This window comes from Xanthobacter luteus (assembly GCF_040049235.1).
Lineage (GTDB): Bacteria > Pseudomonadota > Alphaproteobacteria > Rhizobiales > Xanthobacteraceae > Xanthobacter.
The window spans coordinates 169106-255353 of the sequence record NZ_JBDZDO010000009.1; the positions used below are offsets into that span (position 1 = coordinate 169106).

The window sequence follows — 86248 nt, forward strand, 5'->3', positions numbered from 1 at the left end:
CGCGGCCGAGCCACCGGAGCCGTGCCGTGACCCTTTCCCCCGCCGCCGAAGACGCCCGCGACCGGCAGGCCCGCGCCGCCCAGGCGGAAGCCGAGAAGGCGAAGTCCGCGCAGCAGCAGGCGGACAAAGAGAAGGCCGAAAAGGAAAAGGCCGACGCGGAGCTCGACCGCGCGCTCGAGGAGAGCTTCCCGGCGAGCGATCCCCCCTCCCAGGCGCGCGCCTCGGCCGAGCCCGATCGCGCCCCGGACGCCGCGGCGCGGGCCGAGCACGCGCGCCGCTCCGCGCAGCTCGACGAGGCGCTGGAGGAGACCTTTCCCGCCAGCGATGCCCCGGCGATCACCCAGCCCTCCGGCGGCGAGACGCCCAAGACCTGATCCTGCGCCCGCGCGGTCCGCTCAGGGCCGCGGCGCCTGCGGCCGGGGCCGGCCGGGGCCGTCCTCCGGGGCGGGGATGAATTCCTCGTGGTCCATGGGGATGAGGTCGAACCGGCCGCGCCGCCAGGCGTCCTTCGCCTGGTCGATGCGGTCGAGGTCGGAGGCGACGAAGTTCCACCAGATGTAGCGCGGCCCCTCCAAGGGCTCGCCGCCGAGCACCATCACCCGCGCCGGCTCCAGCGCCGTGATGGCGGTCGCAAGCCCACGCCGGATCACCAGCATCTGGCCCGGCGGGAAGCGCGTGCCGTCGACCTCCACCGCGCCGTCCAGCGTGAACACCGCGCGGTCCTCGTGGGTGGGGTCCACCGGCAGGCGCGCGCCGGCGGCAAGCTGCGCCTCCACATAGAAGGACGGCGAGGAGAGCGGCACCGGCGCGGTGGCGCCGAAGGCCGAGCCCAGCACCACCCGGGCGCGCACGCCGGCATCCTCCACCACCGGCAGCGCGCCGGTGCCGGAATGATGGAACGCCGGGGCGCAATCCTCGCTGGCGCGGGGCAGCGCCACCCAGCTCTGGATGCCGTAGAGCGGCCCGCCCCGCGCCTTGACCGTGGCGTCGTGGCGCTCGGAATGGACGATGCCGCGGCCGGCGGTCATCAGGTTCACCGCGCCCGGCTCGATCACCCGCTCGGTGCCGAGGCTGTCGCGGTGGATCATCGCCCCCTCGAACAGATAGGTCACGGTCGACAGCCCGATATGGGGATGGGGCCGCACGTCCTCGGCCTGCCGCGCGTCGAAGCGCACCGGCCCCATGCGGTCGAAGAAGATGAACGGGCCGATCATCTGCCCCTGCGCCGAGGGCAGCACGCGCGCCACCTCCATGCCGCCGATGTCGCGGGCGCGTGGCACGATCACGGTCTCCACGGCGGCGCAGCTCGCGGCGTCGCCGGGCACGGGATCGGGGCAGGGAACGAAGCTCATGCGGGCCTCCTGGCGGGCGACGGGGCGCGCCAGATTGCCCCGCTCAGGCCTCCTTGGCCATCTCGCGCAGGCGGAACTTCTGGATCTTGCCGGTGGAGGTCTTCGGGATCTCCGCGAACACGATGTGGCGCGGGCACTTGTAGCTTGCGAGGTGCTGGCGGCAGTGGGCGATCAGCTCCTCGGCGGTGGCGCCCATGCCGGCGCGCAGCTCGACGAACGCCACCGGGGTCTCGCCCCACTTCTCGTCGGGCTTGGCCACCACCGCCGCCGCGGCCACCGCCGGGTGCTTGTAGAGCGCGTCCTCCACCTCGATGGAGGAGATGTTCTCGCCGCCGGAGATGATGATGTCCTTGGAGCGGTCCTTGAGCTGGATGTAGCCGTCGGGGTGCTTCACCCCGAGGTCGCCGGAATGGAACCAGCCGCCCTCGAACGCCTTGTCGGTGGCCGAGGGATTCTTGAGGTAGCCCTTCATCACCACGTTGCCGCGGAACATCACCTCGCCCAGGGTCTCCCCGTCCGCCGGCACCGGCACCATGGTCTGCGGGTCCATCACCTCGAGCGCCTCCAGCGCGCCGTAGCGCACGCCCTGGCGCGCCTTCTTCATCGCGCGCTCGGTCGCCGGCAGGTCGTCCCACTCGCTGTGCCAGTCGTTCACCACCGCCGGGCCATAGACCTCGGTGAGCCCGTACACATGGACCACGTTGAAGCCGGCATCCTGCATGGCGGCCAGCACCGCCTCGGGCGGCGGAGCGGCGGCGGTGATGAACTCCACCCGCCCCGGCAGCGTCCGCTTCTCGGCATCGGGCGCGTTGAGCAGGGTCGACATGACGATGGGGGCACCGCACATGTGCGTGACCTTGTGGTCGGCGATGGCGTCGAACATGGCCTTGGCGCGCACCTGCCGCAGGCACACATGGGTGCCGGCCACCAGCGTGATCGACCAGGGGAAGCACCAGCCATTGCAGTGGAACATGGGCAGCGTCCACAGATAGACCGGGTGCCGGCCGAGCGCGCAGGTGACGACGTTGCCCACCGCCAGCAGATGCGCGCCGCGGTGGTGGTAGACCACGCCCTTGGGGTCGCCGGTGGTGCCGGAGGTGTAATTGAGGGCGATGGCGTCCCACTCGTCGGCGGGCATGGCCCAGGCATATTCGGGGTCGCCGGTGGCGAGGAAATCCTCGTACTCCATCTGGCCGATCCGCTCGCCCGCGCCGACAAATTCCGGGTCGTCATAGTCGATGACGATCGGCTTGCGCACCGCCATGGCGAGCGCCGCCTTCATCACGGGCGAAAATTCCCGGTCGGTGATCAGCACCTTGGCTTCGCCGTGATCGATGGTGAAGGCGAGGATGGCGGCGTCGAGCCGGGTGTTGAGCGAGTTCAGGACCGCCCCGGTCATGGGCACGCCGTAGTGCGCCTCCAGCATGGCGGGCACGTTCGGCAGCATCACCGCCACCGTGTCGCCGGTGCCGACGCCGAGCTTTTCGAGCGCCGAGGCGAGGCGCCGGGCGCGGGCGTAGAAGTCGCGGTAAGTCCGCCTCAGCCCGCCGTGGAGGATGGCGGTGTGGTCGGGGAACACGCGCGCCGCGCGCTCCAGGAAGCCGAGCGGGGTCAGAGGCTGGTAGTTGGCCGGGTTACGGCCGAGATGAAGGTCATAGATGCTGCCCGACATGAGGCCCCCCGCCGGATGAGTGGAGCGGTGTCGTCGAAGCCCTGGATCCGACACTGATCCGAAGGCTCCGCGCAAAGCCGTCTCTCTTGAAAATGGGGAGCCCGCCGCGGTCCACCGTGCGCGGTTGTCCTGCCACGCGCGTCGAATGAAGCGGGCTCCGATTGCGCGCGAAATCTAGCCGAGCCAGGATGGAAGAGGCAATCGCCGGGCGTCGATCGAAGGTCTCGCGCATATCCTACGATCGTAGTACGCATTTCTTCGATCTTGCGCTGTGAAAAGACGTTCGGCTCTAAACCGATCAAGAGCAAGCCAACCAGGGGAAGCGCCCATGACACAGATCGGCACCAGCCGCTACGCGGAAACCTATGCCCGCTGGCGGGCCGATCCTGCCGCCTTCTGGGGCGAGGCGGCCGGGGACATCGACTGGATCAAGCCCGCCGACCAGGTGTTCGATCCGGACGCGGGCATCTATGGCCGCTGGTTTTCCGGCGCCACCGCCAACACCTGCCACAATGCGGTGGACCGCCACGTGGCCGCCGGCCGCGGCGGCCAGGCGGCGCTGATCTATGACAGCCCGGTCACCGGCGCCAAGCGCACCATCACCTATGCCGAGCTCAAGCAGGAGACGCGCGTGCTCGGCGCGGTGCTCGCCGACATGGGGGTGAGGAAGGGTGACCGCGTGGTCATCTACATGCCCATGGTGGCCGAGGCGGTGATCGCCATGCTCGCCTGCGCGCGCATCGGCGCCATCCATTCGGTGGTGTTCGGCGGCTTCGCGGCAAAAGAGCTCGCCACCCGCATCGAGGATGCCGAGCCGAGGGTGATCCTCGCCGCCTCCTGCGGCATCGAGCCGACCCGCGTGGTGGCCTACAAGCCGCTGCTCGACCTCGCCATCTCCATGTCCGCGTTCAAGCCGGAGGGCTGCCTGGTGCTCCAGCGCAGCGAGGGTCCGGCCACCCTGGTGCAAGACCGCGACCTCGACTGGGCGCAGGCCTGCGCCGACGCCCGCGCCGCCGGCAAGGGCGCCGATTGCGTGGAAGTGGCCGCCACCGATCCGCTCTATGTGCTCTACACTTCGGGCACCACCGGCAAGCCCAAGGGCGTGGTGCGCGACACCGGCGGCCACATGGTGGCGCTGCGCTGGAGCATGGAAAACCTTTACGGCATCAAGCCGGGCGAGGTGTTCTGGGCGGCCTCCGACATCGGCTGGGTGGTGGGCCACTCCTACATCGTCTACGCGCCGCTGCTGATGGGCTGCACCTCCGTCGTCTATGAGGGCAAGCCGGTGGGCACGCCCGATCCCGGCGCCTTCTGGCGCGTCATCGAGGAGCACAAGGTGGTGGCGCTGTTCACCGCGCCCACCGCGCTGCGCGCCATCAAGAAGGAAGACCCGGACTCCACCTTCATGCGGGGCCGGGACATGAGCCATTTCCGCACCTTGTTCCTCGCCGGCGAGCGCGCCGATCCCGATACCGTCAAGTGGGCGGAGGAGAAGCTCGGCGTGCCGGTGGTGGACCACTGGTGGCAGACCGAGACCGGCTGGGCCATCGCCGGCAATCCGGTGGGCCTCGGCCTGCTGCCGGTCAAGCTCGGCTCCCCCACCGTGCCGATGCCGGGCTACGACCTGCAGATCGTGGACGAGGCGGCCAAGCCCGTGCCGGCCGGCACCATGGGTTCCATCGTCATCAAGCTGCCGTTGCCGCCCGGCTGCCTGCCGACCTTGTGGCAGCAGGACGAGCGATTCACGGAGAGCTACCTCGCCGACTATCCCGGCTACTACAAGACGGCGGATGCCGGCTTCATGGACGACGACGGCTACGTCTTCGTGATGGGCCGGACCGACGACATCATCAACGTCGCCGGCCATCGCCTGTCCACCGGCGGCATGGAGGAGGTCATCGCCTCCCACCCGGATGTGGCCGAATGCGCCGTGATCGGCGTCAAGGACGAGCTGAAGGGCGAGGTGCCCTGCGGCTTCGTGGTGCTCAAGGCGGGCGAGCGCCGGGCGCCGGACGTGATCGAGAAGGAACTGGTCGGCCTGGTGCGCGACCGTATCGGCCCGGTGGCGGCGTTCAAGCTCGCCATTACCGTCAACCGCCTGCCCAAGACGCGCTCGGGCAAGATCTTGCGCGGCACCATGAAGAAGATCGCCGACCACGACGCCTGGTCCATGCCGGCCACCATCGACGATCCGGTGGTGCTGGAGGAGATCGAGGACGTGCTGAAGGCGCGCGGCATCGCCTGAGCGGCGAGGCGGGGCGAAGCGAAAATCCGCGGGTCGTGCAACACTCCGCGGCACGCCCGGGCGGCCCGCGCGCGGGCGCTCCGGCGCGCGCGGCTCAGTTGCTCCTGCCGCCGCCCCGGAAGGGCTCGAAGCAGGTGAAGCCCACATAGCACTGCTTCACGTCCCGGGTCGGGATCCATTCCGGCTTGAGCTGCTGGTCGTAGAGGCAGAAGCTCTGGTCCCGCACGTAGCGGTCATAGAGCGTGGGCGAGGTGGCGAACACCACGGCGCCCTTCTGCTGCACCAATTGGGCCGCCTGGGCGCAGGTGAGGCCGGCGCTCTTGGTCATCGCCTGCGCGGCGCCGCATCCGGCGATCACGAGCGCCGCGGCCAGCACGGAAATCCTGACGGTCATCACTGCCTTCCTCGCGCCTCTTGGGCGCCGACGTCGGCCGCCTCGGCCGACACCGGTTTCGCGGGCCTTGCGGCTCCGATCCCGGCGCGGCGCATCCGGCGGCGTGACACAGATGCGCGCCGCCCGTTCCCCGCGCAAGCCCCCGCCGGCACCGGGCAGCATTTACGTACCGTTGAGCCATTCACGTCTGGATGAAGACTTGCGCGCCCCCCGCACCGGCAAGACATTCCGGGCGGACGGGCGCGACACATCTTCACCAAGACCCATTTCTTCACGCAGACCGCTTGCGTCACCATATCCGTGCCGAAGCGCGGCCCGCGGCGGCGGTCTCAGGGCACCCAATCGTCCCGCGACGGGGTGAAGCAGGTGTAGCCGATGAAGCATTGCGGCGTGTCGCGGGTCGGCACCCAGGCGTTCTTGAGCACCTCGCCGCCGGCGCAGAAATTGGCCGCGCTCACATAGCGGTCATAGGTGGTGGCGCTGGTGGACAGGACGATGCCGCCTTTGGCGCGCACCAGCGCCGCCGCCTCGCTGCAGGTCATGGACATGGTGGACGGGCGCGACTGGGCGACGGCCGGAGCCGGAGCCGACGCATATAGGGCCAGTGCGAGCGCCGCGCACGGCCCCAGGCTTCCCGCCAATCGGAACGACTGCATTGCTGTGTCTCCTGCCGGCTGATCCGGCGTTTGTTTGGTCTGCTTCTAAGCCCATACGCATGAACCGGCGCTGAAGACCGCCGGCCGGCCCGCGCAAATGCGCCCGGGCCGGAGGATCGGGGCTGCGGATCACCCCCGGCCAGCCCATTGCTCCGGCGAGGCGCGCCTATCGGCGCGCGGCGCGCCCCGGCAAACACCCCGCGTCGCCTCGCTTTTGCTAAGTTTCTCTAAACTTCGGAGGTATCGGGGAGCATTCCGGGCAAATTCGCGTCGAAGTGCGGTATTTCGGTGCGATTTCAAGGGCTAGCAAGGCGCGTTTTGGTTGCGAGTGTGGCAGGAAAGATACGGCTTTTTGGACCGACCCCTGCTAGACAGAGGGCACTGGACGAAGCGACTCGTTTGGCGAGTGTTGCCGGCGGGTTCAGCGAAAAAAGCGTTTCCCAAGCTTAAGGGGGTTACACATGAAGCGGTTCCTTCTCGCCACTGTCGCGCTGGCGGCGCTCTCGGCTCCGGCCGCGGCTGCTGACCTGGCGACGAAGTATCCCGTCAAGGCGGTTGCCGTGCCGGTGTTCTCCTGGACCGGTTTCTACATCGGCGCCAACGTCGGCTACGGCGGTGATTCCTTCACCTACGACGTGACCGACAGCCTCGGCTTCATCTCCGGCATCCCCGGCCTCGAGCTGGCCTCCGCGAGCCTGAACTCCTCTGGCTTCTTCGTCGGCGGCCAGATCGGCTACAACTATCAGTTCGCCAACAACGTGGTGCTCGGCATCGAGACCGACCTGCAGTGGTCCGACATCTCCGGCACCGTGTCCGCCTCGGTGGTCGGCCTGCCGGTCGTGAACTTCGGTTCGTCGGTTGACTACTTCGGCACGATCCGCGCCCGCCTCGGCTACGCGATCGACCGGTTCCTGCCCTACATCACCGGTGGTGTGGCCTACGGCAAGACCGGCACCAGCGCCACGCTGCTCGGCGTTCCGGTGTTCTCCGAGAGCTCCACCAGCTGGGGCTGGACCGTGGGTGCCGGCGGCGAGTTCGCCATCACCAACCACTGGACGTTCAAGGCTGAATACCTGTACGTCGACCTCGGCAACAGCGATGTTGACGCGACTGTGGTTGCCCCCGGCGTCGTGGTCGGCAACGACTCCAAGTTCCACACCTTCAAGGCTGGTGTGAACTACAAGTTCTGATCGAAGCGTCGCTTCGTTCGAAACCCGCTGCCGCAAGGCAGCGGGTTTTTTATTGCTGGCCGGCCCCCGAACGGGGCCGATCCTGCGCGGACGCGCCTGATGGGCCCGGCGCCGGTGCCGGAATTCAGCCGGACCGGCTTCCATATCGGCGCCGACGTGGGCTGTGGCGCGGCGCTCCGCCACCCCGGTGGGGCTGGACCGCCGGCGCCGCGCTCGACGTGGCCGACCGAGCATTGGATCGTGCGCGGCGAGTAAGTCCATGTGGACCTCGGCGCGGTCAATCCCATCAATGGCGATGCCGCGAGAGCCTTGGACCTGCCCTTCAGCCTGGTCCGCCTGGCCGCCAGCTCCACGTTCTAGCCTGCCGCCCGCAAATGCGCGCCTGATCGCCGCCACCGGCCGGCGCGCCCTGTCGCCGGACGGCAAGCTGGGCTAGCTTGCGCCCATGAGCGAAGACATCACCTTCGACCGCGCCTTCGACCCGCCCGCCGGCCGGGTGGTCGAGGTCAGCCCCCTGGTCCGTCGCATCGTCGCGCCGAACCCCTCGCCCTTCACCTTCACCGGCACCTGCACCTATATCGTCGGCCGGGGGAAGGTGGCGATCCTCGACCCCGGCCCGGACGACCCCACCCACGTCGCCGCGGTGCTGGACGCGGTGCGCGGCGAGGAGGTCTCCCACATCTTCCTCACCCACACCCACCGCGACCATTCGCCCGCCTGCCCGAAGGTGAAGGCCGCCACCGGCGCCGTCACCCTGGCCGAAGGGCCGCACCGGCCCTCGCGGCCGATCGAGATCGGCGAGGCCGCCCGGCTCGACGCCAGCGGCGACATGGACTTCCGCCCCGACATCGCGCTTGAGGACGGCGCCACCGTCGCCGGCCCCGGCTGGACCCTGACCGCCGTCGCCACCCCCGGCCATACGGCGAACCACCTCGCCTTCGCGCTGAAGGAGGAGGACCTGCTGTTCTCGGGCGACCACGTGATGGCCTGGGCCACCTCCATCGTCGCCCCGCCGGACGGGTCCATGGGCGACTACATCGCCTCGCTGGAACGCCTCGCGGCGCGGCAGGAGAAAGTGTATCTCCCCGGCCATGGCGGCCCGGTGCGCGACGCCCCGGCCCATGTGCGCGACTTCCTCGCGCACCGCCATGCCCGCGAGGCGGCGATCCTGCGTGCGCTCGACCGCGACGCCACCACCATTCCCGAGCTGGTGCGCGGCATCTATATCGGCCTCGATCCGCGGCTCGTGGGCGCCGCCTCCCTCACGGTGCTTGCCCATCTCGAGCATCTGGTGGCGCGCGGGCGGGTCTCGACCGACGGGCCGGCCGCCATCACCGGCCGGTTCCGGCTCGCGGCGTGAGCGCGGCCCGCGCCCCGGTTTGAGCGGAGGCCCGCCATGTGCTCGCGCTTCGTCCAGCACCTGTCGCCGCGCGCTTATGCGGAAATCTACGGCGTCGGCCTCGACGCGCCGCTGCCCAACGCCCCCGCCCGCTGGAACGTGGCGCCCACCGACAGCGCCTTGGTGCTGCGCCGCCATCCGCAGAGCGGCGCGCTCGCTCTGTCGCTGCTGCGCTGGGGCCTGGTGCCGGTCTGGTCCAAGGATGCAAGCGGCGCCGCCAAGCTGATCAACGCCCGCGCCGAGACCGTGACCGAGAAGCCGTCGTTCCGCGACGCCTGGGCCAAGCGCCGGCGCTGCTTGGTGCCGGCGGACGGCTTCTACGAATGGACGCCGGGACCGACCGGCAAGGTGCCCCATTTCATCACCCTGAGCGGCGGCGCCGGCATGGCGCTCGCCGGCCTGTGGGAGGGCTGGAAGGACCCGGCCAGCGGGGAATGGCTGCGCACCTTCACGCTTTTGACCTGCGCGGCCAACGCCGCCATGGCGCCGTTGCACGCGCGCATGCCGGTGATCCTCGCCCAGGCCGACATCGCCCGCTTCCTCGACGATCCGGACCCGCGCGACCTCCTCGCCCCCTCCCCCGTCGCCCTCGATCACCATCCGGTCGACCCGGCGGAGGCCAAGCCCGGCGCCGCGGCGCCCGCCCGCGCCTCGATCTGAAGGCGGAGCGGCCCTGCCCGCGGCGGCGAAGTCGTTTCGAGACCGCCGGCGAACACGTCCATCGCCATTGTTCCGGCATCGCGGCCCGACGCTGGTGCGGCGCGATGGTCAGGGCGGCCATTCCGGCCCGGATCCCAGAAGAAGAAGCCTGCGCCAACCCTGGGGCAGGCTCATCTAACCTTAGGGAAAACCACGCGAAACCTTTCCGCGATTTAATGTGGCAGCCATCGTGCGGACACGCTCATGCCGGCAAAGCTTCAGGCCCACAGCCGAGCAAGACCGAGCGGAGACGCACCGTGCGCAAGTTCCTCCACCTCTTAGGCGACGTGCGCCGCCTCGCGCTGCCTTACTTCCGCAGCGAGGAGCGCCGGGTCGCGCTCGCCCTGCTCGGCGCGGTGGTGGCGCTGGAGCTCGCCTGGGTCTACGCCACCGTGCTCATCAACGAATGGAACGTCGCCTTCTTCAACGCCATCCAGGACAAGGACTTCGCCGGTTTCCGCACGCAGCTGCTGGTGTTCTGCGCCATCGCCGCGTGCGCCATCGTCGTCGCGGTGTACCAGATCTACCTGAAGCAGTGGCTGGAGATCCGCTGGCGGCGCTGGCTCACCACCCGCTATCTCGACGCCTGGCTCACCGACGACGTGCATTACCGCCTGCGGCTCAGGGGGGATCTTGCGGACAATCCCGACCAGCGCATCGCCGAGGACGTGCAATTGTTCGTCAGCCGCACCATCGCCATCGCCATCGGCCTGCTCGGCGCCACCGTCTCCCTGGTCTCCTTCTCCATCATCCTGTGGGGCCTGTCCGGCCCGCTGGCGGTGCGCCTGTTCGGGCACGAGGTGAGCATCCCCGGCTATTTGTTCTTCGCGGCGCTGCTCTATTCGGCGCTCGGCACGTTGATCGCCCATCTCATCGGCCGGCCGCTGGTGCGGCTCAATTTCGAGCAGCAGCGCTTCGAGGCGGACTTCCGCGTGGACCTGGTGCGGGTGCGCGAGCACGGCGAGCAGATCGCCTTGCTCGGCGGCGGCGCGGCGGAGGAGCGGCGCCTGCAGGGTCGCTTCACCAAGGTGTGGGGCAACTTCTTCGACATCATGCGGGCGCAGAAGCGGCTGACCTGGTTCACCGCCGGCTTCAATCAGGTCTCCAACATCTTCCCCTTCGTGGTGGTGGCGCCGCGCTACTTCTCCGGCGCCATCCAGCTCGGCCAGCTGATGCAGACCGGCTCCGCCTTCGGCTCGGTGCAGGGCGCCTTCTCCTTCTTCGTGTCGAGCTATGTGGAGCTCGCCGAATGGGCCTCGGTGGTGCAGCGCCTCACCGGCTTCGAGCGCGCCATGGCTTCGGCGCGTGCCGCCGATCCCGCCTTCGTCACCACGGCGGCTCCCTTCGCAGAAGGCGGCATCCTCGCGCTGTCGCAGCTCGACGTGCGCCTGCCCACCGGCGCGCCGCTGGTGACGGTGGACGGGGTCAGCGTGGCGCCGGGCGAGCGGGTCCTGGTGACGGGGCCGTCCGGCGCCGGCAAGACCACGCTGCTGCGCGCCATCGCCGGCATCTGGCCGCACGGCAGCGGCGCGATCGCGCGCCACCCGGACCACCGGCTGCTGGTGCTGCCGCAGAAGCCCTACGTGCCCGTCGGCCGGCTCGACGCCGCCCTCGCTTATCCCGCGCCCGCGCAGGACATCGCCCGCGCCGACCTCGAGGCGGCGCTGGCGGCGGTGGGGCTGCCGGAGCTCGCCGCCCGGCTCGACGAGGAGGCGCAATGGCCGCACGAGCTCTCGCTCGGCGAGCAGCAGCGCCTCGCCATCGCCCGCGCTTTGATCCAGGCGCCGGAGGTGCTGCTGCTGGACGAGGCCACCTCCGCCCTCGACGAGGACTCCGAGGCGGCGCTCTACGCGGTCCTGCGGGCCCGCCTGCCGCTCGCCACCACGATCTCGATCGGTCACCGCGCCACTTTGGTGCCGCTGCACGACCGGGTGCTCCATCTGCACGGCCCCGAGGCGCCGCGCGTGCTGCGGCCGGCAGGTCCGCCGATGCTACAGTCCGCCTGACGGCGGCGGCACGCTTGCGGGAGCGCGCCGTCCTCCGGTAAGCACGCAGGGGGGCGCCGCGACATCCAAGCGCGGCCCGGAGCCGGACCGCCGGGGGCGAGCGCCCGAAGCGGCGCGCCGGCTCCGCCATGCGAGCGCGGAGCACGGATCATTGGCGGACGAGACGTCGCAAGGGCACCGCGCGCCGCGTGATGCGGTCTATTATCTCCTGGCGGCCCTGGTGGGCGCCATCGCCGGCGCGGCGGGCGCCGGGTTCCATATCGCGGTGGAACAGGCCGCGCGCTGGCCGGTTCTGCTCGGCGGCGTCTTCGAAGGCCCGGCGCTGCTCGCCGCGCTCTCCGCCGTCTCCGCCGCCATGGTGGTCCTGTCGGTGGCGTTGGTGCGCCGGTTCGCGCCCGAGGCCGCCGGCTCCGGCGTGCAGGAGATCGAGGGCGCGCTCGAGGGCCTGCGGCCGGTGCGCTGGCAGCGCATCCTGCCGGTGAAGTTCTTCGGTGGCGTGCTGGCCCTGGGCTCGGGCCTGGTCGCCGGGCGCGAGGGCCCCACCATCCACATGGGCGCCTCGATCGCCAAGGCGGTCTCGGACGCCGTCGGCCTCGGCACCCGCGACATGCGCGGGCTGCTCGCCGCCGGCGGCGCGGCGGGCCTCGCCGCCGCCTTCAACGCCCCGCTCGCCGCGATCCTGTTCGTGATCGAGGAGACGCGCCGGCAATTCCCCTACGGCTTCCGCACCTACAGCGCCGTCATCCTGTGCTCGGCGGCGAGCGCGGTGGTGACCGAGCTGATCGGCGGCACCGCCCCCGACATGCGGCTCGACGCGCCGGAGATGCCGCTCGTGCTCCTGCCCGCCTTCGCCGCGCTCGGCGCGGTGCTGGGGGCGGTGGGCGTCGCCTTCAACCGCGGCCTGATCCTCGCCCTCGACGGCGCCCGGGCGGTCGGCCTCAAGGTCTCGCCCTATCTGGTGCCGCTGGTGGTGGGGGCGGCGATCGGCCCGCTTCTGCTGCTGCGGCCGGAGGCCACCGGCGGCGGCGAGACGCTCGCCGTGGCGCTCGCCGGGCAGAGCCTGCCGGCGCTCACGCTCCTCGGCATCGTCGTGATCCGCTTCGTCATGACCATGGCGAGCTATTCCACCGGCATTCCCGGCGGCATCTTCGCCCCGATTCTGGCGCTCGCCACCGCGGTCGGCGTGCTGTTCGGCACCCTGCTCGGCATGGTGCTGCCGCTGCCGGCGGCGGCGCTCGCCGCGTTCTCGGTCGCCGCCATGGGCGGGCTGTTCTCCGCCACCGTGCGCGCGCCGCTGGTGGGCATGGTGCTGGTGGCCGAGCTTACCGGGGCCTACACCCTGCTCCTGCCGGTGATCTTCACCTGCCTGTTCGCCAACCTGGTCGCCGAGGCGCTCGGCGGCAGGCCGATCTACGAGGTGCTGCTGGAGCGCACGCTGCGGCTTTCCGGCCAGACCCCGCCGCCGCCCGACGCGCCGGAGGACATCGGCGGCTGGGACCAGCGCGCGCGCCGCGAGTAGCCCGTCAGCTCCAGCGCCGGGGCCACGAGCCGCGGTGCCCCAGATTGTGCCAGGCGAAGGCGAACACTGCGAGCAGCGCCGCGCCGAGGCCGACCGGCACCACCAGGAAGCTGGCCGGCAATTGCTCGATGACGATGATGATCGGGTTGATGGCGGCCGGCGGATGCATGGTGCCGGTGACGCGCATGGCCACCATGGCGACGCCCACCGCAGCCGCCGCCGCCAGCTGCGAGGGGCCGAACACCCACAGCATCGCCAGCCCGCAAAAGGCCGAGACCAGATGCCCGCCCACCAGCGCCCGCGGCTGGGCGGGGCTGGCCTCGGGCATGCCCATGACGACGACGATGGAGGTGGCGAAGGGCACCAGCGCGAGCGGCGTCTCGCCGAGGTCGGCGGCGATCTCCATGGCGCCCACGGCCGCGGCCCCGCCGATGCCGCGCCAGATCCAGGTGCCGATCTCCCCCCAGTCGAGCCTCACCGCCGCACCTCCCCTTCATGCGCGCGCGGGCGCGGCAAAACAAGGCGCGGCGGCGCGCGGCGGGCACGGGAAGCGGCGCGGGGCCGGAACGGGCGCATCAGGTCAGGCGGCATTCCCTATTCTGACGCCGGCAAATCCCCGGCCGCAACGGCGAAGTCGCAGCTGCCGCTCGGTCAAGCGGCCGGAAAAGCGGGAAAAAATCAGAACAGGCGCACCCCGGCCGCCGCCAGGAGGTCCGGGAACGCATCCGAGGCGAGCACCGCGAACTCGCGCGCGCGCTGGCCGGTGACCGGATCGCGCGCCTGAAGGAGCGCGTCCACATGGCCGGGATGGACCATGGCGAGCCCGCCTTCCGGCAGGCCACGCAGGAAGCGGGCGAGCAGCGCGGCGAAGTCGGCGCCGGTGGAGAAATCGTAGGCGCCGGCGAAGCGGCCCGAGGTGGCGAGCCCGGCGTGGGCGGCGGCGGCGGGAAAGCCGGCGCCGAACGCGCCGATGAGGCGCGCCTTGAGCCCCGGCCCGCCGCGCCCGGCCCTGGCCGGTCGCACGTCCCGCAGCCAGGCGCCGGGGGCATGGCGGGCGGTGGCGGCGATCACCACGTCGCGCACGCCCGGCAGCACGTGGACGTGCTGGTGCCCGTCCACATGGTCCGGCGGGCGGCCGAAGGCGGCGCGGAAGGCGACGAACTGGGCCTCCACCTCGCTGGCGAGCGCCGCGCGTCCGCCCCGCCCGGCGAGCGCCTCGGCGATGCGTCCGGGGAGGGTGGGAAAGCGCGCGGCGGGGTCCGTCAGCGGCGCGAAGCCGCCGGTGAGCGCGACGTGGAGGCCGACGCTGACCGCGCGGCCGCCGCACGCCGCGTCGAGCGCGCGCGCCGCCTCCGGCAGGCCCTCGAACACGGTCATCACCGAGGTGGCGTTGAGGCGCCCGCGCTCGACCAGTTCGCGGATCGCTTCGCTCACGCCGGGGGCGAGGCCGTAATCGTCCGCGCACAGGATGATCCGCCTCACCGGCGCGCCTCCGCGGCCGGGGATGGCGGCCCGGGTTCGTGGGCGGCGTGTCCGTTCGCGTACTCCGGCCCCGGGCCGGGCTCGGCGTCGTGCGCCGGCGCGCCATGGCTGAGCACGTGGTCGGCGACGAAATAGACCGGGCGGCCTTTGATCTCCGAAAGGATGCGGGCCATGTACTCGCCCATCACCCCCATCACCAGAAGCTGGGTGCCGCCGATCACCATCAGGCCCACCACCACCGAGGGATAGCCCGGCACCGGGATGCCCCAGAGGAATCGCTCGACCACGATCGACAGGCCGAAGATGAGGGCGAGGCCCGCGATCGCCGCGCCGAGCAGGCCGGCAAGCCGCAGCGGCGCCGGCGAGAAGGAGGTGAGCCCCTCCATGGACAGGCCGAGCAGGCGCAGCAGGCTGAAGGAGGTCTTGCCGTGGCTGCGCACGGTCGGCCGGTAGGGCACCGCCACCTGCCGGAAGCCCACCCAGCTCGACAGGCCCTTGAAGAAGCGGTTGCGCTCGGGCATGCGCCGCAGCGCCGCGGTGGCGCGCGGGGAGAGCAGGCGGAAATCGGCGGCATCCTCGGGGATGTCCGTCGCCGCGCCGAAATTCAGGAGCCAGTAGAACGTCTTGACGAACAGGCGCCGGCTCAGGGGCTCGTCGAGCCGGTCCGCCTTCACGGCATAGGGGACGTCGTAACCCTCGTCCTTCCACAGGCGCAGGAAGGTCGAGATCATCTCGGGCGGATGCTGGCCGTCGCCGTCCATGAACATGACCGCGTCGGCGCGGGCATGGTCGAGGCCGGCGGCGAGCGCCGCCTCCTTGCCGAAATTGCGCGAGAGCGCCACCACCTGGACGTCCAGCGCCCCGGCCGGCAGGCCGGCCGCGAGGCGCGCGCTGCCGTCCCGGCTGCCATCGTCCACATAGACGATCTCCACCCTCAGGCCGCGCGCCGCGGCCTCCGCTTCGGCGCAGGCGCGCAGGCGTTCGTGGAAACCGGCAAGGCCGGCGGCCTCGTTGTAGAGCGGCACGACAATGCTGAGATCAGGCGTCATGGCACCCTCACGCCACCGCGCCAAACGGGAGCGGAGCGGTAAGACGGACGAATTGCGGTAGCATGGAACTGGCCTCCCCGGCAGCGAGATTTTTTGTCCAGGCGCGGAACCAGGACGGCGCCCGGCCGTTTAGTGACTGTCGCGGTCAATGCCCCCCAACTGATCGCGCATATGGCGCGGCCGCCTTCCCCCCAAGGCGGCCGCGTCTTCATGTGTGCACCCTGTTGCGCTACATCAAGCGCGCGGATTTCCGGCGCGAATAGGGTATGGTCGCGGCGCCGAAGCGGCGGAGGGGGATGAAATGATCCGGGACATTCTGGTCAACCTGGCTCAGGGCGTGGAGCGCGACGGCGCCTGCGAATATGCGGCGAGCCTCGCCACCTATTTCGGCGCCCACATGACGGGCCTGTCGATCGCTTATGAGATCGACGTGCCGCCGTTCTACATGGGCGCGCTGCCGACCGACTTCATCGATGCGCAGATGACCGAGAATCAGGCGGCGGCCGACCAGGCCACCGCACGCTTCAAGGCCATCGCCGAGGCTGCCGGCGTGTCGTTCGACGCGCGCGCGCTCTCCGCCTCGCTCGGCGTGGCGGCGGGCAGCTTCGCCCACATGGCGCGGCTCTACGACCTCACCGTGGTGGCCCAGCCCAATCCCGATCTGCCGGGGCCGGAGGAAGTGATCGCCGAGACCGTGCTCATGGAGTCCGGCCGGGCGGTGCTGATGGTGCCCTACGTGCAGAAGGCGCCGTTCGCGGTGGAGCGCGTGATGGTGGCGTGGGACGGCGGACGCGCCTGCGCGCGGGCGCTGGCCGAGGCGCTGCCTTTGCTGCACCGGGCGAAAAGCGTCGAGGTGCTGCGCGTCGTCCAGGCCCACGGCGAGGTCACCGACGAGGAAGGCCCGGAGGTGGCGCGCCATCTGGCGCGGCACAGCCTCGAGGCCAAGATCCGCACCTTGCCCGTGGGCGGCGGCGAATCGGTCTCCTCCGCCATTCTCAACGAGGTGGCGGACCGGGGCGCGGACCTGGTGGTGATGGGCGGCTACGGCCATTCGCGCCTGCGCGAGCTGGTGCTTGGCGGCGTGACGCGGGACATCCTCGCCACCATGACCGCGCCGGTGCTGATGGCCCACTGAACGCGATCGCCTGGGACGCGCGCGCCGGCGTCGGCGTCCCGGCGGCGGATCGTCTTCCAGAAATGCGCGCCCGACCGGAGCCTCTCGGCCGGGCCTCCAGGGAGCCGGACAGGTGGAATGCGCCATCCGGAAGCTCCGGCGCGCGCGGAGGACCCCATGGGCGGCCAGCGATCGGCGAACCGGCGAATGGCTAAAGGCGCATGCCCGCACCGGCGACGCGTCCTCGCCGGGCTGGCGATCGCCTTGCCGGGGAGCGTCTTGCCGGGGAGCGTCTTGCCGGGGAGCGTCGTCGTGTCGGGAATCGGCCGGCTCGCGCTCCCTGCGGCTGCGCAGGCCGCCGATGCCACCTTGAGCGGACGCATCTTCTACAAGGAGCCGATCCGGCTCCCCGCCGACGCATCGGTCGAGGTACGGCTGGTGGACGTCGCGCGGGCCGACGCGCCCGCGACGATCATCGCCGAGCGGGTCTTCCCGGCGGAGCGGCGCAATCCCATCCCCTTCGTGATCCCATACGATGCCGCGCGGATCGCCCCCGGCCGGACCTATGCGCTCCAGGCGCGCATCCTCTCGGGCGGACGGCTGCTCTTCACCACCACCCAGCGCCACCTGGTGCTCGGGGCGGGCGCGGGCGGCACGGAGATCCGCGTGGACCGCGTCGCCACCGCTCCGGGCGAGACTGCCGAGCCTCAGCCCGCATCGCCCGCCGGCTTCTGGCGGGCCGAGGACATCAAGGGCGGCGGGGTGCTGGACCGCGTCGAAAGCCGGCTCGACATCTTTCCCGACGGCCGCATCGGCGGCTCGGCGGGGTGCAACCTGATCGCCGGCCGGGCGACCATCTCCGCCGGCCGCATCGCCATCGGCCCGCTGCGGACCACCCGCATGGCCTGCCCGCCGGGCGTGAACGCGCAGGAGCAGCGCTTCCTGGCGGCGCTCGCCGAGGTGCGCGGCTGGCGCGTCGACATCGCGCGGCGCAAGCTCTTCTTGCTCGCCGCGGACGGTGCGCCGGTGTTGCAGTTCTCGGCCCTGTGAGCCGTCCGCCGGCCTGTCCCAGCCGCGTGCTCAACCCTTCAAGGCGGCGCGCTCTTCGGCCTGGCGCTGGCTCTCGGCGCGCTTGGTCATGATCGAGGCGATGATCACCACCACGGTCACGATGGCGATCAGCAGCGTGCAGACCGCGTTGATCTCGGGCGTCACGCCGAGCCGCACCTGCGAATAGATGCGCATGGGCAGGGTGGTGGCGCCCGGGCCGGTGGTGAAGCTCGCGATCACGAGGTCGTCCAGCGACAGCGTGAAGGCCAGCATGAAGCCCGACACCACCGCCGGCAGGATCAACGGCAGCGTGATGGTGAAGAAGGTCTTCATCGGCGGCGAGCCGAGGTCGAGCGCCGCCTCCTCCAGCGTGCGGTCGAAGGTGACGAGGCGCGACTGCACCACCACCGCCACGAAGCACATGGTGAAGGTGATGTGGGCCAGCGTGACGGTCCAGAAGCCGCGGTCGAAGTCCACCGCCACGAACAGCAGCAGCAGCGAGAGGCCGGTGATCACCTCGGGCATGACCAGGGGCGCATAGATCATGCCGGAGAACAGCGTGCGGCCGAAGAATCGTCCGTAGCGGGTGAGCGTCAGCGCCGCCATGGTGCCGAGCACGGTGGCGACCAGCGCCGACAGGAAGGCGACGCGCAGCGTCACCCAGGCGGCGTCGAGCAGCTGCTCGTTCTCCAGGAGTGCCCAGTACCAGCGGGTGGAAAAGCCGCCCCACACCGTGACCAGGCGCGAATCGTTGAAGGAGTAGATCACCAGCAGCAAAATGGGGATGTAGAGGAAGGCGAACCCCAGCGCGATGGCGCTGACGTTGAACCAGGTGAGTCCGCGCCTCATCGCCCCGCCTCCAGTTCGCGCTGCTGGATGTTCTGGTAGATGACGATGGGCACCACCAGGACCAAGAGCAGCAGCACCGCCACCGCCGAGGAGACGGTCCAGGAGCGGTTGACGGTGAACTCGGTCCACAGCGACTTGCCGATCATCAGCGTGTCGGAGCCGCCGAGCAGGTCCGGGATCACGAACTCGCCCACCGCCGGGATGAAGCACAAGAGCGCGCCCGCCGCGACGCCCGGCAAGGAGAGCGGGAAGGTGATGGTCCAGAACGCCTTCCAGGGCGGGCAGCCGAGATCCTCAGCCGCCTCCAGCAGCGTCATGTCCATCTTCTCGAGCGCCGAATAGAGCGGCAGCACCATGAAGGGCAGATAGGAGTAGACGATGCCGATATAGACCGCGAGGTCGGTGTTGAGGATCTCGAGCGGGGTGTCGATGACGCCGAGCCCCATCAGCGCCTGGTTCAGCAGGCCTTCCGGCGAGAGGATGCCGATCCAGGCATAGACGCGGATCAGGAACGAGGTCCAGAACGGCAGGATCACCAGCATCAGCAAAGTCGGCTGCAGGGCGCGCGGCGCCCGCGCCATGCCGTAGGCGATGGGATAGCCCGCCAGCAGCAGCAGCACGGTGGAGATGCCGGCGATGACCAGGCTCGAGCCGTAGGCCTGCACGAACTCGTTCGAGAAATCGAGCACGTAGAGATAATTGGCGAACGACAGCTGGGACAGGAAGGCGGTGAAGCCGGCCCAGCCCGCCGAGACATCGAGCAGCGGGGCGTAGGGCGGCTGCGCCACCACGTCCTGCGACAGCGAGATCTTGAAGACGATGAAGAAGGGCGCCAGGAACAGCGCCAGGAGCCACAGATAGGGGATGGCGATGACGAACCACCGCCCGAGCCCCTTTTCGCCGGCCTGTGCCATCTCGGCCTCCCTCAGCGCGTGAGGACGACGCCGGCGTGGGGCGCGAACGTCACCCACACCTTGTCGTCCCAGGAGATCGGGCGCTGCACCACGCGCGAGAGGTTGGGCTGGGACACCTTGATGCGCGTGCCGCAGGGCAGCTCCACGTGATAGATGGACAGGTCGCCCAGATAGCCGATGTCCCAGATCGTGCCCTCGAAGCAGTTCTCGGTGATGTCGGGCGGCTGGTCGAGGGTGATGCGCAGCTTTTCGGGGCGGATCGCCACCCAGGCCTCGTCGCCGGCGGCCGCCTCCACCTGCTGGGTCACGTGGAGGGGCGAAGAGGTGATGGGCGTGGTGAGCACCGCCTGGTCGCCCTGGCAGGAGCGCACCTTGCATTCGATCAGGTTCACGTCGCCGATGAAATCCGCCACATAGCGCGTGGCCGGCTGCTCATAGATCTCCGCCGGGGTCGCCACCTGCACCAGCACGCCCTGGTTCATGACCGCGATGCGGTCCGCCACCGTCATCGCCTCCTCCTGGTCGTGGGTGACGATCAGGAAGGTCATGCCGAGCTCCATCTGCAGGTCCATGAGCTCGAACTGGGTCTCCTCCCGCAGCTTCTTGTCGAGCGCGCCGAGCGGCTCGTCGAGCAGCAGCACCTTCGGGCGCTTGGCGAGCGAGCGGGCGAGCGCCACGCGCTGGCGCTGGCCGCCGGAGAGCTGGTGCGGCTTGCGCTTGGCGAACGGCGTGAGCTTGACCAGCTTCAGCATCTCCTCGACGCGGGCGTCGATGTCGGCCTTCGGCATCTTGTCCTGCTTGAGGCCGAAGGCGATGTTCTCGGCGACGTTCATGTGCGGGAACAGCGCGTAGGACTGGAACATCATGTTCACCGGCCGCCGGTAGGGCGGCACGCCGGCAAGGTCCTGGCCCGCCAGGGTGACGCGGCCGGTGGTCGGCTCGTCGAAGCCGGCCAGCATGCGCATGAGCGTGGTCTTGCCGCAGCCGGAGGGGCCGAGCAAGGCGAAGAACTCCCGCTCATAGATGTCGAGCGAGACGTTGTCGACCGCGGTGAACTCGCCGAACCGCTTGACCACGTTCTCGAACCGGATCAGCGGGGTCTTGGTGGGGTCGGTCCAGGGGGCGAACGAGCGGCGCACGGCGCCGATGGTTTCCTTGCGGGTCTTCTCCGAAGCCATGCTGCATCCCCGAGCGGCTCGCCCGCCGTTCCGCGAAGGCTACTAAGCCGCGCGCCAACGCTCAAGCGTTGTGCACGCGCAAAATTGAAGCGTGCCCAGCCCATTCGCCGGGCAGGCCCCGGGCGCCCGGCCCGCCGGTGCCCCGCTGCCGCTTGGGTGGTGTCCGTTCCGCTTCCGGTGGACATCGGGCCGGCGCGACCGCCTTCCGGCCGCCTTCCGGCCTCCTCCCGGCCACCTCCCCTTGCGCCCTCCCCGCGCTTGTGGCAGGAGAGGCCGCCTGACGGGACGGCGCGCCGCCCCGCCTTTCGGGCGGGGGTGTTTTTCCCCTGTCGGACCTCCGGCCCGCCGGACGGATCGCTGCGGTAGCTCAGTGGTAGAGCACTCCCTTGGTAAGGGAGAGGTCGAGAGTTCAATCCTCTCTCGCAGCACCAGCCCAACCCATTGAAACGCAAGAATGATGGGTAAGATCAAAGGCTTGAAACGGCATCTGCTACAGTCTCCTGCTACAGTCGGAGACGAGGTGAGCAAGCCCCAAAGGCTGTTTAGCCGTGGTGGTCGGTGGACCTTTCGGGTGTTCGTGCCGGGACGGTACCACTAACGTCATCGATCCAGCCCGGTGAGGATCTCCAGAATTTCCGGCTCGCGTCGGAGACTTGCCGTCAATCGCTTCCGCCAGTTCGGGCCGGCGTCCATGGCTGCGGCGTAGGCGTCCGCAAGATCGTCGGGACGATCCTCGGCAAGGATCCGGACCAGGAAAGCCGCCTGTTGGCGATCCTTCACGGACTTGAGGCTGTCAGGCCCCGTCGGGCGTCGCGGCGTGAGCGACGGTGGAGTGGCGTGAGACGGCCATGTTCAACAACATCCATTTGCGTTGAACATAGCTTGTGCTCAACGACTGGCAAATTTGTTGAACATGCCGGGCTTAAAAAGGCTAAGGCAGAGCTTGGCGGGCCCTGCCCCTCCCCCGCTGTCCACACCCCCCCGCCCCCTTCGCGGCCGCCTTCGCCGATGGCGCTTGGCATTGCCGCGGGGCATGATGCGGGCGGCGGCGGCTGCCGCCCTTTGAGGGATCAGGGGGAAATCATGAAATACGTGTTTGCGCTGGTGCTGCTCGTCGCCGGGATCGCGCCGGCGGCGGCGGAGAAGGTGGACCTGTCCACCATGACCTGCCAGCAGTTCATCTCTTCCGACAAGGAGACGATCTCGCTGATCCTCGCCTGGCTCGACGGCTTCTACAAGGACGACGACTCCCCGGTCATCGACATGGATGCGTTCGTGAAGAATTCCGAGAAGCTCGGCACCTATTGCGCGCGCAACCCGCAGATCGGCCTCATCACGGCGGCGGACAAGGTGTTCGACGACTGAGCCGCCGCACGGCGCACCGGGCGCCCGCCGGCCGGCGGGACGCTCGGACGGCGCGGGCGCGGGCGGCCCTGGATCATCCCGCCGCGCCCCGCTATGAAGACCGATCCGGGACCGATCGCATGAACGCCATCTCTTCGCTCAAGACCTTCTTCATCGACCGCGTGAAGGCCCAGGCCGCCCCGCCTTATGCGGATGCGCACCGGCTCGACGTGCCGGCCGACGATCCCCACGACGAATTGCCCGGCGGCCCGGTGGAGCAGCCGCGCGACCCGGCGGACGGCCAGTCGTTCGCCATCGATTATGTGGACCATGCCGGCAATGCCAGCCACCGGCGCATCTCCGTTTGGGCGGTGGAGCGCAACCCCGAAGGGGTGCCGATCCTGATCGCCAAGTGCCACGAGCGGCAGGCGACGCGCGCCTTCCGGGTGGACCGCATCACCGGCGTCACCGACCTCGACGGGGCGCGGCGCGAGCCGCTCGCCCGCTTCTTCTTCGAAAACTTCGGCTTCGTCTGGCCCAAGGAGGCGATCCACGTCACCCTCGGCGACCCGGAGGAGGCGCGCTTCGAGCGCATCCGCACCGTCGTGCGGCAGGCCGGGCTGCCGCTGCTCGCCGCGCTCGCCCTCGCGGACAAGGAGATGAACGCCGCCGAGGTCGAGGAGATGAGCTATTTCTGCGACCGCGCCTGCGCCGAGAAGGGCATCGACCTCACCGGCGCCGAGCGCGAGCGGCTCGGCGGCTGGATCGCCCGCATGCGGCCGACCGAGGAGACGGTGGACGGCGCCATCGACGCGCTCATGGACGCCGGGCACGACGCCGTCTCCGCCCTGCTGCGGGCCGGCCTCAAGGTGGTGGGCGCCGACGGCACGCTGAACGTCGAGGAGGCGGACATGCTGGACGCCTTCTGCTTCGCCCTCACCGGCCGCCACGTGCGCTGACCGGCGGGCCGGCGTCCGGCGCGCTCAGCGCACGGTCAGATCGGCATAGATCGGCAGGTGATCGGAGCCGAAGGCCGGCGCGAACCTGAGGCCCGCGACGGCGACGCCCCCCTTCACCGCCAGCCGGTCCACCGGCGTGCCGAGCCAGCGGGGCAGCGCGTGCCCGCGCACGGAGAAGATGCGGGTGGCCGCGGGCCAGGGCAGCGCCTCGGTGGCTTGCAGTCCCGCCTCGTCCATGAAGCGGGCGAATTGCGGCGACCAGGGCGGGGTGTTCCAGTCCCCCGCCACCACGATCCGCGTGCCCTCGGGCTCGGCGCGGATGTGCCGGGCGATCTCGGCGAAGCTCGCGGCGCGGCGGCGCCACCACCTTTCGCTGCGCGGCGTCAAGGGGTGGATGGCGTAGACCACCAGCGGCGGGGCGCCCGGCGCCACCTCGATCTCGGCCCGCACCCCCCCTTCCGGCCGCCGGCGGCGCGACTTCACGTTGCCGGGTCCCGCGCCGATGAGCGTCACCTTCATGGGCAGGCGGCTCAGGACGTCGATGGCGCCGAGGCGCCGGTCGAGGTCCGAGGCCCGGTAGGGGAAGCCCGGCAGCCGGCCGAGCGCCATCGGCCAGGCGAACACGTCCTCCTGCACCACCAGAACGTCGGGCGCGACCTGCGCCACGGCGCGCTGGAACAGGTCCTTGCGCGGGTTCCGGTTGAGCAGGTTGGCCGACATGATGCGCACCGTCGGCGCCCCCGCCGCGGCGCGCGGGGCGGACGGCGCCGCGGCGACCGCGAGCGGCCACAGGTTGAACAGCGCGAGCGCCGCCGCCGCCAGGATCGGCCAGCGCCGGCGGGACAGGAGCGCCAGAGCGAGCGCGATCAGGCTCGCGCCGAACAGATGCGGGCGGAAGAAGGTGAGCAGGTCGGCCAGCCAGAACCACGGGGCGAGCAGCGTCGCGGCGGACGCCGCCGCAAGCAGCGCCAGGAGCACGCCGAGCGCGAGGCGGAAGAGGCTGATGCGGCGGCCGAAGGGCATGGACATGCTCACGCTCACGCCGACCATCCTCGCTTCCGACCGCCCGCGCCAGCCGCCCCCGAGCCCATCGCCCCGGCGCGTGTCGCCTGCGCACGAAACGCCGGGGGCCCCGGCGCCGCTGCTGCGATGCAGCATCGGCCGGGACTTTGTCGCTTATGCGTGCGAATGCCAAGCGCCATCGGCGGGGACCGGCGCGTCGGGGCGAGGAAGCCGTCGAGACGCCGGCGCCAAGGCCTCCCAATGCCGGCGCGGGTTGCCCCTGGCGCCGCCAGCGGTGATCGGCGTTGCCCCGGGGTCTGAGGCGCGGCCGTGGCCGCTGTCACAGGGGGCGGGCGGATGCGACCCGAAGCGGCAGGCGGCGGCACGGGGGAAATCGATATGCCCGGTGAATCGCCCTCCGCCCTGATGATAGAACGGTGTCGGATCAGCTTGCGCATAAGCTGATGGGGCGCGCGGCCCGCGCCCGGGATCGGACCACGCCGTTGGACACCCGCGCGGGGGCAAAACAAGCATGAACGCCTGGATTCCGACCCTCGCGGCCTTCGTGATGATGGTCCTGGCCGGGGGTGCCGGCATGCTCCTGGCGCGGCGCTTGCCCGAGTCCTGGCTTTCCGAGGGGTCGATCAAGAGCCTGAAGGCGGGCATGGCCATGGTCGCCACCATGTCCGCGCTGCTCCTCGGCCTGATGGTGAATTCCTCGCGCTACAATTTCAGCGAGGCCTATTCGGACGTGCAGAAATACGCCGCGGCCCTGCAGATGACGGACCTGGAGCTCCTGAACTTCGGCGGCCCGGCCTGCGCTGTGCGTCGCACGTTGCAGGATTACGGCAAGCGGCTCGTGGACGAGACGTGGCAGGGCGATACCGATCTTGCTCCCGTCGGCAGCACCGATCCGGCGCTGAAGGTGCTGCTGCGCTTCGACGGCGAACTGCGCGCCCTCCAGCCCGCCGACGATGGCCAGAAGCAGGGGCGCGGCAATCTCCTCTCTTTGTCCCAGCAACTGGTGGAGTATCGCTGGAAGGTCTCCGGCGTCGCCCGCACCGCCACGCCCACCACCTTCATCGTGGTGGTGATCTGCTGGTTCGCCCTCATCTTCGCCAATGTGGGCGTGTTCGCCCCGCGCAACCCGCTGGTGATGGCGGGACACGTGCTCGCCATGGCCGCCATCTCCGCCGCCATCTTCCTGGTCACCGAGATGGGCGAGCCCTTCGCCGGCCCCATCCAGGTGTCGCCCGCGCCCATGGTCCGGCTGCTCCACCGCATGGAGGCGACGCCCTGCCCGGCCCCGCCCGCCGCCGCCCCCGCCCGCCCCGGCTGACGCCGGCGCGGGCCGGCGCAGGGAGACAGCGGGCCGGAGGAACAGGATGCGCAAGCCGCTCCACAGAGGGCGTTACGTCCAGGTGCTGGTGGCGGTCGCCGCCGCCGGGGGGCGGCCCTTCCCGATCTCGGCGCGGCCATGAAGCCGCTGGGCCAAAAGGTTCGCGTTCGACATCGTCGCGGCGGACGCCGGTGCCGGCGCGGGCGGGCTGATGGCCGGCCGAGGCCCTACCGCGTCGACCTCTCCGCCGGCAAGGCCACCGCCGCGGGCACGGTGAAGGGTGTGGACGGCACCGTGAAGGACATCGCCATCCTGCCGGCGCTGTGACCGCGGCGCCCGGCCGGGATGCGGCGCCCGCACGCCCATCGCGGCCAGGCGCCGCGCGGGGCGCAAGCGATTCGTCCCTCCGGGCCGGCACGGCCTCGATCGCGCCACATCACCGGCCGGCCCGCGCGGCCGTCATGGGCTCGCCCGCGCCGAGACGCGTCCCGGAGGGGTGGAGGGCCGGATATGACAAGGCGGGAAAACGCGAGCCGGAGGCTCTGGGCGCGACGTCAGACCAAGGTCGGGTCGAAATTTGGTGGAGCCAGGCGGAATCGAACCGCCGACCTCTTGAATGCCATTCAAGCGCTCTCCCAACTGAGCTATGGCCCCACCGGGCCTCGGGCTGCGCGCCGGGCCTGCGGGAAACGGGCATTTCCTCCAGGCTCAGGTCGCGCCGGGATGTCCCGAGGCGGGGTTGCCGGGGATGTGCATCCCCGAGCGAGAGCGGCCTTTAAGCACAGGCCGCGTCCGGCATCAAGCCTCTTCGTCGTCCTCGAGGCCCTCGCCGATCAGATCGGAGACGTCGTCCCCATCATCTTCGTCTTCTTCGAGGAAGGTGTCGTCGTCGGCCGCCTCGATGTCGTCGTCCACCTCCTCGCCGGTGGTCGCCACGGTGGGTCCGGCGGCCTCCTCGTCGGCCTCCTCGAGGCTGATCACCTCGGCCTCGGCCTCCTCGGCCTCTGGCTCCTCTGCGACGCTGCGCGGCTCCGCCCGACCGCGGACGGCGGGCTCGAAATAGGACCGCGGATAGGATTCCCCCGTGAACGGCGACACGACGGGATCCTTGTTCAGGTCGTAAAACTTGCGCCCCGTAACAGGACAGATGCGCTTGGTGCCGAGTTCAGGCTTCGCCACGGCAAAGTTCCTCGGTAGGGCTGTAAAAAGGAGGGTGCTCCATTGGCGCCTGCCACAGGGTCTGTCAAGGCCAATCGCAGGGCAAGGCCTCCCCGTGACGGCGCTCGCGCGCCTGTGTTAGACGAGCGGCCGATCCAAGACGACACCAACCGGCCCGCCCGCGCGCCGCGGCGGAGCCCCTGGGAGGCCTCCCATGTCCAGCGCATCGCCCGCCTCCGCCGCCCATGGCGAGGGCGCGCCGGTCCCCGCCACCGCGCTCCCTTGCGGCCCGCTGACCGGGCGGGTGCGGGTGCCCGGCGACAAGTCGGTGTCGCACCGCGCGCTCATCTTCGGCCTGTTCGCGGAGGGGGTGACCGAAATCACCGGCCTGCTCGAGGGCGAGGACGTGCTGAACACCGCCAAGGCCTGCGCCGCCTTGGGCGCCAAGGTGGAGCGGCTCGGCGAGGGCCACTGGCGGGTCACCGGCGTCGGCCGGCACGGCCTGTCCCAGCCGGACGCGACGCTCGACTTCGGCAATTCCGGCACCGGCGTGCGCCTGATGATGGGCGCGGTCGCGGGCCAGCCGGTGACCGCCACCTTCGACGGCGACGCCAGCCTCAGGCGCCGGCCCATGCGGCGCGTGCTCGATCCGCTGCGGCAGATGGGCGTCGAGGTGCTGGCCGAGGCCGAGGGCGGGCGCCTGCCGCTGACCCTCAAGGGCAGCATCGCGCCGTCTCCCCTCACCTACGAAAGCCCGGTGCCCTCGGCCCAGGTGAAATCGGCGGTGCTGCTCGCCGGGATCGGCGCGCCGGGCAGCACGGTGGTGATCGAGCGCGAGGCGACGCGCGACCATACCGAGCGCCTGCTCGCCCATTTCGGCGCCCAGGTGCGCGTCGAGCCGCACGGGCCGCACGGGCGGCGGGTGACGCTTGAGGGCGGGGCGCAGCTGAAGGGGGCGCCGGTGGCGGTGCCGGCGGACCCGTCCTCCGCCGCCTTCCCGCTGGTGGCGGCGCTGATCGTGCCGGGATCGCAGGTGATTCTGGCCGACGTGATGATGAACGACCTGCGCACCGGGCTCATCGCCACGCTCAAGGAGATGGGGGCCGCGATCGAGACCCTGGCGACCCGCACCGAGGGCGGCGAGAGCGTCGCCGACCTCAAGGTAAGCCATTCCAGGCTCAAGGGAATCGAAGTTCCCGCCCACCGCGCGCCGGCGATGATCGACGAATATCCGGTGCTCGCGGTGGCCGCCGCCTTCGCCGAGGGCGAGACCGTCATGCGCGGGCTCTCCGAGCTCCGGGTGAAAGAGAGCGACCGCCTCGCCGCGGTGGCGCAAGGCCTTGAGATGTGCGGCGTTTCCCACGAGGTGAGGGGCGACGACCTGATCGTGCGGGGCGCGGCGGCGGTCCGCGGCGGCGGCCCGGTCGCGACCCACATGGACCACCGCATCGCCATGGCCTTCCTGGTCATGGGCCTCGCCTCGCAGGACGGCGTGAGCGTCGACGATGTGGCGTTCATCGCCACCTCCTTCCCCTCCTTCCTCCCCATGATGCGCGCGCTCGGCGCGGAGATTCGCGCATGATCATCGCCATCGACGGGCCGGCGGCCTCCGGCAAGGGCACGCTCGCCCGGCGCATCGCCGCGCATTACGCTCTCCCACACCTGGATACCGGACTGCTCTACCGGGCGGTGGCGGCCCGCTGCCTCGCCCTCGGCCTGCTCGACGACGTCGCCGCCTCGGAAGCGGCGGCGGCGCGCCTCGACGTGGCGGCGATCGATCCCGAGGCGCTGCGCTCGGCCGCCATGGGCGAGGCCGCTTCGGTGGTGGCGGCGCGGCCGGGAGTGCGCGCGGCGCTGCTCGACCTGCAGCGCCGCTTCGCCGCCCAGGAACGGGGCGCGGTGCTGGACGGGCGCGACATTGGCACCGTCATCTGCCCGGATGCCGACGTGAAGCTGTTCGTCACCGCCGCGCCGCAGGTGCGCGCCGAGCGGCGCTTCAAGGAACTCGCCGGCCGCGGCGCCGCGGTGACGTTCGCCGACGTGCTGGCCGACATCGAGAAGCGCGACGAGCGCGATTCGCTGCGCTCCGCCGCGCCCTTGGTGAAGGCGGACGATGCCGCTCTGCTCGACACCAGCGCCCTCGGCATCGAGGCGGCGTTCGACGCCGCCATGGCGCTCGTGACGCAGCGGCTCGGGCAGAGGGGCTGAGGCGGGGGGTCGCGTCAGTTCTCCGCGCCAGCGCCTCCCCTTTGCGGAACTCTCGCCTTTGAGAACCCCTCCCCCTAAAGGGGAGGAGCAGGGGTGGGGGTGCAGGACCCTCTCGGAAAGTCAGCTGTGCCGTTCCCGTCCGCTCGACGCCCTCCTGATGGCCACCGGCGGCGTCTCTCGCCCCTCTGCCAACATCCAACCCGCCCAATCCCCTCCCCGTCGGGCGACCCCCACCCGCTCACCCCGGCCCTCTCCCCACAAGGGGGGAGGGGTGTGCGCGGCGAGGAAGGGCCTGCGCGATGAGCAGGTAGGAACCGGCAGCGCCCGCGTGCCCCGGCCGACCGGAGCGTCAGCGCCGGGAGCGCCGGGGCCCAGCGCAAGAAATCCGCCGAAGGCGATCATTCCCGCCGAGGGCGACTCGCCTCGGGCCGCGAGCGGCCCACGCCCCGCGCGCCATTTGACAACCCGCCCCGGCCGGCCCTTAAGTGACCCGGTCGATGGTCCCGCGCGCGAGGGTACGCGCCGGGCGCAAAAGGGAATGCGGTGGGGCGCCGTGTCGAAGGACGGGCGCCGAATCCGCGGCTGCCCCCGCAACTGTAAGCGGTGAGCTTCCGTCAAAGGCCACTGGGCGCATGCGCTCCGGGAAGGCGGCGGAGGCGCTGAGATCCGCGAGCCAGGAGACCTGCCCTCGACAAGGTCCGCGCCGGGCGGGGTGCCTCGGTCTTGCGTCCCTCCACGCCCGCAGGCGGGCGGCCCCGCACCCATGGACCGATGCCCGGTGGAGCGCGCCGCACCGTCTTCTCCCCCTGCCGATCCGCCCGCCGCCGATCCGCCCGCCGCCGAGGCGCGCGCGCAGGCGGCCGCGGCGCCGGTGACGCTGTTGGTCTGCGTCACCTGCGGCGCCGGGGCGGACGGCCGGCCGGCCGAAGGCGCCGCCCTGCTCGCGGCGGCGCGCGCCGCCGGCGCCGGCCCCGACGCCCTCGGCATCGAGATTTCCCCCGTGCGTTGCCTCGCCAATTGCAAGCGCGCGCTCTCCGCCGCCATCGCGCGGGCCGACGGCTGGACCTACGTGTTCGGCGACCTCGACGTTCACAGCGCCCCGGACCTGCTCGCCGGCGCGCGCCTGCTCGCCGCCGCCGGCGACGGCCTCATGCCCTGGCGCGGCCGGCCCGAGCGGCTGAAGCGCGGCATGGTCGCGCGCCTGCCCCCATTGTTCCCAGCCAAGGACCCCTCATGACCGCGCCCGCCCCCTCCGCTTCCGCTTCGCTCGCCCGCGTGCCCTGCACCATCGTCACCGGCTTCCTCGGCGCGGGAAAGACCACCCTCATCCGCCATATGCTGGAAAATGCCGGCGGCAAGCGCCTCGCGGTGATCGTCAACGAGTTCGGCGACGTGGGCATCGACGGGGAGATCCTCAGGGGCTGCGGCGTCGCCACCTGCGCCGACGAGGACATCGTCGAGCTCGCCAATGGCTGCCTGTGCTGCACCGTAGCGGACGACTTCGTGCCGGCGCTCGACAAGATCCTCGCCCGCGCGCCCGACCACATCCTGATCGAGACATCGGGCCTCGCGCTGCCCAAGCCGCTGGTGCAGGCGTTCCAGTGGCCGGCGGTGAAAAGCCGGGTGACGGTGGACGGCGTGGTGGCCGTGGTGGACGGCCCGGCGCTCGCGGAAGGCCGCGTCGCCAGCGACCACGACGCGCTCGACGCCCAGCGCGCGGCGGACGCGAGCCTCGACCACGAGGACCCGGTGGAGGAGGTGTTCGAGGACCAGATCGCCTGCGCCGACCTCGTCATCATCACCAAGGGCGATTTGATCGACGCCGCCGCCGCGCAGATCGCCGGCGCCCGCGTCGCCGCCCATTTGCCGCGAGCCGTCAAGGTGCTCACCATCACCAACGGCAAGGTGGATCCGGCGGCCCTGCTCGGCCTCGGCCTCGCGGTGGAGGACCAGATCGACGCCCGCCGCACCCATCACGACGACGAGGAGGGCCACGACCACGACGACTTCGACAGCATGGTCGTGGCCTTGCCCGAGATCGCCGACGCCGCGGCGCTGGCCGACCGGGTGGCGCGCGCCGCCGCGGCCGCCGACGTGCTGCGCGTGAAGGGCTTCGCGGCGGTCGAGAACAAGCCCCTGCGGCTGCTGGTGCAGGGGGTCGGCGAGCGGGTCTCGCACCATTTCGACCGGCCGTGGGGCGCAAGCGAGGCGCGCCGCGGCGCGCTGGTGGTGATCGGCCTCAAGGGCTTCGACCGCGCCGCGGCGCAGCGGACCATCCTCGGCTGAGGCGGGGAACGCGAGAACGCCATGCACCTCCTGTCCACCACGTCCGCGACCCTCGAGGATCTCGCCGAGCCGGTGGACCTCGCCCAGACGCCCGGGGACATGGCGGTGCTCTCCTTCGCCGACAGCGACCTTCTGGCGCTCGCCGCCGCCTGGCGCGCCGGGCGCGCGCGCCTGCCGAGCCTGCGCCTCGCGCGGCTGAAGGACCTCAGGCACCCCCTGTCGGTGGACCTGTGGGTGGACACGGTGGCACGCCACGCCAAGGTGATCGTGGTGCGCCAATTGGGCGGGCTCGACTGGTGGCGTTACGGCGCCGAGCGGCTCGCCGCGCTCGCCCGCGCCAAGAACATCGTGCTGGCGCTGCTGCCCGGCGAGGACCAGGACGACGCGCGCCTCGCCGCGCTCTCGACCCTGCCGCCCTTGGAGCTGGCGCGCTGGCTCGCCTGTTTCCGCGCCGGCGGCCCGGACAACATCGCCGCCGTGCTGGCCCTCATGGCCCGAGCCGCAGGCCATGAGGCGCCGCCGCCGCCCGCCCCGCGCCCGGTGCCCGCCAGCGGCGTTTTGGCGCGCGGACCGGACGGCGGCTTCTCGCTCCCGGCTTTGCCTCTCGCGGTGCCGGACGGGCCGGCGGCGCTGATCGTGCTCTACCGCTCCATGTGGCTCGCCAGGGATGCGGCGCCGCTGGAGCGCCTCGCCGACGCGCTCGCCGCGCGCGGGCTCGCGCCGGTGCCGCTGTTCGTCTCCAGCCTCAAGGCGCCGGACTGCGCCGCCGCCGTGCGCGACGCGCTCGCCCGGTTCGACCCCAAGGTGATCATCGCCGCCACCGCCTTCTCCGCCGGCGAGGCGCAGGCGCTGTTCCTGCCGGGCGGGCCGCCGGTGCTCCAGGCGGTGCCCGCCACCACCGCCCGCGCCGCCTGGGAAGCGAGCCCGCGCGGCCTCTGCGCCGCCGACCTCGCCATGCACGTGGTGCTGCCGGAGCTGGACGGGCGGGTGCTGGCGGGTGCGCTCTCCTTCAAGGACTTGCTTCCCGACGACGCGGACCTCGGCTTCTCGGCGGCGGTGAACCGGCCCGAGCCGGCGCTCATCGCCCATGTGGCGGACCGCGCCGCGGCGCTGGCGCGGCTTGCGGCGACGCCGCGCAGCGAGCGGCGCCTGTGCGTGATCCTGCCCGATTATCCCGGCGCCGCCGGCCGCGCCGGCTATGCGGTGGGGCTCGACGTGCCCGAGAGCGCGCGCCGGCTGCTGCAGACCCTCGATGCCGCCGGCTACCGGGTCGGCGCGGTCCCGGCCGACGCCCGCGCTCTGCTCGATGCGCTGGCGCCGGCGCCGGCGCTGTCTTTGCCCGCTTATGCCGCCGCCCTAGCCGGTCTTCCCGAGCCGGCGCGCGCTGCGCTCGCCGCCGCCTGGGGCGCGCCGGAGACCGACCCCGACCTTGCGGACGGCGCCTTCTGGGTGCGCCACGCCGCATTCGGCAATGTCACGGTGGCGCTCGCCCCCGACCGCGGCGCGCGCCTCGACCGGCGTGCCGACTATCACGACCCGGCGCTGCCGCCGCGCCACGGGCTGGTCGCCTTCGGCCACTGGCTGCGCGCGGGGCGCGACGTCGACGCGGTGGTGCATCTCGGCGCCCACGGCACGCTCGAATGGCTGCCGGGCAAGGCGGCGGCGCTCACCCCGTCCTGCTTCCCGCGGGCGGTGATGGGCGCGCTGCCGGTGGTCTATCCCTTCATCGTCTCCAATCCCGGCGAGGCCGCGCAGGCCAAGCGCCGGCTCGCCGCGCTCACCATCGGCCACCTGCCGCCGCCGCTCGCCGGCGCCGGCCTCACCGAGGCCGAGGCGCGGCTGGAGCGGCTGGTGGACGAATACGCCCAGGCCGAGGGCCTCGACCGGCGCCGGCGCGCGCGGCTCGCCAAGCTGATCGTCGAGACCGCCCGCGAGAGCGGGCTCGCCGCCACCGCCGGCGTCGCCGGCGAGGTCCACGCCGACACGGCGCTGCGCCGCATCGACGCCTGGCTGTGCGACCTCAAGGACCTCGCGGTGAAGGACGGGCTGCACGTGTTCGGCGCCGTCGCCGAGGGCGAGGCCGACCCGCTGCGGGTGGCGAGCGCCGCGGCGGAGAACGCGGCGCTGCTTGCCGCGCTCGACGCCCGCTTCGTCGCCCCGGGCCCCGCCGGCACGCCGGGGCGGGGGCGGGGCGACGTGCTGCCAACGGGGCGCAACCTGTTCACCGCCGACCCGCGCACCCTGCCCACCCAGACCGCCTGCGACCTCGCCCGGCTCCAGGCCGAGGAGATCGTGCGCGCCTTCCTCCAGGAGGAGGGCGACTACCCGCGCGCTCTGGTGCTCGATCTGTGGGGCAGCGCGGCGCTGCGCACCGGCGGCGAGGAGATCGCCCAGGGCCTGTGGCTCATGGGCTGCCGGCCGCTCTGGGACCCGGCGAGCGGCCGCGTCACCGGCATCGAGGTGCTGCCGCCCGCGGTGCTCGGCCGGCCGCGCATCGACGTGACGTTCCGCATCTCCGGTCTGTTCCGCGACGTGTTTCCCGCCCAATTGGCGCTGCTCGACGCGGCGGTGCGGGCGGTGGGCGCGCGCACCGAGGAGGCGGCCTCGCAGAACCCGCTCGCCGCCGCCGTCGCGGCGGGGGAGGAAAGCGGGCGCATCTTCGGCTCGGCGCCCGGCGCCTACGGCGCCGGCATCGAGGACCAGCTCGCGCGCGGCGCGTTCGCGGACCGGGCCGCGCTCGGCCGCGACTATCTTGCCGCCGCCTCCCACGCTTATGGCGGCGCCGAGGGGACGGCGCAGGCCGCGCCCGGCGCCTTCGCCCGGAGGGTGGCGGAAGCCGATGGCCTGGTGCATGGCTGGGACGATGCCGGGCGCGATCTGCTCGACGGCGGCGCCGACGCCGCCTTCGTCGGCGGCTTCGCGGCCGCCGCGCACGCGCTCGGCCGCTCGGCGCATCTGGTGATGCTCGACACCCGCGACCCGGCCCGCCCGCGCGGGCGCACGCTCGTGGAGGCGCTGAGCCTGCTGGTCCACGGCCGGGTCTCGCCGGTGTTCATCCAAGGCCAGATGCGCCACGGCCCGCGCGGCGCCGCCGAACTGCTGGAGACCGTGGACCGGCTCGTCGCCTTCGCCGAGACCACCGGCGCGGTGCCCGCGGACCTGCTCGACCGGCTGCACGGCGCCTATCTCGGCACACCGGCGGTGCGCGCCTTCCTGATCGCGCAGAACCCTGAGGCGGCGCGGGCCATGGCGGCGCGCTTTGCCGATGCGCGCCGGCGCGGCCTGTGGCATCCGCGCCGCAACGACGTCGACGCCGCGCTTTCCGCGCTCGCAGCGCAGGCGGTGCCATGAGGCGCGCGTCCCGCCCCCTCCCGCCCACGCGGCGCGGCGCCTGCCCGGCGCTGTCCGCGCCGATGGCGACCGGCGACGGCCTTCTGGTGCGCCTCGTGCCGGCGGACGGCGCGCTCGCCCCGGCCCAGCTCGCAGGGCTCTGTCAGGCGGCGCGTGGCTTCGGCAACGGCCTGCTGGAGGTGAGCGCGCGCGGCAGCCTGCAAATGCGCGGCCTATCGGAAGAAACCATCGGCGGCCTGCGCGCGGCCGTGACCGCGCTCGCCATCGCCCCGCGCGAGGGGGTGCCGCTGGACCTCTCCCCGCTCGCCGGCCGCGACGTGAGCGAGATCACCGACGCGCGCCCGCTCGCCCGCCGCCTCAAGGACGCCATCGCCGAGGCCGGGCTCGCGGAACGGCTCGGCCCCAAGGTCTCGGTGGTGCTGGACGGCGGCGGCGCGGTGCGCCTCGATGCGCTGAGCGCCGACGTGCGGCTCGTCGCGGTGCCGGGCGCGGACGGCATGATGTGGGCGCTGGCGCTGGCGGGCGACGCCGCCACGGCGCGCCCGGTCGCTTTGCTGCCCGAGGCGGAGGCCGCCGCGGCGGTGCTCGCGCTCCTCTGCCGGCTCGCCGCCCTCGGCCGCGATGCCCGCATGGCCGACCTGCTGCGCGCCGAGGCCGCCACCGTTTCGCCGCCGCCACCCCCTGACGCACCGCTCCCCCTCCCCCCTTGCGGGGGAGGGATGGGGAGGGGGGTCCGCGCCCCCGTCGCGGCATCTGGCGCCGGGGCGCGGGGAAACGGAGCGGCCGCGACACCCCCCACCCTGCCCTCCCCCGGAAGGGGGGAGGGAGGCCCTTCCGGCGCCGCCGGGGCAAGCGAGGAACGGGCGCGAAGCCGCCGCCCCGCGCCGCCCATCGGCCGCTTCCCCCTCGCCGACAGCAGCGTGGCGCAAGGCGTCGGCCTGCCGTTCGGACAGATCGAGGCCGAGACGCTCGCCGCGCTCGCGGACGCCGCCCGCCGCGCCGGCGCGCGCGACCTGCGGCCGGCGCCCGGCCGCGCGCTCATCGCCACCGGGCTCTCTGCCGATGCTGCCGAGGCCTTCGCCGCCGACGCCGCCCGGCGCGGCTTCCTCACCCGCCCCGACGATCCGCGCCTTTCGGTCGCCGCCTGTCCCGGCGCGCCCGCCTGCCGCTCGGCCCACATGCCGGCGCGGGCGCTGGCGGGCGCGGTGGCGGCGGCGCTCGCGCCGATCCTCGACGGCTCGGTCGCGGTGCATCTGTCCGCCTGCACCAAGGGCTGCGCCCATCCCGCGCCGGCGGCCCTCACCTTCGTGGGCATGGACGAAGGCATCGCCCTCGTGCGAGAGGGCAATGCAAGCGCGGCCGCGCGGGCGGACTTCGCCGTCGCGGCGCTGCTGCCCCGGCTCGACGCGCTGGCGCGCGCGGTGGCCGAAGGCCGCCGCGCCGGCGAGGACACGGCCACCGCGCTGGCGCGGCTCGTGGGCGCGCCGACCGCTACGAGAACGACAGACCATGCCGCACACGAGGACGCCGTGACCCCAGCCCCGTTGGCCCATCCATGAACGGCGCGCCGACGCCTTCCCCCGCCGTCCCCGCTTATGAGCGCGACGGCACCGCCATCTATGAGCGCTCGTTCGCCATCATCCGCGCCGAGGCCGACCTGTCCCGCTTCAGCGCCGACGAGGCGGACCTCGCGGTGCGCATGATTCATGCCTGCGGCCTGGTGGAGGCGGCGCGCCACTTCCGCTTCGGCCCCGGCTTCGTTGCCGGAGCGCGCGCGGCGCTGAACGCCGGCGCGCCGATCCTGTGCGACGCGCAGATGGTGGCGCACGGCGTCACGCGCGCCCGGCTGCCGGCCGGCAACGCGGTGATCTGCACTTTGCGCGATGCCGCCGTCCCCGCGCTTGCCGAACGGCTCGGCACCACCCGCTCGGCGGCGGCGCTGGAATTGTGGCGCGACAAGCTCGCGGGCGCCGTGGTGGCGATCGGCAACGCCCCCACCGCGCTGTTCCACCTTTTGGAAATGCTGGACAACGGCGCGCCCAAGCCGGCGGCCATCCTCGGCATGCCGGTGGGCTTCGTGGGCGCAGCCGAATCGAAGGAGGCCCTCGCGCAGAACCCGCGCGGCGTGCCGTTCGCCATCGTCGAAGGCCGGCTCGGCGGCAGCGCCATCACCGCCGCCGCGCTCAACGCGCTCGCGAGGGCCGGCCTATGAGATGCGGGCCTGCGAGGAGCGGCGCATGAGGGGCCATCTTACCGGCGTCGGCGTCGGCCCCGGCGATCCCGAGCTCATCACCCTCAAGGCGGTGCGCGCGCTCGCCGAGGCGGACGTGGTGGCCTATTTCGCCAAGGCGGGAAACGTCAGCCACGCCCGCACCATCGCCGCGGCGCACATTCCGGCGGGGGCGATCGAGCTGCCGCTCCACTATCCCGTCACCACCGAGATCCACCGGCACGATAGCGCCTACCGCGCCGCCATCGGCGCCTTCTACGACGCCAGCGCGTCCGCCGTGGCCGAGCATCTGCTGGCGGGGCGGCGGGTGGCGGTGCTGAGCGAGGGCGACCCGCTGTTCTACGGCTCCTACATGCACCTGCATGTGCGCCTCGCGCCGCGCTTTCCCACCACCGTCGTCGCCGGCGTCACCGGCATGTCGGGCTGCTGGTCGCAGGCCGGCGCGCCGATCGCGCAAGGCGACGACGTCTTGATGGTGGTGCCCGGCACGCTGGACGAAGCGGAACTGACGCGCCGCTTCCGCGAGGCGGATGCCTGCGTGGTCATGAAGGTGGGCCGCAACCTGCCGAAGATCCGCCGCGCGCTCGCCGCCGCCGGCCGGCTGGACAAGGCGCTCTATGTGGAGCGCGGCACCATGTCGGGCTGCGCGCTGGTGCCGCTCGCCGAACGGGGCGAGGCGAGCGCGCCCTATTTCTCCATCGTGCTGGTGCCCGGCTGGGCGCAGGCGGCATGAGCGCCGCCGCGCCGGGCGGGCGCCTCACCGTGGTGGGCCTCGGCCCCGGCTCCGCCGCCCAGGTGACGCCGCAGGCGCTGGAAGCGGTGGCGGCGGCGGACGCGCTCTACGGCTATGCGCCCTATCTCGCCCGGCTGCCGGAGCGCGAAGGCCAGAGCCGCCACGCCTCCGACAACCGCGAGGAGCTGCGGCGCGCGGCGGCGGCGCTGGAGGCGGCGGCGGCGGGGGCGCAGGTGGCCATGGTCTCGGGCGGCGATCCCGGCGTGTTCGCCATGGCGGCGGCGGTGTGCGAGGCCATCGAGGCCGGGCCGCCCGCTTGGCGCGCGCTCGAGGTCCGCGTGGTGCCGGGCGTGACCGCCATGCTGGCGGTGGCGGCGCGGGCCGGGGCGCCGCTCGGCCACGATTTCTGCGCCCTCTCGCTCTCGGACAATCTGAAGCCGTGGGAGCTGGTGGAAACGCGCCTTCGGCTCGCCGCCGAGGCGGGCTTCGTGATCGCGCTCTACAATCCCGTGAGCCGGGCGCGGCCCTGGCAGCTCGGGCGCGCCTTCGACCTCTTGCGGGAGAAGCTGCCCGGCACCGTCCCGGTGGTGTTCGGCCGCGCCGCCGGGCGGGCGGACGAGCGCATCGCCGTGGTGCCGCTCGCCGAAGCCCGCTCGGACGACGCCGACATGGCCACCTGCATCATCATCGGCTCGGCGGACAGCCGGGTGGTGGCGCGCGAGGGGCTGCCGCCTCTGGTCTACGCGCCCCGCGCGGCGGGGGCGGCGCGGTGAGCGAGCCGCGCCATCAGCCACGCCTCGGCGGCGGCCACGTCGTCGACCGCCGGCACGTCCGGCCCCTGTGGGCGGGCGATCAGGAGCACCGCGATGCCGAGCGCGCGGGCCGCCGCGATCTTGCCGTAGGTGGCCGCCCCGCCGCTGTTCTTGGCGACGATGGCATCGATGCGGTGGGCGACCAGAAGCGCACGGTCGCCCTGTTCCGTGAACGGGCCGCGACCGAGCACGTACTGCGCGTCCGGAACCGCCAGCGGCGGGTCGACGGGATCGACGCTGCGCACCAGATAGGCGTGCTGCGGCGCCGCCGCGAAGGCGCGCACCTCGTTGCGCCCGAGCGCCAGGAACACCCGCCGCGGCGCGTCGCCCAAGGCGGTGACCGCCGCCGCCACGTCGGCGACCGCGCGCCAGCGGTCGCCGGGGACCTTCTGCCAGGGCGCGCGCCGCAGCGCCAGCAGCGGCACGCCGGCGCGCGCGCAGGCGATGGCCGCATTGGCGGAGATGCGGGCGGCATAAGGATGGGTGGCGTCGATCACCGCGGCGATGGCCTCGGCCTGCAGATAATCGGCGAGCCCTTCGGCCCCGCCGAAGCCGCCGACGCGCACCGGCACCGGCTGCGGCGCCGGCGCAAGGGTGCGGCCGGCGAGCGAGAGGGTCACGGCAAGGCCCGGCCGGCCCGCGAGCCGTCCGGCGAGCGCGCGCGCCTCGCCGGTGCCGCCCAGAAGGAGCACACGCGCCATGGCTAGGCCGCCCGGTTCGTCCAAATCACCCACCACGTCCACCCCGTCCGGGTCGAAAGGGGCGCGGAAGGCAGCGCCCCAGGCCGCGCAGGGTGCCGCGGACGGGCGCTGGCTGTCCATCGTCGGCATCGGCGAGGACGGGGCGGAGGGCCTCTCCCCCGCCGCCCGCGCGCTCGTCGCGGGCGCGCAGATCGTGTTCGGCGGCGCGCGGCACCTCGCTCTGGCGCAGGGCCTCGTCACCGGCCAGGCGGTGCCATGGCCGAGCCCGTTCACGGTGGAGGGAGTGCTCGCCGCGCGCGGGCGCACGGTGTGCGTGCTCGCCTCGGGCGATCCCATGTTCCACGGCGTCGGCGCGGTGCTGGCGCGCCACGTGCTGGCGGGCGAGATGCGGGTGGTCCCAGGCCCGTCCGCCTTTTCGCTCGCCGCCGCGCGGCTCGGCTGGCCGCTCCAGGAGGCGGCGCAGGTGTCGCTGCACGGGCGCGAGATCGGCCGGCTGCGGCCCCACCTGCAGCCCGGCGCGCGCATCCTCGCCCTCACCTCGGACGAGACCGGCCCCGCCGCGGTCGCAAAGCTGCTGGCCGACTTCGGCTGCGGCGCCTCGCGCGTCACGGTGCTGGAGGCGCTGGGCGGCCCGCGCGAGCGCATCCGCACGGCGCCGGCGGACGGCTTCGCGCTCGACGGCATCCAGCCGCTGAACCTCGTCGCCATCGAGGTGGAGATGGCCGTCGGCGCGCCGCTCCTCACCTTTGCCACCGGGCTCGGCGACGAGCTGTTCGAGCATGACGGGCAGATCACCAAGCGCGAGATCCGCGCGCTGACCCTCTCCGCGCTGGCGCCGCGCCGGGGGGACTTGCTGTGGGACATCGGCGGCGGCTCGGGCTCGGTGTCCATCGAGTGGCTCCTGCGCGACCCCTCGCTCGCGGCCATCGCCATCGAGAAGGACCCGGTCCGCGCCGCCCGCATGGCACGCAACGCGGCGCGGCTCGGCGTGCCGCAGCTCCAGATCGTCGAGGGCGCGGCGCCCAAGGCCCTTGCGGGACTGCCCCTGCCCGATGTCATCTTCGTGGGCGGCGGGGCGAGCCGCGCGCGGCTGCTCGACGTGGCGCTGGAGGCGCTCAGGCCCGGCGGGCGGCTGGTGGCGAACGCGGTGACGCTGCAGACCGAGGCGCTGCTGCTCGCCGCCCATGCGCGGCTCGGCGGCACGCTGGTGCGCATCGCCCTGTCGCGGGCGGCCCCGGTGCAGGGGCTGACCGGCTGGCGCTCGGCCATGCCGGTGACCCAGTGGAGCTATGTCAAGGAGCGCGGATGATCGTCGCCGGCATCGGCTCGAAGCGCGGGGTGTCGCAGGACGAGGTGCTGGCCGCCCTCGACGCGGCGCTGGCGCGCGCCGCCTTGACGCGGGCGGACCTGAGCCTCATCGCCGCCCCTGCCGTCAAGGGCGGGGAGGCCGGCATCAGCGAGGCGGCGGCGCGGCTCGCTCTGCCGCTCGTTCTGGTGCCGCAGACCCAGCTGGAGGCGGTCTCGAACCGCACCAGGACCCGCTCCGAGCGGGTGGTGGCGCTGCTGCGCGTGCCCTCGGCGGCGGAGACCGCCGCGCTGGCGGCGTGCGGCGCCAAGGCCGAGCTGCTCGGCCCGCGCCTCGCGCTCGGCCCGGTGACCTGCGCGCTGGCGCGGCGCGGCGCGCCATGACCGTCCACTTCATCGGCGCCGGCCCCGGCGCGGCGGACCTCATCACCGTGCGCGGGCGCGACCTGATCGCCCGCTGCCCGGTGTGCCTGCATGCCGGCTCGACGGTGGCGCCCGAACTGCTCTCCTGGTGCCCGCCGGGCGCGCGCATCGTCGACACCGCCCCGCTCGACCTCGACCGCATCGAGGCCGAGTTCGTGCGCGCCCATCATGCCGGCGAGGAGGTGGCGCGGCTGCATTCGGGCGACCTCTCGCTCTACAGCGCGGTGGCCGAGCAGATCCGCCGGCTGGAGCGGCGCGCCATCCCCTATACGCTCACGCCCGGCGTGCCGGCGTTCGCGGCGGCGGCGGCGCTGATCGGGCGTGAACTGACCGTGCCGGAGGTGGCGCAGAGCGTGGTGCTCACCCGCGTCTCCGGCCGCGCCTCGGCCATGCCGGCGGGCGAGACGCTCGAAGCCTTCGCCGCCACCGGGGCGACGCTCGCCATCCATCTGGCGGTGCACGCCTTGGCGCAGGTGGTGGCGCGGCTGGCGCCGCATTACGGCGCCGACTGCCCGGTGGCGGTGGTGGAGCGCGCCACCTGGCCGGACGCCCGCGTGGTGGAAGGCACGCTCGCCGACATCGAGGACAAGCTCGCGGCGGCGCCCATGACGCGCACGGCGCTGATCCTGGTGGGCCGGGCGCTGAAGGCCGAGGGCTTCCGCGAGAGCGCGCTCTACGACCGCGACTATGTGCGCCGCTTCCGGGGAGGCGGCGCATGAGCCGGGGCGAACGGCGCGCGCCCGCGCAGGGCGCCGTCGCGGTCGAACACGACGATCTCCAGCTCGATGTCGGCGCGCCGCAGCGCGCCCGCCGCGGTCCGCCACGCGCCGTGCGCCACGCGGTCGCCGAGCGCGATACCCGCCTGCGCGGCGAGGGCGAAGGCGTGCGCCACGGTGTTCGCCTGCGCGATCCGCCCGGCGGTCTCCTGCGCTGCGCCGGCCTCTTCGGCGAGGGCGGCCAGCGCCGAAAGGTCGGCGCTGCCGCGCTTGGAATGGAGGTCGAGCCGGCCCTGGGCGAGCTTCGTCATCTTGGCGACCCCGCCCGCCACCGTGACCTTCCTGACCGGATGGGCGGCGAGATATTTCAGCATCCCGCCGGCGAAATCGCCCATGTCGATCAGCGCCACCTCGGGCAAATCGTGCAGCTTCTGCACCGCCGCCTCGGAGGCCGAGCCGGTCGCCCCCGCCACATGATCGACCCCCATGGCGCGGGCGACGTCGATGCCGCGATGGATGGAGTGGATCCAGGCCGAGCAGGAGAACGGGATCACCACCCCCGTGGTGCCGAGCACCGAGAGCCCGCCGAGGATGCCGAGGCGCGGGTTCAGCGTCTTCAGCGCCAGCGCCGCGCCGTCCGCGATGGCGATCTCCACCGCGGCGTCCGCGGCAACGCCATGCGCCTGCGCCACCTCGGCGATGCCTTGCGCGATCATGCGGCGCGGCACCGGATTGATGGCCGGCTCGCCCGGCGGCAAAGGCAGGCCGGGCCGGGTTATGGTGCCGACCCCCTCCCCCGCCGCGAAGGTGACGCCGGCGCCGGGCGCGCCGCGCCGCACGGTGGCGAGCACCAGGGCGCCGTGGGTCACGTCGGGATCGTCGCCGGCATCCTTGACGATGCCGGCGGTGGCGCGCCCCGCGCCGATCTCCTGCCGCGCGAGGGCGAAGGCGGGGCGCGCCCCGCCGGGCAGCTGAACCTCCACCGGGTCCGGAAAGACGCCCGTCACCAGCGCCGCGAACGCCGCCTTGGCGGCGCCGGCCGCGCAGGTGCCGGTGGTCCAGCCGCGCCGCAGATGCGGGCCGCCGGCCTGGGGCTCGCTCGGGTCGTCGGTCGCGGACGGAACGCTCATGGCCTGAGTGATAAGCCCGAAGGCCCTGCCTTTGAAGGGCCTTCGGGCGGCGGGACCGCAGCATGAGCGCGCGCGGCTTCCTCATCGGCGCGCCGCGCTCGGGCTCGGGCAAGACCACGGTGACGCTGGCGCTGCTCTCGGCTTTCGCCCGGCGCGGGGTGAAGGTGCGGGCGGTGAAGACCGGGCCGGACTATATCGACCCCGCTTTCCACGCCGCCGCCACCGGGCGGCCGGGCCTCAACCTCGACAGCTGGGCCATGCCGCCGGCGCTGCTCGACGCGGTGGCGGCGCAGGCGGCGGAAGGCGCCGAGCTGTTGGTGGCGGAAGGCGCCATGGGCCTGTTCGACGGCGTGCCGGCCGCGCCCGGCCGCACCGGCGCCGGGGCGGACGTGGCGGCGCGGCTCGGCCTGCCGGTGGTGCTGGTGCTCGACGTGTCGGGCCAGTCGCAGACCGCGGCGGCGGTGGCGCGCGGCTTCGCGCTGTTCGATCCCGCCGTGCCGCTCGCCGGCGTGGTGCTGAACAAGCTCGCCAGCGCGCGGCACGAGGCGCTGATCCGCGCCGCCATGGAGGCGGCCGGCATCAAGGTGCTCGGCGCGATCCCGCGCGAGGCGGCGCTGATCCTGCCGGAGCGCCATCTGGGCCTGGTGCAGGCGGAGGAGACCGGCGACCTGCCCGCGCGCCTCGCGGCGCTCGCCGAGCTCGCCGAACGCCACCTCGACCTTGCCGCCATCCTCGCCGCCGCCCGCCCGCTGGCGCCACTGCCGGCATCCGAGGCGCAGGCGCACGCCTGGCCGCCGCCGGGCCGGCGCATCGCGCTGGCGCGAGACGCGGCCTTCTCGTTCGTCTACGGCCATGTGCTGGCGCACTGGGGGCGCCTGGGGGCCGAGATCGTGCCGTTCTCGCCGCTCGCCGATGAAGCGCCGGACGAGACCTGCGACGCGCTGTGGCTGCCCGGCGGCTATCCCGAGCTGCATGCCGGCCGGCTCGTCGCGGCGCGACGCTTCCGCGACGGCGTGCGCCGGTTCGCGCAGACCCGGCCGGTGCATGGGGAGTGCGGCGGCTACATGGCGCTCGGCCGCGCGCTGACCGACGCCGAGGGCGTCGTCCACGAGATGCTCGGCCTCCTCGACCTTGAGACCAGCTTCGCCCAGCGGCGCATGAATCTCGGCTACCGGCAGGCGCATCTGCGCGCGCCCTCGCCCCTCGGCCCGGAGGGGGCCACGGTGCGCGGCCACGAATTCCACTATGCCACCACGCTCACGCGCGGCGCTGACGCGCCGCTGGCGCAGCTTTTCGACGCGCAGGGCCGCGACCTCGGCCCGGCGGGCAGCCGGCGCGGACCCGTGACGGGAAGCTTCTTCCACGCCATCGCCCGCGCCTGAGGCCGCCGGTGGCGGTGTTCGGACCGCGGGCTATCGGGCCGCTGTCATCCCGTAGATCTGCCGCGCCACCAGCCAGGAGCACGGCACGGCCACCAGCGCGCCGATGCCGGCGGCGAGTGGAATGAGATGCATGCCCTGATTGTAGAGTTCCGGCACCGCCACGACCACCATCACGCCGATGCCCGCGAAGGTGATGCCCATCACCAACCAGACGAGAACAGCCAATTTCCACATGACCCGGCCCTCCTTTCGAGAGGTTCCAAACCCTAGCCCCAGTGGCCGCGCACGGGGTTGACCTCGATCAACGCCGGGGCCATGTGGATTGCGGCGCGACGCCGCTGCGGCGATGCGCGCGGAAGGACGGACAAGATGAACAGCTGGGACGAGCGTTTCGCGGGCGAGGACTTCCTGTTCGGCGAGGCGCCCAACGCCTTCCTCGCGCGCCAGGGCCACCTTCTGAAGGCCGGCCAGCGGGCACTGGCGGTGGCGGACGGGGAGGCGCGCAACGGCGTGTGGCTCGCCGAGCAGGGCCTGAGCGTTCATTCCACCGACTTCTCCGCCGTGGCCCAGCAGAAGGCGCGCCGGCTCGCCGCGCGGCGCGGCGTCGAGCTGGAGCTCGAGCTCGCCGATCTGTTCACCTGGCAATTCCCCGAGGCCGCCTACGACGTGGTGGTGGCGATCTTCATCCAGATCCTGCCCCCCGACGCGCGCGAGCGGGTGTTCGCGGCCATGAAGGCGGCGCTGAAGCCCGGCGGGCTGCTGATCCTGGAAGGCTACCGGCCCGAACAGATCGCCTACCGCACCGGCGGGCCGTCCGATCCCGCCTGGCACTACACCGAGGACCTGCTGCGCGGGGCGTTCGGCGACTTCGAGATCATCGAGCTGTCGAGCTACGACGCCGCCCTCGACGAGGGCAAGCGCCACAAGGGCATGTCGGCGCTGATCGACCTGGTCGCCCGCAAGCCCGCCTGAGGACCGGCGCGGCCCGCTTGACCCATGCCCGGCGCCGCGCGTGCGGCCGACCTGGGCGCAGGGCGCGCGGGAGCCATGACGATTGCGCTCGCCAACCCTTGCGTCATCGGCGTTATGATCCCACCGACGGCCGAAGATGCCGCCGCGGGCTTCCCGCCCGCTCTTGCCGGGAGGACGAGACCCATGAGGTGCCAGCTCAAGGACGACGATTTCCGCCAGGCCGTGCTCGACGTGGTCAGCGCCAAGGACGGCCAGGCCATCATCATCCAGGTGGTCGGCGGATCGACCATCACCGGCTTTGCCCCCATGAGCGTGGGCAAGGACTATCTGCGCTGCCAGATCGGCGCCGGCGCCGGGCAGAAGGAGCAGATCGTCCCGTTCCACTCCATCACCTGCGTGCGCTGAGCCGCCGCGCCGGCGTCGCACGCCGCGCTTGAATACGGGGACGCGCGGCGCGCTTTGAAATCCGTGACGCGCTTGGCGCGCATGGCGCCCGGGTGCACGCCTGCGCGCGAGGCTCTCGCGCGGCTCGTCCTTTCGTCCTATATGCGGAAGCCGAACGCCCCCTTGGCTCTCAGCCTTAGGAGAAAGACCATGGCCGCTCCCCAGCCCCTCGCCCGTACCGGCGCTCCGCGCTTCAATCTTCTGCGCGAGCAGATGCTCATCGGCGGCCAGTGGGTGGACGCCGACGGCGGCGCGACCATCACCGTCACCAATCCCGCCACCGGCGAGGTGATCGGCACCGTGCCGAAGGCGGGCGCCGCCGAGACGCGCCGCGCCATCGAGGCCGCGGCCACCGCCTTCACCACCTGGCGCGCCACCACCGCCGCCGAGCGCGCGGCCAAGCTCCACAAGCTCGCCGACCTGATCCTCGCCAATGCCGAGGAACTGGCGGTGATCCTCACCACCGAGCAGGGCAAGCCGCTGCCCGAGGCGCGCGGCGAGGTGGCCGGCTCCGCCGCTTATGTGCGCTGGTTCGCCGAGGAGGCCCGGCGCCTTTATGGCGACGTGATCCCCTCGCCCTGGGCGAACCGGCGCATCCTCGTCACCAAGGAGCCGGTGGGCGTGTGCGCCGCCATCACGCCGTGGAACTTCCCCTCCTCCATGCTCTCGCGCAAGATCGGCGCGGCGCTCGCCGCCGGCTGCACGGTGGTGTGCAAGCCCTCCGAGCTCACCCCGTTCTCGGGCTATGCCTGGGGCGTGCTGGCGGAGATGGCGGGCATCCCGGCGGGCGTGGTCAACATCGTCACCGGCGACGCCCAGGCCATCGGCGGCGAGATGACCTCCAACCCGAGCGTCAAGAAGGTGACCTTCACCGGCTCCACCCCGGTGGGCAAGCTGCTGATGAAGCAGTCGGCCGACACCATGAAGAAGATCTCCATGGAGCTCGGGGGCAACGCGCCCTTCATCGTCTTCGACGACGCCGACCTCGACCTCGCGGTGGAGCAGGCGATCGCCTCGAAGTACCGCAATGTCGGCCAGACCTGCGTGTGCGCCAACCGCTTCTACGTCCAGGCGGGCATCTATGACGCCTTCGCCGCCCGCTTCACCGAGGCCGCCAAGACGCTGAAGGTGGGCAACGGCATGGAGGAGGGCGTCGCGGCCGGCCCCCTGATCGACGATCGCGCGCTCGCCAAGGTGGAGCGCCTGCTGAAGGATGCGCTCGACAAGGGGGCGAAGGTGACGACCGGCGGCCAGCAGCCGCCCCAGGGCGGCACCTTCTTCGAGCCCACCGTGCTCACCGGCGCGACCCAGGACATGGCGTTCGCGCGCGACGAGATCTTCGGCCCCATCGCGCCGCTGTTCAAGTTCGAGACCGAGGCGGAGGCCGTCGGCTACGCCAACGCCACGGAATACGGCCTCGCCTGCTACTTCTTCACCAAGGACCTCGGCCGCGCGTTCCGCGTCTCCGGGGCGCTGCAGTACGGGCAGGTGGGCGTCAATGCCGGCGTCATCACCACCGAGGTAGCCCCGTTCGGCGGCGTGAAGGAGAGCGGTGTCGGCCGCGAGGGCTCCAAATACGGCTGCGACGACTATCTCAACATCAAGTACGTCTGCCTCGGCGGCCTCTGAGGGCGGCGCCGCCTCCGGCGCGCGCCTGACGACGTCGGGCGGGCGCGTCGGGCGCTTCGACACCGGCTTCGCCGCCACACCGGCGTCCCCCGGCGCGTCCGGGGGATCCACGCCTCGACCTGCCGTCGGCTCTGGTGCCGATGCGCCGGCAGGGCGGCCCGCGGTCATGCCCCGGACCAGCCGGGGCATGACCGCGGGAGGGGGCGCCAGATCGGCACGGCGGGCGCCGGCGGCCGGGCGGCAACCTCCCCCGCGCCCGCACGGGCCGAAATGAAAAAGGCCGCCACGCCTTCCGGCGCGGCGGCCTTTTCATTCGTTCCTTAAGCGGGGCGGCGGGGAGCCCGCCGGCCGGGCTCCGGCGTCAGTGGCCGAACGCCTTGACGATTTCCTCGGTCATCTTCTTGGCGTCGCCGAAGAGCATCATCGTATTGTCCTTGAAGAACAATTCGTTTTCCACGCCGGCATAGCCCGAGCCCATGCCGCGCTTGATGAACAGCACGGTCTTGGCCTTCTCCACGTCGAGGATCGGCATGCCGAAGATCGGCGACTGCGGATCGGTCTTCGCCGCCGGATTGGTGACGTCGTTGGCGCCGATGACGAACGCCACGTCCGCCTGGGCGAACTCGGAATTGATGTCCTCGAGCTCGAACACCTCGTCATAGGGCACCTGGGCCTCGGCGAGCAGCACGTTCATGTGGCCCGGCATGCGGCCCGCCACCGGGTGGATGGCGTACTTCACCTCGACGCCCTGCTCCTTCAGGAAGTCGGCCATCTCGCGCAGCGCGTGCTGCGCCTGGGCCACCGCCATGCCGTAGCCCGGCACGATGATCACCTTCTCGGCGTTCTTCATGATGTAGGCCGCGTCGTCCGCCGAGCCCTGCTTCACCGGGCGGGTCTCCACCGCGCCGGCCGGCCCGCCGGAGGTCTCGCCGCCGAAGCCGCCGAGGATCACCGAGATGAAGGAGCGGTTCATCCCCTTGCACATGATGTAGCTGAGGATCGCGCCGGACGAGCCCACCAGGGCGCCGGTGATGATCAGCGCCGTGTTGCCGAGGGTGAAGCCGATGCCGGCCGCCGCCCACCCCGAATAGGAGTTCAGCATCGACACCACCACCGGCATGTCGGCGCCGCCGATGGGGATGATCAGCAGCCCGCCGAGCACCAGCGCCAGCAGCGTGATGATCCAGAACAGCGCGATCGAGCCGGTGAGCACGAAGGCGACGACCAGGATCAGCAGCAGCAGCGCGAGGCCGGCATTGATGAGGTGGCGGCCCGGCAGCATGATCGGCTTGCCGCTCATGTTGCCGTTGAGCTTGGCGAAGGCGATGACCGAGCCGGTGAAGGTCACGGCGCCGATGGCGACGCCGAGCGACATCTCGATCAGGCTCGCCATGTGCAGGTGGCCGGGCGAGCCGATGCCGAACGCCTCCGGCGCGTAGAGCGCGGCGGCCGCCACCAGCACCGCGGCAAGGCCCACCAGCGAGTGGAAGGCGGCGACCAACTGCGGCATGGCGGTCATGGCGATGCGCTTGGCCACCACCGCGCCGATGGCGCCGCCGATGGCGATGCCGGCCACCACCAGCACCCAGCCGAACACGTCGGACGGCGGCTGGAGCGCGAGGGTGGTGAGCACGGCGATGCCCATGCCCACCATGCCGAACAGGTTGCCCTGCCGCGAGGTGGTGGGATGCGACAGGCCGCGCAGCGCCAGGATGAAGAGGATGCCCGCCACGAGGTAGAGGAGGGCGGCGATGTTCGCATTCATGGCGCCGGCCTCACTTCTTCTTCGAATACATGGCGAGCATCCGGCTGGTCACCATGAACCCGCCGAAGATGTTCACCGAGGCGAAAACGAGGGCGATGAAGCCGAAGATGCGCGCCCACCAGGCATGGCCCGGATCGCCCACCGTCGAGACCCCCACCGCCAGCAGCGCGCCCACCACGATCACCGAGGAGATGGCGTTGGTGACGCTCATGAGCGGGGTGTGGAGCGCCGGCGTCACCGACCACACCACGTAATAGCCCACGAACACCGCGAGCACGAAGATGGAGAGGCGGAACACGAACGGGTCGATGGCGCCGCCGGTGGCGGCATGGGCGAGCCCGCCGAGCGCGGCGGCGGCCTGGTCCGCATAGGCCTGGGCGGCGTCCGCCGCCTGGCGCGCCACCTCGGCGGCGATGCGCGCCTGTTCCGCGGCGTCCGCCGCGAGCTGTGGATTGGGGGTCATCAGGCCGCTCCCTCAGGGGCAGGATTTTTGGGGGCGAAATTGGGATGCACGACCGCGCCGTCGCGGGTGAGCAGCGTCGCCTTGACCAGCTCGTCGTCCCATTTGACGGCAAGGGCCTTGGCCTGCTTGTCGATCATGGTCTCGAGGAAGTTGAACAGGTTCTTGGCGTAGAGCGGCGAGGTGGAGGCCGCGGCGCGGCCCGGCACGTTGAGATGGCCGACGATCTTCACGCCGCCCACCACCGCGACCTCGCCGGGGATCGCCCCTTCCACGTTGCCGCCGCGCTCCACCGCGAGGTCGACGATCACCGAGCCCGGCTTCATGGAGGCGACCATGGCCGCGCTCACCAGCTTCGGCGCGGGCCGGCCGGGAATGAGCGCGGTGGTGATGACGATGTCCTGCTTCTTGATGTGCTCGGCGACGAGCGCGGCTTGCTTTGCCTGATACTCCGCCGACATGGGCTTGGCGTAGCCGGCGGCTGTCTCCGCCTGCTTGAACTCTTCGTCCTCCACGGCGACGAACTTGGCGCCGAGCGAGGCCACCTGCTCCTTCGCCGCGGGGCGCACGTCGGTGGCGGTGACGATGGCGCCGAGGCGGCGCGCGGTGGCGATGGCCTGGAGGCCGGCGACGCCGGCGCCCATGACGAAGGCGCGCGCCGCGGGCACGGTGCCGGCGGCGGTCATCATCTGCGGCAGCGCGCGGTTGAACTCGGCGGCCGCGTCGATCACCGCGCGGTAGCCGGCGATGTTGGCCTGGGACGACAAGACGTCCATCACCTGGGCGCGGGTGATGCGGGGCATCAGCTCCATGGCGAAGGCGGCCACCCCGGCGCGGGCCATGGCGGCGAGCGCGGCGTCGTTGCCGTAGGGGTCCATGATGGCGAGCACCAGGGCCCCGGGCTTGTACGACGAAAGCTCGGCTTCCGTGGGGCGCCGCACCTTCAGCACCACGTCGGCGCCGGACAGCGCATCGGCGGCATGGGGCGCGATGGTGGCGCCAGCGGCCTCATAATCGGCATCGAGGATGCCGGACGCGACGCCGGCGCCGGCCTCGACCGCCACCTGGGCGCCGAGCGCGACGAGGCGCTTGACCGTATCCGGGGTCGCAGCAACCCTCGGCTCGCCGGGATCGACCTCGGCGGGGACAGCGATTTTCATCGGAAAGTCTCCGGTGCTCCGGGCTCACAGGCTCAGAGGAGGAAAATCCACATCAGGACGAGAATGACGGCGATCGCGATGGAGGCCCATTTTGTCAGCGACGTGAACATCTCATAGGTGCGTTCGTGCTCGACATAGTCGTTGCCTTCCGCGTGCCCGTACTCGATCGTGCCGTGATCGGCCATCGGTTTCCCCCTAGCTTATCGCTCGCACTGGCGTTTAGCGGAGAAGCGGTTTTCTGGCAACTCTTCTCTGGTGTACAGTATACATAATGTGCACCGCAACAGAAGGATTCCGTCCCGTTTCGGGATCTATGTTCTTGCTTTGTTCCTATCTGCGGGCTATCTTTTATCCATGGATGCCCCGCTCGATTCCCCCATCGTCGATCCGCCGCCCCCGGTTTGCGGGGCCGCGCCCGAAGCCGGTGTGCCGACAGGTCGCAGGGTCAACCGGGCGGCCGCCCCGCGCCGGGCGCAGCCCGATTCGGTGAAGACCGGCGCCGCCAACGCTTCTGCCATCGTCCGCACGGGCCCCGCCCTTCCCCTTGCGCGGCCCAAGAAGAAGGGCGCGCGTCTGCTGGGCCGGCTCGCCGAGGAGCGCGCCGCGCCCGCGCCCGTGCTTCCGCCCGCGCTCGACGGCGAGGCGGGAACCGGGGTGGAGCCGGAGCGGCGCCGCGGGCGCGGCGCCACCTCCAACGCCGCCGGCCGCTTCGAGCCCGCCGCCCGCATCGCGTTCGACGACGGCTGGGAGAGCCTCGACGACCTGCCGCCCTTCCGCACCCAGGTGACCGAGGAGCGCGCGCGCACGGTCATCACCCGCAACCAGTCGCCCGACATCGCCTTCGACCGCTCCATCAACGCCTATCGCGGCTGCGAGCACGGCTGCATCTACTGCTTCGCGCGGCCCACCCATGCCTTCCACGGCCTTTCGGCCGGGATCGACTTCGAGACCCAGCTGTTCGTGAAGCCCGACGCGCCGGAGCTGCTGGCGCGCGAGCTGGCGCATCCCGCCTATCAGCCGCGCGTCATCGCCATGGGGACCAACACCGATCCCTACCAGCCGATCGAGAAACGCTACCAGGTGACCCGCCGCCTGCTGGAAGTCCTGGCCGAGTTCGGTCATCCGGTGGGCATCGTCACCAAGTCGGCGCTGGTGGCGCGCGACATCGACATTCTCGGCCCCATGGCCGCGCGCGGGCTGGCCAAGGTCGCCATCTCCATCACCACCCTCGATCCGCACCTCGCCCGCACCATGGAGCCCCGCGCCGCGAGCCCGCACGTGCGCCTCGCCACCATCCGCCGCCTCGCCGACGCGGGCATTCCCACCGCGGTGCTGACGGCGCCGGTCATCCCGGCGCTCAACGACATGGAGATCGAGCGCATCCTCGACGCCGCCAAGGCGGCGGGCGCGAGCGAGGCGGGCTACGTGACGCTGCGCCTGCCGCTGGAGATCGCCGATCTGTTCCGCGAATGGCTGGTGGCCAACTTCCCGGACAAAGCGCGCCACGTGCTGGCGCTGGTGCGCCAGATGAACGGCGGCAAGGATTACGATTCCACCTTCGGCAAGCGCCAGCGGGGAACCGGGCCCTATGCCTGGACCATCGGCCGCCGCTTCGAGATCGCCACCCGGCGGCTCGGCCTCGAGGGCCGCGGGCTGAAGCTCACCACCGCCCATTTCCGCCGCCCCGCCGCCAAGGGCGAGCAGCTCTCGCTGTTCAATTGAGAAGGCGTGCCTGATGCCCGATCCCCACACCGACGGCAGCGCGGCGCGCGCGGCGCCGGACCTGCGGCTCCATCTCGTCACCCTCGGCGTCGCCGACCTCGCGCGCGCGGCCGCCTTCTATGGCGCGCTCGGGCTCGAGCGGCGCTACCGGGGCGCCGGCGGCGTCGCCTTCCTCCTGGCGGGCCATGTGGTGCTGGGTCTCTATCCCACCGCCGCGCTCGCCGATGATGCCCGCCTCAGGCCGGAGGATGCCGGCGGCGGCTTCGGTGGTGTCACCCTCGCCTTCAACGTCGCACACGCGGACGCGCCCGCCCAGGTCATCGCCCGCGCGGTGGCCGCGGGCGGGCGCTGCCTGAAGCCGGCGCAGCCCGTGTTCTGGGGCGGGGTCAGCGGCTATTTCGCGGACCTCGACGGCCATGTGTGGGAGGTCGCCTTCAATCCCGGCTTTCCGTTCGACGCCGAGGGCCGGCTGGTGGTGCCGGAAGAGGCGCCCGCGCCGTGACGGCGCGCCAGCGGTGGGGAGGGGCCGGCATCGCCTCCGCCGGAAGGCCGTCGCCGCAGCGGCCGCCCCTCCCTTCCTTTGGCGCGAACCGGGGCCGGCAGGCGGAGGACCAAAGCGAGGAGCCGCCGACACCTATCGGGAAGACGCGTGGGCGCGGGGCGCAAACGTCGGACGCCGTGCGGCGCGGATGCTCCCGCGGCGCCCGTTCAGGCTTCCCGCGGTCCCGCCTGGCGCGCCGCGCCCTCCGCCGCAGGCCGGCAGCCGGCGGGCGCCTTGGCGCCATAGGCGGCCATGAACACGCGCACCGCCCCGTTCACCACCTTGGCGGCATGGGCGGGGTCGGGCGGCTCGTTGGAGCCGATGAGGATGGGTGCCGTCACGCCGTCCTTGCACAATCCGAGGAACTGGCTCGCCGCCTGCTCCACGTCCTCGATCTCGAGCGCCCCCTGCTCCACCTTCGCGGCCAGGAACTTGGACAGGCGCTGGATGCCCGCGCACGGTCCGGCCTCGAAGAAGCGCCGGCCGATCTCGGGGAATTTTCCGGCGATGGCGATCACGGTGCGCAGCGTGGCGATATGCCCGGGCCGCACCATGGCGGCGATGAAGGAATGCCCGAGCTCGGTCAGCGCGGTCTGGACATCCGCTGCCTCGGCATCCAGCACGAACAGGCGCTCGGCGGTCTCGCTGCACTCGCTGCTGACCAAGGCGGCGAACAGGTCCTCCTTGTTCTGGAAATAGACGTAGAGCGTGCCCTTGGAGACCCCCGCGGCGCGGGCGATGTCGCCCATGCTGGCGGCGTCGAAGCCGTGCTCGAGGAACACCTGGCGTGCTCCGGCAATGATCTGGTTGCGCTTTTCCGGGTCCTGCCCGGCGCCGTGGGCGCCATCGCGCGCCTCCAGATGCCGCTCCGCTGCTACGTCGCTCGCGATCCTCATCGCCGTCCCATGTCCTCGCCCGTGTCCTTGCCCATGCGCCCGTCCTCGCTTTCGCCCCCGCCGCGCCCCCGGATCCGCCGCATTTCTGCGGGTATCGCAGGCTCCGGCGCAAGCGCCGCGCACCGCCATCCCCCTGCCGGAGCGCCAAGACCGTAGCGGGGTGGCGCCCGGGCCACAGGCGCGAAAGAGGCATCGAACCGAACCGTACGGTTCCCTCTTGATATGGCAGGAGCAATGCGCTAGATCAATCCCACCGACCGAACCGTTCGGTCAACGAGCGGAACCGCAACCCGCTCGCTGGTCGGGCCCGAGGGAGGAGAGCACCGCCCCCGCTCTCCTCCCTCTCTTCTTTCCCCCTTGTCCGCTGCCCGTCAGCCTTGCGACCCGCCGCGCCGGGCGCGGGCTGACATGGGCCTGCGCCGGCCTTCCGGCGCAGCGGACGAGGGCCCTGCCCCAAGGGCATGCAAACGCCGCAGTCCGGACCGCGCGCCGCTCCAGGATCGCGCCTCTGCCGACCCCGGCGCCGATCCCTCCGCCCCGGAACATCTCCAACACGCTGACCGACAATGGGATTCCACGGCCGCGCCGCGGCATGCGAATGCCGTCGCCGAGCCCGCGCCCCATGGCGGGGACGCCGCCATTGCCGCGGTTTCGCCGAAACGCGGGCCGCCATCGGGGCCGCGAGAACCGGTCCGCTGCGGCGTCCGCGGGAGCCCCAAGCCAGCCCCCCACCCCCGCCCGCCGCGCGCTCCGGCGCGGCGGCGGTCGCCGCCGCGCGGCCCCGCCACCCGCACGCGATGGCCGGCTCCGGCAGCACCTGCGGCATTCCGCCACAGTCCAGTCGCGCTTGTCCCCCCTGCGGGCGTTCCTAACTGAACGGCAGGAGATCCGGGCCCCTCTGGCGCCGGCCGATTGGCCGGGCGATGTCGGATCACGTCGTGTTTTCGATCGACAGCGAGGCCCTTTGATCCCGTCCTCCAGCCATTCCGCGGCGACCGTGGTGCGTCGGCGCCCATGAGCCCGTCCGCGCCGCCATCCGCCGCTTTGCGCCCGCTTGCTGCCGGTGCGCCCCGGCGCGCCCTCTTCCTGGTCAATCCCGGCGCCCGCCTGGGAACGTCGCCGCTGGCGCGCGAGCGCGCGGCGCTGGAGGCCGGCGGCATCGCCCTGGCCGCCCTGCCCTGGCCGCAGGGCGCCGCGCTGTCCGATCTGATCCGCCGCGAGGCCGCGGGCCACGACCTCGTGGTCATCGGCGGCGGCGACGGCACGCTCAACGCCGCCGCCGCGGGCCTCGCCGCGCTCGGCCTGCCGCTCGGCGTGCTGCCGCTCGGCACCGCCAACGATTTCGCCCGTACCCTCGGCATTCCCCTCGACACCCTCGCCGCCGCGCACCTCATCGCCACCGGCACGCCCCGGCGCGTGGACCTCGGCGACGTCAACGGCCATCCGTTCCTGAACGTGGCCAGCATCGGCTTCAGCGCCGATCTGGCGCGCGCCCTCACCCAGGAGGCGAAGCGGCGCTTCGGCGTGTTCGGCTACGCGGTGGTCGCGGCCCGGCTCGTCGCCCAGTCGCGGCTGTTCACCGCCCGCGTCATCCATGACGGCACCAGCGAAAAGGTGCGCACGCTGCAGATCGCGGTGGGCAACGGCCGCTACTATGGCGGCGGCATGGCGGTGGCGTCCGATGCCACGGCCGAGGACGGCCGGCTCGATTTCTACAGCCTGGAGGTGGACCATTGGTGGCGCCTGCTGGGCCTGCTGCCGGCGCTGCGCCGCGGCACCCAGGGCCAGTGGCGCGACGTGCGCGCCTTCCGCACCACCTCCGTCACCGTCGAGACGCGCCGGCCGCGGCCGGTGAACACCGACGGCGAGCTGGTGACGCGGACACCCGCGCGCTTCTCGATCCGCCCCGGCGCGCTCCGCGTCTATGCCCCCGAGCGGCCGGCGGCGTGCGCCGCTCCACGCCTCGAAGCCCTCTCCTCCAGCTCCTGAAGGACCTGCCATGGACTACCTGCTCGCACTTGCCCAGGACCCGGCCGCGTGGGTGGCGCTCGTCACCCTCGTCGCCATGGAGGTGATCCTCGGCATCGACAACCTGATCTTCATCTCCATCCTCACCAACAAGCTGCCGGCCGAGCATCGCACCATGGCGCGCCGCATCGGCATCGGCCTGGCGCTGATCATGCGCCTCGCGCTGCTCGGCACCATCGCCATCATCGTGCGGCTCACCGCGCCGGTCTTCACCGTGTTCGACCACCCCTTCTCCTGGCGCGACATGATCCTCATCGCCGGCGGCCTGTTCCTGGTGTGGAAGGCGACCAAGGAAATCCACCACAGCGTCGACCCGAACCCCGGCGACGACCTGTTCGAGACCCGCGCCACCATCGGCTTCACCGCCGCCATCGTGCAGATCCTGCTGCTGGACCTGGTGTTCTCCATCGACAGCATCATCACCGCCGTGGGCATGACCGAGCACATCCCGATCATGATCATTGCCGTGATCGCCGCGGTCACGGCGATGCTGCTCGCCGCCGATCCGCTGGCGCATTTCATCGAGCAGAACCCGACCGTGGTGATGCTGGCGCTGGGCTTCCTCATCATGATCGGCATGACGCTGATCGCCGAGGGTTTCGGCGCCCACGTGCCCAAGGGCTACGTCTACGCCGCCATGGCCTTCTCCGCCTTCGTGGAGGGCCTCAACATGATGGCGCGCCGGCGCGGCCGGCGCGCCCCCCACGGCTGAGCCTGGCGCCGGCGGGCGCGGCACCGGGCCGGGCCCGCCTCCCCCCTTGCGCACGGGCGGGGTGGCGCGATTTATAGGCGTGACCGCTCCGCCCCGGACAGGCGGGCGCCTTGCCCACCAGGAGGGATCATGCCCCGTTTCTCCGCCCTTTGCGCCGTCCGGCCCGGCCCCGGCGCAGCTCTGGCCGTGGCCCTCGGCGCGCTCGCCGGGCTCGGGCCGGCGGCGCCCGCCGCGGCGAGCTGCCTTGAGCAGATCGTCGTCGTGCAGCAGCAGCTCAAAGCCAAGGAGCCGCGCCCCAAGGCGCCGCCCAGCCAGGGCCAGTCGGTCGACGCCCAGCTCGACCGCCAGCCGACGCCCGGTTCGCTGGCCCAGGCGGGCGTGTCGCAGCCCGATTCGGGCGCGCTCGGCGCGCTCAATGCGGCCATGAACCTGCAGGCGGCGGGGGACGAGGCGGGCTGCCTCAAGGCGCTGGCCGAAGCGCGCAAGCTCGGCGGGCTCGACTGAGCCGGCGGCCGCCGGCCTCGCCGGCGGAGCGGACGGGACGCGCCGGGCGCGCGCTCAGAGCCGGTCGCGCAGCGCGAAATAGGTGAGGCCGGCCACCAGCAGCGGATAGCGCAGCATCACCCCGCCCGGGAAGGGCGGCACCGGCAGGCGCGAGAGCACGTCGAGCCGCTCCGCCTGCCCGCGCACGGCCTCGGCCAGGATCTTGCCGAACAGCGGCGCCAGCATCACCCCCTGGCCGCTATAGCCCGAGGCTACCAGCACCTTGTCCGAGAGGCGCCGCACGAACGGCAGGCGCGTCATGGTGATGCCCAGCACCCCGCCCCAGCCATAGTCGATGCCGACCTGCGCCAGCTGGGGGAACACCTTGAGCATGTAGGGCCGCACGAAGGCGGCGATGTCGGTCCGCAGGGAACGCCGGTAGCTCTCGCCGCCGCCGAACAGCAGCCGCCCGTCGCGGCTCAGGCGGAAATAGTTGACCACGAACCGGCTGTCGGCCACCGCCGCGTCGTTGGCGATCAGCTCGCGGCCCATCTCGTCGAGCGGTTCGGTGGCGACGATGTAGTTGCAGATCGGCATGACGTGCCCGTCCACCCGCCGGTCGAGCCCGTCCTGCAGGCCGTCGCCGCATTCCAGCAGAAAGTCCGCCTCCACCACCCCGCTTTGGTCGGTCGTCACCTTCACCCGCGGCCCGTCCTCGAAGCCGGTGACCCGGGTGCATTCGTGGATGCGGGCGCCGGCCGCGGCCGCCGCATGGGCAAGGCCCAGGGCGAAGTTCAGCGGGTGCAGGTGGCCGCCTTTCTTGTCCAGGATGCCGCCGTGATAGAGCGGCGAGCGCACCAGATAGTTCATCTCGTCGCGGTCGAGCTCGCGCACCGCGTCGTAGCCGTAGGCGTCCCTGAGGTGGCGCGCATAAGCGTGGCTCTGCGCCACGTAGTGAGGCTTGTGGTCGGCGAGGATGAGGCCGTCCTTGAGGTCGCAATTGATGGCGTGGCGCGCGACCAGCACCTTGAGCAGGCTTTTCGCCTCCTCGGCGAGGTCCCAGAGCTTTCGGGCGTCGGCCTGGCCCATCTGCGCCTCGAGGAACAGCTGGTCGCGCCGCTGGCCGGAATGGAGCTGGCCGCCATTGCGCCCCGAGGCGCCGGAGCCGACCCGCGCCGCCTCCAGCAGCACCACGTCGAAGCCCGCCTCCGCCAGATGCAGCGCCGCCGACAGTCCGGTATAGCCGCCGCCGACCACGCACACGTCGGCGCGCGCCGCGCCCTTCAGCGGCGGATGGGCGGGATGGGGAATCGCGGTCGCGGCATACCAGGACTTGGCATGGCCCGACGGGCTCAGGGGGGCGGCGGTGCGGTGCATGGCGCTCCTGTTTTGTGGTGCGGCCGGCGGCCCGTGGCCGGGCGGAGCCTTCAGCCGGCGCGCGCGCCGGCCGCCGGGCCCCGCTCGGCCCCTGCATTGGCTCTTCGGGAGCCTGCCTTGGGGCCTGCGCCCGCCGACGGCACGCTATTCACACGTTAAGCAACAGATACTCGCGCTCCCACGGCGAGATCACCCGCATGAAGGTCTCGAACTCGGCCTGCTTGACCGCGGCATAGGCGGTGACGAATCGGCGGCCGAGCACGTCGGCCATCTCCTCGCACTCCTGGAACGCCGCCACCGCCTCCAGGAGGCCGCGCGGCAGCTCGAAATCGAGGTCCTTGGCGTCGCGCTCCAGCGGATCGGTGGCGCGCAGGCCCTCCACCATGCCGAGATAGCCGCAGGCGAGCGAGGCGGCGATCACCAGATAGGGGTTGGCGTCCGAGGACGGCACGCGGTTCTCGACCCGCCGCGCCTCGGGCTCGGCGGGCGGCACGCGCAGGCCCGCGGTGCGGTTGTCATAGCCCCACTGCACGTTGATGGGGGCCATGGAATCGCGGGTCAGGCGCCGGTAGGAATTCACGTAAGGCGCGAGGATGCACATTACCGACGGCAGGTATTTCTGGTGGCCGGCGATGAAGGAGAAGAATTCCGGCGTCGGGTCGCCGTCCTTGTCGGAGAAGATGTTCTCGCCCGTCGCCATCGACACCACGGACTGGTGGATGTGCATGGCGCTGCCCGGCTCGTTGGCGATCGGCTTGGCCATGAAGGTGGCGTAGATCTTGTGCAGCAGCGCCGCCTCGCGGATCGTGCGCTTGAACAGGAACACCTGGTCGGCGAGCGCGAGCGGCTCGCCGTGGCGCAGGTTGATCTCCATCTGCGCCGCGCCGTCCTCGTGGATCAGCGTGTCGATCTCGAGCCCCTGGGTCTCCGAATAGGCGTAGATGTCCTCGAACAGGGCGTCGAACTCGTTCACCGCCTGGATGGAATAGGACTGGCGGCCGATCTCCGGCCGGCCCGAGCGCCCGACCGGCGGCTTCAGCGGATAATCGGGGTCGGTGTTGGGCTCCACCAGATAGAACTCGATCTCGGGGGCCACCACCGGCTTCCAGCCGCGGTTGGCATAGAGCGAGAGCACGTGCTTGAGCACCTGGCGGGGCGCAACCTCCACCGGCCGTCCGTCGCGGTGGAAGGCGTCGTGGATCACCTGGGCGGTGGGATCCTGCGCCCACGGCACAGCCGAGAGGGTGCCGAAGTCCGGCTCCAGCACCAGGTCGCTGTCGGCGACCACCGAATCGACGAGGCCCTCATAGTCGGGATATTCGCCGGAGATGGTCTGGAAGAACACCGACAGCGGCAAGTTCATCACCGGCGAGGAGAGGAACTTGGAGGCCGGCATGATCTTGCCGCGGGCGACGCCCGCAAGGTCCGGTACCTGGCACTCGATCTCGGTGATCCCCCGCGCGGCCATCCAGGCCTTGGCCTCGCTCAGCGACTTGACGCCCCGGTGCGACGCGACCGCGTCCTTCTCCGCAACCTTGGTCCTTTTGGCCATGATGTCCTCTGGCGTGAACCCTCACGCGAGCTTCAGGGAACACCTCGGCCCCCACGGGTGTCAACGCAGGGCCTCAGATTCGCGCGGGGCGGACTTCGGGGTGGCGGCGGCAGGCGCCGTCCCGCCGGGGGACGCCGGCCCCGCGCCAGGCGAACAGGCCCGGAACGAACCGGGGGCGAATCGCACGCGGCGAATGTTCCGCCTTCACCCCCTACTACAGCTTGTAGGCGAACTGCTCGCGAGCCACAGGCGCGCCCGGAAGCGCGCCCCGTCTCCCCGGCGGGGGGCGTCGCTCAGGGTTTGGGCGCGCTCACGGACAAGGTGCCGTCCGCCGGCAGCATCTCCATGGCCTCGGCCTCCAGCACCGCGGTGCCGATCATGGTGGCCACCGAGACGCGGAACGGCGCCATCAGGCGGGTGCCCGCGATCGGCACCAGCCAGGCAAAGACGTCCTTGTTGTCCACCATGTATTTGACGGTGTAGCGCGTGGGCCGGTGCCCGGCCACGGGACGGTAGCGCGCGGCGCACACCACGGCGGGCCCGTCATAGCCCTCCGCCTTCACCTGCTCGACGCGCTGGAAGCTGAGCGCGATGTCGTAGCGCTGGCGGCCGTCGAACACGGGGATGACCCGCTGGCACGCCGCGGCCGAGAGCATGTCGCCGGTTCCGGGCATGTAGACGAAGGCGCCGCTCACGGGATCGAGCACGCTTTTCAGCACCGCATCGGTGACCGGGACGCGGTCGGGCAGGAATTTCAGCTCCGGCTCGACGTCCATCTCCTTCACCGCGCCGGCGAGCATGACGATGCGCGCGCTCTCCGCCTTGCCGTCGGCGTCCGCGTCCATGGCATAGACCCGTGGCAGCATGCGTCCGTTCTGCAGCGTGCCGCGCGCGGCTGCCCGGCCCTTGCCGTTGGCGACCGCCCGCATCAGGCCGGTGATGCGCGCGGTGCCGGAAATCTCGTAGGCCGAATCGCTCGCCTGCACCACGAAGGTGCCGCGGCCGAACTCCACCCCGGCGACGCTGAGCGAATATTTGGCCACCATGCGCCCGTCCGCCCGCGCGGCGTCGATCCCGCAGGCGAGCGCGAGCGGCGCCAGCGCGAGGGCCGTGGCCAGAAGGCGCGCATGACTGAGAACCGAGGCTGCGTCGATCATTGGCGTTCCCGTGGACCCTGGCGCGCGGGCCGCCCGCACCCGTCGCGCCACGTTCGCTCCGCGCGTCCCGAATTGCGCGGCGAAGGCGGCTGAACTGTGGCTTGCACGACTATGCCGCGCGCGCGGGGGAAGCGTCCAGGGGCGCGGCGGGCGGCTTCCCCAGCCGCGCACGCCGGGCGGCTGGGGAAGCCGCCCGCGATCTGCGCGCGATCCTTGGGGGTCATTGACTTTGGCGCGGTTTGTCCCGATCTTGGGAGCCTGCCCAAAGCTCGGGTCCAAGACCCCACGGCCTTCGCCGTGCATCCTGGCCCAGTGCTCGGGGCGGAGTTCAATTGCTCGAGGAGACACAAGCCATTCGCCGCCCCATGAGACCCGTCGCGCCGGAGAAGGATGGACCGCGCGTCAACGAAGAAATCCGCATCCGCGAAGTCCAGCTGATCGACCAGGACGGGCAGAACCGCGGTGTGTTGGCCATTCGCGATGCTCTCACGCTCGCGCAGGAGGCCGGTCTCGACCTCGTGGAGATCTCGCCCAATTCCACCCCGCCGGTTTGCAAGATCCTCGATTTCGGCCGCTTCAAATACCAGAACCAGAAGAAGGCCAGCGAGGCGCGCAAGAAGCAGAAGGTGGTCGAGGTCAAGGAGATCAAGCTGAGGCCGGGCATCGACACCCATGATTACGAGGTGAAGATGCGCTCCATGCAGCGGTTCTTCGAGGAGGGCGACAAGGTCAAGGTGACCCTGCGCTTCCGCGGCCGCGAGATGGCGCACCAGGACATCGGCTTCAAGCTGCTCCAGAAGCTGAAGGAAGACGTGGCCACCATCGCCAAGGTGGAAGCCGAGCCCATGCTCGAAGGCCGCCAGATGATCATGATCCTGGCGCCGCGCTGAGCGGCCCGATCGCCCCCCGCGAACCGGCTGGCGCAGATGCGCCGGACTGGACCCGTCGGCCGCCCCCCGCGGGCCAGGACCCGGCTGCGCCCCTTTTGGGACGCGGCCTAGCGTCCCGCCCTGCGGTGCCGGCCCGCCGCTTCTTTCCGCGCTGCTTCTTGCCCCGCGGCTCGCCCGCACGGCGATTGCCCGGCTGACCGGGCAAAGAGAAACGCCCCGCCCCGCGGATGCAGGACGGGGCGCTTCAGATCACGCCGCCAGCGGCGCATGCGCGGGACGGGCCTCGTGCGAGGATGCCCCGGCCCGCGGCATCAGCCGTCACGGGCAGGGATGCTGCAGCCCGTCATAGCCGGTATAGGTGCCGGTGTTCGGGTTGTAGGAGCGGAACCGCTGCATGCAATAGGCCACCGCATCGTCGGTGACGGTGCTGTTGGCGGCCGCTGCAGCGGCGCCGATGGCGACGGCGCTGGCGACGCCCAGCGCCACCCAGGCGCCCGTATTGTTGTAATAGCCCCAGCCCCAGCCCGGACGATACCAGCCCCAGCCGGGACGCCACGGCCCCGGACCCCAGGCGCCCGGAGGCGGACGCCAGCCGGGCCGACCCCAGCCCACCGGGACGCCGGGACGGAAGCCCGGACGGTAGCCCGGACGGTAGCCCGGACGATAGCCGGGGCGGAAGCCGGCGGCCCGATAGGCGCCGCCGCGATAGCCCGGGCGCACGCCCACGGCCCGCATGCCGCCCACGCGGGCGCCCCGGAAACCGCCAGCGCGCACGCCGCCACGATAGGCCACCTCAGCCATCGGAGCGGCATGCGCCGTTCCGAGTTCTCCGACGCCGGCGCGAAGCGCCTGCGCGCCGGCGGGGACCGGACCCAATCCGCCGATGGCGATGCTCACCGCCACGGCGACGACTTTTGCTCTGCGAAACATCTAGGCGTCTCCTGACCTTGAAGACCAAGTCTGACAGGGGTTTGTGTCAAATTCCCCGCAGCCTTGTCGCCGATCCATGTCAAAGGCGCGGCAACTTCTCTGCATTTCCAGTCCGATACTTGCGCGTCCCCGCAACGCAGCATCGAGATCTGACCGCACGCTTTAAACATGGCGCTGCGCCTGCCCCGTGCAAAGGGGTAGGCCGGCAGCGTTCACGGTGACGTGAGGTCAACGCAACCGATCGCGCCGGCGGTAGTTACCACAGGAGACGGTTGCACGGGGATGCCGCCGGAACAGGAGAAAACAAAATGATCAGAAACAAAACGCTGGCGATCGCCTTGAGTGCCGCGATGGCGGCCACGTTCGCCGCGCCCGTTGCTGCCCAGCCCTTGCGCGCCGCCCCGGGCGCGCTGGCCGCGGCCGCGGTTGCCCCCGACGCCGTGCAGTATCACCCGCGGCCGGGCGTGCGCCCGGGGGTGCGGCCGGGGCCGCGACCCGGCATGCGTCCGGGCCGCCCCGGCTATCACGCCCGCTGGGGCCGTCCCTATTGGCGCAACAACGGCTGGTACTACCGCAACAATAACGGGGCGTGGGTGGCGGCCGGCGTCGCCGGCCTCGCCATCGGCGCCGCCGCGGCGGCGGCGGCCAACAATGCGGGCAATGACGCCGTCGCCTACTGCTCGCAGCGCTTCCGGTCCTATAATCCGCGGACCGGCACCTATACCGGCTATGACGGGCTGCAGCACCCCTGCCCGTGAGGCCGGCGCCGCCGCCGCGCCACCCGGCCGGCGGAGGCGATCAAGGAGGCGGGAGCCGCGCGGCTCCCGCCTTTTTCTTGGTTCCGGCTCAGTCGGGGAAGTGGTGCCGATACAGCAGGCCGGCGAGGAACGCGCCGACCAGCGGCACGACGATGAACAGCCACAGCTGCGCCAGCGCCTGGCCGCCCACGAACAGCGCCGGGCCGATGGAGCGCGCCGGGTTCACCGACACGCCGGTCACCGGGATGAAGACGATGTGGATCATCACCAGCGACAGGCCGATGGCGAGGCCCGCCGCCTGGGTGATGCCCGCCTTCGAGGTCGAGCCAAGGATCACCACCAGGAACACGAAGGTGCCGACCAGCTCGGCGACGATCGCCGCGGTGAGCCCGTAGCCGCCGAGATAGTTCGGGCCCCAGCCGTTCTGACCGAGGCCGGCGGTGGCGACGTCGAAGCCGGCGAGCTTGCCGGAGGCGATCACGTAGAGGATCCCGGCGCCGGCGATGCCGCCGAGCACCTGGGCGATCCAGTAGAGCGGCACTTCCGCGGTCGGCAGGCGGCCCGCCGCCCACACGCCGAGGGTGACCGCCGGGTTGATGTGACAGCCGGACACATGGCCGATGCCGTAGGCCATGGAGGTGACGGCGAGACCGAAGGCGAAGGCGATGGCGAGCATGCCGATGGGCGCGCTGCCATAGCCGGTGAGCACGGCCGAACCGCATCCGAACAGGACGAGGACGGCGGTTCCGATGAACTCAGCGACGTACTTCTTCATGGTGACGTCCCCCTTGCTACCCACCGCCGCGCTTAAACTTGGTCCGGGCCAAGATCAAGCGGGAACAGGAGCGGCCGCACAACTTCGGTCGCGCAGGCATGGCAAATCCGCCCGCAACGCGCCAGCGCCCGGCCAGAAGGAAGGGGTACGGATGAACCGCCGATGAACGCGGCCCCTCAGCGGCGTTCATGAAGGTGAAGGGCAGCTAAAGGCTCGGTTCAGGTTGGGTTCCGCAACCTTCCTCTAGAACGCGCTCATCCCGGCCGCTTTGATCGGCCGCAAACCGCCAGGTGTTGCATGTCGAAATCGCTCGTCATCGGTCTGTCCACCGTCGTGGTGCTCGCGGCGGCCCTGGGCGGCGGCGGCGACGACGCCCGCGCCCTGCAGTTCGGCGCCGCGCCCGCAAGCCAGCGCCAGATCATTCCGGCCGAGAGCCCTGCGGCGCCTGGCAGCCCCGGCACGGGGGCCGCGGTGGAGAAGGTCGGCGCCGCCGGCCCTGAGGCCGAGCGCGACCTGCCGGCCTGCGGCCTGCGCAAGATATGGGTCGCGACGGATTTCGGCCCGCGCCTGAAATGGCGCCGCCCCTGCGAGGCCGACTGATCCCTTTCCAATGGCGCCAGACGCAGCGGGTGCATTTCCCCCCGCAACTTGCTCTCCTGCGTCCAGCACCATGGCCCGGCCCCGCAAGGGGCCGGGCTTTTCTTTGGCATCGCCGCCGGCCGAAGCCCGCCGGTCCCGGGCGCCTGGTGGCGGACGGTCGCGCCCTGCTGACGCTCAAGGTCGAACATGGTAGGTCTCCGCCGCTCCGCCCGGTGCGGATTCGGAGGACACCATGGTTCGGCTCACGGCTTTGAGCTCGGCAGCGGTGGTCGCCCTGGCGATGGCGCTCACGGCGCCCGCGGCGATGGCCCAGCAGACGCAGGCACAAACGCAGGCCCAAGCGGGCCAGACCGACATCTTCGCGGGTCCGCCGACCTGGCCGCGCGCGTTCGATCTTTCCGGCGACACCGTGCTGCAGCTCTACCAGCCGCAGGTGGACGACTGGCAGGGCGACGTGATGAGCGGCCGCGCCGCCGTCGCCATCGGTCCGAAGAACGGCGCCCCGACCTACGGCATGGCGCGCTTCACCAGCCGCGTGGCGGTGGACAAGCCGGCCGGCGTGGTGCACGTGGCCTCGTTCACCATCACCGGCGTCGAGGTGCCCACCGCGCCCGACAAGGCGGCGACGATCCGCGCCGCGCTCCAGTCGCACCTGCCGGAGAACGGCATCGCCGTTCCGCTCGACCAGCTCCAGGCCAGCTACGCGGTCAACAAGGAGCTGGCGGCGATGAAGAGCCAGCCAGTGGACAACACGCCGCCGAAGATCGTCTTCGCCACCAGCCCCACCGTGCTGGTGCCGGTGGCCGGCGATCCGGCGCTGAAGCCGATCCAAGGGGTGGTGGGCTTCCAGCGGGTGGTGAACACCCGTCCGCTCGTGCTGCTCGACGAGGCCGGCACCTACCACCTCCAGGCCGCCGGCACCTGGTACGAGGCGACCAGCCTCACCGGGTCCTGGATCGTCACGGCGAAGGTCACCGACGCGCTGACCGCCGCCGGCGCGCTCGCCAACAAGCAGCTCGCGGCCGACCCGCTGCTCTCGCAGGAGGGCAAGCCGATCACGCCGCCGCCGGCGGTGATGGTCGCCACCGTCCCCACCGAGCTGATCCAGTCGGACGGCCCGCAGCAGATGCTGCCGGTGACCGGCACGCCGAACCTGCTCGCCATGAACAATGCCGACCATGCGGTGTTCATGGAGATCAGCACCAACACCTATTACGTCCTCATCTCCGGGCGCTGGTTCAAGGCGGTGAGCCTCAACGGTCCGTGGGCCTACGTCGCCGCCAACGCGCTGCCGGCGGACTTCGCCAAGATCAATCCCAACGATCCCAAGGCGAACGTGCTGGTCTCGGTGGCCGGCACCCCGCAGGCCAAGGAGGCGGTGATCGCCGCCGCCATCCCGCAGACCGCGACGGTGAAGCGCAACGTCACCATCACCGTGAGCTATGACGGCGGCCCGCCGGTGTTCGAGGCGATCCCCGGCACCGCGCTGAGCTATGCCAAGAACTCGCCCACCCCGGTGATCCAGCTGGACGCGCAGCGCTTCTACGCGGTGCACGACGGCACCTGGTTCGTCTCCGCCTCGGCCATCGGCCCCTGGGCGGTCGCGACCGTGGTGCCGGACGTGATCTACACCATCCCGGTCGCCTCGCCGGTGCATTACGTGACCTATGTGCGGGTGTACGCGGTCACGCCGGACGCCGTGGTGGTGGGCTACACCCCCGGCTACATGGGCGTGGTGATCGCCCCCGGCGGCACGGTGGTCTACGGCACCGGCTACAATTGCACCGGCTATGTGGGCACCTATTGGATCGCCTGCCCGGTCACCTACGGCCTCGGCGCCGGCTTCGCCCTCGGCGCGGCGGACGGCTTCGCCTTCGGCTTCGCCGCCGCCTGGACCTGGGGCGCGGCGGTCGGCCCCTATTGGGGCCCCTACTGGCATTACGGCCCCTATGGACCCTATGGACCCTACGGCCCGTGGGGCGGCCACTGGGGCTACATGAACGTCAACCAGGCCAATCTCTACGGCCGCTGGGGCGGCGCCGCCACGGTGAACCACGCCTGGGGCACCACCTGGAACGGCACCGAATGGTCGGGCCGCGACTGGGCCGGCCACAGCGCCAACGGCACCGCCTTTACCGGCCGCTCGGCCGCGGCGTTCAACCCCTATTCGGGCAATTGGGCGGCCAACCGCGAGAACCAGCGCTACAACGCCGCCACCGGCGCGCGCGGCGCCTCGGCGGCGGCGGCCGACGGCAACGTCTATCGCGGCACCGCGGCGGCGGGGCGCGAATCGGCCGGCGCCAACCCCACCAGCGGCACGTTCCACGCCTCGCAGACCGGCGTCACCGACAATCGCGGCAACGTCAACGTCGACAGCCGCGGCGTCGCCGGCAACGCGAAGACCGGCAACGCGGTCGCCTGGGACAACGGCAAGGTGGTCGCCGACCACGACGGCAACGTCTACCAGCACAATGGCAGCGGCTGGAGCAAGGCCACCTCCTCCGGCTGGCAGAGCATGGGCCGCGACTTCGACAGCTCGGGCCTCGACAACGAGGCGCGCGCCCAATCCTGGGGCCAGCAGCGCACCGACAGCTATGGCGGCGACCATTGGGGCGGCGACGCCGGCTGGGGCGGCGGCGACCGCTACGGCTCCGGCGGCTTCGACCGCGGCTATGGCGGCTGGGGCGGTGGCGGCGGCTGGGGCGGCCGCGGCGGTTTCGGCGGCGGCTTCGGCGGCGGCGGCCGGCGCTGAGCCCGGCCCGAACGACCAGGGGGGCACGCCGCACGTCCGGCGTGCCCCTTTTTCTTGGCCGATCTCAGGGCCGATGCGCGTCCGCGCGTCGCGCCGGCAGGTTCCGTCATGCCAATGGCAGCGCGGCGGCGCCGCCGCCGGGCCTCCTAGCGTTCCAGCGCGCGGCCCGCGCGCGTCAGGCCGCCGCTTCGAGGGCGCAGGGCATCTCGCCGCGCAGCCGGCGCAGCACCGGCGGCGGGTCGAACTCCTCGGGCGTTGCCGCAAGGCCGCGCGCCGCGAGCCAGGCGCCGAAGCGCGGGTCCGCCGTCGCCACCGCGAAGGGGATGGCGAGCACGTAGCCGGCCAGCAGCGGCACCAGCCAGACCAGCAGCCCCGGCGCCAACGCCCAGGCCGCCCCGGCCACCAGCAACCCGAACAGCGTCGGCATCCAGAAGCGGCGCACGGCGAGAGCGAGCGGCACGGCGTGGCCGTCGCGCGCCTGGGCGCTCCAGCGCGCCGCCACGCGACCGAACGCAAGCCGCGCCAGCAGTCCCGTCACCGCGAACGCGGTGAGCGCGACCAGCATGAAGGAGAACACCAGCTCCAGGACCGCGGAGGCAGCGAAGCGCCCCGCCCCGCCATAGCGGGCGGCGCCGCCCGGGGTGAGCGCCACGTCGATCCAGCCGGCGAGCTTGGGGGCGATCGACATCAGGAGCAGCGCGCCATAGATCGCGGCGGCGATTCCGGCCGGGAAGTCCTCCCCCGCGCGCGCCTCGGCCGCCGCGAACGGCGCCAGCACCAGCGCCAAAGGCAGCGCCGGCACGGTGGCGAACATCAAGATCGCCCACAGGAGCTGGAACCGGCTCATGGGCGCGAGGCCGGGCAGCGCCAGGAGCTTCACATATTGGAGGTTGCCGAGGCACCAGCGCAGGTCGCGGGTGATGAAGTCGGTCGCCGCCGGCGGGTTTTCCTCGAAGCTCTCGCACTCCACCGGCAGCACCCGCACCTCGAAGCCGGCGCGCCGCATGAGCACCGCCTCCACCTGGTCGTGCGACAGGATCGGCCCGCCGAAGGGCGGCGCGCCGGGCAGGTCCGGCAGGTGGCAGAAGGCGCGGAACGGGGCGACGCGGATCAGCGCGTTGTGCCCCCAATAGGGCCCGCAATCGCCCGCCCACCAGGTGGCGCCCAGCGTGTAGCAGCGCATGCCGGCGCGCATGCCGAACTGGAACAGGCGGGCGAAGCCGCTCTGCGCCGGCAGGCCCACCGCCAGGCTCTGCAGGATGCCCATGCGCGGGTGCGCCTGCATGATGCCGACCATGGCGAGGATGGTGCCAGCGCCCATCAGGCTGTCGGCGTCGAGCGGCAGCATGAAGTCGTAGCGGGCGCCGTCGGCGTCGAGAAAGTCGCGGATGTTGCCGGCCTTGAAGCCGACATTCTCCGCCCGGCGCCGGTAGAACACCCGGGCGCCGCCCGCCTGCGCGCGCCAGGCGGCGACCAGCGCCTCCTCCGCCGCCGCCACCTCGGGCCGCGACGTGTCGCTGAGGAGGTGGTAGTCGAAGATCGCGGCGAGCGGGCCGGCGTCGAGCTCCGCCTTCACCGCGGCGAGCCGGGCCACGGCGCGGGCCGGGTCCTCGTTGCGCAGGGTCATGAGGATGGCGACGCGGGAGCCGGCATGGGCCGGCGCCGGCGCGGCCAGGAAGGGCGCCGCCGCAAGGGTCCCGTCGCCCCCGCCGTGCCGGAGCGCGAGGCCCACAGCGGAATTCCAGAACCCCAGCGCATGCCAGGGCGTTATGGCGAGGGCGCACAAGAGGACGAGGGCGTCGATGACAGTGAAGCCGTCCTGCGCCAGCACGAAGAAGGTCGCCGCCACCACCACGGCCAGCGTTGCGCCGTTGGCGGCGAGCATGAAGCGGCGGCGCCAGGAGAGGTCCGCCGCGCCGGCCGACGGCGCGGGCGGCGCCTGGGGAAACGAGGTGGGCGATTGCAGATCCGGACGAAACGACATGGGGTACTCCCGTGCGCCCGGGATCCGAACCGCCCGTGGCAACGTTGCAGCGCACACCAGCAGTACGGGGACGGCGGCATGACGGCGAGGGATGCGGCAGAATGCCGCAGCAAGGATCAGGCCCGCGCCTTGTGGTACGTGGCGCCGGGCCTGGCCGAGATCCGCGCCGCCCCGCTGCCCGCGCGCGGGCCGGACGACCTCCTGGTGGCGACGTGCTGGAGCGCGCTCAGCCGCGGCACCGAGCGCCTGGTGTTCGCCGGTCTGAACGATCCGGAGCACCGCGCCACCATGCGCGCGCCGCTCCAGGAGGGCGATTTCCCGTTTCCGGTGAAATACGGCTATTGCGCCGTCGGCCAGGTGGAGGACGGGCCCGCCGACCTCCTCGGCCGCCACGTGTTCGTGCTCCATCCGCACCAGGACCGCTTCCTCGTGCCGGCGGCGCAGGCGAGCCTGGTGCCGGACGGCGTACCGGCGCGCCGCGCCACCCTCGCCGCCAACATGGAGACCGCGCTCAACGGGCTCTGGGACAGCGGCGCCGGCGCCGGCGACCGCATCGTGGTCGTCGGCGCGGGCCTGGTGGGGCTGCTGGTGGCCGCCCTCGCCGCGCGCCTGCCGGGGGCGCAGGTGACCGCGATCGACCCCGACCCCTCCCGCGCCGCGATCCTCGCCGCGCTCGGCGCGCGCTGGGCTTCGGACGGCGCGGGGATCGCCGACGCAGACGTGGTGTTCCACGCCAGCGCCAGCGGCGCCGGGCTGCGCGCCGCGCTCGCCTGCTGCGGGCCGGAGGCACGGCTCGTCGAGATGAGCTGGTACGGCGACCGGCCGGTGACGCTGGGGCTGGGCGGCGCCTTCCATTCCCGGCGCATCGCGCTGGTCTCCTCCCAGGTGGGATCGCTGCCGCCGGCGCGCCGCCCGCGCTGGGATTTCGCCCGCCGCCGCGCCACCGCGCTGGCCTTGCTGGCCGACGATCGGCTCGACGCGCTCGTCACCGAGGAGCTGGCATTCGATGATCTTCCCGCCGCGCTCGGGCGTATCCTCGCAGAGGGCGCGCCGGGCATCGCCACCGTGATCCGCTACTGATCCAGACGAGAGGAGCGCTTATGTATTCGGTCGAGGTGCGGGACCACATCATGATCGCCCACAGCTTCAAGGGCGACCTGTTCGGCCCCGCCCAGGCGCTGCACGGGGCGACCTTCGTGGTGGACGTCGCCTTCTTCCGCCCCGACCTAACCCCGGAGGGCGTGGTGGTGGACATCGGCCGCGCCCACGATGCGCTCAAGGCGATCCTCGGCCCGCTCAATTACCGCAACCTCGACGACGTGCCCGACTTCGCCGGCCGCAACACCACCACCGAGGTGCTCTGCCGCCACGTCTTCGACCGCATGGCGCAGGCGGCGCGCGCGGGCGCGCTCGGCGCCGGCGGCGAGGGCATCGCCCGCCTCAGGGTGACGCTGCACGAATCCCACGTGGCGCGCGCCGCCTTCGAGGCCGACCTGTCGTGACGCTGCGCGCCGTGCTCGCCTTTCCCGGCGATCTCGACACCCCCACCGGCGGCTATGCCTACGACCGGCGCATGCTGGCGGAGCTGAAGGCGCTCGGCCTCGACATCGCGCCGCTGCCGCTGGGCGCGGGCTTCCCGCTCACCTCCCCCGAGGCGGTGGGCCGCGCGCTCGACCGCCTCGCCGCGACCGCGGCGGGCACCGTGCTGCTGGTGGACGGCCTCGCGCTCGGCGCGCTGCCGGCGCACCGGCTCGCGGCGCTCGGGCGCCCCCTCGTCGGCCTGGTGCACCACCCGCTGGCGCTGGAGACCGGGCTCGACCTTGAGACCCGCGCCCTTCTTGAGGCGAGCGAGCGGGCCGCGCTCGCCTGCTGCCAAGCGGTGGTGGTCACCGCGCCGTCGACCGCGCGGCTGCTCGCGGCGGACTATGGCGTCGCGCCGGCTGCCGTCACCCTCGCTCTGCCGGGCACCGCCGCGGCGCCGCGCGCACCGGGCGATGGCGATCCGGTGCGCCTGCTCGCCATCGGCTCGGTGATCCCGCGCAAAGGCTACGACGTGCTTCTGGACGCGCTGGCGCGGCTCGGCGATCTCCCCTTCTCGCTCACCGTCGTCGGCGCGCTCGACCTCGACCCCGCCACCGCCGCCGCCGTCGGCGCGCAGGCGGCGCGCCTGCCCGAAGGCCGCGTGCGGTTCGTCGGCGCGCTGGCGCCCGCCCAGGTGGAGGCGGCCTACCAGGCGGCGGACGTGTTCGTGCACCCCTCCTTCTACGAGGGCTACGGCATGGTGCTGGCCGAGGCGCTCAAGCGCGGCCTGCCGGTGATCTGCACCACCGGCGGCGCGGCGGGCGAGACGGTGCCGGACGGCGCCGGCCTCAAGGTGCCGCCGGGCGAGGCGCCCGCGCTCGCCGCGGCGCTGCGGCAGGTGATCGCGGACCGGGCCTTGCGGCGGCGCCTTTCGGATGTCGCCTTCGCCGCCGGGGCGGCTCTGCCCGGCTGGGCGGACGGCGCCCGCGCCATCGCCGCGACGCTCGCGCGGGTCGGCGGACGCGCATCGTGAGCGGCTTCTCGCCCGATTGGCTCGCGCTGCGGGAGGACGCCGACCGGCGCGCCCGCAGCGCCGCCATCGACGCCGCCGTGGCGGCGGCCCTGGCGGCCTTTCCCGAGCCGCGCATCTGCGACCTCGGCGCCGGCACCGGGGCGAGCCTGCGCGCGCTCGCGCCGCTCTTGGGGCCGCGCCAGCACTGGGTGCTGGTCGACCACGACCCGGCGCTCGCCGCCGCCGCCCGCCGGGTCCTGGCGGCGCAGGCGGACGCGGCGCGGCCGGACGGGGCGGACCTCGTGCTCGACTGGGGCGGGCGGGAATTGCGGGTCTCGTTCGCCGCCGCCGACCTCGCGGCGGACCCGGCGGCGCCGCTCGCCTTTGCGCCGCATCTCGTCACCGCCTCGGCGTTCTTCGACCTCGCCTCGGCGCGATGGTGCCGCGCCTTCGCCGGCGCCATGGCGGGCGCAAGCGTGATGGTGCATGCCGCGCTGACCTGCGACGGCTGCGACGCGTGGTCGCCGCCCCATCCCGCCGACGCAGCCGTGCATGGCGCCTTCCGGGCCCATCAGGCGCGCGACAAGGGCTTCGGTCCCGCCGCCGGGCCGGCGGCGGCCACGATCCTGGCCGAGGCGCTGACCGCGGCCGGCCATGCGGTGATGATCGACGAGAGCCCCTGGCGCCTCGACGCCGGCGACCGCGCGCTCATCGCGGCGCTCGCCGAAGGCACGGCGAACGCGGCGCGCGAGCATGGCGGCGTGCCGCCGGATGACCTTGCTTCGTGGGAAGCGGCGCGCCGGCAGGCCGCCTCGTGCCGCATCGGCCACGTGGACCTGTTCGCCCGGCCGGGGCGCTGACGTTTATTCCAGCCCGGCGATGGCGCGGGCGAAGTCGCGCGCCGCGAAGGGCTGGAGGTCCTCCGCCGCCTCGCCCACGCCGATCAGGTGGATCGGCAAACCGTGCTTGGCGGCGATCGCCACCAGGATGCCGCCGCGCGCCGTGCCGTCGAGCTTGGTCATGACGAGGCCGGTGACGCCCGCCACCCGCGCGAACGCCTCGACCTGGGAGAGCGCGTTCTGCCCCACCGTGGCGTCGAGCACCAGCAGCACCGCATGGGGCGCGGAGGGCTCCAGCTTCTTGATGACGCGCACCACCTTCTCGAGCTCGGCCATCAGCTCGGCGCGGTTCTGGAGCCGGCCGGCGGTGTCGATCAGCAGCACGTCGGCGCCGCTCTCGCGGGCGGCGGTGATGGCGTCGTGGGCGACGCCGGCGGCGTCCGCGCCGGGCTCGCGGGCGATCACCTGCGCGCCGGTGCGCGCGCCCCAGACCTTGAGCTGCTCGATGGCGGCGGCGCGGAAGGTGTCGCCCGCCGCCAGCAGCACCTTCTTGCCCTCCGCGCGCCACTGGGCGGCGAGCTTGCCGATGGTGGTGGTCTTGCCCGAGCCGTTCACCCCCACCATGAGCACGATGAAGGGCTTCCTCGCCCCGTCCAGCACCAGCGGCTGCGCCACCGGCGCAAGGATCTGCTCCACCTCGCGGGCGATCAGGCTCTTCACCTCCTCGGCGGAGATCTGCTTGTCGTGGCGCCCCGCCCCCACGCTCTCGACGATGCGCGCCGCGGTCGTCGTGCCGAGGTCGGCGCGGATCAGGATGTCCTCCAGGTCCTCCAGCGTCTGCGCGTCCAGCTTGCGCTTGGTGACGAGGTCGCCGATGCCCTGGCTCAAGGACGAGGCGGTGCGCGTGAGCCCCTTGGCGAGGCGGCTCCAGAAGCCGCCGGTCTTATCCTGTTCGCTCATGGGATCTCTCTCAACGGATCAGGCGGCGATCAGGCGCGCGCCGTCATGGCCGGCGACGCGCAAAGCCTGCACGCTGCCGCGCGGCAGCGCGCGGGCGATGCGCACCGGGGTGAAATGCTCGGTGTGGCCGCGCCCGCCCGCCTCCACCAGCACCAGGCGGCGCGCGCCCACCTGGGCGCTGAGATGCCGGCGCAGCAGCTCCTCGCCCTTGGCCCTGAGGCGGCGCGCGCGCTCCGCCACGATCGCGGGCGGCACCTGCGGCATGCGCGCCGCCGGCGTGCCGGGACGGGGCGAGAACGGGAAAGCGTGGAGGAAGGACAGCCCCGCCGCCTCGGCCAGCGACAGCGTGGCGCGGAACTGCGCCTCGGTCTCGGTGGGAAAGCCGGCGATCAGATCGGCGCCCAGCACCAGGTCCGGCCGCAGGCGCCGCAGCTCGTCCACGAAGGCCAGCGCGTCGGCGCGCGAATGGCGGCGCTTCATGCGCTTCAGGATCATGTCGTCGCCCGCCTGGAGCGAGAGGTGGAGGTGCGGCATGAGGCGCGGCTCCTCGGCGAGCGCGGCCTTGAGCGCGCCGTCCGCCTCGGCGGCGTCGATGGAGGAGAGCCGCAGCCGGGCGAGCTCGGGCACCTGGCGCAGGATCGCCTGCACCAGCCTGCCGAGGGTGGGCGCGCCCGGCAGATCGGCGCCGTAGGAGGTGAGATCCACGCCCGTGAGCACCACCTCGCGATGGCCGGCTTCGACGAGGCGGCGCACCTGCCCCACCACCGCGCCCATGGCGACGCTGCGCGAGGGGCCGCGCCCGTAAGGGATGATGCAGAAGGTGCAGCGATGGTTACAGCCGTTCTGCACCTCGACGAAGGCGCGGGTGTGGGCGTCGAAGCGGTCGGACAGATGCGGCGCGCTCTCGCGCACCGCCATGATGTCGCCGACGGCGACCTTCGCCGCGCCGGAAAGGCCGAAATCGGGCGCGCCGGCGAGCGCGTCCCAGGCCGCGCGGCGCACCTTCTCGCCATTGCCGAGCACGGCGGCGACCTCCGGCATGCGGGCGAACGCCCCGGGATCGATCTGCGCCGCGCAGCCGGTGACCACCACCCACAGGTCCGGGTCGGCGCGCTTGGCGCGGCGGATCGCCTGGCGCGCCTGGCGCACCGCCTCCTGGGTCACGGCGCAGGTGTTGACGACCAGGGTGCGCGAGAGCCCGGCCGCGTCCGCCGTGGCGCGCAGGGCCTCGCCTTCCAGCGCATTGAGGCGGCAGCCGAAGCTCAGGACCTCGGGCGCGGGGCCGTGCGCCATGTCAGGCCGCCTCGCCCAGCATCGCGGCGGTGATGCGGCCGGAAAATTCGTGCTCCACCGGGCCGGTCATCACCACATGGCCGTTGTCGTGCCCTTGGCCCTCGCCTTGCCCCTGGCCTGCCGGCCGCCAGTCGATGCCCAGGAGCCCGCCGGGCAGACGCACCCGCACCGTGCGCCCGGTGCGGCCGGTGCGGGCGCCCGCCACCGCCGCGGCGCAGCCGGCGGTGCCGCAGGCGCGGGTGCGCCCGGCGCCGCGCTCCCACACGTGGAGCAGGATCTCGTCCGGCCCGGCGAGGCTGGCAAAGGAGATGTTGGCGCGCTCGGGAAACAAGGGATGGCGCTCCAGCGCCGCGCCGAGGCCCGCGACGTCCACCGCGCCGGCGTCCGGCACGAAGAAGACCGCGTGGGGATTGCCCATGCTGACGAAGCTCGCCGGGCCGAGCGGCTCGAAGCCCTCGATCATCACGGCTGTGGTGTCGCCCACGTCGTGCGCCAAAGGAATGTCGCGCCAGGAAAAGCGCGGCGCGCCCATGTCCACGCTCACCGTGCCGTCCGCATGGACGCGGCAGTCGAGCAGGCCGGCCTCGCTCTCGAACACCACATGGTCGGCGCCGGTCACCTGCGCCTCCAAGGCGGCGATGCAGCGCGTGCCGTTGCCGCAGGCGGCGGAAGCCGAGCCGTCGGAATTGAGGATCCGCACGAAGGCGGCGGTGCCGGCCCGGCGCGGCGGATAGAGCACCATCGCCTGGTCGAACGGCAGCACGCCGGGCCGCGCCAGCGCCCGCGCCGCCTGCGGCGAGACCTCGACCGGGTCGGCGCGCAGGTCGATGACCAGGATCTCGTTGCCGAGGCCGTTCATCTTCACGAAGGGGCGGGAAGCAAGGTCCATGGTCCGGCCGGAACGTCGATTGTCGGGAAGCGGCGCGCGGGCGCCCTGCCCCCTTATATGGCGCGCGGGCGCACCGGCGCCACCCCCGCCCGCCGCCCCGGCGGGCGCGGACCGCGGCGCCGGGACTACCGCACGGCAGCGTGCGCTTCGCCTTGGCCTGGGATAGCTTAGCCGCCAAAATCTGGAGGAAGCCCATGGCCGAATGGATGGACGCGAGCACCCGGGCCCTGTTGCGGCGCTACGGCGCCTTCCTGTTCGTGCTCGTCGGCGCGCTGGTCAGCCTGGTCCTGTCGTTCAGCGCGCACCACGCCTGGATCTTCGTGTTCTGCGGCTTCTTCACCCTCGCCATGGTGGGGGTGTTCGACATCACCCAGCCCAACCACACCTTGCTGCGCAACTATCCCCTCATCGGCTCGGTGCGCTGGATGTTCGAGGCGGTGCGGCCCTATCTGCGCCAGTACCTCATGGAGGACGACCTCTCCGAGAAGCCCTACAACCGTGACGACCGCTCCTTGGTCTATGCCCGCGCCAAGAACCAGGAGGACCGCCAGCCGTTCGGCACCGAGCTCGACACCTACGCCGCCGAATACGAGTGGATGACCCATTCGCTGGCGCCGACGCCGATGGCCACGGAGTCGTTCCGGGTCAACGTGGGCGGTCCCGCCTGCGCCAAGCCCTATTCGGCCTCGGTGCTCAACATTTCCGCCATGAGCTTCGGCTCGCTCGGCAGCCGCGCCATCGAGGCGCTGAACCTCGGCGCGAAGACCGGCGGCTTCTACCACGACACCGGCGAGGGCGGCCTCTCGCCCTACCACCGCACCCATGGCGGCGACATCGTGTGGGAGCTGGGCTCGGGCTATTTCGGCTGCCGCAACCGCGACGGCTCGTTCTCGCCCGAGCGGTTCCAGGAGCGCGCCTTGCTCGACCAGGTGAAGATGGTGGAGATCAAGCTCTCGCAGGGCGCCAAGCCCGGCCATGGCGGGGTGCTGCCGGCGGCCAAGGTGACGCCGGAAATCGCCGAGACGCGCGGCGTGCCCATGGGCGAGGACTGCATCTCGCCGGCGCGCCACCCGGCCTTCTCGACGCCGGTTCAGATGATGGAATTCGTGGCGCAACTGCGCGAGCTGTCGGGCGGCAAGCCGGTGGGGCTGAAATTGTGCGTCGGCCATCCGAGCGAGGTGTTCGCGCTCGCGAAAGCCATGCTGAAGACCGGCATCCGGCCCGATTTCATCGTCGTCGACGGGGCGGAGGGCGGCACCGGCGCTGCCCCCCATGAGCTGGCCGACCATGTGGGCATGCCGCTGCGCGAGGGCCTGATCCTGGTGCGCAACGCGCTGGTGGGCACCGGGCTCAGGTCCGAGGTGCGCCTTGCCGCCTCGGGCAAGGTGATCTCCGGCTTCTCCATGGCCGCCAACATGGCGATCGGCGCCGACTGGTGCAACGCCGCGCGCGCCTTCATGTTCTCGCTCGGCTGCGTGATGTCCATGCGCTGCCACACCGGCGCCTGCCCCACCGGGGTCACCACCAACGATCCGCACCTCCAGCGCGGCCTCGTGGTGGAGGACAAGGCGGAGCGGGTGGAGAGCTTCCATCGCCACACGCTCGAGGCGCTGGCCGGGCTGATCTCGGCGGCCGGCCTCGAGCATCCGCGCGAGCTGCTGCCGCACCATGTCTGGCACCGGGTCAGCCCGATCGAGGTGAAGCCGCTCGACCGGCTCTACACCTTCGTTCCCTCCGGCGCGCTCGTCGATGCGCCCGACGATACCCCCTACGCCGCCGACTGGGCGGCCGCCGACGCCGACAGCTTCGCCCCGCGCCGCGCCGTGGGTCCGCGCCGCGCCGCCTGAACCGCCGGCCGGCGCCTTAGCGCTGGCAGGCGGCGCAGAAAAAGGTGGAGCGGGCGCCCTGCACCAGGCGCTGGACGGTGCCCTTGCAGTGCAAGGTCGGGCATGGCGCGCCCTCCCGGTCATAGACGCGGAAGGCGTGCTGGAAATAGCCCAGCGCCCCATCCACCCGCCGGTGATCGCGCAACGAGGAGCCGCCCGCCTGGATCGCCTCGCGCAGCACCTCGCGGATGGCGACGACGAGGCGCTCGGCGCGCAGCGTCGGCCGGCCGTCCTTGGTGGCGAGGGTGTGGGCGGAGCGGCGCGGCGAGAGGTGGGCGCGGTGCAGGGCCTCGCTCACATAGATGTTGCCGAGCCCGGCCACCACCTTCTGGTCCAGCAGCGCCGCCTTGAGCGGCGATCGCTTCCTGGCGCACGCCCGCGCCAGATGCTCGGCATTGAAGCCGTTGCCCAGCGGCTCGGGCCCGAGGCCGCGCAGCAGCGGATGGGAATCGAGCCGGTCGTAGGGCACCATCAGGATGGCGCCGAAGCGGCGCGGATCATTGAAGGTCACCGTGACGCCGCCCGCGAGGTGCAGCACCACGTGGTCGTGGGGTCCCGCGGGGGCGCGGGGATAATGGAAGTCCGGCATGCGCCCGCGCGCAGGGGCGCCCTCGACGCGGATCGAGCCGGACATGCCGAGGTGCAGGATCAGCACCTCGCCGCCGCACAGGTCCGCCAGCAGGTATTTGGCGCGCCGCCCCACCGCCTCGATGCGGCGGCCGGCGAGGCGCTCGGTGAAATGGTCCGGCAGCGGCCAGCGCAAATCGGCACGGCGCGCCTCGACGCTTTCCACGACGGCACCTTGCAGAACGGGCAACAAACCGCGGCGGACGGTCTCCACCTCGGGCAGTTCGGGCATCGCAACCTTCGGCCTGCGGGCGCCACCGCCCGCGATTCGTCATTGGTGCGGAAAGCGTATGCCCCGCCAGCGGCCACGCAAGTCAAGATTGCGCAAGCGGCGAGGATGTCCCGCGACGATCTTGGGCGGGTCGGCCGGCGCCCCCGCATTGGCGCCCGGAGGCGATGGTGCACTGCACCATCGCCGTTAGCCGGGTAGGGTGTCAGGATGTCGCACCACGGCGTGGCGCGGCCCATATCTAGCGCACCTGACTTTGACTAGAATCCAGTCGCTGCAAGATTCGGGATCGGAACCGCCCCATGAAGAGCCTGACGATTTCCCTTCCCGACGAGGCGTTTGCGCGGGCGCGCATTGCCGCAGCGCAAGAAGGCAAGAGCCTGACGCGCTTCATAACCGATCTGCTCGAACACCGTCTGGGACGCCGGCTCACCCAGCGCGAGGCGCTTGAGCGCTTCCTCTCGGGTCCGCCCATGCCCGGAGCCGGGACGGGCTTCAACCGGGACGACCTCCATGCCGAGCGCGCGCTTGAACGGGACCTGCTTCGTCGATACCAGCATCCTGCTCTATCTGAGGGATCCCTTGGTCCCGGCGAAGCAGGAGGCGGCGCGGCGCTGGGTGTTGGCGCTGGCGGCGCGTGACCTGCTGGTGATCAGCCCGCAGGTGCTCAGCGAGTATGCCGCGAGCATCCTGAAGCGGTTCAAGCACGTCCCCTTCGACGTCTTGATGGCCGATCTCGCCTCCATGCAGGTGTGGTGCCGCGCCCTCCCCGGGCCCACGATCGCCGCCGAGGCGGCGCTGGTCCATCGCGAATGGGGCTTTGCTTTCTCGAATTCCGCGTTAATAGCGGCGGCACATGCCTTCGGGTGCGAGCTGTTCCTCAGCGAGGACCTTCACCACGGCCAGCATGTGGACGGGATCGAGGTCGTCAATCCGTTCCTTGCCGGGCCAGAGCGTTTCGAGATCTGATCCATGGGATTCAAATGCGGTATCGTCGGCCTGCCGAACGTCGGCAAGTCGACCCTGTTCAACGCGCTCACCCAGACCGCGGCGGCGCAGGCGGCGAACTACCCCTTCTGCACCATCGAGCCGAACGTGGGCGACGTGGCGGTGCCCGACTCCCGCCTCGAAACGCTCGCCGCCATCGCCGGCTCGGGGCAGATCATCCCCACCCGCCTCACCTTCGTGGACATCGCCGGCCTGGTGCGCGGCGCCTCCAAGGGCGAGGGGCTCGGCAACCAGTTCCTCGCCAACATCCGCGAGTGCGACGCCATCGCCCATGTGGTGCGCTGCTTCGAGGATGGCGACGTGACCCATGTCGAGGGCAAGATCGCACCGGTGGACGACATCGAGACCATCGAAACCGAGCTGATGCTGGCCGACCTCGAGAGCCTGGAGAAGCGCGCCGCGGCCCTCGAGAAGAAGGCCAAGGGCGCCGACAAGGAGGCCAAGGAGACCCTCGACCTCATGACCCGCGCTCTGGTGCTGCTGCGCGAGGGCAAGCCCGCCCGCCTCGCCGAGGTCAAGCCGGAGGAGGAAAAGCTGTTCTCCCAGCTCGGCTTGATGACGGCCAAGCCGGTGCTCTACGTGTGCAACGTGGAGGAGGCCTCGGCCAAGGCCGGCAATGCGCTGTCCGCCCAGGTGTTCGCGCGCGCCGAGCAGGAGGGCGCCAAGGCGGTGGTGGTGTCGGCCAAGATCGAGAGCGAGATCGCCGTGCTGCCGCCGGACGACCAGAAGGATTATCTGGAGGCCATCGACCTCGACGAGCCCGGCCTCAACCGGGTGATCCGCGCCGGCTACGAGCTGCTCGAGCTCGTCACCTATTTCACCGTCGGGCCCAAGGAGGCGCGCGCCTGGACCATCACCCGTGGCACCAAGGCGCCGGCGGCGGCGGGCGTGATCCATTCGGACTTCGAGAAGGGCTTCATCCGCGCCGAGACCATCGCCTATGAGGACTATGTGAAGTTCAAGGGCGAGGCCGGCGCGCGCGAGGCGGGCCGGTTCCGGCTGGAAGGCAAGGACTACGTGGTTCAGGACGGCGATGTGCTGCACTTCCGCTTCGCCAATTGAGCCCGGCTCGCAGACCGAGCGAGACCTCATGGGGCTCCCACGCCTCGGGGAGCGCATCGAGATCGGCCGGTTCGTGTTCACCGAGGCGCTGATGCTGCGCTTCTCCCGCCAGTACGATCCCCTGCCCTTCCATGTGGACGCCGAGGCGGGCCGCCTTTCGCCCTACGGGGCGCTGATCGGCTCGGGCTGGCACACCATGGCGGTGTGGATGAAGCTGTTCGTCGGCGCGCACGACGCCGGCGGCTTTGCCAAGGATGCGCCCGAGGCCATCTCCCCGGCCGGCATCGGCTTCAGCTTCAAGGACCTGCGCTGGATCGCGCCGGTCTTTGCCGACGACGAGATCGTGTTCTCCACCATCCTCGACAGCGTGCGCCCGAGCGCCCATCGTCCCGGCTGGGCGGTGTTCCGCCGGCAGGCGCTGGCGTGCCGGCCCGACGGCGCGGCGGTGATGCGCTTCGAGCTGACCTATCTCGGCCCGGAAGCCACCGCCATCGAATGGCGCGCCGACCGCCCCGCCTGAAATCCGCCCCCGTTCTTGACGCAGCGGCGATCCTCCAGTTGGATCGCCGCTCATGCACCTGGAGGCCCGCCTTGGCCGATCTCTTCTTCGAGGATTTCATCGTCGGCGAGGTGAAGACCTTCGGCTCCTACGAGTTCACGCGCGAGGAGATCCTCGCCTTCGCGCGCGAGTTCGATCCCCAGCCCATGCACCTCGACGAGGCCGCGGGCGCCGCCTCGCTGCTCGGCGGCCTCGCCGCCTCGGGCTGGCACACCTGCGCGGTGATGATGCGCCTCGTCTGCGAGGGCTTCCTCGAGCGCTCGGCCGGCATGGGCTCGCCGGGCGTGACCGAGAACAAGTGGAAGGCGCCGGTGTTTCCCGGCGACGTGCTGACCCTGCGCCGCACCGTGCTGGAGAGCCGCACCTCCAAGAGCCGGCCGGAAATGGGGCTCGTCACCTTCCGCTTCGAGATGCTCAAGCCCGACCGGTCGGTTGCCCTCGATGCGGTCTGCGTCATCATGATCGGCCGCCGCAATCCGGGAGCGCGCCTCGCATGAAGTTCTTCGACGACATCGAGGTGGGCGAGCGCCACGTGCTGGGGCACCACACCTTCACCGAGGCGGAGATGATCGCCTTCGCCGAGAAGTACGACTTCCAGTCGTTTCACGTCGACCCGGACGCGGCCAAGCGCAGCCTCTACGGCGCGCTGGTGGCTTCCGGCTGGCTGACCTCCGCCACCTGGATGCGCTGCTTCATCGAGTTCAACGTGCGCAGCGCCGAGGAGCAGCGTGCCCGCGGCGAGCGGGTGCCGATGGTCGGCCCCTCGCCGGGCTTCACCAACATGCGCTGGCTGAAGCCGGTCTATGCCGGTGACACCATCACCTACGTCACCGAGCCGAAGGAGAAGACCGCGAGCCGCTCGCGGCCGAAATGGGGCGTGCTGCGGGTCTACAATTCCGGCACCAACCAGCACGGCGACCTGGTGCTCGACTTCGAGAGCACCGTGTTCGCGGAGCGGCGCGGCTGAGGCCGGCGCGGGGCGCGCGCCCCGGAAGCCCACGCCTCGTAAGCTAAGCCTGGATTTTGGCCCGCGTGGCGTGCCGCAGCAGATCGAGGCAGTCGCGGGTCGCGGCGAGGTCGAGGGCGGAAAAGCCGTCGAGCGTCTCGGGCCGCGTGTCGGCGCCGTGGGCCAGAAGGCGCGCCACCACCTCCGCCTTCCCGGCCGAGGCGGCATACATCAGGGCAGTGGCGCCGTTGTCGTTGCGGTTGTCGATGGCGCAGCCCGCCGCCACCAAAGCGTCGATCACCGGCAGGTGGCCGCCGACGCAGGCGAGCCAGAGCGCGGTGTTGCCATCGGCATTGCGGGCGTCGACCTTCGCCCCAGCCACGAGGAGCGCCGCGACGATGGCCTCGAGGCCCTCCCGGCAGGCGCGCATCAGCGGTGTCATGCCGTGCTCCGCCGCCGCGTTCACCCCGTCCTGCGGGAAGCCCTGGATCGCGAGCCAGCGGTGCACCGCCTCGTCCGGCGTCGCCGCCCCCGCGCCCGCCTGCGCCGCCGCCCACGCCGCGTAGCCGCCCTCCAGGCTGTGGACCGCGCGGAAGCCGAAATCGCACAGCACCTGCGCATATTCGCGGCTGGCGAAGCCGTGATAGCAGTAGACCAGCACCGGCTTGGCGCGGCTGGTGCCGTTGATCACCTGGGCGAGGTCGGAAAAGGTGATGTTGCGGGCGCCCTCCACGTGGCCCTCGAGGAAGCTCGCGCGGTCGCGCACGTCGAGGGCGAGCACGCCGCCGGCCTTCAGCAGCGCCTCGGCGGCGGCGGCGGAGATGGGGCGGAAGGCGGGGCGCTCGGACATGGGTCTTCTCCGTGCCGGTCTCGGCGTCAGAGGGGGCGGCCGGCATAGGCCGGCTCGCTCAGGATGCGCGGGTCGTCCAAAGGGGTGCCGACGGTGAAGTGGTAGAGCGACTGCAGGTCGGCGCCGGCGAGACCGAGGAGCCGGTGCACCTCGTCGTCGAAATAGCAGCCGATGCCGGTGCCGCGGATGCCGGCCGCCTCCGCCGCCAGATAGAGCGCCTGGCCGAGCAGCCCCGCCTCCCAGTGCAATTGCCGGTAGCGCCAGGGATCGCGGGCGACCAGGGGGGCGAACTCCGCCAGCAGGGCGAGGCTGAAGGCGCCGTCGCCGGCGATCGCCTGGTGGCAGCACACGGTGCGGGCGACGCCGCGCGCATCCGCCTCGGCGAGGCAGAACAGCGGCAGGTGGTCCGGCGCGCCGGGCGCCGGGCTCCAGTCGAAGTCGGCGCGCATGGCCGCCTTGAGCGTGCCCGCCATTCCGGGCCGGCGCGGCAGGGCATAGACGCCGCGCGGCAGGCCCTCGACCCGGTGCACGAACAGGACCGGATGCAGGCGCGGCGCAAAGTCCCACACGGAGAAAGCCGGCGCGCCGGGATCGAGCGCCGCCAGCAGGCGGAAGAAGTCGGCCGCCGGCAGCATCGCGCGGGTGTCGAACCGCTGCGCGCTGCGCCGGCCGAGGATGAGCGCGGCGGCACGCACCGCGCCGCCGCCGTCCGGCGGCGGGGGGGCGGGCGGCGCGACAGGCCGGGCCGGCCCCGCCTCCGGCTGCGGCGCCGCGTCCGGAGCGGCGGTGGCGACGCTCACCGCGTCGATCACCGGCCAGCGATAGAGCGGATGGCGGTCCAGCAGGTTGGCGTGCCCGCGCCAGTCGGGATCGGCGGCGAGCGCCGGCAGGCCCTCCGGCGCCGGCGCGCCGACCAGGATCTCGGCCAGCAGCTCGGGATCCTCCCGCTCGGCGCCGCCGGCAAAGTCGGCGGCGCGGTCGAGGCCGAGCAGCGCGGCGAGCGCGCCCGCGCCGGCCGGCACGAGCCGCACCCGCCAGCCGAGCGCGGCGGCGGCATGGATGAGCGCGCCCAGCGCATGGCCGGTGTCGAGCTGGCAGTAGCGGAACGCCCGCTCGCCATATTTCCACGCCTCGCGCCACGCGACGCTGGAGAGGCCGATAAGCAGCCGCGCCGGGCCGGGGGCAAGCCGCGCGCGCCGCTCCAGCGCGTGGTCGCGGCTGACATAATGATGCACGCCGTCGTCGAGCCCCGCGACGCCGCGCGCCAGCACATAGGCTTCCGTGGGATGCAGGTTGCCGCTCGAGGGATTTGCGCGCACCGCCCAGCGGTCCGGCCCGAGCTGCTTGAAGGCGCTGAGGCCGAAGGACAATTCCAGCAGCGCCGCGACGCTGTCGCGGCCGAGCGGCGCGGGCGGCGGCGCGTCGGACCCGAACAGGTCGCAAAAGCGCGTGTCGAGCGCCCGCGCGGTCAGCGGCAAAGCGCGCGCCGGGGCGCCATCATAGGTGCGGAAGGGGTCGGGCTGGGCGTCCCAGTCCAGGGTCTCGGGGCCGGCCGCATAGGCCTTGAGCGTGTGCTTGGTGCGCTGGTGATAGCCGAGCGCCGTCCCGGCGCGCCGCGCTTGCGCCTCCGCCGCCTCCGGCGGCGGGTCGGCGAGCGCGGTGTTGGGGTGGCTCATGGCGCGGGGTCCGGGCAGCGCGGCGCGTCACCCGGCCGCGCGCAGCCCTCTGGCAGCGCCGCAGCTTCGGCGAGGAGGTCGGTGACCGGCGCCCGGTCGAAGCCGGCGCAGCGCACGCCGTCGGCCTCCACCAGCGGGCGGCGGATCAGCAGCGGGTCGGCGAGCATCAGCGCGATGGCTTCGTCCGCGCCCAACGAGGCCGGGTCCACCGCGCCCGATTTCACCGCGGGCGCCGCCGGGTTGAACCAGCGCGCCACCGGGGTCGCGCCGAAGAAGGCGCGAAGGCGCGCCGCGGTCCAGGGCTCGGCCAAAAGGCTGCGCACCTCCAGCTCATGGCCGGCGGCGGCGAGCATCTGCCGCTGCCGGCCATTGGTGGCGCAGCCCGGCTTCTCATAGAAGACAACGCGCGCCACGGCTCACAGGCTGCCGAGCTGGATCAGCGGCTGGGCGCCGCCGCGGCCGAGGATGGTGTCCACCTTCTTGCGCACGCTCTCGATGGTGAGCGGCTTCACCAGCGCGCCGTGGGCGCCGGCCTTCAGCCCCTCCACCGCCACCGCCTCGTCCGCCTTGTCGGTGACGACGAGGATGCGCACGCCGGGGAACCGGCCGTTGATCTCCTTCACCAGATTCGCGCCCCGGCTCTTCAGGAAGCCGACGCCGAGCAGGACCACGTCCGGCTTCAGCCAGTCGACGCCCTTCTCGTAGGCTTCCTCGGGGCTCGATATCTCGTGGGTCTCGATCTCGTCGTGCAGCATGAACTGGAGCGCGGCGCGGGTGATCTCGTCCTCGTCCACCACGAACACCCGCCGCTGGTCCACCGCCTTGGACGTCTCAACGCCGATCTGCATCTTTGATCCTCGCTTCAGGTCGCGCCGCGCTTGGGGCCGCGCCGCGCACCGGCGCCGGGCTCCCCGCACGCGAGCGGGCGTTTCCTCTCAAGCAAGTTCCGTTCCCGTCCCGCGCGGCCGGCTGAAGGCACCGCGGCGCCAACACATTGGCGCCGCCGGGGCCGGGCCGGCTTGTTCCAATTGCGACAGGAGCGCGCCGGCCTGTCGGGTTCGACACACCTTCCGGGCGTCCGGTGAGGCCTGGGGCGCGACCGCGGCAACCCCCGCTGCATTGATATGAATCAACGCCTTGAGGAGGACACGGCGGCTCTGGCACGCCGATTGCTCGGACCGTGCCGCTACAGCGAGTGAGGGCTGAGTGCACGCCTACGTGAAAGCGAGCGTGGCGCTCCTTCCCAACAGCCCGCCGTGCGTTCCCGACGAGACATTCCATTCGTGAACCTCTCGCGCCACGCGCGCGGTGATCTTTTGTGTCCGGTTAGAAGGAGAGCAAGATGTCGCTGAGACAGATCGCATTTTACGGGAAGGGGGGCATCGGCAAGTCGACGACGTCCCAGAACACTTTGGCGGCGCTGGCGCAGATGGGTCACAAGATCCTGATCGTCGGCT

Annotated in this window: 84 protein-coding genes, 2 tRNA genes, 1 pseudogene and 1 riboswitch; of the genes and pseudogenes, 51 read left to right on the plus strand and 36 right to left on the minus strand. The window is 72.1% G+C overall.

Annotated elements, in window-relative coordinates; translation table 11 throughout:
* Nucleotides 1-26 precede the first annotated feature (26 nt).
* Nucleotides 27-374 (plus strand): hypothetical protein, encoded by a 348-nt coding sequence (locus tag ABLE88_RS22885; RefSeq protein WP_348834166.1) that lies wholly within the window; start codon nucleotides 27-29, stop codon nucleotides 372-374.
* A 21-nt stretch (nucleotides 375-395) separates the two neighbouring features.
* Here ABLE88_RS22885 and ABLE88_RS22890 read toward each other — a convergent pair whose 3' ends face one another.
* Both ABLE88_RS22890 and ABLE88_RS22895 read right to left on the minus strand, forming a co-directional pair.
* Nucleotides 396-1352 (minus strand): pirin family protein, encoded by a 957-nt coding sequence (locus ABLE88_RS22890; RefSeq protein ID WP_348834168.1) that lies wholly within the window; start codon nucleotides 1350-1352, stop codon nucleotides 396-398.
* 43 nt (nucleotides 1353-1395) lie between these two features.
* Nucleotides 1396-3024: an acyl-CoA synthetase gene (locus ABLE88_RS22895; RefSeq protein ID WP_348834169.1), complete on the minus strand. Its 1629-nt coding sequence runs from the start codon at nucleotides 3022-3024 to the stop codon at nucleotides 1396-1398.
* Between the two features lie 328 nt (nucleotides 3025-3352).
* Between ABLE88_RS22895 and ABLE88_RS22900 the strand changes: the two genes are divergently transcribed.
* Entirely contained in the window at nucleotides 3353-5269 is a 1917-nt protein-coding gene (locus tag ABLE88_RS22900) for a propionyl-CoA synthetase (protein ID WP_348834170.1), read from the plus strand.
* Nucleotides 5270-5363: 94 nt separating this feature from the next.
* On the opposite strand, the gene ABLE88_RS22905 is transcribed toward ABLE88_RS22900, so the two are convergent.
* Together ABLE88_RS22905 and ABLE88_RS22910 are read right to left on the minus strand one after the other, a co-directional pair.
* On the minus strand, nucleotides 5364-5663 hold the full coding sequence (locus tag ABLE88_RS22905) for a hypothetical protein (RefSeq protein ID WP_348834171.1): 300 nt from the start codon (nucleotides 5661-5663) through the stop codon (nucleotides 5364-5366).
* Nucleotides 5664-5992: 329 nt separating this feature from the next.
* The gene (locus ABLE88_RS22910) at nucleotides 5993-6211 is read right to left on the minus strand and encodes a hypothetical protein (RefSeq protein ID WP_348834173.1); all 219 of its coding nucleotides are present in this window, start codon (nucleotides 6209-6211) and stop codon (nucleotides 5993-5995) included.
* 569 nt (nucleotides 6212-6780) lie between these two features.
* Between ABLE88_RS22910 and ABLE88_RS22915 the strand changes: the two genes are divergently transcribed.
* The 5 genes from ABLE88_RS22915 to clcA all read left to right on the plus strand — a co-directional run bounded on the left by ABLE88_RS22915 (nucleotide 6781) and on the right by clcA (nucleotide 13132).
* Nucleotides 6781-7509: an outer membrane protein gene (locus tag ABLE88_RS22915; protein ID WP_348834174.1), complete on the plus strand. Its 729-nt coding sequence runs from the start codon at nucleotides 6781-6783 to the stop codon at nucleotides 7507-7509.
* A gap of 445 nt (nucleotides 7510-7954) precedes the next feature.
* Nucleotides 7955-8869, plus strand: coding sequence for an MBL fold metallo-hydrolase (locus tag ABLE88_RS22920; RefSeq protein WP_348834175.1), 915 nt, complete (start codon nucleotides 7955-7957; stop codon nucleotides 8867-8869).
* Between the two features lie 36 nt (nucleotides 8870-8905).
* Nucleotides 8906-9568 carry an SOS response-associated peptidase gene (locus ABLE88_RS22925; protein ID WP_348834176.1) on the plus strand — a complete coding sequence of 221 codons (663 nt, stop codon included), beginning with the start codon at nucleotides 8906-8908 and terminating at the stop codon, nucleotides 9566-9568.
* 296 nt (nucleotides 9569-9864) lie between these two features.
* Complete coding sequence (locus tag ABLE88_RS22930; protein WP_348834177.1) at nucleotides 9865-11613, plus strand: ABC transporter ATP-binding protein/permease; 1749 nt, start codon at nucleotides 9865-9867, stop codon at nucleotides 11611-11613.
* A gap of 151 nt (nucleotides 11614-11764) precedes the next feature.
* Nucleotides 11765-13132, plus strand: coding sequence for a H(+)/Cl(-) exchange transporter ClcA (gene clcA, locus ABLE88_RS22935; protein WP_348834178.1), 1368 nt, complete (start codon nucleotides 11765-11767; stop codon nucleotides 13130-13132).
* A 4-nt stretch (nucleotides 13133-13136) separates the two neighbouring features.
* Here clcA and ABLE88_RS22940 read toward each other — a convergent pair whose 3' ends face one another.
* The 3 genes from ABLE88_RS22940 to ABLE88_RS22950 all read right to left on the minus strand — a co-directional run bounded on the left by ABLE88_RS22940 (nucleotide 13137) and on the right by ABLE88_RS22950 (nucleotide 15663).
* Nucleotides 13137-13610 (minus strand): HPP family protein, encoded by a 474-nt coding sequence (locus ABLE88_RS22940; protein WP_348834179.1) that lies wholly within the window; start codon nucleotides 13608-13610, stop codon nucleotides 13137-13139.
* A 200-nt stretch (nucleotides 13611-13810) separates the two neighbouring features.
* Complete coding sequence (locus tag ABLE88_RS22945) at nucleotides 13811-14614, minus strand: ChbG/HpnK family deacetylase (RefSeq protein WP_348834181.1); 804 nt, start codon at nucleotides 14612-14614, stop codon at nucleotides 13811-13813.
* Entirely contained in the window at nucleotides 14611-15663 is a 1053-nt protein-coding gene (locus ABLE88_RS22950; protein WP_348834182.1) for a glycosyltransferase family 2 protein, read from the minus strand. The genes ABLE88_RS22945 and ABLE88_RS22950 overlap by 4 nt, the downstream gene beginning before the upstream one ends.
* Before the next feature lie 301 nt (nucleotides 15664-15964).
* On the opposite strand from ABLE88_RS22950, the gene ABLE88_RS22955 reads away from it, so the two are divergent.
* Entirely contained in the window at nucleotides 15965-16798 is an 834-nt protein-coding gene (locus tag ABLE88_RS22955; protein ID WP_348834184.1) for a universal stress protein, read from the plus strand.
* Nucleotides 16799-17089: 291 nt separating this feature from the next.
* A complete protein-coding gene (locus tag ABLE88_RS22960; RefSeq protein ID WP_348834185.1) occupies nucleotides 17090-17827 on the plus strand; it encodes a YbaY family lipoprotein in 738 nt (245 codons plus the stop codon).
* A gap of 30 nt (nucleotides 17828-17857) precedes the next feature.
* Here ABLE88_RS22960 and ABLE88_RS22965 read toward each other — a convergent pair whose 3' ends face one another.
* The 3 genes from ABLE88_RS22965 to ABLE88_RS22975 are packed head-to-tail and all read right to left on the minus strand — an operon-like array spanning nucleotide 17858 to nucleotide 20768.
* A complete protein-coding gene (locus ABLE88_RS22965) occupies nucleotides 17858-18676 on the minus strand; it encodes an ABC transporter permease (RefSeq protein ID WP_348834186.1) in 819 nt (272 codons plus the stop codon).
* On the minus strand, nucleotides 18673-19590 hold the full coding sequence (locus tag ABLE88_RS22970) for an ABC transporter permease (protein ID WP_348834187.1): 918 nt from the start codon (nucleotides 19588-19590) through the stop codon (nucleotides 18673-18675). The genes ABLE88_RS22965 and ABLE88_RS22970 overlap by 4 nt, the downstream gene beginning before the upstream one ends.
* An 11-nt stretch (nucleotides 19591-19601) precedes the next feature.
* The gene (locus ABLE88_RS22975; RefSeq protein ID WP_348834188.1) at nucleotides 19602-20768 is read right to left on the minus strand and encodes an ABC transporter ATP-binding protein; all 1167 of its coding nucleotides are present in this window, start codon (nucleotides 20766-20768) and stop codon (nucleotides 19602-19604) included.
* A gap of 356 nt (nucleotides 20769-21124) precedes the next feature.
* Here ABLE88_RS22975 and ABLE88_RS22980 point away from each other — a divergent pair.
* Nucleotides 21125-21199 (plus strand) — tRNA-Thr (locus tag ABLE88_RS22980).
* A gap of 169 nt (nucleotides 21200-21368) precedes the next feature.
* Here the strand turns inward: ABLE88_RS22980 and ABLE88_RS22985 are convergent.
* Nucleotides 21369-21569, minus strand: a pseudogene (locus tag ABLE88_RS22985) (GSU2403 family nucleotidyltransferase fold protein); the annotation flags it as partial.
* A 282-nt stretch (nucleotides 21570-21851) separates the two neighbouring features.
* On the opposite strand from ABLE88_RS22985, the gene ABLE88_RS22990 reads away from it, so the two are divergent.
* Together ABLE88_RS22990 and ABLE88_RS22995 are read left to right on the plus strand one after the other, a co-directional pair.
* The gene (locus ABLE88_RS22990; protein WP_348834189.1) at nucleotides 21852-22133 is read left to right on the plus strand and encodes an HdeA/HdeB family chaperone; all 282 of its coding nucleotides are present in this window, start codon (nucleotides 21852-21854) and stop codon (nucleotides 22131-22133) included.
* Between the two features lie 119 nt (nucleotides 22134-22252).
* Entirely contained in the window at nucleotides 22253-23071 is an 819-nt protein-coding gene (locus tag ABLE88_RS22995; protein ID WP_348834190.1) for a WYL domain-containing protein, read from the plus strand.
* A gap of 24 nt (nucleotides 23072-23095) precedes the next feature.
* On the opposite strand, the gene ABLE88_RS23000 is transcribed toward ABLE88_RS22995, so the two are convergent.
* A complete protein-coding gene (locus tag ABLE88_RS23000) occupies nucleotides 23096-24112 on the minus strand; it encodes an endonuclease/exonuclease/phosphatase family protein (protein WP_348834192.1) in 1017 nt (338 codons plus the stop codon).
* A gap of 493 nt (nucleotides 24113-24605) precedes the next feature.
* On the opposite strand from ABLE88_RS23000, the gene ABLE88_RS23005 reads away from it, so the two are divergent.
* Nucleotides 24606-25412: a bestrophin-like domain gene (locus tag ABLE88_RS23005; protein ID WP_348834193.1), complete on the plus strand. Its 807-nt coding sequence runs from the start codon at nucleotides 24606-24608 to the stop codon at nucleotides 25410-25412.
* Nucleotides 25413-25550: 138 nt separating this feature from the next.
* A complete protein-coding gene (locus ABLE88_RS23010) occupies nucleotides 25551-25739 on the plus strand; it encodes a hypothetical protein (protein WP_348834195.1) in 189 nt (62 codons plus the stop codon).
* A 251-nt stretch (nucleotides 25740-25990) separates the two neighbouring features.
* Here ABLE88_RS23010 and ABLE88_RS23015 read toward each other — a convergent pair.
* Both ABLE88_RS23015 and ABLE88_RS23020 read right to left on the minus strand, forming a co-directional pair.
* Nucleotides 25991-26066: transfer RNA gene (locus ABLE88_RS23015), tRNA-Ala, on the minus strand.
* 144 nt (nucleotides 26067-26210) lie between these two features.
* Entirely contained in the window at nucleotides 26211-26591 is a 381-nt protein-coding gene (locus tag ABLE88_RS23020) for a TIGR02300 family protein (protein WP_348834196.1), read from the minus strand.
* Between the two features lie 193 nt (nucleotides 26592-26784).
* Between ABLE88_RS23020 and aroA the strand changes: the two genes are divergently transcribed.
* From aroA to ABLE88_RS23065, 9 genes are all read left to right on the plus strand, one after another.
* Nucleotides 26785-28152 (plus strand): 3-phosphoshikimate 1-carboxyvinyltransferase, encoded by a 1368-nt coding sequence (gene aroA, locus ABLE88_RS23025; protein ID WP_348834198.1) that lies wholly within the window; start codon nucleotides 26785-26787, stop codon nucleotides 28150-28152.
* Entirely contained in the window at nucleotides 28149-28778 is a 630-nt protein-coding gene (locus ABLE88_RS23030; protein ID WP_348834200.1) for a (d)CMP kinase, read from the plus strand. Before aroA ends, ABLE88_RS23030 begins: the two co-directional genes overlap by 4 nt.
* A 481-nt stretch (nucleotides 28779-29259) precedes the next feature.
* Nucleotides 29260-29482, plus strand: a riboswitch (cobalamin riboswitch).
* Nucleotides 29483-29541: 59 nt separating this feature from the next.
* Nucleotides 29542-30015: a DUF1636 family protein gene (locus ABLE88_RS23035; RefSeq protein WP_348834202.1), complete on the plus strand. Its 474-nt coding sequence runs from the start codon at nucleotides 29542-29544 to the stop codon at nucleotides 30013-30015.
* Complete coding sequence (gene cobW, locus ABLE88_RS23040; RefSeq protein WP_348834203.1) at nucleotides 30012-31064, plus strand: cobalamin biosynthesis protein CobW; 1053 nt, start codon at nucleotides 30012-30014, stop codon at nucleotides 31062-31064. Before ABLE88_RS23035 ends, cobW begins: the two co-directional genes overlap by 4 nt.
* A 21-nt stretch (nucleotides 31065-31085) precedes the next feature.
* A complete protein-coding gene (gene cobN / locus ABLE88_RS23045) occupies nucleotides 31086-34415 on the plus strand; it encodes a cobaltochelatase subunit CobN (RefSeq protein ID WP_348834205.1) in 3330 nt (1109 codons plus the stop codon).
* Nucleotides 34412-35974 (plus strand): precorrin-3B synthase, encoded by a 1563-nt coding sequence (gene cobG, locus ABLE88_RS23050; protein WP_348834207.1) that lies wholly within the window; start codon nucleotides 34412-34414, stop codon nucleotides 35972-35974. The genes cobN and cobG overlap by 4 nt, the downstream gene beginning before the upstream one ends.
* Nucleotides 35971-36627: a precorrin-8X methylmutase gene (locus tag ABLE88_RS23055; RefSeq protein ID WP_348834209.1), complete on the plus strand. Its 657-nt coding sequence runs from the start codon at nucleotides 35971-35973 to the stop codon at nucleotides 36625-36627. Before cobG ends, ABLE88_RS23055 begins: the two co-directional genes overlap by 4 nt.
* Nucleotides 36628-36652: 25 nt before the next feature.
* On the plus strand, nucleotides 36653-37378 hold the full coding sequence (locus ABLE88_RS23060) for a precorrin-2 C(20)-methyltransferase (protein WP_348834210.1): 726 nt from the start codon (nucleotides 36653-36655) through the stop codon (nucleotides 37376-37378).
* Nucleotides 37375-38151, plus strand: a complete 777-nt coding sequence (locus ABLE88_RS23065) for a precorrin-3B C(17)-methyltransferase (RefSeq protein ID WP_348834211.1) — start codon at nucleotides 37375-37377, stop codon at nucleotides 38149-38151. The genes ABLE88_RS23060 and ABLE88_RS23065 overlap by 4 nt, the downstream gene beginning before the upstream one ends.
* Here the strand turns inward: ABLE88_RS23065 and ABLE88_RS23070 are convergent.
* Nucleotides 38118-38891, minus strand: coding sequence for a cobalt-precorrin-6A reductase (locus ABLE88_RS23070; RefSeq protein WP_348834213.1), 774 nt, complete (start codon nucleotides 38889-38891; stop codon nucleotides 38118-38120). The two genes, ABLE88_RS23065 and ABLE88_RS23070, sit on opposite strands and share 34 nt — an antisense overlap.
* Between ABLE88_RS23070 and cbiE the strand changes: the two genes are divergently transcribed.
* The 3 genes from cbiE to cobM are packed head-to-tail and all read left to right on the plus strand — an operon-like array spanning nucleotide 38890 to nucleotide 41338.
* Nucleotides 38890-40200 (plus strand): precorrin-6y C5,15-methyltransferase (decarboxylating) subunit CbiE, encoded by a 1311-nt coding sequence (gene cbiE / locus ABLE88_RS23075; RefSeq protein WP_348834214.1) that lies wholly within the window; start codon nucleotides 38890-38892, stop codon nucleotides 40198-40200. The genes ABLE88_RS23070 and cbiE overlap by 2 nt on opposite strands.
* Nucleotides 40197-40580 carry a cobalamin biosynthesis protein gene (locus ABLE88_RS23080; RefSeq protein WP_348834215.1) on the plus strand — a complete coding sequence of 128 codons (384 nt, stop codon included), beginning with the start codon at nucleotides 40197-40199 and terminating at the stop codon, nucleotides 40578-40580. The genes cbiE and ABLE88_RS23080 overlap by 4 nt, the downstream gene beginning before the upstream one ends.
* Complete coding sequence (gene cobM / locus ABLE88_RS23085) at nucleotides 40577-41338, plus strand: precorrin-4 C(11)-methyltransferase (protein WP_348834216.1); 762 nt, start codon at nucleotides 40577-40579, stop codon at nucleotides 41336-41338. The genes ABLE88_RS23080 and cobM overlap by 4 nt, the downstream gene beginning before the upstream one ends.
* Here cobM and ABLE88_RS23090 read toward each other — a convergent pair.
* A complete protein-coding gene (locus tag ABLE88_RS23090) occupies nucleotides 41305-42465 on the minus strand; it encodes a cobalt-precorrin-5B (C(1))-methyltransferase (protein WP_348834217.1) in 1161 nt (386 codons plus the stop codon). The genes cobM and ABLE88_RS23090 overlap by 34 nt on opposite strands.
* A gap of 62 nt (nucleotides 42466-42527) precedes the next feature.
* On the opposite strand from ABLE88_RS23090, the gene ABLE88_RS23095 reads away from it, so the two are divergent.
* Nucleotides 42528-43847 (plus strand): cobyrinic acid a,c-diamide synthase CobB, encoded by a 1320-nt coding sequence (locus ABLE88_RS23095; protein WP_348834218.1) that lies wholly within the window; start codon nucleotides 42528-42530, stop codon nucleotides 43845-43847.
* A 30-nt stretch (nucleotides 43848-43877) separates the two neighbouring features.
* Here the strand turns inward: ABLE88_RS23095 and ABLE88_RS23100 are convergent, their stop codons facing one another.
* Complete coding sequence (locus tag ABLE88_RS23100; RefSeq protein ID WP_348834219.1) at nucleotides 43878-44081, minus strand: hypothetical protein; 204 nt, start codon at nucleotides 44079-44081, stop codon at nucleotides 43878-43880.
* 135 nt (nucleotides 44082-44216) lie between these two features.
* Here ABLE88_RS23100 and ABLE88_RS23105 point away from each other — a divergent pair, with 135 nt between their 5' ends.
* The 3 genes from ABLE88_RS23105 (at nucleotide 44217) to ABLE88_RS23115 (ending at nucleotide 46892) form a co-directional block, all read left to right on the plus strand.
* Nucleotides 44217-44819: an SAM-dependent methyltransferase gene (locus ABLE88_RS23105; protein WP_348834221.1), complete on the plus strand. Its 603-nt coding sequence runs from the start codon at nucleotides 44217-44219 to the stop codon at nucleotides 44817-44819.
* A 183-nt stretch (nucleotides 44820-45002) separates the two neighbouring features.
* A complete protein-coding gene (locus ABLE88_RS23110; protein ID WP_348834223.1) occupies nucleotides 45003-45224 on the plus strand; it encodes a hypothetical protein in 222 nt (73 codons plus the stop codon).
* Nucleotides 45225-45413: 189 nt separating this feature from the next.
* Entirely contained in the window at nucleotides 45414-46892 is a 1479-nt protein-coding gene (locus ABLE88_RS23115) for an NAD-dependent succinate-semialdehyde dehydrogenase (RefSeq protein WP_348834225.1), read from the plus strand.
* A 361-nt stretch (nucleotides 46893-47253) separates the two neighbouring features.
* Here the strand turns inward: ABLE88_RS23115 and ABLE88_RS23120 are convergent, their stop codons facing one another.
* The 4 genes from ABLE88_RS23120 to ABLE88_RS23135 are packed head-to-tail and all read right to left on the minus strand — an operon-like array spanning nucleotide 47254 to nucleotide 50462.
* On the minus strand, nucleotides 47254-48657 hold the full coding sequence (locus ABLE88_RS23120; RefSeq protein WP_348834227.1) for an NAD(P)(+) transhydrogenase (Re/Si-specific) subunit beta: 1404 nt from the start codon (nucleotides 48655-48657) through the stop codon (nucleotides 47254-47256).
* A 10-nt stretch (nucleotides 48658-48667) separates the two neighbouring features.
* Nucleotides 48668-49120 (minus strand): proton-translocating transhydrogenase family protein, encoded by a 453-nt coding sequence (locus tag ABLE88_RS23125; RefSeq protein ID WP_348834229.1) that lies wholly within the window; start codon nucleotides 49118-49120, stop codon nucleotides 48668-48670.
* A complete protein-coding gene (locus tag ABLE88_RS23130; RefSeq protein ID WP_348834231.1) occupies nucleotides 49120-50277 on the minus strand; it encodes a Re/Si-specific NAD(P)(+) transhydrogenase subunit alpha in 1158 nt (385 codons plus the stop codon). Before ABLE88_RS23130 ends, ABLE88_RS23125 begins: the two co-directional genes overlap by 1 nt.
* A 32-nt stretch (nucleotides 50278-50309) precedes the next feature.
* Nucleotides 50310-50462: an aa3-type cytochrome c oxidase subunit IV gene (locus tag ABLE88_RS23135; protein WP_348834232.1), complete on the minus strand. Its 153-nt coding sequence runs from the start codon at nucleotides 50460-50462 to the stop codon at nucleotides 50310-50312.
* Between the two features lie 241 nt (nucleotides 50463-50703).
* Between ABLE88_RS23135 and ABLE88_RS23140 the strand changes: the two genes are divergently transcribed.
* Together ABLE88_RS23140 and ABLE88_RS23145 are read left to right on the plus strand one after the other, a co-directional pair.
* Entirely contained in the window at nucleotides 50704-51999 is a 1296-nt protein-coding gene (locus tag ABLE88_RS23140; protein ID WP_510182937.1) for a PA0069 family radical SAM protein, read from the plus strand.
* A 13-nt stretch (nucleotides 52000-52012) separates the two neighbouring features.
* Nucleotides 52013-52501 carry a VOC family protein gene (locus tag ABLE88_RS23145; RefSeq protein WP_348834233.1) on the plus strand — a complete coding sequence of 163 codons (489 nt, stop codon included), beginning with the start codon at nucleotides 52013-52015 and terminating at the stop codon, nucleotides 52499-52501.
* 206 nt (nucleotides 52502-52707) lie between these two features.
* On the opposite strand, the gene ABLE88_RS23150 is transcribed toward ABLE88_RS23145, so the two are convergent.
* Nucleotides 52708-53436 (minus strand): TetR/AcrR family transcriptional regulator, encoded by a 729-nt coding sequence (locus ABLE88_RS23150; protein ID WP_348834235.1) that lies wholly within the window; start codon nucleotides 53434-53436, stop codon nucleotides 52708-52710.
* A gap of 1014 nt (nucleotides 53437-54450) precedes the next feature.
* Here ABLE88_RS23150 and ABLE88_RS23155 point away from each other — a divergent pair.
* From ABLE88_RS23155 to ABLE88_RS23165, 3 genes are all read left to right on the plus strand, one after another.
* Complete coding sequence (locus ABLE88_RS23155) at nucleotides 54451-55425, plus strand: lipid kinase (RefSeq protein ID WP_348834236.1); 975 nt, start codon at nucleotides 54451-54453, stop codon at nucleotides 55423-55425.
* 10 nt (nucleotides 55426-55435) lie between these two features.
* Nucleotides 55436-56176: a TerC family protein gene (locus ABLE88_RS23160; protein WP_348834238.1), complete on the plus strand. Its 741-nt coding sequence runs from the start codon at nucleotides 55436-55438 to the stop codon at nucleotides 56174-56176.
* A 129-nt stretch (nucleotides 56177-56305) separates the two neighbouring features.
* Nucleotides 56306-56680: a hypothetical protein gene (locus ABLE88_RS23165; protein ID WP_348834240.1), complete on the plus strand. Its 375-nt coding sequence runs from the start codon at nucleotides 56306-56308 to the stop codon at nucleotides 56678-56680.
* A 54-nt stretch (nucleotides 56681-56734) separates the two neighbouring features.
* Here the strand turns inward: ABLE88_RS23165 and ABLE88_RS23170 are convergent, their stop codons facing one another.
* The 3 genes from ABLE88_RS23170 to ABLE88_RS23180 all read right to left on the minus strand — a co-directional run bounded on the left by ABLE88_RS23170 (nucleotide 56735) and on the right by ABLE88_RS23180 (nucleotide 60745).
* Nucleotides 56735-58036, minus strand: coding sequence for an NAD(P)/FAD-dependent oxidoreductase (locus ABLE88_RS23170; RefSeq protein ID WP_348834242.1), 1302 nt, complete (start codon nucleotides 58034-58036; stop codon nucleotides 56735-56737).
* A gap of 148 nt (nucleotides 58037-58184) precedes the next feature.
* Entirely contained in the window at nucleotides 58185-59588 is a 1404-nt protein-coding gene (locus ABLE88_RS23175) for a glutamine synthetase family protein (RefSeq protein WP_348834243.1), read from the minus strand.
* Between the two features lie 293 nt (nucleotides 59589-59881).
* Nucleotides 59882-60745: a DUF3108 domain-containing protein gene (locus ABLE88_RS23180; RefSeq protein WP_348834244.1), complete on the minus strand. Its 864-nt coding sequence runs from the start codon at nucleotides 60743-60745 to the stop codon at nucleotides 59882-59884.
* Nucleotides 60746-61110: 365 nt separating this feature from the next.
* Here ABLE88_RS23180 and infC point away from each other — a divergent pair, with 365 nt between their 5' ends.
* Complete coding sequence (gene infC, locus ABLE88_RS23185) at nucleotides 61111-61635, plus strand: translation initiation factor IF-3 (RefSeq protein WP_348834246.1); 525 nt, start codon at nucleotides 61111-61113, stop codon at nucleotides 61633-61635.
* A 318-nt stretch (nucleotides 61636-61953) separates the two neighbouring features.
* Here infC and ABLE88_RS23190 read toward each other — a convergent pair whose 3' ends face one another.
* A complete protein-coding gene (locus ABLE88_RS23190; protein WP_348834247.1) occupies nucleotides 61954-62565 on the minus strand; it encodes a BA14K family protein in 612 nt (203 codons plus the stop codon).
* 308 nt (nucleotides 62566-62873) lie between these two features.
* Between ABLE88_RS23190 and ABLE88_RS23195 the strand changes: the two genes are divergently transcribed.
* Entirely contained in the window at nucleotides 62874-63323 is a 450-nt protein-coding gene (locus ABLE88_RS23195; protein WP_348834249.1) for a BA14K family protein, read from the plus strand.
* An 88-nt stretch (nucleotides 63324-63411) separates the two neighbouring features.
* On the opposite strand, the gene aqpZ is transcribed toward ABLE88_RS23195, so the two are convergent.
* The gene (gene aqpZ, locus ABLE88_RS23200) at nucleotides 63412-64098 is read right to left on the minus strand and encodes an aquaporin Z (RefSeq protein WP_348834250.1); all 687 of its coding nucleotides are present in this window, start codon (nucleotides 64096-64098) and stop codon (nucleotides 63412-63414) included.
* Between the two features lie 297 nt (nucleotides 64099-64395).
* Between aqpZ and ABLE88_RS23205 the strand changes: the two genes are divergently transcribed.
* Nucleotides 64396-64698 carry a hypothetical protein gene (locus ABLE88_RS23205; RefSeq protein WP_348834252.1) on the plus strand — a complete coding sequence of 101 codons (303 nt, stop codon included), beginning with the start codon at nucleotides 64396-64398 and terminating at the stop codon, nucleotides 64696-64698.
* Nucleotides 64699-64930: 232 nt separating this feature from the next.
* Nucleotides 64931-67450 carry a carbohydrate-binding family V/XII gene (locus tag ABLE88_RS23210; RefSeq protein ID WP_348834254.1) on the plus strand — a complete coding sequence of 840 codons (2520 nt, stop codon included), beginning with the start codon at nucleotides 64931-64933 and terminating at the stop codon, nucleotides 67448-67450.
* A 175-nt stretch (nucleotides 67451-67625) separates the two neighbouring features.
* Here ABLE88_RS23210 and mdoH read toward each other — a convergent pair whose 3' ends face one another.
* Nucleotides 67626-69434 (minus strand): glucans biosynthesis glucosyltransferase MdoH, encoded by a 1809-nt coding sequence (gene mdoH, locus ABLE88_RS23215; protein ID WP_510182938.1) that lies wholly within the window; start codon nucleotides 69432-69434, stop codon nucleotides 67626-67628.
* 78 nt (nucleotides 69435-69512) lie between these two features.
* Between mdoH and ABLE88_RS23220 the strand changes: the two genes are divergently transcribed.
* From ABLE88_RS23220 to ABLE88_RS23235, 4 genes are read left to right on the plus strand one after another with little or no spacing between them, the layout of a single operon-like run.
* Nucleotides 69513-70514 (plus strand): zinc-dependent alcohol dehydrogenase, encoded by a 1002-nt coding sequence (locus ABLE88_RS23220; protein WP_348834256.1) that lies wholly within the window; start codon nucleotides 69513-69515, stop codon nucleotides 70512-70514.
* Nucleotides 70515-70534: 20 nt separating this feature from the next.
* On the plus strand, nucleotides 70535-70936 hold the full coding sequence (locus ABLE88_RS23225; RefSeq protein WP_348834258.1) for a 6-pyruvoyl trahydropterin synthase family protein: 402 nt from the start codon (nucleotides 70535-70537) through the stop codon (nucleotides 70934-70936).
* Nucleotides 70933-71988 (plus strand): glycosyltransferase family 4 protein, encoded by a 1056-nt coding sequence (locus tag ABLE88_RS23230; RefSeq protein WP_348834259.1) that lies wholly within the window; start codon nucleotides 70933-70935, stop codon nucleotides 71986-71988. The genes ABLE88_RS23225 and ABLE88_RS23230 overlap by 4 nt, the downstream gene beginning before the upstream one ends.
* Nucleotides 71985-72827, plus strand: a complete 843-nt coding sequence (locus tag ABLE88_RS23235) for an SAM-dependent methyltransferase (protein ID WP_348834261.1) — start codon at nucleotides 71985-71987, stop codon at nucleotides 72825-72827. The genes ABLE88_RS23230 and ABLE88_RS23235 overlap by 4 nt, the downstream gene beginning before the upstream one ends.
* A 3-nt stretch (nucleotides 72828-72830) precedes the next feature.
* Here ABLE88_RS23235 and ftsY read toward each other — a convergent pair whose 3' ends face one another.
* The 3 genes from ftsY to dapF are packed head-to-tail and all read right to left on the minus strand — an operon-like array spanning nucleotide 72831 to nucleotide 75948.
* Nucleotides 72831-73766 carry a signal recognition particle-docking protein FtsY gene (gene ftsY / locus ABLE88_RS23240; RefSeq protein WP_348834263.1) on the minus strand — a complete coding sequence of 312 codons (936 nt, stop codon included), beginning with the start codon at nucleotides 73764-73766 and terminating at the stop codon, nucleotides 72831-72833.
* Between the two features lie 18 nt (nucleotides 73767-73784).
* A complete protein-coding gene (gene mtaB, locus ABLE88_RS23245) occupies nucleotides 73785-75059 on the minus strand; it encodes a tRNA (N(6)-L-threonylcarbamoyladenosine(37)-C(2))-methylthiotransferase MtaB (protein ID WP_348834264.1) in 1275 nt (424 codons plus the stop codon).
* Nucleotide 75060: 1 nt separating this feature from the next.
* Nucleotides 75061-75948: a diaminopimelate epimerase gene (gene dapF, locus ABLE88_RS23250; protein WP_348834265.1), complete on the minus strand. Its 888-nt coding sequence runs from the start codon at nucleotides 75946-75948 to the stop codon at nucleotides 75061-75063.
* 194 nt (nucleotides 75949-76142) lie between these two features.
* Here dapF and ABLE88_RS23255 point away from each other — a divergent pair, with 194 nt between their 5' ends.
* Entirely contained in the window at nucleotides 76143-77795 is a 1653-nt protein-coding gene (locus tag ABLE88_RS23255; RefSeq protein ID WP_348834267.1) for an FMN-binding glutamate synthase family protein, read from the plus strand.
* 16 nt (nucleotides 77796-77811) lie between these two features.
* On the opposite strand, the gene mutM is transcribed toward ABLE88_RS23255, so the two are convergent.
* Entirely contained in the window at nucleotides 77812-78693 is an 882-nt protein-coding gene (mutM, locus tag ABLE88_RS23260) for a bifunctional DNA-formamidopyrimidine glycosylase/DNA-(apurinic or apyrimidinic site) lyase (protein ID WP_348834268.1), read from the minus strand.
* A 299-nt stretch (nucleotides 78694-78992) separates the two neighbouring features.
* Here mutM and ABLE88_RS23265 point away from each other — a divergent pair, with 299 nt between their 5' ends.
* The 6 genes from ABLE88_RS23265 to ABLE88_RS23290 all read left to right on the plus strand — a co-directional run bounded on the left by ABLE88_RS23265 (nucleotide 78993) and on the right by ABLE88_RS23290 (nucleotide 82286).
* Nucleotides 78993-79331 carry a hypothetical protein gene (locus tag ABLE88_RS23265; protein ID WP_348834269.1) on the plus strand — a complete coding sequence of 113 codons (339 nt, stop codon included), beginning with the start codon at nucleotides 78993-78995 and terminating at the stop codon, nucleotides 79329-79331.
* Nucleotides 79273-79659: a PIN domain-containing protein gene (locus tag ABLE88_RS23270; RefSeq protein WP_348834271.1), complete on the plus strand. Its 387-nt coding sequence runs from the start codon at nucleotides 79273-79275 to the stop codon at nucleotides 79657-79659. Before ABLE88_RS23265 ends, ABLE88_RS23270 begins: the two co-directional genes overlap by 59 nt.
* Nucleotides 79660-79662: 3 nt before the next feature.
* Nucleotides 79663-80760 carry a redox-regulated ATPase YchF gene (gene ychF / locus ABLE88_RS23275; protein ID WP_348834273.1) on the plus strand — a complete coding sequence of 366 codons (1098 nt, stop codon included), beginning with the start codon at nucleotides 79663-79665 and terminating at the stop codon, nucleotides 80758-80760.
* Between the two features lie 28 nt (nucleotides 80761-80788).
* Complete coding sequence (locus ABLE88_RS23280) at nucleotides 80789-81280, plus strand: MaoC/PaaZ C-terminal domain-containing protein (protein WP_348834275.1); 492 nt, start codon at nucleotides 80789-80791, stop codon at nucleotides 81278-81280.
* A 71-nt stretch (nucleotides 81281-81351) separates the two neighbouring features.
* Complete coding sequence (locus ABLE88_RS23285; RefSeq protein ID WP_510182939.1) at nucleotides 81352-81816, plus strand: MaoC family dehydratase; 465 nt, start codon at nucleotides 81352-81354, stop codon at nucleotides 81814-81816.
* The gene (locus ABLE88_RS23290) at nucleotides 81813-82286 is read left to right on the plus strand and encodes a MaoC family dehydratase (protein WP_348834277.1); all 474 of its coding nucleotides are present in this window, start codon (nucleotides 81813-81815) and stop codon (nucleotides 82284-82286) included. Before ABLE88_RS23285 ends, ABLE88_RS23290 begins: the two co-directional genes overlap by 4 nt.
* A gap of 43 nt (nucleotides 82287-82329) precedes the next feature.
* Here the strand turns inward: ABLE88_RS23290 and ABLE88_RS23295 are convergent, their stop codons facing one another.
* Genes ABLE88_RS23295 through ABLE88_RS23310 form a run of 4 tightly spaced genes read right to left on the minus strand, consistent with a single transcriptional unit; the run spans nucleotide 82330 to nucleotide 85639 of the window.
* A complete protein-coding gene (locus ABLE88_RS23295) occupies nucleotides 82330-83115 on the minus strand; it encodes an ankyrin repeat domain-containing protein (RefSeq protein ID WP_348834278.1) in 786 nt (261 codons plus the stop codon).
* Nucleotides 83116-83141: 26 nt separating this feature from the next.
* Nucleotides 83142-84791, minus strand: a complete 1650-nt coding sequence (locus ABLE88_RS23300) for a SagB/ThcOx family dehydrogenase (RefSeq protein ID WP_348834279.1) — start codon at nucleotides 84789-84791, stop codon at nucleotides 83142-83144.
* Nucleotides 84788-85204 carry an ArsC/Spx/MgsR family protein gene (locus ABLE88_RS23305; protein ID WP_348834280.1) on the minus strand — a complete coding sequence of 139 codons (417 nt, stop codon included), beginning with the start codon at nucleotides 85202-85204 and terminating at the stop codon, nucleotides 84788-84790. The genes ABLE88_RS23300 and ABLE88_RS23305 overlap by 4 nt, the downstream gene beginning before the upstream one ends.
* A 3-nt stretch (nucleotides 85205-85207) precedes the next feature.
* Nucleotides 85208-85639 carry a response regulator gene (locus ABLE88_RS23310; RefSeq protein ID WP_348834282.1) on the minus strand — a complete coding sequence of 144 codons (432 nt, stop codon included), beginning with the start codon at nucleotides 85637-85639 and terminating at the stop codon, nucleotides 85208-85210.
* 494 nt (nucleotides 85640-86133) lie between these two features.
* Here ABLE88_RS23310 and ABLE88_RS23315 point away from each other — a divergent pair.
* The coding region (locus ABLE88_RS23315; RefSeq protein ID WP_348833994.1) for an ArsA-related P-loop ATPase at nucleotides 86134-86248 on the plus strand (115 nt) is incomplete at its 3' end.

Excerpts from the sequence above, each read along its gene's own strand:
- ABLE88_RS22890 (WP_348834168.1), bottom strand. The coding sequence starts at position 1,352 with ATGAGCTTCGTTCCCTGCCCCGATCCCGTGCCCGGCGACGCCGCGAGC.
- ABLE88_RS22895 (WP_348834169.1), bottom strand. The coding sequence starts at position 3,024 with ATGTCGGGCAGCATCTATGACCTTCATCTCGGCCGTAACCCGGCCAAC.
- ABLE88_RS22900 (WP_348834170.1), top strand. The coding sequence starts at position 3,353 with ATGACACAGATCGGCACCAGCCGCTACGCGGAAACCTATGCCCGCTGG.
- ABLE88_RS22905 (WP_348834171.1), bottom strand. The coding sequence starts at position 5,663 with ATGACCGTCAGGATTTCCGTGCTGGCCGCGGCGCTCGTGATCGCCGGA.
- ABLE88_RS22910 (WP_348834173.1), bottom strand. The coding sequence starts at position 6,211 with ATGTCCATGACCTGCAGCGAGGCGGCGGCGCTGGTGCGCGCCAAAGGC.
- ABLE88_RS22915 (WP_348834174.1), top strand. The coding sequence starts at position 6,781 with ATGAAGCGGTTCCTTCTCGCCACTGTCGCGCTGGCGGCGCTCTCGGCT.
- ABLE88_RS22920 (WP_348834175.1), top strand. The coding sequence starts at position 7,955 with ATGAGCGAAGACATCACCTTCGACCGCGCCTTCGACCCGCCCGCCGGC.
- ABLE88_RS22925 (WP_348834176.1), top strand. The coding sequence starts at position 8,906 with ATGTGCTCGCGCTTCGTCCAGCACCTGTCGCCGCGCGCTTATGCGGAA.
- ABLE88_RS22950 (WP_348834182.1), bottom strand. The coding sequence starts at position 15,663 with ATGACGCCTGATCTCAGCATTGTCGTGCCGCTCTACAACGAGGCCGCC.
- ABLE88_RS22955 (WP_348834184.1), top strand. The coding sequence starts at position 15,965 with ATGATCCGGGACATTCTGGTCAACCTGGCTCAGGGCGTGGAGCGCGAC.
- ABLE88_RS22965 (WP_348834186.1), bottom strand. The coding sequence starts at position 18,676 with ATGAGGCGCGGACTCACCTGGTTCAACGTCAGCGCCATCGCGCTGGGG.
- ABLE88_RS22970 (WP_348834187.1), bottom strand. The coding sequence starts at position 19,590 with ATGGCACAGGCCGGCGAAAAGGGGCTCGGGCGGTGGTTCGTCATCGCC.
- ABLE88_RS22975 (WP_348834188.1), bottom strand. The coding sequence starts at position 20,768 with ATGGCTTCGGAGAAGACCCGCAAGGAAACCATCGGCGCCGTGCGCCGC.
- ABLE88_RS22990 (WP_348834189.1), top strand. The coding sequence starts at position 21,852 with ATGAAATACGTGTTTGCGCTGGTGCTGCTCGTCGCCGGGATCGCGCCG.
- ABLE88_RS22995 (WP_348834190.1), top strand. The coding sequence starts at position 22,253 with ATGAACGCCATCTCTTCGCTCAAGACCTTCTTCATCGACCGCGTGAAG.
- ABLE88_RS23005 (WP_348834193.1), top strand. The coding sequence starts at position 24,606 with ATGAACGCCTGGATTCCGACCCTCGCGGCCTTCGTGATGATGGTCCTG.
- ABLE88_RS23010 (WP_348834195.1), top strand. The coding sequence starts at position 25,551 with ATGAAGCCGCTGGGCCAAAAGGTTCGCGTTCGACATCGTCGCGGCGGA.
- aroA (WP_348834198.1), top strand. The coding sequence starts at position 26,785 with ATGTCCAGCGCATCGCCCGCCTCCGCCGCCCATGGCGAGGGCGCGCCG.
- ABLE88_RS23030 (WP_348834200.1), top strand. The coding sequence starts at position 28,149 with ATGATCATCGCCATCGACGGGCCGGCGGCCTCCGGCAAGGGCACGCTC.
- ABLE88_RS23035 (WP_348834202.1), top strand. The coding sequence starts at position 29,542 with ATGGACCGATGCCCGGTGGAGCGCGCCGCACCGTCTTCTCCCCCTGCC.
- cobW (WP_348834203.1), top strand. The coding sequence starts at position 30,012 with ATGACCGCGCCCGCCCCCTCCGCTTCCGCTTCGCTCGCCCGCGTGCCC.
- cobN (WP_348834205.1), top strand. The coding sequence starts at position 31,086 with ATGCACCTCCTGTCCACCACGTCCGCGACCCTCGAGGATCTCGCCGAG.
- cobG (WP_348834207.1), top strand. The coding sequence starts at position 34,412 with ATGAGGCGCGCGTCCCGCCCCCTCCCGCCCACGCGGCGCGGCGCCTGC.
- ABLE88_RS23055 (WP_348834209.1), top strand. The coding sequence starts at position 35,971 with ATGAACGGCGCGCCGACGCCTTCCCCCGCCGTCCCCGCTTATGAGCGC.
- ABLE88_RS23060 (WP_348834210.1), top strand. The coding sequence starts at position 36,653 with ATGAGGGGCCATCTTACCGGCGTCGGCGTCGGCCCCGGCGATCCCGAG.
- ABLE88_RS23065 (WP_348834211.1), top strand. The coding sequence starts at position 37,375 with ATGAGCGCCGCCGCGCCGGGCGGGCGCCTCACCGTGGTGGGCCTCGGC.
- cbiE (WP_348834214.1), top strand. The coding sequence starts at position 38,890 with ATGGCTAGGCCGCCCGGTTCGTCCAAATCACCCACCACGTCCACCCCG.
- ABLE88_RS23070 (WP_348834213.1), bottom strand. The coding sequence starts at position 38,891 with ATGGCGCGTGTGCTCCTTCTGGGCGGCACCGGCGAGGCGCGCGCGCTC.
- ABLE88_RS23080 (WP_348834215.1), top strand. The coding sequence starts at position 40,197 with ATGATCGTCGCCGGCATCGGCTCGAAGCGCGGGGTGTCGCAGGACGAG.
- cobM (WP_348834216.1), top strand. The coding sequence starts at position 40,577 with ATGACCGTCCACTTCATCGGCGCCGGCCCCGGCGCGGCGGACCTCATC.
- ABLE88_RS23090 (WP_348834217.1), bottom strand. The coding sequence starts at position 42,465 with ATGAGCGTTCCGTCCGCGACCGACGACCCGAGCGAGCCCCAGGCCGGC.
- ABLE88_RS23095 (WP_348834218.1), top strand. The coding sequence starts at position 42,528 with ATGAGCGCGCGCGGCTTCCTCATCGGCGCGCCGCGCTCGGGCTCGGGC.
- ABLE88_RS23100 (WP_348834219.1), bottom strand. The coding sequence starts at position 44,081 with ATGTGGAAATTGGCTGTTCTCGTCTGGTTGGTGATGGGCATCACCTTC.
- ABLE88_RS23105 (WP_348834221.1), top strand. The coding sequence starts at position 44,217 with ATGAACAGCTGGGACGAGCGTTTCGCGGGCGAGGACTTCCTGTTCGGC.
- ABLE88_RS23110 (WP_348834223.1), top strand. The coding sequence starts at position 45,003 with ATGAGGTGCCAGCTCAAGGACGACGATTTCCGCCAGGCCGTGCTCGAC.
- ABLE88_RS23115 (WP_348834225.1), top strand. The coding sequence starts at position 45,414 with ATGGCCGCTCCCCAGCCCCTCGCCCGTACCGGCGCTCCGCGCTTCAAT.
- ABLE88_RS23120 (WP_348834227.1), bottom strand. The coding sequence starts at position 48,657 with ATGAATGCGAACATCGCCGCCCTCCTCTACCTCGTGGCGGGCATCCTC.
- ABLE88_RS23125 (WP_348834229.1), bottom strand. The coding sequence starts at position 49,120 with ATGACCCCCAATCCACAGCTCGCGGCGGACGCCGCGGAACAGGCGCGC.
- ABLE88_RS23130 (WP_348834231.1), bottom strand. The coding sequence starts at position 50,277 with ATGAAAATCGCTGTCCCCGCCGAGGTCGATCCCGGCGAGCCGAGGGTT.
- ABLE88_RS23135 (WP_348834232.1), bottom strand. The coding sequence starts at position 50,462 with ATGGCCGATCACGGCACGATCGAGTACGGGCACGCGGAAGGCAACGAC.
- ABLE88_RS23145 (WP_348834233.1), top strand. The coding sequence starts at position 52,013 with ATGCCCGATCCCCACACCGACGGCAGCGCGGCGCGCGCGGCGCCGGAC.
- ABLE88_RS23150 (WP_348834235.1), bottom strand. The coding sequence starts at position 53,436 with ATGAGGATCGCGAGCGACGTAGCAGCGGAGCGGCATCTGGAGGCGCGC.
- ABLE88_RS23155 (WP_348834236.1), top strand. The coding sequence starts at position 54,451 with ATGAGCCCGTCCGCGCCGCCATCCGCCGCTTTGCGCCCGCTTGCTGCC.
- ABLE88_RS23160 (WP_348834238.1), top strand. The coding sequence starts at position 55,436 with ATGGACTACCTGCTCGCACTTGCCCAGGACCCGGCCGCGTGGGTGGCG.
- ABLE88_RS23165 (WP_348834240.1), top strand. The coding sequence starts at position 56,306 with ATGCCCCGTTTCTCCGCCCTTTGCGCCGTCCGGCCCGGCCCCGGCGCA.
- ABLE88_RS23170 (WP_348834242.1), bottom strand. The coding sequence starts at position 58,036 with ATGCACCGCACCGCCGCCCCCCTGAGCCCGTCGGGCCATGCCAAGTCC.
- ABLE88_RS23175 (WP_348834243.1), bottom strand. The coding sequence starts at position 59,588 with ATGGCCAAAAGGACCAAGGTTGCGGAGAAGGACGCGGTCGCGTCGCAC.
- ABLE88_RS23180 (WP_348834244.1), bottom strand. The coding sequence starts at position 60,745 with ATGATCGACGCAGCCTCGGTTCTCAGTCATGCGCGCCTTCTGGCCACG.
- infC (WP_348834246.1), top strand. The coding sequence starts at position 61,111 with ATGAGACCCGTCGCGCCGGAGAAGGATGGACCGCGCGTCAACGAAGAA.
- ABLE88_RS23190 (WP_348834247.1), bottom strand. The coding sequence starts at position 62,565 with ATGTTTCGCAGAGCAAAAGTCGTCGCCGTGGCGGTGAGCATCGCCATC.
- ABLE88_RS23195 (WP_348834249.1), top strand. The coding sequence starts at position 62,874 with ATGATCAGAAACAAAACGCTGGCGATCGCCTTGAGTGCCGCGATGGCG.
- aqpZ (WP_348834250.1), bottom strand. The coding sequence starts at position 64,098 with ATGAAGAAGTACGTCGCTGAGTTCATCGGAACCGCCGTCCTCGTCCTG.
- ABLE88_RS23205 (WP_348834252.1), top strand. The coding sequence starts at position 64,396 with ATGTCGAAATCGCTCGTCATCGGTCTGTCCACCGTCGTGGTGCTCGCG.
- ABLE88_RS23210 (WP_348834254.1), top strand. The coding sequence starts at position 64,931 with ATGGTTCGGCTCACGGCTTTGAGCTCGGCAGCGGTGGTCGCCCTGGCG.
- mdoH (WP_510182938.1), bottom strand. The coding sequence starts at position 69,434 with ATGTCGTTTCGTCCGGATCTGCAATCGCCCACCTCGTTTCCCCAGGCG.
- ABLE88_RS23220 (WP_348834256.1), top strand. The coding sequence starts at position 69,513 with ATGACGGCGAGGGATGCGGCAGAATGCCGCAGCAAGGATCAGGCCCGC.
- ABLE88_RS23225 (WP_348834258.1), top strand. The coding sequence starts at position 70,535 with ATGTATTCGGTCGAGGTGCGGGACCACATCATGATCGCCCACAGCTTC.
- ftsY (WP_348834263.1), bottom strand. The coding sequence starts at position 73,766 with ATGAGCGAACAGGATAAGACCGGCGGCTTCTGGAGCCGCCTCGCCAAG.
- mtaB (WP_348834264.1), bottom strand. The coding sequence starts at position 75,059 with ATGGCGCACGGCCCCGCGCCCGAGGTCCTGAGCTTCGGCTGCCGCCTC.
- dapF (WP_348834265.1), bottom strand. The coding sequence starts at position 75,948 with ATGGACCTTGCTTCCCGCCCCTTCGTGAAGATGAACGGCCTCGGCAAC.
- ABLE88_RS23255 (WP_348834267.1), top strand. The coding sequence starts at position 76,143 with ATGGCCGAATGGATGGACGCGAGCACCCGGGCCCTGTTGCGGCGCTAC.
- mutM (WP_348834268.1), bottom strand. The coding sequence starts at position 78,693 with ATGCCCGAACTGCCCGAGGTGGAGACCGTCCGCCGCGGTTTGTTGCCC.
- ABLE88_RS23265 (WP_348834269.1), top strand. The coding sequence starts at position 78,993 with ATGAAGAGCCTGACGATTTCCCTTCCCGACGAGGCGTTTGCGCGGGCG.
- ychF (WP_348834273.1), top strand. The coding sequence starts at position 79,663 with ATGGGATTCAAATGCGGTATCGTCGGCCTGCCGAACGTCGGCAAGTCG.
- ABLE88_RS23280 (WP_348834275.1), top strand. The coding sequence starts at position 80,789 with ATGGGGCTCCCACGCCTCGGGGAGCGCATCGAGATCGGCCGGTTCGTG.
- ABLE88_RS23290 (WP_348834277.1), top strand. The coding sequence starts at position 81,813 with ATGAAGTTCTTCGACGACATCGAGGTGGGCGAGCGCCACGTGCTGGGG.
- ABLE88_RS23295 (WP_348834278.1), bottom strand. The coding sequence starts at position 83,115 with ATGTCCGAGCGCCCCGCCTTCCGCCCCATCTCCGCCGCCGCCGCCGAG.
- ABLE88_RS23300 (WP_348834279.1), bottom strand. The coding sequence starts at position 84,791 with ATGAGCCACCCCAACACCGCGCTCGCCGACCCGCCGCCGGAGGCGGCG.
- ABLE88_RS23310 (WP_348834282.1), bottom strand. The coding sequence starts at position 85,639 with ATGCAGATCGGCGTTGAGACGTCCAAGGCGGTGGACCAGCGGCGGGTG.